The sequence below is a fragment of the Turicibacter sp. H121 genome (assembly GCF_001543345.1).
Classification (GTDB): domain Bacteria; phylum Bacillota_I; class Bacilli_A; order MOL361; family Turicibacteraceae; genus Turicibacter; species Turicibacter bilis.
In genome coordinates this window covers 577501-692843 of record NZ_CP013476.1, presented here as the reverse complement: position 1 = coordinate 692843, position 115343 = coordinate 577501, and the positions used below count along the sequence as shown (strand labels likewise).

The window sequence follows — 115343 nt, the reverse complement described above, 5'->3', positions numbered from 1 at the left end:
TTGAATTATTCACATTGAGAAGTATTTGAATTGCTGCTAATGATTTGATGTTAATCGATAGAAACAAATTGATGAAAATCGATATTAATTATTATATTCCCACGTGAAGTAGAGCAATATACATCACATGAGAGATAACGATTATTTTTAAAAATCGGTCTTATATATATAAGTCCAGATAAGTTTTTCATATCGGAAAACTTTTAGCTGGACTATAGTCTGTCTTAGTATTAAAGCAATCGATTAACTAAGACTGATATAGAATGATGAAATACATTTCTGTTTCTATATATATTTGGCAAGTTAGTGTTTTAGATAATACTGGTTTTGCTGAATGGAGCGAATTTGAGAATAAATACATTAAGACAAGAAATTTAAGGTTAAATATTAAACTAATTCTATTAACAATCTAGGTTATCCTTAGTGATGAAAATGTGAATTAATCAGGTAGGTGAAAAAAGTATATGAAGAAAATTTGTTTCATTGCTTCTAGTGGTGGACATTTTGAGCAACTGATGATGCTGAAACCATTGATGGAGGAGAATGATAGTTTTATTGTTACGGAAAAAACTGATTATCAAATAATGAGAAAAGAAATGAAATTTTATTATTTGAAACAGGTGAATCGAAGAGAGTTAACATTTGTTTTCAAAATGCTTCAAAATATTTTGAAATCATTTAGGATCTTTTATATTGAAAAACCAGATATTGTAATTTCGACAGGGGCTTTATCAACAATTCCAATGTGCCTAATTGCTAAACTATTTAATAAAAAGTTGATTTTTATTGAATCTTTCGCAAAAGTAAATTCTCCAACCTTAAGTGGAAAGTTATTATATTATTTTGCTGATCAGTTTTATGTTCAGTGGGAAGAGATGTTAGATATATATCCAAATGCAATCTTTAAGGGGGGAATATATTGATTTTTATAACTTTAGGCTCACAGAAATTTCAATTTAATAGATTACTTGAAGCAGTTGATAAATTAATAGAAGAAGGATTTATAAAAGAGAAAGTATATGCTCAAATTGGATATAGTACTTATATCCCTAAAAATTACTCATATAGCCCATTTTTGAATCGTGAAGATTTTATTAAATATATGGGGAATTGTGATATTTTAATTACACATGGAGGTACAGGTGCGATTATTACAGGTCTGAAAAGTGATAAAAAGGTGATTGCTGTACCTAGATTATCAGAATTTGGTGAGCATGTAGATGATCATCAATTAGAAATCGTTAGTTTGTTTGAAAAAAATAACTATTTGATAAGTATAGTAAATATATTGTCATTAGGAGCGGCAATAGAACAAATACATAGTAAGAAATTTAGAAAATATTATAGTAATACAAGTAATGTTGTTAGTTCAATACGTAAATATATAGAAGAAATAGGAGTTTAAAGATGAAAATATTACATCTATCTTTTGATATACCGGATCAATATAATCCTCATAAAACAGTTGCGGTTAAGAATCTTATTGATTCTAATGTATCGAATGAAAATTTTTATATCAGTATGAATAGGAGCAACAATGTATTTCAAGTATTTGAAATGAATCAATCTGAGTCTAGTATAGAGTTAAAATTCTATGGACCTCCTTATGGGATTAATTTATTAAATACATTGGAGAAGCTATATAATAATATAAAAAAGGAATATTATCAAATATCTTCCTTTGATATAGTACATGCCCATAAATTGACTTATGAAGGTTATATGGCTTATCTAATAAAGAAAGAGTATAATATTCCTTATATGGTTTCTTTAAGATTCACTGATTTTAAGGTGTTAAAAATCCGAAAGGACTATAAAAAGACTTTCAAAAAGGTATTATTAGAGTCCGAGAAAATCTTTTGTATAGCACCGTGGATGGAGAATGAATTGCAGATCACTTTTGGAAAGGGATTTTATGATATAATCTCTGATAAAATTGAATTACTTCCTAATATATTAAATACAGAAAATACGTTGTTTGAAAATATCCACAATAATAAATATCTTACTGTTTTTAAGATAAGTAGAAAAAATTTGAAGAGAAAGAATATTTTCAGGACATTAGATGCTATTTATAAATTGAATAAAGGAGGTTACGACATTAAATTGGATATAATTGGTTCTGGGGATGGTATCCCAAAGCTTTCTAAATATATTCATCGGAAAGGATTGTCATCAACAGTAAATTTGATTGGGAACGTTCCTAATGATGTAATGCTTGAGACAATGAAAGAATATAAGGCATTTATATTATGTAGTTATCCCGAAACTTTTGGATTAGTATATATTGAAGCTCTACTCAGTGGAATCCCCATAATTAATAGTAAAAATGCAGGAATTGATGGATATTTTAATGATCTAAATGTTAGCATATCAACTAATTATCGTGATATTAATGCAATCGCAAATGCAATTAAGGATATGGAAAAGAATTTAGCCGTATATAAAAACTCTGTATTAAAAGTTCAAAATAGTCATTATTTTGAACTCTTTAGTAAAGATCAAGTTTACAAAAAATATAAAAATACCTTAAACTCTTTAAAGCTAGATTGTGAGGAGTAGATTTTTATGAAAATATGTATTGTTACCAAAAGTATTTTTAATTTGGGCGGTGTTCAACGTGTTGTCTCAGTCATTGCGAACCAACTATCTGAAAAGCATGAAGTCCATATTTTATGTACCAATCCAAAATATAAAATAGATCGAGATAGGTATGGACTAAAAGAATCAGTAAATATTGAAATTAATAAAGTCCATACTTTAAATGAATCTGCCGTATTTTTCTACCGTTTAATAAGGAAATTTAACAAAATAACCGGAATTTTCAACAAAAAATGTTTCGCTGGACTCATGCTAAAAATTTATTATCCTCAGAAAGTGCGAAATAGATTTAAGGAATATTTTAACGAAAAGAATTTTGATGTAATAATCGGTGCAGAAGGTGAAAATAGTCTTTTATTAGGAGTACTAGCTTCTGAATTATCTGCTAAAGTAGTGGGATGGCAACATAGTTCAACCCAAGCATATTTTAATACACCTAATAGATATTTATATAATCAAGACATTTTATGTGAAAAGTTTTTAAAAGAATTAGATGATTATGTTGTTTTAACTAGTGTGGATAAAGAGCAAATAAAAAAGAAGTTTAGTATCGATGCTGTGACAATATATAATCCATTAAGCTTTAATCCTAGAAGAGGAAGTGTAGAAAATAATAAAACATTATTAACAGTAGCACGATTAGATATTCAAACAAAGGGATTGGACTTATTACTTAAAGCATATAAAGAAATTCATACTAAATATCCGTTATGGAATCTAAAAATAGTTGGCGATGGACCAGATAAGAAAAAATTAGAATATATGATTGAGGATTTTGGATTAAATAATTTTGTTCAACTTATTCCCCATACGGATTCTATAATAGATCATTATTTGGATGCTTCAATTTTTATTTCTTCATCTCGTTGGGAAGGATTCGGATTAGCTATAACAGAAGCAATGGCGTGTGGAGTTCCTGTTGTAGCCTTTGAAAATACTGGTCCTAAGGAAATCATTAATCAAAATGGTAAGAATGGTATTTTAGTTCCATCAGGAAATATAAGTAAATTAGTAGAAGCGGTTATTGGATTAATTAATAGTATAGAACAGAGAAGGTCAATTTCTGAAGAGGGGTATAAAAGAATAGAAGATTTTAATATTGAAGAAATTGAAAAACAGTGGATAAAGGTCTTAAGTAGAGGTTGACAGTAGCGAAATTATATAAGAAAAAATAATGAAAAATCGAATCTACAGAAATATTTTTAATTCTGAATTATTCATAACATTTTAAAAAAGTGTGGATAAACTGTAAGCCCGAAATAATAACATGGGTACAAAAAAAGCTACTAATTCTGTAAACTATAAATAAGGTGTTGGTAGCTATTATATTATATCGTTACTGACAAATCTTTTGAACGTTTTTAACCATGATAAAAAGCCTGCCAGTATGTCTGGATTTCTAATGAAGCCCATATTGAGTAGTTTTTCAAATAAATAGTTAAAGATATTTTGATGGATTCAATCCATTCTCTTTAGCTGTTTGAATGATTATATAAGTTATCGTATTCGCTACCACTTCCTTCATACTGGTTGAAAAGAGATAATTTTTACGGACAATATCGATTAGATGAATCACTTATTGAGATAGATTATTCGAGACCTCAAAATTTCCATCTTTTAAAAATGTAAAAGTTCTACCTTTGGTTTAAGGCATAAATCATGGCTTTTTGAAGTTTTTCTTTCATCGCATAGAAGGATTGTAGCCATTCAAAAAATTTCTTCTGACGTGAGCCCAACATCCAACTAAATTAATGTTTAGAATATTTTTATAGCCAGAATAGCCTTCACAATTAAGGGATCGTTTTAATTCGTCTAAGATTGTTGTTCCGAATGCACGTTCAAGTGTGAGATTTGCATGATAGTAAGGGATCGGGTAACCTAGATTTTTAATCGGTCGAAATAATTAAAATCTTGCTTTGGAAGTCGCTAGCTTTCCATCCATTCGATTTAAGATTTGTTAGAGCAGTTCATAAACGTCCAAAAGAAGTAAAAAAGCGTGAAACTCTTGGACATTGGGAGTTCGATACCATTGTTTCGAGTCATGTGAAAAGTAAAGCTTGTTTAGCGACCTTTTTTGAACGTCAAACACGTTTTTATGTGGCTGTAAAAATAGAAAATCGCTCGTTTTCAGAAATATATCGAGCGATTAGTAAAATCTATGGGCGCTATCCAGTCAATACATTTAAAACATATGCGGTAGACGAGGAAAAGAGTTTACCTGCTATTCGCAAGTTGGGGTTGAATTAAAGGTGCCTGTTTATTTTGCAGATACCTATTCATCTTGGAAAAGAGGTGAAGAATGAACTAATTTTACAACGTTTAAAAAAGAATTTTGAAAAGTATGATTTAATTATTTTATATGAGTTATGCTACATTTCATTCAATAAAGAAGGAGCAGAACTTTTATTTAATTTTATTTTTAGTTGAATCGAACAGGGCTCAACAATATTCACGACTAATTTAACATCTGATTGCTTGAATGAAATTTTCCAAGATCTTGTCATTACGGTAGCGATAGTTGATCGTATTACCTATCTATCTTACGTGATTAACATGAATGGAACGAGTTATTGACTCCGACAAATAAGAGAATTTATTCGTAAGCAACAATCTATTTAGTATAAAAAATTAAATTTCATAAGTGTAAAATTTTTTCTTATAATATACATTTAGAGTTACGCTCATCACAAAAAATTGGTTCTTCATTCTTTAAAAATATTTTCTGATTTAAAATGATGTTGAAATTACACGGAAAATAGCTAATTTTAATACTTGAATTAATAGTTTCAATAAAAACAAATTGTCAAGCGCCATTCCTGGAGAAGACTCTAGAGTTATAATGAGTAATTATAGGTGGGTTAGACTAGGAGGATTTAACATGAATAATAAAAAGGTGGTTAGTATTGTAGTAGGTACGCTAATTACTGCATTAGTATTAGTTATTGGTGGAGGGATTTTTGCTACGAATCATTTTTATTCGAAGGTCGAAACAACGGATCAATTGACGCATGATGAAGTTTTGGTTAATAGTGGGATTGTCAATAGGGAACGGGATTGTAATATTGTTAATATTGCTGTTCTAGGAGTTGATCGAGATGGTGATGGATTGAATGGTCGTAGTGATGCGATTAAGGTGATTTCTCTTGATATCAATAATAAAAAAGTGAAGCTGACATCGTTCCAGCGTGACACATTGATTTATATTCCTGAGCCTGAAAATGATTTTGATAAGTTAAATCATGCGTATTGGTATGGAAAAGCGCCATTAACATTAAAGACATTAAATTATAATTTTGATTTAGATATTACGCGTTATGTGGCGTTTAATTTTGATGCGATTGAGCATATTATTGATACAATTGATGGAATTGAGCTAGATGTTCATGAGAATGAATTAAAGGTGACAAATGATTATATTAAGCATTTGAATAGTTTATCAGAGTCTGATGTAGATGCCCCTTATTTAACGAAAGGTGGGCTACAAACGTTATCGGGTCGACAAGCGATGGCGTATATGCGTAACCGTTATGTTGGTGATGATTTTGATCGAATGAATCGTCAGAACAAAGTCATGGAAGCGATGATTGATAAAGTCATGAATCAAAGTTATACTGAGCTATTAGGCTTGCTAGATGCTTGTTTACCTTATGTTGAGACGAACTTAACGATGAATGAAATGATTAGTTTTGGAACCAAAGTTTTAACATTTGACTTAAAAAATATTGAGCAAACACAAATTCCAGCTTCGGATAATAAAAATAAGACGGTAAGTTATAAAGGATATAGTCCGCTTTATGTCATGAATAGTTATCAGGACTTAGTACGTGATGTGCATGCGTTTATTTATAATGACACTGAGTATCAGCCATCACAAACTGTGATTGAGACTGAGGCGGCAATCTATGAAACGTTTGGACGAGTCGAATAAAGTAAAAAAGGAACCTTCGAGGGAAGGTTCCTTTTGTTATATATTAAGCTTGTTTTAATTCTTTTAAATAGGCAATGACTTGATCTTTTAAATCATCGCGGTTTAATGAGAAGTCGATTGTTGCTTTGATGAAGCCGAATTTATCTCCAACATCATAGCGTTGTCCTTCAAAGTCATAGGCGTAAACGGCTTGGCGATCCATTAAGCGGTCAATGGCATCTGTTAATTGGATTTCACCACCGGCTCCAGCTTCTTGTGTTTCTAACATTTCAAAGATTTCTGGCGTTAAGACGTAGCGTCCCATCACCGCTAAGTTAGATGGTGCTTCTTCTTGTTTTGGTTTTTCAACCATTCCAGATAATTTTACCATGCGTCCCTCTGGTTGATGTGATTTTGATGGCTTCATGATTCCGTACTTAGAAACGTCCTCATCAGCTACGGTTTGAACTCCCATAATGGAGCATCCATTTTTCTCATAGGCTTGAATTAGTTGTTTTGTTGCTGGGTTTTCATCGTTCACCACGATGTCATCTCCTAATAAAACAGCGAATGGTTCATTTCCGATGAAGGTTTTTGCACATAAAATCGCATGTCCTAATCCTTTCGCTTCTTTTTGACGGATGTAGTGAATTTGGGCCATATTTGAAATGTTTTGCACCATTTCAAGCATGTCTGTTTTTCCTTTTTTAGCTAATGTATCTTCAAGTTCATATGATTTATCGAAGTGATCTTCAATTGAACGTTTCGTTGAGCTTGTCACGATTAAGATTTCCTCGATACCTGAAGCAATCGCTTCTTCAATAATGTATTGAATCGTTGGTTTATCAACAATTGGTAACATTTCCTTCGGTTGTGATTTTGTCGCCGGTAAAAAGCGTGTTCCGAATCCTGCTGCAGGAATAACGGCTTTACGAACTGGTTTTCTCATAACTCTCTAACTCCTTCTCTCTTTCCCATAAAGATAGGTAAATTATATCATATATTTACAAATTAGCCTATATTTAGTTGGATTTAAAAGTGAAATTAAAAGTTCTATTTTTCATTGTTTTGCACAGGGTTAAAGTAGTGGAAATAAAAATGAAAAGCATCATACCTATAAAGCTCTGGTTTTTGAAATAGAAGTGCATTGGACGTTAAGTGATGAAGATTTTTTTATTCATTTAATTTTAAATGCGTCGGGGCATACGCACTCATCTGGTTTTGGGATTATATAGCTATATGATATTAGCCCTTGGATGAAATAGCATCCTAATTTAGGTTGATCATATATATTGAAAATCAACTAAATCTATTAAAGCTAACGTGATTTTCATTGTATTTACTGTATATTTGTCATCTTTTACTTAATCTTGAGTTAAGCGAGAGATAAATGATTGAATCGATAGAGGAGTCAGTTGTTTATACATTTATGTGCCTTATCTTTTCAAATGACATCCATATAAAACGCAAGTTACAACAACAGTTTAGAAAAAATTTAGATCATAAGAATAATCAGATAGGTTCTCTGTTAGGACATATACAATTATGATTGCCTTCATTGAAGGATTTAGCAAATTATTATGATTATGCTCATCGTTATCCTCTTACCTATCGCTTGGATTCATTGACGGGAAGAGCGGGCATCCGTTTAGATTATACACTTGTTCAGAAAATCATGACTTTTTTCAATCACCTAAGCTTCCGAAGCAAAAAACGTCTTTGTTAGTCGCTCTTGAGTTAGTCGATGAGGTTTAAATAGACAAGTCTTCATGAGGTGTGATACGCTAGATAAGAAGTGTATGAAACAGGACGAAGAAGGAGCGAATATGAAACAAGTGTTTTTATGTTTAACTATTAGTTGGATGTGTTTTATTTTTTATCAAGGATCAAGACAACTTGATGAGTCTTATAGTCAGAGTGACGTGATTGTTGATCAAGTCATGGAAATGATTGAAACCATTCAAGAGACGTTTAAGAAAAAGCCCGAATCAACTGAAACAAATCAAATGGCAACGCTAACGCCTGAACATCAAGTGGATGAAGCTACCTTAGCGAAAAAGAAATTTCGAAAAGATATCGCCTACGTCATTCGTAAAAGTGCCCACTTTTTTGAATATGGACTGTTGGCTACGTTATTAGCGATTGATTTTTATTTAATAAAACAATCGAGATCGAATGTTGTCATTTACTCTTTGTTTATTACCTTATTGTGTGCGGTTGGGGATGAATTTTATCAATCTTTTATCGGTCGAGGGAGCAATGTCCGAGATATTGTGATTGATTTTAGTGGGGCATTATTTGGAATTGCTTGTGTTGGAGTGGTGTTAGGATTGATTAAATCTTTAAAATCAAAAGGCATGAAATGTTATTAGGATTTCAGGCTTTTTTAATAATAATGAGAAAGTGGGATATAAGTTATCTCTTTTTTTACACATAATGGATTTTCCGAGGATTTAGAGGTTATTTAGCTTCATTTACAGAAATTTTTTGAAAAAATTATTTTTGTATTTTACAAGGAAAGTTAGAGTTAATCTATTGTGAATGTATTGGGTGTGACCCCAAAAGTGGTAAAGCGTTGGTTTTATCGCTTATGTGAGCAATATCGTGTTAGTAAGGTGGAAGCGAATCAGCGAGCACTACATGCTACTTTATTAGAGGAGGTTTAGGATTATCAAGGTTGGTTAGTATTAGAGCAGTTTTTCCCTATTTATTGCGTTATATTAGCACGTTTAAAAGAAGTAGAATCGATTCTAAGTCGTATTACATTGAAATATCGGTTGAAGAGACTGAATCAAAAAGTTTTTTAATTACGAGGCGTGACAGTTATTGTCGCGCTTTTTTTGTCAGGAAGTTTGAGTGTTTGTCCGCCTGTGACGATGGCAGCGGGGTTAGCTAAAAGAAGACAGAAGTAGTGCGATTTTTTGGTAATGATGTGGCAAATTTCTAGGTGTAAGCTGTGATATTCTCGTGTTATCGAGGATGGTGGTTGTTGGTGAAGCGGTATGTAGTGGTATTAGGGTTGATTGTTTTAGTAGGTTGTGAGGGAAAGTTAGCGAATCAAGCTGTTAAAGAAGCGAAATTAGCGTTTGAGGAAAAGTCGTATGATCATGCAGTTGGTTTATTAAAGTTAGCAAGTGATGAAAGTTCAAATAAAAAGTATGAAATCTGGTATGAGCAGGGTGAGGCCTTTTTAGAGATGATTGATTATGATGAACTCGAAGACTTTGATAACTTATTATTAGCGTGGACGGATTTGAATTTGGTAGATAGTAAGCCCAGCTTTGTAAAAGAAGAAGCGATTGCATACATTAAAGGTAAACTCAGCGAGGTAAAAGAATTAGCGAGTAGTACCTTAGAAAGTCGGGAGACGAAAGAGATCATAGAGTTGATTCGCTTGATTGAAAAACGAATGGGGACATTAAAAATGTTTGAAAGTGAAATAGAGCAGTTAATTAACTTAAAACAAGAAATGGAGGAGTAACATGAAACGGAGTCTATCGAAAGTATTCCTGATGTTATTGTCATCGATGAGTTTAATCGCATGTGCCAATGATTTAGAGATTCAAGAAGAGGCAGGAATTCAACCGACAAGTTTAGATGAGACAACACAAGCCGTTGGAAAATCTTTAAGTCATTCAACAATTCAAGAAGAACTTGCTTATATCGAAATGTTAGTTGGTGTCGAAGAGTTACATGCGGCGAAAGTCGCCTTAAATGGATTTTTATCTGAATTAAATGGACCTGTTGGAACGGAGGAACAACTTATTCGAATTAATGAATTAAAAGACGTTTTGAGTGAAGTTGAAGTCAGTGAAGATGGGACACATCATCATACGTTTACAGCCGTCGATGCGGTTGCACTTGCGATGGAGCGCTACGGGACAGATGATGAGGACATTATTTATATGTATGATGATAATCACGAGCATTATGGCGATGATCAAATTGGTTATTATGTGGCTTTAAAATCAAAAGTCCTACAGGAAAAAGAGGGCGGCGATGGAATTGTCCTGCTTCTTTTTGTCGGAGACGATGGTAGCATCACTGAATTATAAGTGGGAGATTCCCACTTTTTTTATGAAATGAAGAGTCAAATAAAAGCAACATTTATCAGTTCATCGCCTACTTTATTTCGTATAAGTTTATTTTAAGAAGTACATAATAGGTTTGCTGATAAAGTGCAAAAAAAGTTTATAAATAGCATTGACATTATTAAGATTCAAATCTATAATAATATCAGTAACAGTTACTAGTTTTAAAAAGGAGGAATTAACATGTCATTAATCGGTACTCATGTTGTTGATTATAAAGTTCAAGGTTATCAAGCTGGAGATTTTAAAGAATTTACATCAGAAGCTGCAAAAGGAAAATGGGCAGTCTATGTATTCTATCCAGCGGACTTCACATTCGTTTGTCCAACTGAATTAGGAGATTTAGCAGATAAATACGAACAATTCAAAGAAATTGGATGCGAAGTTTACTCAGTATCAACAGATACACACTTCGTACATAAAGCATGGGCAGATGCCTCAGAAACAATCGGAAAAATCAAGTATCCAATGTTAGCCGATCCAACTGGAAAATTAACTCGTGGATTTGATGTAATGATTGAAGAAGAAGGAATGGCATTACGCGGAAGCTTCGTTGTCAATCCAGAAGGTGTCATTAAAGCATACGAAATCCATGACAATGGAATCGGACGTGACGCCGATGAATTATTACGTAAAGTACAAGCCGCACAATTCGTTGCAGCACATGGTGACCAAGTCTGTCCAGCAAAATGGAAACCAGGACAAGAAACATTAACACCAAGCTTAGACTTAGTAGGGAAACTATAAAAAGCTGAGAGGCGCGGTTAGTCTGCTCGTAAAAGTCGTTAAAAGTGACATTGACACTGAAGGAGTCAATAGGCACTTTGAGACTTTATAGAGAGACTGTGACTCGAAGCTGGATTGGCATGTGCCACCCATTTCAAGACGCAAGTTGACTTTATGGGTTCCCTGCGATGCGTTAGCATCTTTCCTCAATAGGTAGGGTAATTAGAAACTGCTGCTTGAAGCTGGATTAAGTAAAAGGCTGCCCTAAAGGATAAGGCTATCTAAATTCTAACGAATAGATAGCCTAAAGAGGCGCGCTTAATCTTTCGTACAGGTCGTAACTATCGTTTAAAATGCTTTCCTTGCATTTAGTAACGATAGAAGACTGGATGGGGTCCCCATCATTTACGAAGTAAATGTATCTCCCACTAATGAGGTTTTAGATTTTTATTTTTTATAAAGTTAATATATTTATCCTAGATAATTTTTAAAGTATTCAATATCAGAATAAGGATTAGACTGTTAATTTTAGGTAGTTTATCCTTATTCTGATATAGTATAATAAGGAAAGTTATGGATGTGTCATGAAAGGATATCATTAGAGGTCCTTTGATTGCTATGCATAACTGAGTCAGCAGGGAATAAAGGTTGTTGTGAACTTTTTATTTCATTTATATAAGGAGGAAGTTAAGATGAAAACTATTTATGATGTCATTGTGATTGGTGGAGGAGCAGCAGGGATGTCTGCTGGGATTTATTCAGGACGCGCTAAAATGAAAACGTTAGTGTTAGAGCAAGGTTCTGTGGGGGGACAAGCTAAAACAACAAATGAGATTGTGAACTATCCAGGTGTTCGTCACACTACAGGTCCTAAATTAATGGAAGAGATGCATCTTCAAGCGGAAGACTTCGGTGTAAAATTTGCTCAAGCTGAAGTATTAGAAGCTAAATTAGAAGGTGAAATCAAAGTTTTAAAAACAACAAATGGTGATTATGAAACTCGTTCGGTAATCATCGCAACAGGTGCAACACCTCGTACTTTAGGATTCCCAGGTGAAGCTGAATACCGTGGACGTGGAGTGGCTTACTGTGCAACATGTGACGGAGAATTCTACACAGGATTAGAAGTATTCGTGATCGGTGCAGGATTCGCGGCAGCTGAAGAAGCCATCTTCTTAACTCGTTTTGCTCGTAAAGTAACAGTGATTGCTCGTGAACCAGAATTCACATGTGCCAAAACAATCGCCGATAAAGTATTAGCTCATCCAAAAATCGAAGTTAAATTTAACACGGAAATCGTTGAGGCAACAGGAGATGAATTATTACGTCGCGTGAAGTTCATCAACAATCAAACTGGGGAAACATTTGAGCATGTAGCAGCTGAAGACGAAACATTCGGTATCTTCATCTTCGCAGGATACGTGCCACAAACTAAAGTATTCAACGGTTTAGTTGACATGGATAAATGGGGATACATCATCACTGATGAAAACATGCATACAAGCGTTGAAGGGGTCTATGCAGCAGGAGATTTACGTCCGAAAGTATTGCGCCAAGTTGTTACAGCAGTTGCCGATGGAGCCATCGCTTCATTAGAAGCTGAAAAATATGTGGCTCAGGAAAAAGAACGTTTAGGAATCGTAGAAGAAGAAATCGAAGAAACACCACAACCAAAATCAGCTGCTGAGTCTGCACCACAAGCTAAACAAGTGGCACAAGGTGGACGTTCTGCATTATTAAATGATGCCTTACGTGGACAAATCGCCACAGTACTTGGACGTATGGAAAACAACGTGACATTAGTGACAATTGTTGATCCAACAAACGAGAAATCAATTGAATTACGTGACTTAGTCATCGATATCGCTGACTTAGGTGATAAATTAGAGGCAGTTGTTAAAACAAAAGGTGAAGATGCAGCATTAGAAGCAAAAGTAAATGCTGATAAATTCCCAGTTGTGGCATTCCTTGATAAGGATGGAAACTACGCTGGAGTTAAATTCCACGGGGTGCCTGGTGGACATGAGTTAAATTCATTCTTATTAGCCATCTATAACTTAGCTGGACCAGGACAAGCCTTAGATGCATCAGTTTTGCAAGCGATTAAAGCAGTTGATAAAAAAGTTAACATTAAAGTAGCCGTTTCATTATCATGTCACTTATGTCCAGATGTAGTAGTTGGAGCACAACGTATCGCCATCGAAAACCCTAACGTAGAAGCTGAGATGTTAGACATCGCCAACTTCCCAGAATTAAAAACAAAACATAAAGTCATGTCAGTACCATGTATGATCGTCAACGATGAAAAAGTAACATTCGGATCAAAATCAATCCAAGACATGTTAAACTTCATTGCTTAATAAATTTTACAAACAAAAGACCAGACTATTTTAGTCTGGTCTTTTGTTTGTTTGTGGATCTTATATACAAATATAGAAAATATTGTTATAATTTTGTTTGAATCTTTTTTATAAGGGGATGAATATATTGAGAGATTTATTTAAAAAGTTACTTTTATGTGGGGCTATTGTTGGAGGATTCAATCCATACCTAAATGCTAAAGCTTCGACTAATGAGTCAATATTAAATGAAGTAAATGAAATTCATTCTGAAGAAGTTGAGTTTTATTCGGTGGATTATACAGCACCGGAAGTTAAAACAGTCAAAGTAGATAAGAATGTTGCTAAGCCAGGGGAAGTTGTTAAACTAAGTGTAGATGTTATCGATGATCTTTCAGCCATTCAGACGGTTCAAGTAGTCTACCAAAAACCAATTTCAAAAAATAGTAAAAGCTTATTTTTAGAGTATAATTCAGAGACAGAATTATATGAATCTGTGATATCGGTAGATGAAGCGACGGAAGCAGGAGAATGGAAAATTGATTTTATTTTTGTCTGTGATACAAGAGATAACTGTGACTGGATATATAATACAAAATTAAATCCAGCTAATCAGGGAAAAGATTTAAGCCAAGGGAATATTACTGTTAAGGGAACAGAGGAGACTTCAGATTATAAAGCACCAGAACTTAAATCACTCAAAGTAGATAAAAATGTTGCTAAGCCAAGAGACGTTGTTAAACTAAGTGTAGATGTTATCGATGATCTTTCAGCCATTCAGACGGTTCAAGTAGTCTACCAAAAACCAATTTCAAAAAATAGTAAAAGCTTATTTTTAGAGTATAATTCAGAGACAGAATTATATGAATCTGTGATATCGGTAGATGAAACGGTAGAAGCAGGAGAATGGAAAATTGATTTTATTTTTGTCTGCGATACGCGAGATAACTGTGACTGGATATATAATACAAAATTAAATCCAGCTAATCAGGGAAAAGATTTAAGCCAAGGGAATATTACTGTTAAGGGAACAGAGGAGACTTCAGATTATAAAGCACCAGAAGTTAAATCACTCAAAGTAGATAAGAATGTTGCTAAGCCAGGGGAAGTTGTTAAACTAAGTGTAGATGTTATCGATGATCTTTCAGCCATTCAGACAGTTCAAGTAGTCTACCAAAAACCAATTTCAAAAAATAGTAAAAGCTTATTTTTAGAGTATAATTCAGAGACAGAATTATATGAATCTGTAATATCGTTAGATGAAGCGGCGGAAGCAGGAGAATGGAAAATTGATTTTATTTTTGTCTGCGATACGCGAGATAACTGTGATTGGATATATAATACAAAATTAAATCCAGCTAATCAGGGAAAAGATTTAAGCCAAGGGAATTTTACTGTTTCATCTCATCTTAGACCAGGTTGGTTAAAAGATGGAGGTACATGGTATTATGTAAAAACTAACGGAACTTTCGCAACAAGTTGGGAAAAAGTAAATGAAACATGGTATTACTTTAATCTATCAGGGGCGATGCAAACAGGTTGGTTAAGAGAAGGAAATACATGGTACTACTTAAAATCAAGTGGAGCGATGGCAACAGGATGGGAGAAAGTAAATGGAACATGGTATTACTTTAAATCATCAGGGGCAATGCAAACAGGTTGGTTAAGAGAAGGAAATACATGGTACTACTTAAAATCAAGTGGGGCGATGGCAACAGGATGGGAGAAAGTAAATGGAACATGGTATTACTTTAAATCATCAGGGGCAATGCAAACAGGTTGGTTAAGAGAAGGCAATACATGGTACTACTTAAAATCAAGTGGGGCGATGGCAACAGGATGGGAGAAAGTAAATGGGACGTGGTATTGCTTTAATCCGTCAGGTGCGATGCAAACAGGTTGGTTAAAAGAAGGAAAGACATGGTACTATTTAAAATCAAGTGGAGCGATGGCAACAGGATGGGAGAAAGTAAATGGGACGTGGTATTACTTTAATCCGTCAGGTGCAATGCAAACAGGTTGGTTAAAAGAAGGAAGAAAGTGGTATTATTTGAAACCAAGTGGAGCAATGGTAATAGGGGTTGAAAAAATAGAGGGTACTTACTATTACTTTAATTCATCAGGAGTGATGCAAAAAAATCTAGGTTCAAATTTTGATATTAATAAATATAATCAATTGATTTCAAGTGGAAAATCACCTTCATATGCTTTAAATTCTATTTTATATCCTAATGTTAAAACTAATTTTTATAAAGATATTCGAGTATTAAAAGATCCTAGTAGTCTGACTGCTTTAGTAAATAAAAACTTTCAATTACCGTGTAGTTATGTTCCGAATGATTTAGTTTTATTAGATGTTCCGTTATATAATAATAGCTCATCTAATTTAGCTAATTATATGAGGTCAGAGGCAGCAGTAGCATTGAAAAAAATGTTTAATGCAGCTAAGGCTGAAAAAGGATATAAGCTTGTAGCAAGAAGTGGATATCGCTCATATAAAACACAAGAATCTTTATATAATAATTATGTTTCTAATAAAGGTCAAGTGTGGGCCGATACGTATAGTGCAAGGCCAGGCCACAGTGAGCATCAAACAGGATTAGCGATTGATATCACCTCTCCAACTGTAAATAATTCTTTAAGTGATTCGTTTGGTACGACAGCTGAAGGAAAGTGGGTCGCACAAAATGCTCATCGATTTGGTTACATTTTGAGATACCCACAAGGAAGAAAATCAGAGGTTGGTTATGAATATGAACCTTGGCATTTAAGGTATGTAGGGGTCGAAATAGCAACTGAAATTTATAATAGTGGATTAATATATGAAGATTATGTATTAGAAAAAGGACTTATTCCTTCAGTTCAGTAAACTACAGTGATAAAACATTAAATTAGCTTTAAGTCATATGACCCTAGAAGATTTATTCGCTGAACACCTTTGATAATAATAGTATTATTAATAATCAGATAAATAAAGATTATTCGGTTTGTGGTTAAGTCTTCTAATTGATCATAAGAAAATGAGGTCTGTATCTATAATGAGCTAGTTCATTACGCTATAGATTTTATTTAGTAATAAGAGTATTACTCCCGTAAGTCCTGAATAAGAATGAAAAAGCTATTACTTTGTATATAAAATGTACCCTAGAGAGTAGACAAATAAAAAAGTCTATCCTCTAGGGTCTTTTTGGTATAATATAAAGAAGGATTTCAGATGAGCCAGAAGTTATTTACAACACAAGGGATTGAACAACGCAAACAATTACTTAGAATAATTTTTGATTGTTTCTTAACTTTTTAATCATATAAATCTCCCTTTGTTTAAATTAATTGTTCCAATATTATAGAACATAATCTTCTAGATTATTATTTTCTAGGAGTTTTTTTTATTAAACAGTAATTTTATGACAGTGAAGCTTTAACTCTTCTTGAACCGATGAAGCGATGCTTTCTTTGAGGAGAATGACAAGGTAATCACCTGACTTTAGTTCCGTGTTACCCCTAGGGATAATTTCATGGCTCCCACGTTTGATGGCAATGAGTAGACATCCATCCGGTAGCGATAAGTCGCGGACGAAACGCCCATCGATATAGGAATCAGTAAAGACTGGGATTTCAATCATGAGTTTTTCCTCTGACGTTTCAATCGGTTTAGTTCCTTGAAGTTGTCGCCCGAGTAGGTAATCATAAACGGGCTCACTTTTTAGACATTCAGCCACGGTATAGGCGATGAGTGAAATTAAGGATAATGAAAGAAGATGCGTCAATGATCCGGTCATTTCAGTGATTAAGATACTCCCTGTAATAGGGGCACGGACGATGGCGGTAAAATAGCCGGCCATCGCTAAAATGATAAAGTTTTGAATCAAGGTTTGATTGATGAGTCCGAGGCTTGCTGCAACAGTTCCGAAAATCGAACCTGTTAGCGCACCTAAGACCAGGAGTGGAAAGAAGATACCACCGGGTACACCTGAACCAAAACTAATCATGGAAAAGATAAATTTAACAATTAGTAGAAGTAGTAACATTTTAATCGTAAAAGAACTATGAATGAGGCTTTCAACGAGAGAATGTCCACCTCCTAAAACTTGAGGCAGAATGAATAATAGAAGGCCCGCTAAGATAAAAGGAATGATGGGACGATACTGTTTTTTTATCCAGGCGATTTTATCGTATCCCTCTAATGTGGTTTTAATTGTTTTATTATAAAAGACACCACAAAGCCCTGTTATTATTCCAAGAATGATAATGAGCCAGTAGTGATCAAGTGGGATGGCCTCGAGTGTATTAAAGTTAAAAACAGGTTTTAAACCAAAAAAATTTTTAGAAACGAAGTCAGCGGTTAATGAGGCTGACATGGCTGAGATAAGAACGAGCGGTGAAAAGTGTTTATGGACTTCTTCTAATGAGAACAAAACACCAGCTAAGGGAGCATTAAAGGCGGCAGCAAGACCAGGACTAGCCCCGCTTGAAATTAAGTATTTTTCTTCTGTTCTTGAACGCTTGGTAAGTTGGCTTAAATATTGAGCTGTGGCTGCGCCAAGTTGAATCGAAGGCCCCTCTCTACCAACCGAAAGACCTGCTCCAATACATAGTGTTCCTCCAATAAATTTTCTAATGAGGACAGATAATGGGTTCATCTTTAGTTTATTAGTGAGAACCCCCTCTACTTGTGGAATTCCACTTCCGCAAATCATGGGATCTTGTATCATGAGTTTCCCGACAAATAGAGCAACGAGAATAAGAAGGACGAACCAGCTAATGGTATACCAGATGGAATGTTGTGATGAAAAGAGGAATTGTCTAACCTGTTCGGATTTTTCTAAAATCAGTCGATATAAGACGACAACAAGACCTGAAACTAACCCGACGATCATCCCCTCAAGAGCGAGTTTAAGCTTGAGTTGTCGAAGTTGTGTTAATAAGGTTGAAATTGAATTCATATACTTTCCCCCAATCTGAGTGCATTATAGTCTGTTTACTATAATAATTCAAGGTAATAGGTAAAAATTAGAAAATTATGAATCGGTATAACTTATCTTTTTTCACAAATAATAGGATAAATGCCGAAAAAAGTGGGTGAAAATGAGATGGATATTTTTAAAATCTTTAAAGGAAAAAAGAATACGAAGGAACCGATTCCTGAAAAAGAACCCCAACGAATTTATTCAAACTTGGAACAAAACTTAACATTAATTAAAGAGAAGTTAGGAAATGCTAATGATTTATTGATTCGAAAGCTTCGTTTACAGGGTGCTGATGATGTCGCTGTTGCCATTCTTGGAATCGATGGATTAATTGATACGAATCAAGCGGAGCAATTTATTGTTCATGTTTTAGCTATTGATTTGTCGTTAGTTGAAGATTCAAAGACGCGTTCATGTGGTGTTTTTCAATCGATTTTTGAGTCTCGTATTAGTATGATAGATGCACAGTGTGCGCAAAGTTTTGACGATTTATATACAAATTTATTAAATGGACATATCATCGTCTTAGTTGACGGGGTCGACCAGTTAATGATGTTTGATTGTAAAGGATGGCAAATGCGCTCCATTAGTGAACCCCAAACGGAACAGTCGTTATATGGTCCGAAAGATTGTTTTGTGGAGACGATTCGCACGAATACGGCGACGCTTCGTCGTCGGATTAAAGATCCTAATCTTCGTTTTGACGCTCATGTGGTCGGAACGGTGACACAGACCGATGTTTTTGTGGCTTATATTGAAGGAATTGCAAATCCTGAACTTGTTCAGACCGTGAATAAGCGAATTAAAAGCTTAGATATTGATGGATTGGTTGATTCGAGTGAATTGATGCAGTTGATTGAAGATCACCACTTAACTATCTTTCCTCGTTTGACTCAAACAGAGCGTCCAGATAAAGTAACAGCTGCCCTTATGCAAGGAAGTGTGGCCATCTTATTCGATGGCTCTCCTTTTGTGACGGTTGGACCTGCTTATTTTATTACGATGTTTCAGATTACAGATGATTATTATTCACGGCCTTTGATTGCAACATTAACTCGAATCCTTCGTTATGCTTCTTTTTTATTGGTTATTTTAGTCCCCGGTTTATATGTTGCGATTTCTACTTATCATCAAGAGATGATTCCAACGGTCTTACTCATCACCATTATTAATCAGCGGAGTTCAAATCCGTTTCCAACCTATATTGAAACCTTGGTTATCTTAGTCCTCTTCGAGATTATTCGAGAGGCTGCGTTACGTAAACCAAATGTGGTAGGGGATTCAATGACCATCGTTGGATCTTTAATTATTGGACAGACGATTGTTGAGGCAGGCCTTGTTTCTTATATGGTTATCATTATTGTTTCGAATACTTCGATTGCAGGCTTTATTTTATCAAGTAGTCGTCTGAATAATGCGACTCGAATTTTAACATTTATCTTCTTATTTTTAGGAGCAGCGTTTGGTCTTTACGGAATTACGATTGGATTTATTATGCTTATTCTTCATTTAGCTTCCTTGACGACGCTAGATCAACCTTATCTTGCTGCAATGGCTCCTTTTAATTTACATGATCAAGAGGATCAATTTTTAAGATTACCTTTTTCATGGATGAAATATCGTCCTAAAATTTTCAAAACGGGTAATCGAACGCGTCATAATATGAAAAATCCAGTAAGGAAGGAGGAATAGTGATGAAGCGATGGCTATTTTTAATGAGTGTTTTAGTTTGTTTAAGTGGTTGCGCCCATAAAGTTGAAATGAGTCAATTAGGAATTGTGTCAGGATTTGGAATCGATAAAATTGAGGATCGATATCGTCTAACGGCTCAAGTCGTTAATCCGAGTTCAATTGCTGGAAATCAACATGATACCCTTTCTATTTTTTCTGTTTCAGCTGAAGGTGAAACATTATATGATGCGTATCGTGAATTAAATACGTTGACTTCTAAAGTCCTCTATCTTCCTCATTTAAGCGTGATTGTACTAGACGAAGAAATTGCGAAAGATGGGATTAATACCGTGTTAGATTTCGTTTTACGTAATGTCGCGATTCGCCCCAATATTACAGTGGCGATTGCCAATAATGCTCCGGCGGCAGATATTTTACATGTTTTAATACCGAGTGATCAAATTCCCATTACTCAATTAGATTCATTATCAAATATGTGCGTAAAATGTACAGGAAGACAGGTAAATTATAACCTTTATCAAGTGAGTGAGCGAGTTAATGTTGAAGGAGATAATATTGTCCTAAATAGTGTTGCGATTATAGGAGATGGAATCTCACAAGGTGAAAAAATAGAAAATATTTTACAAGTAGAGCCGCCTACTCAATTACAAATCGATTCATTGGCTGCTTTTAAAAGTGATAAATTGGTCGGTTATTTAGATAGTGAGGAAGCTGAGTACTATAATCTTTTAGTGGGGAATAGTAAGCGTTATGTGTTAAATACAGTCATAGATGAGACATATAAAGTCGCTTATGAAGCACGGGACACAAAAGTTGAGATTAAACCGAATCTTGATGAAAAGAAAGTGAAAGTTGAATGTAAAGTGAGTGGAATTTTAATGGAGAATGAATATCCAATCAATTTAATGGAACCTAAAAATATCTCCACCTTACAAAGTTATTTTGAGGAGACTTTAAAAAAAGATTTAATGGATTTTATCTCTAAAACACAACAAGAGCTTCAATCGGATATTCTAGGTGTTGGAAGTAAGATTCATCAAAAAGATCCTAAAAAATGGGCAGCGGTTAATGGCTATTGGGAAGAAATTTATCCAACGCTTGAATTTGAGGTTGATGTGAAAATCGAGATTAATTCGGTTGGAGATATTGCTAATTTAAAAGATTAGAAAGGAGAGTCTGTTATGAAAACATCACGGATTAGTTTAAATCAATTTTTAACTTTACTTGTTTTGTTTTTATCTAGTAGTACATCACTTATTAATGTGGGACGTTTTTCAGGACGCGATGTTTGGATTGTCATCTTAATTAGTACTGTTTTTGGTGGTCTCTTATTTACTATTTATTATCGAATTAGTAAATTACATGGGTTTCAATCGTTGACAGAAATTATTAGGGATCTTTTTGGAAAATGGATAGGTGGGTTAATTATTCTTGCTTATATGGGGTATTTCTTGTTTTTAGCGACTGGGTTATTGAAAAGTACGTCTGATATGATTAAGGCAACCATCATGATTGATGCTAATCTAACGCTTGTGATTACACTTTTAATGATTCCAATTGTCTATGGACTGATTCTTGGGGTGAATGTCATTGGTCGCTCATCAGAGCTGTTGTTTTATGTTGTTGGTATTTGTTTTATCCCATTATTAATTGCCGTTTTTACATCAGATATCTTTAAATTTGAAAATCTATTACCAGTTCTTGAAAAAGGATTATTTGCCTTAAAGACTGATATTTATACGATGAGCTTGTTTCCATATGGTGAAGCCCTTGCCTTTCTATTTCTTTTTCCATTAATCCCGAATGATAAAAAAGGAAAAATCTTGAAATATGGCTATGTCGGCATTACTTTGGCGATGGTTATCTTACTTGGAATTGATGTGATGAATATTGGGATTTTAGGTGCTGATTTAACAGAAAACTTCGTCTATCCTTTCTTTAATGCGATGAAAATGGTTGGAGTGAGTGTTGTTTTTGAACGAGTTGATCCATTATCTATTATTATTTTAATGACGACTTGTTTTTTTAAGATCAGTATTTATTGTTATGCAGGACTTTCTTGTTTAGAAAAAATCGTTGTTCGATTTAACTATCGTCAATTAGCTATTCCTATTGGAATTTTGTTAATCTTTGGAGCAACAAAGATTAGCTCTAATCGGATTGAAAATATTTACCGTGTAATTATTGAGAATCCTAAAGGACTTCTCCCTATTTTCCAATTAGCTATTCCAGGATTAATCTGGATTATGAGTGAGTTTAAGTATCGTAAACATCCGAAAGACGTAAAAACTGAGGCTAGTAATTAGCCTCAGTTTTTACTATTTACGGTCGTAGGCCGTTTCTGAAAGACGATCAATTTCTGACCAAGCCAATGAGATGTATTGTTGAGCGAGTTTTTCATTTTCCGCATTTGCATCTAATAACACTTGGCGATCTTGTAAAGTTTCCGCTTTAAAGACTTCGTATTCTGCTGTTTTATATTCAACGTTGTAGTGATAAGCCTTTACAACATAGTCTTGAAGCGTTGCGACCTCTTCATTTGGTCGTTTTAGTGATTCAATAGCATTCATTTCATTCGTTGTTTGTTTTAATAGATTATGTCGGATTGAAAGTTGAGCTGTTTCAGCTTCTGTTCCCGCTACAGAATATACTTGCGTTAAGTTAGAGTCGAGTAGTGAAATGGTGTCTTCAAGGGCCTTTACTTTTTCATACATATAATCTACAAAGTCTTGCTGTGTGGCGAATGTTTTTTCTGTTGAATTGGTGGTTTCTGTTTGTTGATTTGAATCATTTGGTTGTGAATTGTTTTCTTCCGTACTTGGATTAGAGACCGTGTTAGTGTTCGTTCCGGTATTGGTTGTGATGGATAGACTTTGTAGCGATTGAGGTGTTGAGATAGTTTTTGGACTTGTATTATTGGAGCAACCGGATAAACTCATGATCACTAATCCTAAAATTAGGCATACATTTTTCATAATTTTCACCTCAGTTATCAGTATGTTCCATTGTATTCATGAAGGTAGAGGTTCATACGAAAAGGAGGTGCATTTAGTTTATCTTTTGTTCGTCATTAACCGTAAATTTTGTCCATTTTGAAAGATATTTAGATTTTTGAATCAGAGTTAGGCGAGGTAAGTAGTCAACGCCTCCGTAATAATCGCGTTTTAAGATATAGTTCACTTGTAATCCAATCATGATGGCATAGCCTAAAATATAGAGCCAAAAGAGAAGGATAATAATGACTGAGAGGCTCCCATAGAACTTATTATAATTGGCGATGTAATTGACATAGAAACTAAACCCAATTGAGGCGACACTCCACCCAACGGCTGTTACTAAAGCACCGGGTATAATTTCATGAATTTTAATTTTAATGGTTGGTGCGAGGTAGAACAGGAGGACAAAGAAGGAGAAATAGGAAATGAAACTGATCGTTGATCGAATGATATTAAAGAGAATAATCATGTATGAATCCACTTGAATATTGAGAAGGTGAAGGACGAGTGAGATGATAGCTTGACCAAATAAAGCGAGGATGATAGCAACCACGAGAAGTAAAATCATAAAACAAAGCATCATAAATGAAAAGATACGTTCAAGATAGGCGAATTTCATGAGGGGAACTTGATAGGTCGTGTTAGCAGCTATCGAAATCCCGTAAAAACCTTTTGAAATGAGCCAAAAGAAAGAGATGGCGGTCAGTAGAACAAATAAAGTTCCCGATTGAGGAGCAGAGGTTGTATCAAAAAGATAGAGTAAAAGTTGTTGAACTTCTTGTGGCGCATAGGCTGTAATCAAATACTTCACGAGATCGGTATTTAAAGAGAGATAAGTTCCGAGCTGAACAATGACGACGAGTAGCGGGACGATGGCCATAATTAAGTTGAATGCAATTTGTTCAGGTAAGGCTTTAATCTCTCGATGATTCATTTGTTCTTTTACTTTTTTGATAAAGGTTAAGCTAAAAACATGTTGCATAATTGGTCCCTCCCAACTAAGGTTTTTAATTTATGATATGTCGTCAGTTTAAGGGACATACCATGATTAATAAATGGTTTTATGTTGTTTATGTATATTTTACACAAAACTCGACAAATTATTAGTGATAATTCTTTTATAATGAGAGGTGAACAACATGAATCGACATTTTAGTTGGAAGTTGACTGTTCTAACGTTCCTCTTATGCTTTATCTCAGTTTGTCACGCAGAGGCGAAAGATATAGGCTGGGGTATCCCAAAAGGTGAGAATCATGAGCAACCATGGCCGGGTCAAGAGTTTGATGATATTATTCGTCAAAATGATGCTTATTATATTGGTCCCGCCGATCAAAAAATGATTTATTTAACATTTGATTGTGGTTATGAAAATGGAAATACACCCTTAATTTTAGATGTTTTAAAAGAACATCAAGTGCCAGCTTTATTCTTTGTGACGGGACATTTCATGGAACAAAATCCGGAACTTGTGAAACGAATGGCAGATGAGGGACATATCGTCGGCAATCATACGTGGCATCACCCAGATTTAGCGAAAGTCAACAAAGAAAAATTTAATGAAGAATTACAATTAGTTGAAGATAAATATAAAGAGATTACGGGCCAAGAGATGGTTCGTTACTTAAGACCACCTGAAGGACATTTTAATCAACAAATGTTAGATTGGGCGAAAGAGCGTGGCTATTATACAATTTTATGGTCTTTAGCCTATATGGACTGGGATGTGAATAAACAAAAAGGTGCGGATTATGCGTATAATCAAATTTTAGCACGTATGCATCCGGGTGCCATTGTGTTAATGCACAGTATCTCAAGTGATAATGCAGAATGTTTAAATAAGTTAATTCCTGAACTTCGAAATGAAGGGTATGAGTTTAAGTCACTGCAATATTTAATGACACAAGATAGTCCGGTGATTATTGAATAATTGGTTATAATTTGTAGAAAAAAGTGATGTAAACGTTACAAGGACACTGAAAGAACACGTTTAATTCATTTTTTGTACATAACTTTGTGCCATAATAACTATGGATGAAAATGATAATAAATTTTCTCCCCCTTTGATTTTCTTATTCATTATGTTTTCTCACTCCCAAACGGATCGTGTTCCCCCACGACCGTTTAACCAAACCTCGAGAGTTCCCCCTCTCGAGGTTTATTTTTTTATACAAGGGTTGACTTGGATATAGTGAGGGGAATCATAGTATTAAGGAGTGAGTTATTAAAAGTTTGATTATTTCTTTAGACATTCATCAGGTAGCTACATGGATAAAAAATATAGATTATAATAAATTAGATTGAGACAGTTTTTACGAGAAAAGTCTTTAGGTGGGCCTTTCAGATTAGGAGTATAAAATACTCCTAATCCCACGATAGATTTTCTCTATTCACTGTCTCATTTTTATTATTATAATGAATCATCGGTAAGATGAAATTTAAATCAAACTTTTACCTTACATCAAATGATTATTCAGAAGATTTTTTGTGATTCAGATTAAAAAGAAAAGGCTCGAGAAAAATCTCTTTTATCAGTTAAATGGTCTTGTATAGAAGGAAGTATCCATTTAGGTAGAAGAAATTAGGTATAACCATTAAAGGTGAACTGTATAAAATGACTTTAATAGGATGATAATCATCCCACAGTTATTATCGAAGTCCCCATAAAAATGGCCTGGATTTTAGAAGATAATTTATTAATATTTAAAATAATGAAAAAATTTTCGCATTTTTGTTTAGGATTTTGAATGGGTGCCTATAATGAGGGTGTGTAGAGATAACCTCCCAAGTTAATAGTCTTTCATGGTGGGACTATACTTTGAGTTTGTACTTGAAGTTCTCTATTTACCAATACAGAAGTCTTATGTATTTATCATCTTGATGCTAAATACATATAATGTAGACTTTCTTCTCCAATTCTCTCAACCTCTCTTTAATATAGAAAAAAGGAACTAAGATGCAGTTTCCCCTCTGCACTTAGTTCCTTTTGTTATCTATAATTATTTTTTCCACCTTTGATTTTGTTTTGGAAGCGACCTTATTCTTGGATAGCTTCCGATTTGTTTTGTGATTTTGCATAAAAGATTGTAGCGATGAAGCCAATGATGATGATGAGATAGGCAATCATTAAACTTTCAGTCATTCCAAATGCGATGTATGCGAGTGAAGCGATACAAGCTGATAAAAGGGCGTATGCTAACTGAGAGTTAAAGTGAGCACCTAAATCACAACCTGATCCTGTTGCTGATAAAAGGGTTGTATCTGAAATAGGTGAGGCATGATCTCCAAAGATAGCACCTGATAAAACAGCAGCCATCACTGGAATCATTAAATTCATATCAATCGCCGCTGCGACTGAACCAGCAATTGGAAGTAAGATTCCAAATGATCCCCATGACGTTCCTGTTGCGAAAGCCATGAAGCTTGCGACAATGAACATTACAACTGGGATGAAGTTTGGATTAATGTTCGCTGATGTAATGACAGAGGCTAAGTAGCCACCCGCATCTAACGCACTAACTAACTCACAAATTGCCCATGCTAATAATAAAACGATAATGGCTCCAACCATTGACTTCATCCCTGAGAAGAAGGCTTTGACATATTGGTTCTGCGTGACTTCACCACTTATAACATGACGATATGCCATTGCCATTGAGACGATTAATCCCGCTGCTCCACCAAAGCGAAGCGCTGTTGATAGGTTGATGTTATCTAAGATTGCAAAGAATAAATTGAAGTCTGATGCGTTATTCATTGCGCCTACATAGCCAGTATACACCATCGTTAACACCGTCACGACGATTAAGGTCAAGATTGGGACGATTAAATCCCACACTGTTCCTTTTGATGACTCCACGTCGCCTCCGTGAGCGTTTGCCACTTCAGCACTCGTAAGAGAACTATCATTCCCATTGATCGTATCCGTCTCGTATTTTTTCATGAGTCCAAGATTTAAATTGTATTTAATGACAATGAAGACCATGATAACTGAGACAATCACATAGAAATGATAAGGAATCGTCATTAAGAAAGCAGAGAACGTATTGTACGTCGCACCTGTACTTGCAAAAATAACTGCCATCGATCCCATCACTCCAGTCGCCCAACTTGAAATCGGTGAGATCACACAGATTGGTGCTGACGTTGAATCGACAATGTAAGCTAGTCGCGCTCGTGAAATTTTTTGTTGCTGAGCTAACGGTTTTGAGACATTTCCGACAACTAGGGCATTAAAGTAGTCATCAACAAAAATTAAAATTCCTAAAATGGCAGACGTATATTGAACGCCTTCACGCGTTTTAACGCGTTTGATAATCGCTTTTGTAAACGCAGACGCTCCGCCTGATAAGACGATGTAAGCTGTAATGGCCCCAAGTGCAAGTAAGAAGAAAATAATCGACAGGTTCCAATCGTTTAAAAAGCCGATTAATCCATCTTTTTCAAAAATAAGTCCACTAAACGTTGAGACAAGCGTTTCAACCGTTTGAATGAGATTGAAATTGGCTAAAATAAAAGCAGCCGAAATGGCACCAATCCCGAGTGATAATACGACACGGCGCGTAAAAATAACAAGGGCAATCGTAAGTAGTGCCGGAATTAACGCATAAATGGTTCCAATCATATAAATCATCTCCTCAATTGTTAGTGCAATTGAATAAGAAGCTGTTCTTTTGATAAAGAAAAAAGAGCCATGCAGAGTTAAACTCATACATGGCTCTAAAAAGTCTAAGGTTATTAGACGATAGATGACAAGTATTATTTAACTCTCCGATCATTAGTCCTCCACTACAATTGTAGTGACAGTGTTAAATTTATTCAACATAACACCAGCACAAGTTTGGTTGACACAAACAAGACTTCGGCGTGGACACCTTTTAGAATTTGTCATCGACGTCACTCTCGAAATTCCTACTCATTGGACACGCACCTCTAACTCATCAAAGAGAACAAGAGACATATTCAATTAAGCCTATTTTAGCATCTTTTATAAAAAAGTCAAGCATTGGCCACCAAAATAATCAAATCAATATGTGAAAGTTATTATGAAATATAGGGATTTCGATGTAAAATGACAGGGAATGTGGTAAGATAAAGGATAGCTTAACAAAGCATTGGAGGTTTTAATAGATGAATATGTCACCTTTAAAGGTTGGTCAAGAATTTTTAGTGACGATTAAACGCATCGGAATTAACGGTGAGGGAATCGGATATTATAAAAAACAAGCGGTCTTTATTCCAGGAACGTTAGTGGGTGAAGAAGTGGTTGCGACTTGTACGCGTGTGGCAGGTGGTTACGCGGAAGCGGAACTGGTACGTGTGAAACGTAAATCAAAGCACCGTGTGCAACCAGCATGTGAAGTTTATGGACAATGTGGTGGATGTCAATTACAGCATATGTCTTATCAAGAGCAACTTCGTATTAAACGTGACGCGGTTTCACAAGCGATTGAACGTTATACGAATTTAGATCCTGAAGAATGTGATATCCGTCCAACTATCGGAATGAAAGATCCATATAACTACCGCAATCGCGCTCAAATGCCAGTTGGATATGACGAAGATGGGGTTATGGTTGGATTCTATAGCATGAATTCACGTGAATTAGTCAATGTGACAGATTGTGATGTTCAATATGAAGAAATTAACACAGTGATCAATCATGCGGTTGATTTATTAGATGATTACAAAGTGTTCGCTTACGCACCTAAAACGAAAAAAGGAACAGCACGCTACATCGTCGTTCGTCGTGGATTCAAAACAGGTGAGGTTCAGGTGACGTTCGTATTTGCTAATAACGAGTTCAGAAAAATGAATGCTTTAGCGAAAGACTTAATGAAATATTGCCCAGATGTTAAATCGGTCTATTTAAATATTAACAACGAAGATACGCATGAAATCTTCGGAAAAGAAATGAAGCACATCGCTGGAGAAAAATTCATTTCAGATGAATTAGGACGCTTCAAGTTCAACTTATCTCCACGCGCGTTCTATCAGTTAAACCCAGAACAAACGATTAAATTATACAACCAAGTCAAATATGCAGCTGCTTTAAAAGGAAACGAAAAAGTGGTTGATGCTTACTGTGGTGTTGGAACAATCGGTCAATGGGTTGCAGATAAAGCAAGTGAAGTACGTGGGGTGGATATTACACGTCAAGCGATTGCGGATGCGAAAGAAAATGCAAAATTAAATGGCTTAACAAATACATACTATGCCGTTGGTAAAGCAGAACAAATCGTACCGAAATGGGCGAATGAAGGATTTAAACCAGATGTCGTGATTGTGGATCCTCCTCGTACAGGATTAGGAACTGAGCTAATCGAGATGTTAAAACGTGTGCAACCAAAAACGATTGTGTATGTGTCATGTAATCCATCGACGTTAGCTAAGAATTTAAAAGAATTAACGAAGAAATATCGTGTGGACTATATTCAACCAGTGGATATGTTCCCACAAACATCTCATGTTGAGGCTGTTGTGCGCTTAGTTCGCCAAGACCGCCCAGCTAAAAAACAACGCTAATCATTTAGACAGTATCTTTAAGATGCTGTCTTTTTTTATACTAAGATGCACAGGGAGGGTATCAGGTCAAGTGGCTAGCGTTGTACGTTGGTGGGCAAGAAATTAAAATAATAAAAAAGTGTAAGGCAACTTGAGTGGTGAGGATTCGTCAGATGGGCCGTACCTATTAGTAGTGAGTAAACTCGCTATTAATCCCATGTCCTCACCCTCCCATTAGTTGCCTTAATTTTATTTTGAAACCTCTTTGGAGAAATGAAGATAGACTAGCACTCTTGAGGGGATCATAGTTAGAAAGTTGCATCATCGGATACTATAGAACCTATTTTTAGGATGTGAATGAGTAGATTGACTAAATGAAAAATCGTTTTATGAATTATTCACTATATTTTAATGTGATTATTAGGATATATCTCAAGGTATGGATACAATCTTGAATTAAGGAGAGTTAAATAATAAAATGTTTTATTTTTAGGTAAATATCGATGCTTCAAAATATTAATTTTGTTAGCTATGGTCAATAAATAATTTATTGGAATTTTGATGATAAAACTCATTCTCAATAAATATCAACAGTTTGTTAATACAGATAGTACCAAAAAAGATTTAGTTAAAAAGAAGAAATTGATAATTATTCATTATCGATTAAAATTTCGTTAGAATAAAACTGATTTATAGGGAGATTTAAATAAATTATTGACGGACTTTTTGTATAAATGAATTTAATATTTACTTTTTGTAGAAAAAATAGGGGAAAATGGTATAATTGTATATGCATTAAGAGAAATGGGAGGTAGGAGAGTGTTAAAAAAAATCTTAAATTTATTTATTGCATTAAGCTTAATTATTTCATCGACTAATATTGTAGCTTTAGCAGGAGTACAAAGTGAATATTCTATTGATGAAATAAACCAGGTTCTTGAAACTGAGGACATGGAGGGGAAAGAGACGGAAGTAGAGGAAGTAGAATCTGAAGGAACAGAATCGGAGGAAGTAGAATCTGAAGGAACAGAATCTGAAGGAACAGAATCAGAGAAAGTAGAATCTGAAGGAACAGAATCAGAGGAAGTAGAATCTGAAGGAACAGAATCAGAGGAAGTAGAATCTGAAGGAACAGAATCAGAGGAAGTAGAATCTGAAGGAACAGAATCAGAGGAAGTAGAATCTGAAGGAACAGAATCAGAGGAAGTAGAATCTGAAGGAACAGAATCGGAGGAAGTAGAATCTGAAGATACAGATATAGAGGCATTTAACTTAGATGATGATATTTTGGATGAAAATAAGATTTATGAACCCAAAAGTATTATTAATATAAATAAAGGATGGAGTTTTACAAAACAAGGAAAAACTACTTTGGTGAATTTACCACATTCTTGGGAGTATACTCATCCAACTATGTCATATATTCCACAAATGAATCAGATGACAGCGACTTATGAAAAAAGTTATTGATATTACAGGCTATGATTCAAAAAATTTATTTTTAAAATTCTATGGTTCAAATAAGAAAACAAAAGTATACGTTGATAATGTAGAGGTTGCAACTCATATTGGTGGTTTCTCAACATTTATTGTTGATATTACAGACTATGTTAATGGTAATAGCGCATTAATTAAGGTAGAAGTGACGAATTTAGATACTGATACAATTCCAATTAATACTGATTTTACACATTGGGCAGGTATTTATAGAGATGTTGAATTAGTCATAACTGATGATATCTATATTTCTACTGAAGATTATGGCAGTAGTGGGATTTATTTAGATACTAATGTTGATTTAAAAAGTAATACTGCGACACTAGCTCCAAAAATTGCATTATCACATTCAATTTCATCTAGTAAGAATGTTCTTGTTAGAGCAACATTAAAAGATACTGGTGGAAGAGTAGTTACAAAGACTGAATTACAACAAACATTAAATGGAAAAGTAGAAAATGATTATGTCTTTTTACCTGAAGTAATTGTAACTAATCCACATTTATGGCAAGGTGTAGATGATCCATATCTATATACTGTAGTTGTTGATGTATTAGATATGGCAGGAAATATTATTGATTCAGAAACACAGCGTATTGGTTTTAGAACTTTTGAATTTAAAGATGATGGATTTTATTTAAATGGTGTTAAATATAAATTAAATGGTGTAGGATTCCATCAGGATCGTAAAGGATATGGAAATGCTGTCTCTAAACAATCTAAAAAAGAAGATTTATTAATGATTCGAGAAATGGGAGCTAATGCTATTCGAACTGCGCATTATCCTCATGAACAGTATGTTTATGATTTAGCTGATGAAATGGGATTCATTGTATGGAATGAAATACCTTTCTATTTAATTATGGCTGATACGGAAGAGTTTAGAGAGACAACAAAACAGCAATTAATAGAAATGATTAGACAAGGCTATAATCATCCATCTATTGTATTCTGGGGAATTCAAAATGAAGTAAATACTAATCCATCATATGCACAGTTTGGATCACAATTTGATGTTTCGGTTGAAACGCTTTCTAAATTTATGAGAGAGCTTGCTGCTTTAGCAAAGTCAGAAGATAGTTCACGTTTAGTGGCACAAGCGCATATTAGTGGAGAAGACAAAGCTCGAGAGTCAGCTAATTGGACCATTAATTCTGATATAGATATTACAGGTTTTAATATTTATGCAGGGTGGTATAGTAATCTTAGCAGTGGGGCAACATTAATTGGAGCAAATAGCATTGGTAATTCATTAATGAGTATGTATAATAAATATTCTTCAATTTTAGCTAGTAATGGACCTATTATTCTTTCTGAATATGGAGCAGGAGCAAATATAAATCAGCATGCTGAAATGAATGAAAACTTTATATGGACGTCAACAAGCTCTAAAGGGGATTTCCATCCAGAGGAGTATCAAAGTTTTGTTCATGAAGCTGTCTTAAATAAATTAAATCAAATGGATAATTTAGGAGTTGCTTTTGCATGGGCGATGTTTGATTTCTCAAGTTATAGAAATGAAGGTGGACAAGAGCGATTAAATGATAAAGGATTAGTAACATATGATCGTCAGACTAAGAAGGATGCCTTTTATCTTTATAAAGCTAATTGGAATAAAGAAGACGAGTTTGTCTATATTACAAGTCGTCGATTTACCGAGAGAACTACAAATACCACAGATGTAAAAGTTTATTCGAATGCGAATAATGTTACGCTAACTGTTAATGGAAAAGACTATGGTATGGGAACGAAACAACAAGATGGTGTTTTTGTTTGGAAAAATGTCAAGCTTTCAGAAGCGAATACAGTCGTTGCCACTGCATACGATAGTAATAATAATAAGTTAGTCGATGAAGTCAAATGGAATACAAATGTGAAACCTTCAGGATGGAATTTTGAAGATGGTCATTGGTATTATATTGATGAAATTGGAGCCCCTAAAACTGGATGGTTAAAAGATGGATCAAAATGGTATTATTTAAATGATTCAGGAGCAATGCAAACTGGGTGGTTAAAAGATGGATCAAAATGGTATTATTTAAATGGTTCAGGTCAAATGCAAACCGGATGGTTAAAAGTTGGGAATAAATGGTACTATTTAAATGATTCAGGAGCAATGCAAACCGGATGGTTAAAAGATGGATCAAAATGGTATTATTTAAATGATTCAGGTCAAATGCAAACCGGATGGTTAAAAGTTGGGAATAAATGGTACTATTTAAATGATTCAGGAGCAATGCAAACCGGATGGTTAAAAGATGGATCAAAATGGTATTATTTAAATGATTCAGGAGCAATGCAGACCGGATGGTTAAAAGATGGATCAAAATGGTACTATCTAAACAACTCAGGAGCAATACAGACCGGATGGTTAAAAGATGGATCAAAGTGGTATTATTTAAAATCAAATGGAGCAATGTCAACTGGATGGGAAAAAGTTGATGGAACATGGTATTATTTCTATTCCAATGGACATATGGCAGAAGATACTATAATCAATGGTTGGAAGATTACATCTAGCGGAGCTGCTTATAAAATTTAATATAACTAATATATTCCTGAATTATTCATGACCATTCAAAAAAAGCTGTGGACAGACTAAATTTTAGTCTAAACCACAGCTTTTTATCGTTTTGATTTTAAATTTGAGTCAATTGATACTCCAAATCTCTAAAAAAGGGTAGACTCCCCCCTTGGTGATGTGTTTCTCTAAAAAATATCTCATTTTCAAAGAACGACTTCAGTCACTTACTCTAACTGAATGGCCTGAATCGTTTTTAAACAGTGATGGAAAACTTCTTTGTAAGGATGGTGACTACAGAGTTTGAACATGATTCTTCGTGATTGTTTCACTCGCTTGGCAGCGATTTTAATGAGTTTGATCCGTAAGGTTTCAATCTGCATCTTAGAAAACTCATGAGGTAATGTTAATCGTCTGAATCCATTGATGAGATTGTAAGCTAACACCATGAGTTGAATTCGGTTAACATTTGTCATCCAGTGCTTATGACTGACTTTATCCATTCTAAATCCATTTTTACACTCTTTGATATAGTTTTCCATCGTCCCACGTTTAGCGTATAGACTGATAACCATCTCCGGTCTTGTTTCCATGTTCGTCACTAAAAATAAATAATCGGGAATAAGTTCGCCTGCTTTTCGTCTCACTTGAACGATGACACGTCTTGGCCGATCCCAACTTTTTGCTTGATACTCAAACTCCCCATAGAATTGTTGAGAATATTGAAGTGAACACTCTTCCAAAAAAACATCCATTACTTCTTTAGCTAAACGATAGAGAGTAGCATTTGCCTTTAAACGGATCACATAGTTTGTGTTTAACGTTTCGCATAACTTATACAGTTCCTTATGAGCAAATCCACTATCTCCGCGAACGATTCGATAGCTCGATGGAAACCTCTTTTGATAGTGTGATAATAAGGGACCGATAAAAGAAACGATATTTCGTGAGGTATAAACATTCCCCGCACGAAGCTCAACTTTTAAACAGTCTCCAGTCATTCCATCAAAAACCATGAGAGGATGAAAGCCTTGTGCTTGATAGTGGGCATTAAAGGCCTTCCCATATTGATGACCATAGGTTTGAAAATGAGTGGAATCCACATCAAAAATAAAATGATGAGGCGTTTCGACTTGATAAAATTGCGATAATAGTTTTTGATTGATGAGTTCAAATTGCTTGCTTGTTTCCTTCGTCAATCGATGAGTAAAACGAGATAAAGTCGGTTGAGAAGCTAACGAGGGCTTATCAAGCAAAGTAGTTAATAAAGGGTCAACTCGTAACTCATCCGCATCATCAGCACAGTGATAACCAGCAATGGTTTGATAAATTTGTTGGAGACAGAGGTCGTGATTCGTATGAGTTCGAATCGCCTGATCAGTCTCTAAATAAAAATACTGTTTTAAGAGTTCTGGAAACTTCATGTGATGCATAAATTCTTGGATTAACAACAGTCCTGCATCCGACGTTAAATCCCCACCCTTGAAATTAAATTTAATCTTTTTATTGAAACGAAGTTGTTCTTGATGTATCATAAAAATGTAATCTCTCCTTAGTTTTGGTTTGGCGATTAAAACGATATCAAAAGAGAGATTATTTTCATAGTAAAATGCTTCACTTAAAAGGTGAAATAAAAAATAAAGAAAAAGCGTTGATTCCACTAAGGACTCAACGCTTTTTACATTTTTATAGTGAATAATTTAGGATATTATTTTAAGAGCGTGTATCGAAATGACTGAAGCTTTATAGTCATAGACATATACGCTGATTCTTTGTCAAATAGTGTTGCTGATTAAGGTTCTTTGTCAACTGGTGTGGGTGAAGAAATTCTATATATGTAACCAAGAGGAATTAAGCTACTCTTTGAGTGGTTTGATTCCTTTTATTTTTTCGTTCAAAGGTGTACTTGTGGATGATTAAAATTCTAGCTTTGAAATGATAGAAACTACGGTATCCAAAGGCGATACGTTTAATGACTTTAATTTTGTTATTGAAGCGCCAACGGCTGTATATCTACAAAATGCAAAGTGGCGTTTATTCTTAGACTATTACAGTATTCGTGGAGAGGGACAAGGCTATGTCCTATTTATTTCACAGAATATTGATAAAGGAAAATTTGTGCGTTGAGATAGGTATTTAGTTTTGGATATGGATTTAAGCATAGAACAATTTTAACAATTAAGATGGAAGAGTATGAGAGAATTAAAAATAATCAGTGGGATTAGCATAAGTCCAGAGATGTTTTTCACAGTATAAAAACTAAAGTCCTAGTAGTTGAGGATTAGAATGTCTATGACAATCTTCTAGATGATTCAAGCTCTATCAGTCGAGTAAAGCTATGAGTTCTTGAACTTACTGCGTAGTATAGACTATCTTAAAGGTAATTCTCAACTCAGCCTGTTATAAAATTATGAAAAATATTTTTATTTCTATAAAGGTATTTGTATTAATAGTAGGTAGGAAGTAGATTGGGATTATAAAAAAAGTGTTACATTATTTTTTAATACTAATCTGTTTGTGAAGGCAATATGTTTGATTTTAGTTGGTTTAATTCTTCCGTTAGTCTATCGACTTCACTATAAAGGTTGTCAAAGTTTTCTTGTCGATATTCACTTCGTTGTTGACTCACGGCTTCTCCTTGGCGAGCTAATTGGAATCCTCTTTGTTGAACCATATTCTGACTAGTGACAGCGATATCAAGGAGGGCTCCAGAAACGACATATTGCTCAAAGATATTTAAATTGATATTAATTAAAATAGTTACGACAGTGATGACTAGAATGTACTCAGTAGGATCTAAATCGGCAATAAAGGCTAAAAATTCACTGTCTGTGAATCCATACTTATGACTGCTTATTCCAGCAAATGCATCGAAGTTTAAAAGTGTATCGTAATTACCGGATAGAATAATATTCACCCCCTTTATGATAATAGTCTTGCTAACATATTATATGAACATTAGTGAGGGCAAAAGCCTGATAAAAAACATCCATAATTTTAAAAACGTTTATGATAAAGGATTATACTATTTAAGGAATGATATCGCATTTGAGGTGAATTTGTTTTTTATTGAAAGGGAGGAGTTGAGAGAACGTTTTGATGATGAAAACATAGAATATATATTGTAGTTAGATTTTAATGTGGTTTTAGGAGGGATTAGGATGACATTTGTAGGGGCTTTTAAGTCATTTTGGAAAAATTATTTTAATTTTAGTGGTCGTGCATCAAGACGTGAGTTTTGGTTTGTTGTTCTTTGGAATATGATTATTGGTGCCGTTTTAGGATTTGGATTAGGTCTTTCTTTTGTTGGCATGATGGCATCTGCCGTTAGTTATGGGGATGGTTTTTCTGCGAGTACTGTTTTTGTCTCATTGTTTGGAGGTTTGTTAGCTATTTATAGTTTAGCAGCTCTTATCCCGTCATTGAGTTTATCCGTTCGTCGCTATCATGATACGGGATTATCAGGTTGGTGGTTTGCTGGATTGTATGTTGTTAATTTAATTATTGTATGGGCAGCCAGTGGGCTATTTTGGTCAGTCATCAGTTTATTGATTAGTATTGTCATGTTAGTTATTACATTGTTACCAAAGGATCATTTTGTAAAGCAAGATGAAGAATAGAATAAAAAAGTTGAAATTGAAAGTCTAATTTTTCCGTATGGGTTTAACAATGGAATAATTTCAATAATACGATGGAAGAGTATGAGATAAATTCTCATACTTTTTTATTTGAGAATGAAAGGTAAATGGAGATTAGGGCATAATAAAAATAGATTTATTAGTTTAATATAGGAATAATAATTATATAAGATGATAAAATAATTAAAAAAGGTGAAAAACTTGTCTGCAAGAAGCTTATTTTGTATAATTCTCTTATCAGTTAGCGGGTGCTAACTATAAAGTTTATAAGAAATAAAAAAGGAGCGTTAATATGAAAAAGACAGTTTTATTATTAACTAGTGTTTTTGTTTTAATGTTAGGGCTTGTAGGATGTTCTAGCAGTGATAAAGGTTCAGATGTAAATGTTGAAATGCGTACGGTAACGGATGTAAAAGGTGAAGTTGAAATCCCGGTCAATCCAAAACGTATTGTTGATATTAGTGGAGCAAGTGATATTTTATCTATTTTAGGATATGACGTCATCGGAACAGCAAATAGTGATGGTTATGATTATACGAAATTCCCTACTTATTTAGAAGATGTGTTAGGTGATGCACAAATTTTAGGTTATAGCATGTTAGCTGAAATGGATGTTGAAGCGATTATTGCTTTAGAACCTGATTTAATTGTAATCTCAACGGTTCAAGAGAAAATGTATGATCAATTATCAAAAATTGCACCAGTTGTCATGGTTGAAATGAAGCAAGTAGATTGGAAAGAAGATTTCATGCATGTTGCAAAAGTATTCGGTAAAGAAGAAGCAGCGACAGCATGGATTAATGACTATTTAGCAAAAGCTGAAGAAGTTGGAAAACAAATTAAGGCAACTTATGGAGAAGATAGTTCATATTTATCATTTTTAGCAAGTGCAGGAAGCTTATTTATCTTCGACCAAGCTGGTATTGGATCAATTTTATATAATGATATGGGATTAGCAAAACCAGCTGGGATGCCTCAACAAGAAAATATTAGCTTACCAGTTGTTTCACTTGAAGGGCTAGCAGAAATCGATGCTGATTATATTTTTGCTATCGGAACAGATGAAGATCTAGCAACATTAACAGCAAGCAGTATTTGGAATGGTACGAAAGCTGTGAAAGAAGGAAATGTAGTTACATTACCTGCAAGTCCATACTTTAACCAAGGTTATAGCCCAATTGGACGTTTAGTGTTCGTTGAAGAAGTACAAAATTTATTAGCGAGCATGCATGAATAAGAAATTAGTTTTTCTTGTTACGTCGTGTAGTTTATTCGCAATAATCGGGCTAATTGTTGCGATTTGTGCAGGTGCAAAGAGTATTCCTTTGCAAACTGTATGGGACAGTATCTTTCATTACGAAGATGTTTTAGATATGCAATTAGTTAGAGATGTTCGAATACCAAGAGTTATTTGTACCGCCTTTGTAGGCGGTCTTCTTGGTATTACAGGGGCCATGATGCAAGGTGTTACAAGAAACCCTGTAGCGGAACCATCTTTAATGGGGATTACACAAGGAGCAACGTTTGCGATTGCTTTAGTAGGTGCTAGCTCTAGTTTATATGGGCTACTAGGTAATACGTTAGCAGCCTTTATTGGAGCGTTAGTAAGTGGATTGCTAGTTCTTGGATTTAGTATGAAAAGTGCACGAAATATGAATATGTCGCGCTTACTACTAGCCGGAACGGCATTAAGTACGTTCTTTATTTCAATGGCAACCGTTATCGCATTACTAACGAATAAGTCACAAAATTTAGCGTTTTGGATTTCGGGTGGTTTTCGTGCCACGACATGGGAGAGTGTTCAATTAGTCATCATAGTGGGCGGAATTGCGACAATTATTTCCCTTTTTTTAGCGCCTAAAATTAATATTGTCAACTTAGGTGAAGATGTCTGTATTGGGCTAGGACAAAATCCCGTGCGAATCCGAATGCAGACATTGTTGCTAATTATTCCGATGTGTGCGGTGTGTGTGGCTGTGGCTGGAAATATTGCGTTTGTCGGTTTAATTGTACCGCATATTGTTCGTAAAATTTTAGGGCAAGATTATCGTGTGATTATGCCGGTGTCTTTTTTATGTGGGGCTACGCTTGTGATTTGGTCAGATGTGCTCGCACGATTAGTGAATCAACCGTATGAAACACCGATTGGATTATTTACGTCATTAGTTGGTGTGCCCTTATTTATTTGGATGGTTAGAAAGGAGAGTTAGGATTGAAAAAACGTTTAATGATCGTCAGTATCATCATGAGTCTTCTTTTGGTTGCTGTCTTTTTACTAGCGGTTAGTTGGGGAAGTTATACGATGTCCATCGGTGAAGTGGTGAGTACTTTATTTGGTGGGGGATCTAAGCTTCAGTCAACGACAATTTTTGATATTCGATTACCTCGAATCTGCGTTGCGATGGTGGTAGCGGTTTGTTTATCGACATCAGGGTGTGTTTTACAAAGTGTGACACGAAATGAGTTAGCTGAACCTGGAATGATTGGAATTAATGCGGGGGCTGCTTTAGCAGTTGTTCTGTTAATTTCTTCAGGGCAAACGACGTATTATAGTACGATTGGAGACGCCTCATTATTCGTGATGCCGATTGTCGCGATTGTGGGTAGTTTGATAAGTGGGCTACTTATTTATCGTTTAAGTTATAAAAAAGGGGTCTCACCCACTCGTTTAATTCTGACAGGAATTGGAGTGAATGTGGGGATTAATGCGTTCATTTCGTTATATCAATTAAATATGGCACAAGGTGATTATAACCAAGTGTTAACGTGGATTAGCGGAAGTTTGTGGGGAAGTAGTTGGAAGTTCTTCTATTTGATTACTCCATTAGCTTTAATTTTCTTGGGATTAACGATTTGGAAATCAAAGATTTTAGACGTATTAGATTTAGGTGATGAAATTGCCATTGGCCTTGGGGTGAAAGTTGAAAAAGAGCGCAAGATTTTATTTATCTATGCGATTACATTGGCCGCTTTAGCAACATCTGTTGCAGGAAATATTGCTTTTCTTGGATTATTAGGGCCACAAGTGGCGAAACGTTTAGTGGGACCGGTTCATAGAAGACAAATACCAATGGCAGCTATCGTTAGCTGTATCATTGTATTATTTGCAGATTCAATTTCAAGAAATGTCTTCTCACCAATTGAAATTCCAGTTGGAATTACAATTGCGATTGTAGGGGTACCGTATTTTATCTATTTAATGCTAAAAGAATAAGAAGTGTCGGAGGAACAAGATGGAAGCTATTAAAGTGACAGACTTAGATGTGGCATATGAACAAAAATATATTATTAAAAATATGAATTTAGAGATTCCTAAAGGAAAAATTACGATGATTATTGGATCGAATGGTTGTGGAAAATCGACGTTATTAAAGACCATTGCTCGTATCATTACACCTAAAAAAGGTGAAATCCAATTAAATGGTGTAAGTATTCAACAACAAGCACCCAAAGAGATTGCTAAGAAAATGGCTGTCTTGCCACAAAGTCCAATTGTTCCCTCAGGTCTTTTAGTGAAAGAATTAGTGTCTTATGGCCGATTCCCTTATCAAAGTGCAATGGGTGGTTTAAAACAAGAAGATGTTGAGATGGTGAATTGGGCGATGAAGGTAACTGGAATTGCTGAATTTGCAGAACGTCCGGTGGATAGCTTATCAGGTGGACAACGTCAGCGTGCTTGGATTGCGATGGCGCTGGCTCAAGATACCGAAATCTTAGTGTTAGATGAGCCGACAACTTATTTAGATATGGCGCATCAATTAGAAATTTTATTGTTATTACAAAAGTTAAATAAAGAAGAAAATCGCACGATTGTCATGGTGTTACATGAACTTAATAATGCGACGAAATTTGCCGATTATTTAGTTGGGGTGAAGGATGGACAGGTCGTGTTTTCTGGTCATCCACTTGATGTGATTACAAAGGATAATTTACGTACATTGTATGGTATTGAAGCAACCTTACAATTAGATGAGAGCAAGCAGTATCCAATCTGTGTGGATTTTAATATTGAGAAGTAAGGGTTAAAAAGGAGACGCTATGTCGAAAAAGTTGTATGATAAAAATTTTAATATCTTAGTATTGGGGCAAATCATTTCTTTATTTGGGAGTTCGATTCAACGATTTGCTTTATCTTTGTACTTATTAGATTTAACGGGATCAGCCAGTGTTTTTGCGACGATTTTGGCGATTTCAATGATTCCAGTCGTCCTTATTTCACCGATTGCTGGGATGTTAGCGGATCGTGGAGATAAGAAAAAGTTAATGGTCCTTTTAGATGTATTAAGTGCGGTTTTATTAATGGCCTATGCAGGTGTTGTGTTTAATAGCAATGATCATGTATTCATTATTGCAACGGTGATGGTCTTGTTATCAACGATTTCAACGATTTATCAACCAGTTGTCAGCACGTGTATTCCAGTGATTGTCGCCGATGAGAATTTAGTTCGTGCGAATGCGATTATTCAACAAGTTTCGTCATTGAGTAATTTCTTAGGCCCAATTTTTGCCGGGATGTTATATGGATTCTTTGGGATTACCGGGGTTGTTGTGTTGAATATGGTGAGTTTCTTATTCTCTGCGATACTAGAGCTATTCTTAGATATTCCTCATGAGAAAAAAGAGGGAAAAGAAGCCTTTGCTTCGGCTTTTGTTTCAGATATGAAAGAAAGTTATACGTATTTAAGATATAAAAATCCGATTGTGTTCCGTATGCTTTTATTCTCAGGGTTTTATAATTTATTTTTGGTTCCGGTATTCAGTGTCGCAGCGCCTTATTTAATTAAGGTGACATTCGGATTATCGGCTGAAGTTTATGGATTAGCTGAGGGAATGATTGCACTAGGGATGATTCTAGGTGGACTCATTATTACATGGAAGCCAGCGAAGTTTCACATTAAACGCGTGCATCGCTTACTCTATTTAACGTCGATTTCAATGGCAATGATGGGCGTATCTGTCTTTTTATTCCAAGTTGGTCGTAGTTCAGCGTTAGTGAGTGTGGCATTGTTTACAGTGTTTGGAATGATCATCATGGGAGTGCTTGGAATTGCTAATGTTTTAAGTGCGACTTATTTATATCAAGCCACTGAAAGTTCAATGTTAGGAAAAATTTTAGCGTTTGGTTCAGCATTTGCTACTTTATGTATCCCACTGGGACAAATTTTATTTGGTGGATTAATTGAAGTATTAACAGGGCATATTTATTGGTTAATTTACATTGCTGCTATTTTAGTATTCGGTGTCACATTACTTGTTCGTTGGAATGTATTATTAATTAAAGAAGATAATAAAAACCAGTCAGCGTAAGTTGACTGGTTTTTATTTTTTACTATTATTTCGGTATTGAAGTGGGGTACATTCAAAGGTTTGTCGAAACATTTTAATAAAGTTGCTCGGATATAGGTAGCCTACTTTTTGAGCAATTTCAGCAATTCTTAAATCGGTTGTACAGAGAAGGTTTGCTGCAACTGACATCCGTAAAGAGGTTGTAAATTCACCAATGGACATATGATAGTAATGGGAAAACCCCGCTTTGAGTTTTTGTGGATGAAGTAGAACCATTTCACTGAGTGTTTCGATTGTCGGTGGATGTTCGATTTGTCGGCTCAAGATGTCATGAGCTTTTTGGATGCTTTGAATATCTTGAGCATTTAAGTGTAGGTAACGGTTCGTTCCAATTTGAACTTTTCCATAATCTAATTGATTCGTAAATGTATTATTCGGCGATTCTTCAATTGTTTGAATAATAATGGAAATACATTGTAGAATATAGCTTTCTAATTGTAGTGGATCGAGTATATTTTTATTAGAAAGAGTCTGCATCGTTTGGATAATAGAAATAACTTCTAGTGGAAGATAATGATACGTATAGTTTTTAACGAATAAATCAAAATCAAGTTCTGTTTTTAGTAATGGTTGGATAATATCAGTAAAATAATCCTCATAAATGGTGATTTCGGCTCCGTGAAAATGTTGACCTGTACTCCATATTTGCTTCCCCTTTAATCCTTGTTCAACGACAAAGAATGAGGAAGGTTTGAATGAAGAAACCGGCTCATTATCTAATTGAAATTCTGTCGTTCCTTTATACACGGTACCAAAACGGACGAGACGTTGTGGATTATTAAATTGAATCGAGAAAGGATGATCAATGGTATAATCGGCAATACCAAAATCGTAGTACCCAGGACGTTCATATAATAGAAAACATCCATTTTTAGGCGTATTAGGATCAGTATAAAGTGTACAGTATTTTTCCGAGTTTGGAAGGAATTTCAATTCAGTTAACACTGTTTCTCGGAATTGTTGTGCAGTTTGAACATAGTTATGCATATAGATGACCTCTTGTTGTTGATATAATATATAAATCTAGATAAGTTTTTTTACATCGTAAAAAATAGGCCTAAGCTATGAGCTTAATCTTCAATTAAGCCACGTAGCGTAGGGAACCCAAGCCCTACCAGCGGTAGATACATTTTCTTCGAAAATGGTAGGTGACCCCCACACTATAGGATGCCTTGGTATAAGTGGTTCATCAAATAAGTCTGATGTAGAGGGGTAAGATATATCTCTGTTCCTATAATAGATTAGTTAATAATTAACTTTAAAATGAGATGACGTATATGTAGAAGTATATCACAGATATTAAGAGAAATTTTAAAAATGTAATTCATAGAATATAAATGTTTTGTGTGCTATAATACAGGTGTTAAGGAGGAATGTGGATGGCACTAGGGATCTTATTGATTTTTATGATCAGTTTGTTTGTGGTGACGTTGATATGTGTGGCATTATTATGGATAGCAAAGCGTGAACGCTTTAATCAAGTGATGGTATGGCTTTGTTTTTTAATTAGTTGGTATATTGTATATTTATCCGTTAGTTCATTACCAACTAATTATATTATTTCAAAAATGATTGCATGGCTGATTGGTGGAGTAAGTCTTATTGGAATGGGGTGCTTCTTTAAGAAAAAATTATTACTGGCAAAGATTTTTATCACGTTATCGATTAGTTTAGGGATTATCCAATTATTTTTCTTTTAAATATATAAGAAGTGACTTTTGTAAATCAGTTAATCATTTATACAGTGGTGGGAAAACTTCACGCGAGTGGAGTTTTTTTATCTATATATAAACCGAAAAGTATTTTACATCTAAGGTAGCAAATAAAAAATACTAATCTATTTTACCTATCAAGACATCCTATAGTTCAGCTAAAAATTTTCTCTCAAGAAAATTTATCTGGACTTATATATTCATTGATACAAAATATGCTTAATGGAATAGGATAGAAAAGAAGGTCATTAATGAGCAGGTAATAACCCAATAGATTAAACTATAGAAGTGTAGCAATATTTTGAAAAAAACAGTAAAGTAACAAAGAAAGAAGTATAGAAGTTATATAGAAATAAGGATTAGTATTTTTTAAGTCATGTGTGGAAGGATAAAAAGTAAGAGGCATTTTATAATATCTCTTATGATTTGTATTTATTCATTTTTTATCGAAATATGTATAGAGGGAGATAGTTAAAATTATTGTTTAAGAATATATAATGTAAGAAGTTTGAATCATTTAATAAGAATAGGAAATATTTTTGTGAATTTATTTAACAGTGTATTAAGTAATAACTTTGAACTTGTGCCCTACTAGAGGAGGAAACATTCATCTGTACGTATTTAACAGTGCATCAGGTGATAACTTTGAATTAGCCCCACCAGTGGAAGATTTGCTTCACATTGTTTAGAAGTGGGGGCCCCGCCCCATAGCCTACCAGTGGAGGAAAGCTATGACCTTTTTCTGCGAAAAAGTCACATAGCGTAGGGAACCCATTTCCTAGGAAATTGAAAAGCTAGACCGATGGGTCTAGCTAAAAGATATTAGGAGAGGATGAAGTTATTCAAGTTCAAATGATTGACAATCTGTACATTCGACTTGAGTTGGATTTTTTTCGTGTGTTCCAACTTTAATTGTGTCTAGTTTGCAGTAGTGTTTATTTTTATTGTTAAATTTACAACTGCTGACGTTACATTTGATACTAGGATTTTTATCTAACATACCAAATCCTCCAGACTTAGAAGTTTGTTGTGTACCACAACGATTATAGTATATGAAGGATAATGTCGAATATGAGTGTAAAAAGTTAACAATCTACAAAGTTTGAAGAACAAAATAATGTCTGTTATAATGAGAATAAATAATTTGAAGTTAAAAGTAATGAGGTGATATCATGAAAAAGAAGAAGGTTGTGATTGGATCTGGGATTGCGGCAACGACAACAGTAGCTGCTTTAGGTGCTGCAACTTGGATTATTGGTGGAATGGTCTATGATGGGACCGTTGGAAAGAAACCCTCTGTGAAAGCAGAGGATATGGAACAGTTTTATTCCACGCGAGAGGATAAAGTGTTAGATACTCTTGCAAATTATGAACATGAGACCGTATTTGTTAAAAGTGAAGTTAATGATTACGAAGTTGAGACACTGAGTATTAAAGCTAACGAGGAAACATCAGATGCGATGATCGTTGTACACGGAATCGGAAGTAATTATCATGAAGTCTTAAATGTTGCTTTTAATTACTTAGAAAATGGGTATAATGTTGTCGTTTATCATCAACGTAATACGGGATTAACAGGTGGGGATAATTATACGTTTGGATTATATGAACGTTTTGACTTAGAAGCTGTTGCACAATATACTCGTTCCCTTTATCCAGATGGAATTGTCGGTGTACACGGATTTTCAATGGGAGCTGCAACATCAACGATGCATACCGAGTTAAATGAAGAAGCAAGAAATGTTGATTTTTATGTGCTAGATGCGCCATATCATACGATGGAGAGTGCTGTTGAATTAGGGATTATTGCAGAAGATATTCCATTTTTACCAGTTAGTTTTGCCAAATGGGCGGGGAATGTTGTCTTGAAGTTAAAAGAACATTTAACTTATGATGATATTCAGCCTGTTGATGCGGTAAAAAATATTAGTGTTCCTGTTCTTTTAATTCATGGAACAGACGATAAAGTGACGCCACCTGAAAGTAGTCAGTATATTTATGATGCAATTCCACATGAAAATAAAAAATTATGGTATATTGAAGGACTCGGTCACTGTGAGGCTGATAGTCTCATGGAGAAAGAATATTTTGACGGAATTTATCAGTTTATTAATGCCTATGTGAAGCCAGGAAAATAATCCTGGTTTTTTTATGGCCAAATCCAAATTTATATTGTAAAAAAATCATCTATATTACTTTTTGTAAATTTTATGAATATATATCCAATTTATAGGAATAATATCGAAGGTGACAAATTTACAAGATTATTTTCACGTATTGAGATAGGAGATTATCAACTGGAGTAGTATTATGAAGACATCAAGAGCAAGGAGATGATACAATGAAACGATTAATAGAAGTTCTTCGAGTGATTGTGTTAGTAGTGATGGCTGGTTATGATGAATATACCTTTGAACTATATAAGAAGTAGTTATTTTTTATATTAACAAGAGTTTTATTACTTTTATAATTAGGCAGTGTTCATGATGGCTTAAGACTTTAGTTGGAATGTAGAGATGTAAAAAAATTAATCTGTTTTTAGATAGAAACTGAATAAAGGAGGTTGATGATGAAGGCAATCTTAGAAGTTGTAAAAGTAATTATCTGTGTGGTGTTATTAGGATATCAAGAGGAAAAGTCGGAGTGTCAAAGATGCAAGTAGAGATGAAGGGTCCGAATATCGTAAAAATTTGATGATTTAGGCTTTTTTTCAAGATAAATCTTTTGAGGTATAAGGGATATAATAAGACGCATAGAAACCGAAATATATTTCATATTTTTGGAATCAATCTTAGTTCATCAATCGCTTTGAGACGGGGAAACCTGGTATTTTCGAAGAAAATGTATCTTCCACTGCTAGGAGGTTCCCTACGCTAGTAGGGGTTATTTTCTACGATATGAAAAACTTATCAGGACGTATATATTTAACATCCCCAAAAGGAAAGTTTGTCTTTTTAGAGGATTAACTAGTTATTTTGAATTGAATTAACCGATATTAAGGTATATGGAAATGGAGGTATATACAATGAGACGTTTTAGATGGATGGGGATGTTACTAGGCGGTGCAATATTACTAGGTGCATGTTCATCAAAGAAGTTAAGTGAATCTGATCAGTTATTAATTGATCAATTAGTCGAAGACTATCAAATATACTTTGATTTTCCGTTAGTCTTGAATGATTTTTCAGCAACAGTTCAAAAGGAAGGGTCACTTGTCGATCAGGAAACGAATGAACCGATTTATGAGGGGGATCGTGTGACTTTAATAAGGGGGAGTGAGCCTAAGGATAATGAAGTGATTCGTGTGACTGGTGAGTATAAAGAGGGGGATTTAAATGGAATTTTTGTTGAAATTCATTCGGAGCCAACGGAATACAGTGAAGAAAGTTTAGAACAATTGGCAGTTGCTTTTTTATCTGAACATGACATCGCTAAACAAGTTTCACTCATTGATCAAAAAGTAAAAGAAAATGAGCGCGAAATAATTTTTCGCTTTAAAACGGAACGGGATACTGTCATTAAAGTTTATGTTAATCAAGATTTAAAACAAGCTGTTGGTTTTTTAAAAACAGATGGTGAAGATCTATAACAAAAAAACGATTCATGATGAACCGTTTTTTACATTAAGCCCATTGAATAGCTCTTTCAGTGATGGTCTTCATTTTTGTAAAGATTAAGAAAGATAACATCGTTAATAATTCAGAGATAAAGAGTGCAGCCCAAATTCCATGTAACCCAACTACGGTTGTTAGAATGAATAAAACGATAGGTAAGAAAATGATTGATCGGGAAGCGCACAATAAATTTGAGTATTTTGTCATTTCAATGGCTTGATAATAAATAGTTGTATTCAGGTTAACTCCAACAATAATAAAGGCTGCATTGACGATGTTTAGACCAATATAGGCCATGTCAATAATGGCTGGATCTTGTGTGAAGACACTAATGATTGGACGCCCGAAGAACAAACAAATAGAGATAAATACTACGTTGATGAGATAGTTTGTGAGATTGGTCAGACGATAATATTTCATCATCGGTTCTTGTTCTTTTGCACCGAAATGATAGCTGATTAATGGTTGTGCCCCAAAGGCTAATCCAAGAAGGAGTAGATAAATTGGTGTTGTTAAATAGTTGATAATACTGTAGGTCGTAATTCCCGCTTCTCCGACCGTTGTGATTAAGGCAAGATTCGTTAAGTAAATAATGACTGAGAAAGCAGCTTCAGCAAAGAAGGATGGAAATCCAATATTTGAAAATTCTTTGATGATTTTAAAGTCTAATTTAACATTTCCGAATCGAAGCTGTCCTTGGCGACGAATAAAGTGAATTAAAAGAATTGAGACTGTCACTAATTGTCCAAGACCAGTTGCTAGTGCTGCTCCGAATAAGCCAAGCTGTAGCGGGAAGATGAAGAGATAGTCGAGTACGATATTTGTGATTGCTCCTGAAATTGTCGCAATCATGGCTAACTTAGGGTTACCATCATTTCGGATAAAGCTATTAAGGGCAATTCCAATAATATTAGGAATGCAAAAGATTGAATAGAATCTTAAATAAATTTTAGCACTTTCATATAAATCAGGGGTTGCTCCTAATCCTTTAACAATAGGTCCTGTAAAGAGGAAGCAGATGATGCTAATGAAAAGGCTAAGAATTAATAAAAATTTAAAAACTTGGCGGAACATTACGTTGGCATTTTGGATATTACCACTTCCAAAGTTTTTAGAAATAAGTGCTCCTCCTCCGACGGCGAACATGGTTGCCATACCAAATAACATAATGGTTAGGGGGATTACAACATTGACGGCCGCTAATGCAAGATCTCCGACTCCTTGTCCTACAAAAATACCGTCAATGACTGTATATAAAGATGAAATAAACATGGCTAAAGCCGAGGGAATTGCATAACTTAAAAATTTCTTCATCATTTCTCTCATACCTTTCTATATAAGTTTCTTTTTAGTATACTAAACTATCTGGTAACCGTATAGTCAATATTTTTGTTTAGAATCACTAAAAAAGGACGTCACTTTTTTAATGATGAACGTCCTTTTAAGTTTGATTCATTCCTAATTGTTGTTTAATGGCATCAATTTCAGCTTGTAATACATCAATATCGTTATAGAGATTGTCAAAGTCCGTTTGTTCGGCTTCATTTCGTTGTCGACTTGCAGCCTCATTTTGTCTTGCAGTTTGGAAGAGTTCTTGTTCTACCATATTTCCAAGGGTGACTCCAATATCAACTAAAGCACCACCGACAATTTGTCGTTCAAATACATTAAGTTCAACACCGATAATAATGGCAATGACAGTAATAACTAAAATATATTCAACTGGATCTAAACTTCCGATAAAGGCGAAGAATTCAGAGTTAGTGAATCCATAACAATAAGTTGTGGTTTGTTGAGGAGCATAGTCAAAAGCAGTTCGATGAGCTATAGCAGCCGCACTTTGGCCACTATTTGCTACACCACCACTTGTTCCAAAACTTTGTCCCGAGCTTGTTCCCAAACGCCCAGTTGTATTTATTGTTCCACTGGCTGTAGTTGCTGATGATTCGGATGCCTGAAATCTAAGTTCATCAGGATCGAAGTCATCGGGAAGAAAATTTTGCTCATTTAGAGGCGATTCTATTTTTTTTTCAGTCGAGGTGGAAGGGTCTAAGGTGTCATTGCCAGGATGAATAGAAGGGGATAGAGGAATATCACCAATCATCGATTGCATTTGATCGACTTTTTCTGTTAAGAGTCCAATGAAGTTATGCATGAGCTCATCAGAGCATTCTAGTTGACGTGCTTTTTGTTTGGGTGATTTGGACTGTCTATGAGTAGAGAGGTGTTTTTTTTTCATAGTGTCCTCCTTATATAAACTACTGCTGTCTATAATAGAAAAATTAATAGTGTACATTTACTACATCGGGCTTAAAATCATAAAATGTCTTTAACGCAGACTGACGCTAGAAGCAGTAAAATTTTTTGCGGTGTGCAAAGGTTACTGTTTCTTATATATTCTAGTATATGCATTTAGGTGAAAGTCGGACATTAGCAATATGAACAAAATTGCTAATTTATCTTGCGTTTACACAGAAGGGATTGAATGTTAGGACTAAAAAACATATAATAGGATTGAATATAGTAAAATAAGGTAATTGTAAATATGGTATAAAATTTCCTAATTTAGGGGATATTTATATTGATGAACAGATTTAAGAGAAAGTGGGGTATCTGTTGTAGAACAGAATGGAAGATATGAGAGTGGTGGAGATTGATAGGTTAGAATTTAATTCTCAATTAGAAGTAGAAATTGGATCGAGCAATTGGTATTTACAATTACTTCATTTAGCTTACGGATTCTTTGAATATCGTGTCAGTGAATGTATTTGGTACGTGAGTGATAGGATTGAGCAGTTATTAGAATTTGATTCAGAAACTCAAAATTCACAGAGTTTATTTAATAATGAATCCATAAATGAAATCATTGATACTTTTTTATTGAGTCCGGATACTGAGTTAACTCAAGATTTATTAATTCGTCATAAACATAAACCTTGGGAAACACTCGTGCTAAAATGTGAGAAAGTAATTGATAATAAAGGTGAGGTACGTGTTCGAGGACTATTACTCGATTTATCATTTAAGAAAAAACATGATTTGATTGATGGACAACTTCAAAAGTTACAAGCATTAGGGCAGTTGACAAGTGGAGTTAGTCATGATTTTAATAATCAATTAAATGGAATTTTAGGTTATGTGGCATTAATGAAAACAATGACAGAGGATGAAACACTGTTGCGTTATATGGATGGGATAGAACGTTCAGTCCGTCATTCGACAGAGTTAACCCGCCAATTATTAGCCTTTTCACATAAACCGGAAAATAAACGTATGAATCTTGATTTAGTACAGATTGTTAAAGATACGGTCAATATGTTAAAACATACAATCGATCGTCGAATTAAGATTGAACTAAATATTGAGCCAGATGAATATTATGTATTAGGTGATGAATCTCAATTAAATAATGCAATTTTAAATTTATGTATTAATGCACGGGATGCTATTAAAGGCCAAGGTTGCATTGAATTAACGTTGACTCACGATCAACTAGAAGAGATTCCTGGTAATTTATTAAATACGAATATTACGCCCAATGACTACGCTATTTTAAAAATTAGAGATACAGGCTGTGGGATTGATGCTAGCTTAATGTCTAAGATTTTTAAGCCATTCTTTACAACAAAAGATGTAGGGAAAGGAACCGGAATGGGTCTAGCAAGTGTCGTTGAAACACTACGTAATCATAACGGAGCTATTGAGCTTGACTCTGTTGTTGGAAAGGGAACGACGTTTACGCTATATTTGCCAATTAATCATGGAATTGAAGAGTTTGTTAATGAAGAATCCGTGCCACGTGGTGTTGGAAAAATCATGGTTATCGATGATGAGTTATCAAACTTAGAGATTACGGAGGCTTTACTTGAAAGCTTTGGGTATAGTGTCACAGCTTTCTCAGATCCGAAGCGTGCGATTAAGCACTATGCTAAGACATTTAGTCAATATGATTGTATTTTACTAGATGTCATTATGCCAGGTATGAGCGGTGTGGATGTCTTTAAGGCGATTAAGTTAATTAATACTGATGCTAAAGTTATTTTACTAACGGGCGTTAGTCAATGTTTAGAGCTAGATTTTATTTTACGTCATGGCGTTGATGCGTATGTTCCAAAGCCAGTGGATCATTACACGTTATCCAATGGTGTGTATCGCATCTTGAATTGTAAACCATTAGAAGTGAAGCCAATCAAGGCTGAACAATTAATTGAACTAAGTTCGATGTTAAACATTGCTTATGCACTTGAACGTATTGCTGGAAATACACGTTTATATCTACGTATTGCGCATAATTTTAGAAAGCATTTCTATATAGTACTATTAATGTGCAAAACTGCTTCCAATTAATTTCCAGTTATAAAATACCAATGCAAAAAGAAAAAACATTAACTCAAATCCTTGTATAATTAAGTCTCGCACAACCAATTAACAAGGGGGAATTGAGTTAATGTTCATGGACAGTATTATATCAGATTCAAATTCAATTTTCAAATTTCTAAAACAGCTTGACTTAGATTTATTTTTATCTAAACCTCAGTTTAATCATCTTAACCAGTTTCTAAACGTGATGATTCAGGAAAATTATCAGGGGAAAATCTCTGCCGTTAAGCATTGTCATCGGACAACTTTTGGACGATTTTTAAATGATAGTCCCTGGGATGATGGGGCGATTTCTAATCAAATTCAAGCCTATCTTCTCTCTTGCCTTTACAATCGTTCACATCAAACAGGAAAACCTATTTACGTATTAGTAGATGATACAACATGTGTTAAAACGAAGCCTTCGTCACAGGCGACTTATCCTATTCAAGGATGTGATTGGCACTACTCTCATCTTCATCATCAATCCGTTTATGGTCATCAATTTGTTACTGTGATGCTTCAATGTGATGATGTCATCTTACCGTATCAAATCATTCCGTATGAGAAAGATAAACAGAGTAAAATTGAACTCGTTAAAGAGATTCTCACCACTTTACCTAAACCACCTCATAAAGGATACATCCTAGCTGATAGTTGGTATTCGTGTGAAGCCTTATTCCAAATCGCTAATCAATTAGGCTTTTATTACTTAGGAGGTATCAAAACGAATCGAATCATTCTGCCTAAAGGCTATCGTCCGAAAGGGATTCAACTGAAACAATTTGCGAACACCTTATCCCTCAAAGATCTCGACTTAGTGACTGTCGGATCTGAGCGTTATTATACTTATCTATATCAAGGAAGGATAAGAGGGGGACATGTCGTTCAAATCATTTTAAGTTGGCCTCACACGGCTCCTTTGGAAGAAAAAGCTTTACGTTGTTTTGTGAGTCATGATCTAAAAATGTCTGCCAAGCAACTGCTTAAACACTATACTAAACGTTGGCCCATTGAAATCTTTTTCCGAGAAGTGAAGCAAAATTTTGGAATGGGACAGTATCAGATTCGAGCCTTGAAAGGAATTAAACGATTGATGTTAATGATTCAATTCGTTTACCTTTATTTAAAGCGCATGACTCCGAACAACAGTTGTCTGGGTGAAAGTTTACGCCAATGTCAACGAAAACAAAAGCAAGAATTAGTAAAAATAATTTATCGTAAAGCCCAAAATGGAGTGGCATTAAAAACCATTTTTGAAGAGTTGAAAATTGCGTAGGATCAGTGTATTTTCATATGATGGAAAATTTTTCTTTAAAATTGCACATTAATAGTATAGTAGTTGAGCAATTACCACAATTAATTGAGTCGAATATGGATGAAGCTATTCGTACGGTCCATACCATTAAAGGACTAGCCGGTCAATTAGGGGCAGATGAGTTGTATGAGTATAGTCGTGAATTAGAAACAGCTTTAAAAGAAGATGAAGCACATGAGGATATTTTAAGTATTTTTATGGAAGAATTTATGGAAGTAATGGATGAATTGGCTCGTATTGAAGGATGGAAGATAGGATAAATCTACCTTTTTAAAAAGTAGAAATATGGTGAAAAAGCGTGAGAAACTCATGGGATTTTGGCTATAGACTTCTGTTAACTACTTAGATGTGATATAATAACATAAAAATTTAACCGTGAGGTGCCATGATGATTTACTTATTAGTCATAAGTTTATGCTTCATAATAGCGTGTTTAATTACGCCGTATGTGATGAAATTAGCTTATTTTACCAATGCAGTTGATCAACCCAATAAACGTAAAGTCCATAGTCGTATCATGCCGAGAATGGGTGGACTCGCGATTTATATTGCTTTTCTATTGGGTTATATGATTTTTAAAGTGAAAGGATATGCGCTTGATCAAGATGAAATAGCGTTTATTGATGCTTATTTTATTGCTTCTTTTCTCATTGTTGCTACTGGGATGCTTGATGATATGTTTGAATTACCTGCTAAACCAAAGGCTCTCGTTCAGTTAGTTGCAGCTTTGATTATGGTTTTGTATGGTAATTTCATGATAGATAAGATTTATTTACCGTTTTTACCTGTAATTGATTTAGGGTGGATAGGTGGAATTGTAACGGTCATCTGGATTGTTGGTATTACAAATTCTATTAATTTAATTGACGGTTTAGATGGTTTATCTTCAGGAATATCAGCTATTTCATTTGGAACAATGGCCATTTTAGCGTCCTATCAAGGAGAAGCCTTTGTGGCAATGATGTCTTGTTTATTACTCGGTTCAACATTAGGCTTTTTAATTCATAACTTTCATCCAGCAAAAATTTTTATGGGGGATACAGGATCGCTATTTTTAGGCTTCTCTGTATCTGTTTTATCCCTTTTAGGGTATAAGAATGCGGCTTTTGTTTCATTTATTATCCCAATTGTTATGCTATCTGTTCCAATCTTCGATACAATTTGGGCTATCATTCGTCGTATACTAAATGGGCAATCGCCTTTTAAACCTGATCGTGGTCATGTTCATCATCAATTATTAGATCGTAATTTAGGGCATGTGAAAAGCGTACTTGTTTTATATGGAATTGCAGCATTGTTCTCATTCACTGCTATCCTATATACCATGTCATCGAAGTTTTATGGATTAGTGATGTTAGTAATTGCGATACTAGTGGTCGAGCTTGTATTTAATACAACAGGATTATTCCGAGCAAAACCCAAAAAAGGTAAGAAAGAACAAGTTCAAGAACAAAAAGAAGATGATATTTCAACGGGGGAAATATCAGAAAAATAAGAATAGATTATGAGGTGTGAGAAATGAGAAAACCAATTATTGCAGGAAACTGGAAAATGAATAAAACGCGTGATGAGGCTTTACAATTTATTTATGCTGTTAAAGATCATGTTGCTTCAACAGATGTGGTTGAATCAGTAGTTTGTGCACCATTTCCTTACTTACGCTGTTTAGTCAAACGTCAAGGGGCTTCTTTACGTGTGGGGGCACAAAATATGCACTTTGAATCAGCTGGGGCTTACACAGGAGAAGTGGCACCTGAAATGCTAACATCAATCGGCGTTTCTTACGTCGTATTAGGACACAGTGAGCGTCGTGAAATGTTTAATGAGACAGATGAAACAGTTAATAAAAAAGTTCACGCTGCATTTGCAAATGGATTAACACCAATTATTTGTGTCGGTGAATCATTAGAACAACGTGAAACGGGAGCAACAAATACTGTTGTGGATACTCAAACAGTTGCAGCGTTAGAAGGATTAACAGTTGAACAAGTGAAACGAGTTGTAATTGCCTATGAACCAATTTGGGCAATTGGAACAGGACGTACAGCAACAGCTGAGCAAGCGAATGAAACGATTGGATATATTCGTAGTGTAATTGAACGTGTGTATGGACGTGAAGTTGCTGAGGCAGTTCGTATTCAATATGGAGGCTCAGTTAATCCGTCAAATATTAAGGAGTTAATGGCTCAAGAACATATTGACGGAGCATTAGTTGGTGGTGCTTCACTAGATCCAAAATCATTCTTATCATTAGTTAATTATCAAGGATAATGATTATCACGGAGATTCTTCGATTCGGGGAATCCCCTTTTTTATTTATATTTTTACTCCAAAAGGTACAGATATCAGGCATTTAATAAGAGAATATAAAGGGTGTGAGCCATCTTTTTATTGGAATGCTCTGGCTAAATGGGCCGGTTCTATTAATCATGCATCAATGCACGATTAATCTCATGTCCTTCCCATTCTGTTTAGATTTCCAACACTTTTATTTTGAATATGAAAAAAGCTGTATCTTATAGATACAGCTAATCTAGATTTAAAGGTTATTTTTTTCCGCCGTTGCGGATGACGTTGACGTCGCATTTTGCGTGTTTTACGATATCAAGTGAGACGCTTCCGAGTAAGAATCGGTCAAAGCCTGATTTGTTACTTGCTCCACAAACGATTAAATCAGCTTCATAACCTGGAGCGATCACTTCAGCAATCGCAAGCCCTGGTGATGAACTGTATGTTTGGACGATTTCAACCTCTTTGATTCCTGCTTTTTGAGCCTCTTCTTTATATTTTTCTAATTCCTCATCCATATAGCTTGAGAAATCTTGTTTGAAAATGTAAGTCGTTGATAACATCCCCGATGGATCAATCGGTGTGTAAATAATGGTGTTCTTTTTAATATGACAAAGTGTTAATTTTGCATTGAATGCTACCGCAGTTTCAACAGCAGATTTAAAGGCTAGTCTAGACTTGGCACTATCATCAACGGCAGCTAAAATGTTTTGATACATAATAGGCTCCTCCCCTTTTGGTAACTTTTTCTATCTATTTTTATTATACACAAACTTCAAATGAAGCGCTACCAAGTTTCAACTTTATTTGGTATATTATTATTATATAAAAAAAGGAAACTTTATGCTTCCTTTTCCTCGTTTGTATTCATTTCGAGGACGGCAGTAAATAGAAGAATAAGTATCGCAAAGATGATTTCGCCACCTGTTGAGAGAGAGACTCCCTTGAAGTACTCGTCAACAAAGTGAGTAATAAGTAGCGTCATAAAAAAATCTAAGATATAACGAAAAAGTAATCTTTTTTTACTTGTCCATGAAAAGAGGGTGGCAAACCCATCGACAGCCATTCTTCCTATATACTCAGCTAATAAATCAAAGATGGTAATCATAGCGATAAAGAAAAGAATATTCCAACGACTATGATACTGAATCCCACTAATCCATAACATCGCAATTAGTGGAATGGTAATTATTAAAATCAATAAGGTACTCCCAATACTATAAAGAGCCACCTTTAGTACGCGATCTGACATAAAATCTCTCCTACAATAAAAAAGGTAACACCGTGAGATGTTACCTTTTATTATATCATAGTTTAATAATTTTAACTTCACCAGGTTGTAGGTGAACACGTAAATTACGATTACCATCAAATTCATGAACTTCACGTTGCCATTCATGAGTTGAGAATAATAAAGAACCTGTACACCAAGTATTCCCTGATTGAGTACGTAAATCCTCTAAATGAACTGTCACATCAATTGGAGAATACATATCAGTGCTTGCTACAATGATGAAAACATTGTTATTGTAGTGACCGCGCTTTCCTTCCTCAATGTATCCAAATCCAATCGCAGGGTCACTTAAGTAATCAAATCCAAGCGATACAAAGTTTTCAAGTTTCGTAAAAGTACTTAAGTGATCTTTGCGGATTTTTGAAACAGCTTCTAGTGTATCTGGTAACTCCCAGCGCATATGATTCAGATAATGGATAGCGAATTTATCAAAGAGTGCAAGCTTTCCAAAGTAACGATCGTTGTGCGGTAACACATATTGCTCATAGTTACGGCAATCAAGACCTGTATTCATCGGTTGAATTTCATAAACTTCTTGTCCAGAGTTAATGAATGGAACTCCATTTGGCATGAACATGTTCATAACGGTTAACATTTTAGATAACGTACGTCCGCCTTCACGTGCAGCTAAGCGAGGGGTATCATGAGTTTCTCCTCCAGCAAACACAGGACATGGTAAGTGACGTGAATCATACATGAATTTGTGTGTACGATGCTCATACGTACGAGGTTCTTGGAAGAATCCATAACCGATAATCATGTTATATCCGTTATCGCGTGATACTTTTGCATTTTCATCTTGTAGCTCCTCAGCGATGAAGCAGAAGTCTGGATCGTTCGTACGTGCATTGGCAATGATACGATGGATGAGTTCAGACGGAAGAGCATGTCCCATATCGATACGAGCCCCATCAATTCCATAATTTTGTTGATAGAATGGAATAATGTTAGATAAAGTTGCCCATAATCCTTCGTTAATGATATTTCCTTTATATAAATTTGATTTAATTGTATCAAATAAGATATAAGGTGGTAACTCTTGTCCGCCTAAGTATTTTTGGCTTTCCACCGGATGGTCCATATACATACGGAAGAACGTGACATCTGTCCATGGTGGTTGCACATCATTAATATGATCTGAGAAGGCTGGTGCAACAGTTAAACCGAATTCACGGCTAACTAAATCTAAAATAGAAGCCCCTGGTGTTTGGCGATATTCTTCTACCACGCGCTCCCATTTTTCAGGATCAATGATGTTTGGTGCATATGAGAATTTATGAATATGATTCCATACTGCTTGTGATGAATACACATAAGGTAAATATTCTGGTTTCGGTGGTAAGGTACTTCCGAGTCCTGGAACATATGGTGGATAATACTCGTGGAATGTATCGGTATATACCCAATAGAACCAATCCGGATGTTCTAAAATTAAATCACTTTCAACTGAATTTGTTCTAGGGATGATGTCAATCATCACTTTCATATCTAAAATATGACAAGCTTCAACAAATGCTTGGAATTCTTCCTCAACAGTTAACTCTGAACCTGTCATGTTATCTTTTAAGCTAGGATCGATTTCAAAGAAGTTGCAAACGCCATAAGGTGATCCTAATTCACCTTTTTTATCTTTTAATGAAAATTTTGAAATTGGGAGCATATAAACTGTATCGACTCCCATTTTCTTTAGTAATGGAAGTAATGCTAATGATTTTACGAATGTCCCTGTTTCATTTAAATCGTATAAGTTATGGTTCTCTAAATCTCCACTTCGGTCATGGTCCCAAGCTGTCGATGTTCGAACCATCATTGAATAAACCACTGAATCTTTAATCCAGTCTCCCCCTAAATAGCCTGGTTTAGCTTCATATGATTGCTTGATTTGACTTAGCGATTGATTATAGTTAACGTCGTCTTTAGCCTGAGGCAAAATGTAGGATTGGATCACTTCACTATAGAAGTTGTATGGATTAACGATGAGTTCCCCCCAACTAGTACGCACCATTTCCTCTCCTTGATAGTTCCATGCATTCCATAAATCAGGAATGGCATAGTTATAGACGTCGTTTTTATGATCATGTTTTTTTAGAACATGTAGTAGTTTTTGTAATTTGCTTCCCCTCACTATTTATTCCTCCTTTTCCATAAATACACAATCATTATAACATCTACATTTGTAAAAAAGTAGAAAACTAAGGGGAATAGGGAAAGGTTGTAATCGGTTACGTCTGTCGAAAAGAAGAGGTTTCTGTAAGAATGAATGACATTTCAGTCAAATGATGATTGAACGCTGGAACCTTGGTCTACACTATAGAGGTATCGATTGAGAGGTGAAAACATGTTCTATCCAGCCTTAATGACAGCTTTTTATAAATCGTATCAACCTAAGACGAAATCATTTTTAAGTTTATATGAACAACATGCGCAACAAATTACCGATCCGAAATTAAAGAAAGAAGCGTTAGCGAGTCTTTCAAAAAAAGCTTTTCATTGCTATGGAGCATCTTTTTATGCAGCCTTAGTAAGTGAAGAGTATCAAGCCGATTATTTAAAATTTATGACGGCTTATCAGACGATGTGTGACTATTTAGATAATTTAGTCGATCAAACAAATGTTATTAATGAAACAAATTTTCGTCGTTTACATCAGTCGTTATTAGATGTCTTTAAACTAACTCCTCATGCTCCAAATTATTATCAGTATCAAACACAGCAACTCGATGGAGGCTATTTGAATATGCTTGTCCGCTTGTGCCAAGAATCATTAAAAAAGATTCCTCACTATTCGCTGTATGCTTCTTGGCTTGGTCGCTTAGCTGGATTGTATGTAGATTTACAAGTTTATAAGCATTTAAAAGTATCAGAGCGGGAAGTTCGATTAATTCAATTAAGCAGTCAGCAAAAACGATTAGCAGGTGATTTAACTTGGTTTGAGTTTGGTGCAGCCTGTGGTTCAACACTTGGAATTTTTACGATGGTGGCTTATGCAATGAATCAAGACCGTTATCAAATCCAACCTGAGTGTATTTTTCAAGCAATGTTTCCAGCGGTGCAAGAACTTCATATTATGCTTGATTATCTAATTGATTTAGAGGAAGATATCGAAGAAGGAGAACTTAATTTCTTTTCTTATTATCATAACTTTGAAGAGGGAATTTATCGGATTCTTGACGTTTACTACGAGGCCCAACAGCAGATAAGGCTCTTACCGGAGAAAGGATTTCATCAAACGATTAATGATGGACTCTTCGCATTATACTTAGCAGAAGGTGTGAAGAAAAATCCTAAACTTCGTATCGTTCAAAAACAAATCATCAAAAAACTCGGTTTTCGTGCCCGCTTTTTATTCCATCATACGAGAAAGTTTGTAAAGTAGTTAACAATGTATAAGTAGACGGGATAGCAATATAAATTTAGTATGAGATGATGGGCAGTGAATAAGGATTGTTTTGATTTTATTTGTTTGCCTTGTTATGGATTAGTTTATGTATTCATCAGATGAGTCGTGTTTATATGATAAATCGATATGAAATTAAGGTCCATTCTGTCAGAGTAGGAATTGATCCGTCTTTATTTAAGTTTAAACAACAAGATATCCCAGTAATTATTCATTTAACTTCATGTGCAGCTTTCACCTGGTGATGGTAAAAGTATATTGTAAGCTTTAATTTCTAATGACAAGATAGTTAGTTTGGTCGGTCCTTTTATTATTAGCGTTGTTTTTGTGTACTCTTAAGACTGTTTCTTTAAAACGAGTAAGGGGATGTTTTCTGGAATTGGATTTCTCTTATCATTAATTGATTGAATTAAGGAACAAAAAAAGCTACTGTTAAAGTAGCTTTTTTAATGTAGTTTTTCAATAGCAACGATGAATGGAGCTGTTTTACGGTTAATGAATTGATAAGTTAAAACTTGAGTTGTTCTAGTATCTAGTGTTTCAAAACACTCCTCTAGATAGTGGCGTTCCACTTTTCCTTCCTCATGTCCATGATACACCACTAAAATAATAATCCCATTTTTCTTTAATAAGCTTAAAATGTCAGTGACAGCTTTCCATGTCGTTTCACCATGAGTCGTAATACTTTGATCACTACCAGGAAGGTAACCTAGATTAAAAATCGCCGCGCTAATTGGTTGCTTCACATAGTTTAGGACATGTTGATGTCCATCATGAATTAAAGTTACATGGTTAATATCAGCTTCTTTTAATTTCGTTTGCGTGCTTTGAATGGCTTCTTCTTGGACATCAAAGCTATAAACATGGCCTGACTCACCAACAAGTTCTGCTAAAAATAACGTATCATAACCATTACCTGCTGTTCCATCAATCGCAACATCACCTGGTTTTAAAGCTTTTTCTAATAAATTTTTTGAAAAGGGAAGAACGCGTTCTAATGTTTGTGCCATCTTAGTTTTCCTCCGGTTTTTGATAAAGTCGCCCTTGGTAAGTGTTACGCTCTTTTAAACGATCATCAATTGCATTTAAAACTTCCCATTTTTTTAAACTCCACATCGGTCCAACTAATTCTTCACGAACGGCATCACCTGTTAAACGATGGATAACCATTTCAGGGGGTAAGATTTCTAATTGATCAACGACTAAGTCGATATACTCATCTTTCTCCATGAGTGTTAACATCCCTTTGTCTAACATTTTGTGCATTGGTGTTCCTTCAATGACGTGAAGTAAATGAATTTTGATTCCTTGGACATCAAGTCCCGCTACAGCTTTCGCCGTTTCTAACATCATTTCATGTGTTTCACCTGGTAATCCATTGATGATATGAATGATGACATCGATATTTTTCGCGCGAAGTTTGTTAACGCCTTCAACTAATGTTTGATAATCATGTCCACGGTTAATAAGTTTTCCTGTTTTGTCATGCATCGATTGAAGCCCAAGTTCCACCCATAAATCGACTTCTTTGTTTAATTCACCTAAGTAGTCCACGACATCATCTGGTAAACAGTCAGGACGTGTCCCAATTGAAAGAGCGACGATATTAGGATCACATTCTAAAACGGCTTCATATTTACGCTTTAAGACTTCAAGCGGGGCATGTGTATTTGAGAAGGCTTGGAAATAGGCGATGTATCCTGCTTCAGGCCATTTTTGATGCATCATCTCTTTGACTTGATTAAATTGAGTTTTTAAGTTGTCTTCTGGATTTCCAGCAAAGTCACCACTACCTTTGGTACTACAGAACGTACATCCACCGTATTTGACGGTTCCATCAATATTTGGACAAGTAAATCCAGCATTGATCATGACTTTGAAGATTTTTTGGTTATATTTTTCACGTAAATGATAGTTTAATGTATGGTATCGTTTATCAGCATAGCTGTATGGAAACGGATTGTTCATCTATCTATTCCTCCTGTTTTTAGTATGTTCTTTTTATCAAATCAATCACGAATGCATCATTTAAGATAGTCCTTTAAAATGATGAGGATTGTTGTATGTTGTTTGTTTATCGTCTTTTATTTTATCATAGATGTGAATTAGTGGCACGAGATATTGTTTTATGACGTTTTTTTATAAAAAATCTTGTTTTTTGTGAAAGGTTTGATATAATTTTTCTAGAATAAACTTATATGAACCGTGAAGAGGACTAGTAGTAAGTTGGGATTATTGTAGAGAGCGAATGGTTGGTGCAAATTCGTATAGAACACTTATGAACTCACCTCGGAGTTGCAATTGTGAAATTTAAGTAATGATTGCCGTATTCTTGCGTTAAAAGATGAGAGAGGTAAGAGACTACTTTTTTTAGACTCTTGCAACTAAGGTGGTACCGCGTAATTTACGTCCTTAGAATAGAAATATTCTAAGGACTTTTTTTGTTAGTTCAACGATCTGCTTTAGTGGATTAATTCAACTATATGTATAGCGAAGTAGTTGGACTCTTAGCTTTCCCTCCTTTGATGGGAAGAGGGTGTTCTCTTTAACTTTTTGAGTGAGGGATAAAAGATTTTTCTTACCCCATCTTTATTAAAAAGAATAAGATATAGGTTTATGGAATTTAATCCATTATTTTGTATTAATGAATAATTTATATCGATTCGTCACAAATTATTCATAATATTTGGTTTTATTTTAGTGAAGTGTTTACTTCATCATTTAAGAAAAGAAAGCAGTATTTAAATTTTCTTAATGAATAGTAGACTCACCTACAAATTTAAGATTACCCCAGCAGTGGAGGATACCTGCTTCGCAGGCCGGGGGCCCGGAGGTAGAATTATGGCATTTGATCACAAACAGATTGAACAAAAGTGGCAAAATTATTGGCTAGAAAATAAGACATTCAAAACGTCTGAAGATAAGTCAAAACCTAAGTATTATGCATTAGATATGTTCCCTTATCCATCTGGAGCGGGACTTCACGTCGGTCATCCAGAAGGATATACAGCAACTGATATTGTTTCTCGTATGAAACGTATGCAAGGGTACCGTGTCTTACATCCAATGGGATGGGATGCATTCGGTTTACCAGCTGAGCAATATGCATTAAATACAGGAAATGACCCTCGTGAATTTACGGATATTAACATTAATACATTCCGTAAACAAATTCAATCATTAGGATTCTCATATGATTGGGATAAAGAGTTAAATACAACCGATCCAAAATATTATAAATGGACACAATGGATTTTCACCCAATTATATAACATGGGATTAGCTGAAATTAAAGATATTGAAGTTAACTGGTGTGAAGGGTTAGGAACAGTTTTAGCAAATGAGGAAGTTTTAAATGTTGATGGGAAAATGGTCTCTGAACGTGGGGAACATCCTGTAATCAAGAAACCAATGAAACAATGGGTGCTTAAAATTACACATTATGCTGAACGATTACTTGAAGATTTAGAAGGGTTAGACTGGACAGAAAGCATTAAAGATATGCAACGTAACTGGATCGGTAAGAGTGAAGGAGCGTTAATTAACTTTAAAGTTAATGGAACAGAACATTCATTTGATGTGTTTACAACACGTCCTGATACGGTATTCGGTGTAACATACGTTGTTTTAGCACCAGAACATCCATTAGTAAATGAAATTACAACGCCTGAATGTAAAGAAGCGGTTGTTGCTTATCAAGAAGCTGCAAAAGCAAAATCTGATTTAGAGCGTACAGAATTAAATAAAGAAAAATCAGGTGTGGCAACAGGAGCTTACGCAATTCATCCAATTACAGGAGCTCAAGTTCCAGTTTGGATCGGAGATTATGTTTTAGCAAGCTACGGAACAGGAGCTGTTATGGCAGTGCCTGCACACGATGAGCGTGACTACGAATTCGCTAAGAAATATGACTTAACAATTAAGCAAGTCATTGAAGGGGATATCACAGAAGGTGCCTTCACTGGAGATGATGCTCACATCGAATCAGACTTCATTAATGGAATGAACAATGCAGATGCTAAAGCTGCTGTTATTGAATGGTTAGAAGCAAACGGTGCTGGATCTCGTAAAGTTAACTATAAACTACGTGACTGGTTATTCTCTCGTCAACGTTATTGGGGAGAACCATTCCCAGTGATTATGTGGGAAGATGGAACAATGTCTGTTTTAGAAGCCGATCAATTACCACTTGAATTACCAGTGATGGATAACATCAAACCATCTGGAACAGGTGAATCTCCACTTGCTAATGCAAAAGAATGGTTAGAAGTTGTACGTGAAGATGGAGTAAAAGGTCGTCGTGAAACAAATACAATGCCACAATGGGCTGGAAGCTGCTGGTACTACATTGGCTATATCTTAAAACAAGGTGAAGACTATGTTGGATTAAATACAGAAGAAGCCAAACAATTATTAAAAGAATGGTTACCAGTTGATTTATACATCGGTGGAGCAGAGCATGCTGTATTACACTTATTATACGCTCGCTTCTGGCATAAAGTATTATTCGATTTAGGAATTGTTGAAACAAAAGAACCATTCCAACGTTTATTCAACCAAGGAATGATCTTAGGTGAAAACAATGAGAAAATGTCAAAATCTAAAGGAAACGTTGTAAATCCAGATGATATCGTTAAATCTCATGGAGCAGATACATTACGTTTATACGAAATGTTCATGGGACCACTTGATGCAGCTATCGCTTGGTCAACTGAAGGATTAGATGGAAGCCGTCGTTTCTTAGATCGTGTGTGGCGTTTATTCGTGACTCCAGAGCACACATTAGCTGAAAAAGTAGTCGCTGAAAACGATGGAAAATTAGATAAAGTTTATCATGAAACAGTGAAGAAAGTAACTGAGGATTATGAAAAATTAAGCTTCAATACTGCGATCGCTCAAATGATGATCTTCATCAATGAATCATATAAAGCAACAAGCATTCCACGTGAATATGCAGAAGGATTTGTTAAATTATTAAATCCAATCGCTCCGCATATGACAGAAGAAATCTGGTCGGTGCTTGGACATGAAGGAACTGTTTCATATGAAGCATGGCCAACATATGATGAAGCAAAATTAGTATCGGATACCATTACAATCATTGCCCAAGTTAACGGTAAGTTACGTGCTCGTATCGAGGTAGCTGCTAATATTTCAAAAGAAGACATGTTAGAAACAGCGATGGCACATGAAAATGTTCAAAACTTCGTTGCTGGAAAAGAAATTGTAAAAACAATTGCTGTTCCAGGAAAATTAGTTAACATCGTTGTTAAATAATTAGAATAACTATTAAAAGCCCTCTAATCCCACCACTGATTAGAGGGTTTTTTGTTTATTGAAATAAATAAGCGTTAGAAATTATTTAACAGGCATAATCCAAACAATCTCTTTGATACGGATAAAAAATGTATTTCCGTTACTTTCCAAAATTACATGATCAGGTTTAGCGCCAATGAGTTTTCCTTCAATACTTCCTGTACTCATTTGAATTTTTAAAGTTGCTCCGATAACAGAAAATAACGTTTCATAAACAAATAAGTCATAGTAACCTTCTAACTGAACTTCTCCTAAACTTGTCATCAATGATGGCATTTTTGCTTGTGTAGTAGTTGTAGCATTTTGTCTATATGGATATTCATAATTAGATGAATAATAATACATCCCTATCACCTCAGTTAAAATTCATTACAGGATAATATATTTTTGTTTGTCATAAGTGTTCATTTAAAAAGCATTCTCAGTTTTTTGAGAATGCTTTGTGTATAAACGAAAATCACCTGCTCTGAGGGGGCTAGCGTGGTAATAAAATGTATGTAAATTTAAAAAGTAAATTATTATTGAAAGATGTATAAAAGGGTGCGGGTATATCTAATGAGATAAAATTTAAACTAAATTATATCGAAAATTAAGATTAAAAGGATAGGTTACTTAAGAGATAGTATATATCGAGAAGAATTTATTTTTTAGAAGAAAAAATAAATGAGAGATAAATAAGTTTAAGATTGATAGAAAATGATGATCTTCATCAATGAATCATATAAAGTCACAAGTATTCCATGTGAATATGCAGAAGCGTTCGTTAAATTATTAAATCCAATCGCTCCTCATATGACAGAAGAAATTTGATCAGTGCTTGGACATGAAGGAACTGTTTCTTATGAAGCATGGCCAACATACGATGAAGCAAAATTAGTATCGGATACCATTACAATCATCGCAAAAGTTAACGGTAAGTTACGTGCTCGTATCGATGTGCGTGCAGGCAGCTCAAAAGAAGACATGTTAGAAATAGCAATGGCACATGAAAACGTTCAAAACTTCATTTCTGGAAAAGAAATTGTAAAAACAATCGCCGTTCCAGGAAAATTAGTTAACATTGTTGTTAAATAATGAAAACTCACGGTTTAGGCCTTAAGTTTTTTTATAGTGGAGTAGAAAAATAGGAGGGGAATGAAAAATTTTAAATAAAATGGCATTGTTATGAGTTTTGTGGCATAAGGTGAATTGTATGGTTTATGGAAGTGTAAAGTGATTAAAGGGGGGAAGTATATGCTAGTGTATATGTTTATCTCTATTTTGTTAATGGTTGTGTTGTTTTTATGTGTACCAAAACCAAATAAGTGGCTAATGATGATGAGTTTTATTGTCTCGCTTGTTTATATTATCTGCCGGGTGAAGATGATTCCAAGTTCAGGGTGGCCACTTATTTTTGGTATATTATTGTATGGAGCTGAGGTGTGGGGTTTTTTGCAGTTTTTGATTTTCTGTTATGTTTCGACACAAGAGAAACAGGAAGTTAAATTAGATACATCTCGAACATCTTTACCGAGCATTGACGTGATTATTCCCACTTACGGAGAACCGATTTATATTTTAAAACGAACACTAGCTGCGGTGATTTCGTTAAAGTATGAAGCAGGAAAAAAGGAGATTTACGTATGTGATGATGGGAAAAGGAGTGAGGTTAAGCAATTATGTGAAGATTATGGCGTTCACTTTGTCGTTCGTGCAGATAACACAGATGCAAAGTCGGGGAATATTAATCATATTTTACAGTTTGCACAGGGTGAATTGATGGTTGTGTTTGATGCAGATATGATGCCAAAGACGAATTTTTTATTAAAGATGGTTCCTTATTTCTTTGATGAGTCGGTTGGTTTTGTGCAGGCACCACAAACCTTTTATAATCCTGACATTTTTCAAAAGGTGTTTTCGAATCAACTACCAAGTGAGCAAGATTTTTTCATGCGTGATATTCAACCCAAAAGGGCAAGTTTAAATTCAGCGATTCATGTCGGGACGAATGCAATTTTTAGACGTCGCTGTATTGATGAAATTGGAGGCTATCCAACGTTTTCGATTACAGAAGATATTGCGGTGGGAGTGATGATTGAGGCGAAGGGTTATAAAGGGATTTATGTCAATGAAGCTCTTGTTTTAGGATTAAATCCAACGAATTTAAAGGATTTTTTAGGACAACGAAATCGTTGGTGTCGTGGAAATTTACAATTGTTAAAGTATAAGAATCCCTTGACGATGAAAGGATTGAGACTTGGGCAACGTTTAGTTTACTTTGATGGGATTTGTTATTGGTACACTTCCCTTTTAAAAATGTTGTTTACGTTAGCCCCGTTGTTGTTTTTATTGACAGGAATATTTTTTATTAATGTGCCAATTCAGAATCTTATTTATTTGTTTGTTCCCTATTTTATTTCACAGTATATCGTATTTACGTGTAGTTATTCAAGAACGCGAACGATGTTTTGGGGACATATTTATGAGATGATTTTAGCTCCTTATTTATCATTTAGTTGTTTAAAACATTTATTTGGAACACAGAAACTCGAGTTTAAGGTAACGAATAAAAGTAAGCAACAAAATGTCAAAAGTTTTCGTTTTAAAGAAGTGTGGCTGCATTGTTTTTTAGTGGTATTGACGCTCGCTGCCTGGGTGATTGGTTACGTTAAGTTAGAGATGAATGAGTTAACATTGAGTGTGTTTTTAATCAATCTTGTTTGAAGTATCTACAATATCATCCCAATGATTTTAGCAATTATGCTTGGGATGGATAAAGCAGAGGATTCAGATTCTGAAGTGATCATTGATGAACCGTGTTATGTGACATTAAAAACAGCTTCATCCTTTGTGAAATATAAAGTATATAGTTTGTCCTATTCACAAATTACCGTTTTTCAAAAACAAGAACAGGTACTACTTGAGGGTGAAACGTTGACGTTTACATTTAATGGCGATGAATTGTATGGAAAGGTCATGAAGTCAACGCATGGAAAGGCAACGCTTGATATTTTATCTTCGACATCAGGTGCCTTTTGCGATACCTTAGCATTATATATTGATCATTTAAAACCCTTTTTTAATCTTGATATGAAGACGAAAGAGGGGAATCGTTTAGTTCTGAATGAGAAGGGGGCCATCGAATGGGAAATCCAGGAGTAAAGCTTTCTGATAAACTGAGAACGTTATTTTTCGTTTTTATCTTAACGTTCGGTGGTTTTTTTATTGCCTATTTAAGTGAGCATGAGCAAGAGATTGAAAACTCTGGGGCTGAAGGAGTGATTGAGAAAATTTCTTATTTTTTATCAAGTGATGTGCCAGAGATGACACCACAATTAGAAAGCACGATAGAGGTTAAAAAAATGAAACATCTATTAGAAATCAAACCTTCAGTATATGAGCCACCTTTCGATACGGAGAAAATTAGTTTTTCTAATCATGAACTACTTGTTACTAGTGAGGAGATAAAATCTTCAGATATCGTGGCAATGACTAGTGGGGAACAATCAAATCAACAAGTCGTTTCGTTATTAGGATGGGAAACTGAAGCTTCTTGGACAGGTTATCATTTGTCAGAAGTAACAACGGGGTTACGTATTGATTATGAAGAGACTACACCCTATGGGTATGTGTCCACGATATTTCCATTAACGCTCAGTGAAGGAGAGTTGACGAACGGGGTTGCAATTAAGTTTGAGAATGTGGATTTAAGTGTGGAGCGCATTAGTTTTTATTTGCAAGGGGATGTGAAGTTATTATTAGAGGATGAATCACCGGTTTATTATCGAGAGAAAATTGGTGAATATGTGCGTGGAAATTCATCACTTGTTCAGATGAGCTTTGATATCATTGAGGCATTAGATGGATTAGCCGGTCATATGGATGGTGGTATTTCACTGGTGATGATGATTGATTCGGATGCAAGTTATAGTTATGAAAATTTAGCCGGTTCATTAGTTGTTTATGATTTGACTCCAATTAAAGTGTCTTATGCGAATAATACGATTCGTCCATGGCAGGTAAGTGGAGGATATGAGATAGTACAAGATGGATATCAAATGACAGTCATGTATAATGAGGTAGAGAATTTCGAACATGTGTCCGCGCTTGTTGTGAATCACCAAGAACTGTGTCATATGCTAAATTTAGAGTTTAAAAATATTGATCGCTCGGTTGAAAATGTGACGATTAATGTATATGGTGTAAATGGCGAGGTGGCAACTATGACGACGGAGTTGAATGATTATAAAAAGAATTTTATTTCAGTTCAGTATGATTTATTAGAATATAATCCCAAAATTGGTCGTGTGTATAAGGTGGAATTACTTATTGATTCTAATCCTTATTTAGAGCAAAGTAATCGACAAGGAAGTTTAGAAATTATCTCTATTTCGTTTTCGCAAAATTAAATAGCAAAACACCTGATTTGAAAAAGTAATCAGGTGTTTTTTTAATACATCAATTTATCAATTTTTATTTGAAATACTTTTGATTTTAAGTAGGGTACTTTTTCAATAGATGGGATTGGTTTTTAGGATGCGAAGAAGTTAATGCATGTAATAAGATGGTGGATAATTTATAAGTGAAATGGTTACTTTAGGGTGTAGATAGCTGTTGAAATGTTATATTAGTCCAGAACATTTTCTACAGAAAAAATTTTAACCCTCTACTAACAGAGGAAAGATAGGAGTTTTGATACTTAGCATAGGTGACTATCGTTGGTTGTTTGATTTTAAGGACTTGTGTACTAGGCCTGGTTGTTAGAATGTGAAAAACATTTCCCTGTATATATACAAACAGAAATTCTTCTCATCTTTCTAAGTCAGTTTTAGTACTTAAAGCATCCTATAGTCCAGTGATCACCTGGCGATTTGTGAAAGAAATGCTAGGGCTTTAGTTTTTACACTGTGAAAAACTTATCTCGACTTATATATAATTCCCTTTCTTTTGATCGAATATTGTGCGTTTTTTCAACATATATTTTGATTAAGTTATGATAGGATGTATAGGAGATAGGGGGCATATGATGGGGGAAAGGTATGTAATTTTAGGAGGAAATCGGGTTAAGACGAAATTAGTGAGTCAAAAGCTAAGTCATTTACTAGGATTAGAAATAATTGATGGAGATGGTTATATTGAAGCGGGAAAGCAGGAAGAAATCTTGTCTTTAATTAAAAAGCAAGATTGGATTATTCAAACGAAATATAATCGTATTTTGGGTTTATGTGATGATAAAGCTGACTATGTCATTTTTGTTGATTTCCCATTATGGATTAATGTCAAAGATATATTATTAAGCTTACGTTTAAATCATTTGAAAGAAATTCTTCATTATCAAAAAATAAGACGTCCATGGGTAGTCGATCGCTTAGAAGAATTCGGGATCGAGAAAAAGATTGTTGTACTCAAGAATCGTCGTCAAGTTCGAGAGTTTTTGAAGTTATGCGAATAACATAAAAGGTCATGAGCTTTAGCTAGCTAATGACCTTTTTCATTATTTATTTTTTAGGTGTTAAGATGTATTCGTGGATGTAGTGAGCAACGCCGCTTTCTTTGTTTGATTTTGTTGTGGTGTTCGCTACTGCTTTTAGTTTATCGATGGCATTATCCATGGCGACACCGACTCCAGCATATTTTAACATTTCGATATCATTATCTCCGTCACCGAAGGCGATGATATCTTTTTGTTCAATGTTGAAATATTTGGCCAATTTTTCAATCGCTGTTGCTTTATTTGTATTTGATTTAAACACTTCGATAATGTTGACATTATCGCCATCCCATTTGCGGCATGTCACGATGTCACCGTAGTTTTCACGTAAGAAACTCATGACTTTTTCTGGGTATCCCTCTTTAGCTTCTAATAAGAATCCGTTTGGATGTTCGTCTAATGTTTCTTTAAATGGTCCGTATTTCACTGATGTACATGTTTCAATATGGAACCAATCACGAATAGTATCTCCTTGATGTAAGACATATAAGTGATCTTTGTATTCACAAAAGGCATTGACGATATAATCTTTTAATTCTGAATCGAATAAAGTTAAAACAACCTCTGTTGGGATTTGAGCCACAATATCCTCAAAGGTTTCGTCTTCTGGATGATGTATATAAGCTCCATTAAAGTTAATAATAGGTGTATCAAGACCTAACTCTTTGTAGAAGTGTAACGATGCACGTGCTGGGCGGCCTGTTGCAATCACAACGATATGTCCTGCTTCTTTTGCAGCGATTAAAGCTTCTTTTGTATTTGGGTCAAGTGTTTCCCAATTTTGTAATGCAGTTCCATCTAAGTCTGTTACGATTAGTTTCTTTGTTTCCATTAAAACACCTCCGGATAAATATGATAACACAGATAGCGAACAAGTTAAATGAACTTATACAAGATGTGGTGAATTTGTGAAACGTGATTAGTCTTGGCTATTTACAAAATAATAAACACTTACATTTTGGAATTATTAGCACTCTTATTGACTGAGTGCTAAAACAAGAGTATAATGATAGTATCATCATAGATGATGAAGAAATGGAGTGAGAATCATGAATATTAATAAAATGACTGAAAAGCTACAACAGGGCTTAGTAAATGCACAGTCTCTTGCAACTTCATTACATCACCAAGAGATTGATACCCCGCATTTATTAATGTCCTTATTACAAGACCATGACGGATTAGCCGCTCGTGTTTTTACAAAGGCAGGCTATCCGATTCAAGAGATATTACAAGAATTAAAACAAATTTTAGATAAAAAGCCAGCTGTTACTGGAGCAACAGGTGATCCATACGTTTCAGCAGATTTAAATCGTGCTTTATTAAAAGCAGATGATTATGCTCGAGCTTGGAAAGATGATTATTTATCAGTGGAGCACGTCTTGCTTGCGATGCTCGAATCAAAAGATTATCAAATGAAGCAATTAATAAAAAAACATCAGATTAATGAAAAGCACTTAAAAGAAATTATTTCACAGATAAGGGGGAATTCACGCGTGATGACACAAAACCCAGAAGCAACTTATGAAGTCTTAGAAAAATACGGACGTGACTTAGTAGAAGATGTAAAATCAGGAAAAATTGATCCGGTTATTGGTCGCGATGAAGAGATTCGTCGTGCGATTCGTATTTTATCTCGTAAAACAAAAAATAACCCGGTGTTAATTGGTGAGCCTGGGGTTGGTAAAACTGCTATCGTTGAAGGGTTAGCTTGGCGTATTGTTCGACAAGATGTGCCTGAAAGTTTAAAAGATAAAGTGATTTTTGAATTAGACTTAGCCGCTTTAGTTGCCGGTGCTAAATATCGTGGTGAGTTTGAAGAGCGTTTAAAAGCGGTATTGAATGAAGTTAAAAATAGTGATGGACGTATTATTTTATTCATTGACGAAATTCATACCATCGTTGGAGCAGGACGTACAGATGGTGCAATGGATGCAGGGAACTTATTAAAACCATTATTAGCTCGTGGTGAATTACACTGCATTGGTGCTACAACATTAAAAGAATATCGTGAGTACATTGAAAAAGATCCTGCCTTAGAGCGACGTTTCCAAAAAGTTCAAGTTAATGAACCAACAGTCGAAGATACCGTTTCAATCTTACGTGGATTGAAAGATCGCTTTGAAGTACACCATCGTGTTAGTATTTCAGACCGTGCGATTGTAGCAGCTGCGACATTATCTGATCGATATATTACGGATCGTTTTTTACCAGATAAAGCCATCGATTTAATTGATGAAGCGTGCGCAACGATTCGTACTGAAATCGACTCGTTACCAGAAGAGGTGGATCGCATTAGTCGTCGTGTGACTCAGCTTGAGATTGAAGAGGCGGCTCTTAAAAAAGAAAAAGATGAGAATAGTAAACAACGTCTAGAGGCGTTACAAAAAGAATTAGCGAACTTAAAAGATGAATTAAATGTTTTAAAATTACAGTGGGAAAAAGAAAAACAAGCGATTCATGGTGTGGCGGATCTAAAAAAAGAATTAGAAGGGGCACGTCGTGCATTAGAAGATGCCCAAGCACGTGGCGAATATGAAAAAGCAGCCGAATTACAATATGGAAAAATCCCAAGCTTAGAAAAACAAATTGCTGAAGTTGAAGCGATGCAACACGATGAAGCAGGGAAAGAAAATCGATTACTTCGTGAAAATGTCACAGAAGAAGAAATTGCTGAAATTATTTCGCGTTGGACAGGGATTCCAATTGCGAAACTCGTTCAAGGTGAACGTGAAAAATTATTAAATTTAAAAGAAGAATTAAAACGTCGTGTTATGGGACAAGATGATGCCATTGATTTAGTCGGTGATGCCATTATTCGTGCACGTGCTGGAATTAAAGATCCACATCGTCCAATCGGTTCATTCTTATTCTTAGGGCCAACTGGGGTTGGTAAAACCGAAATTGCTAAAGCATTGGCGGAATTCTTATTCGATAGTGAAGAACATATTGTTCGTATTGATATGAGTGAGTATATGGAGAAACATGCGGTCTCTCGTTTAGTTGGAGCGCCTCCAGGTTATGTGGGATATGAAGAAGGTGGACAGTTAACAGAAGCCATCCGTCGTAAACCATACTCAATCGTGTTATTAGATGAAATTGAAAAAGCTCATCCAGACGTATTCAATATTTTATTACAAATTTTAGATGATGGACGTATTACAGATTCACAAGGTCGTACAGTAGACTTTAAAAATACCATCATCATTATGACCTCAAATATTGGTTCACACATTTTACTTGAAAACCCTAACTTTGAAGAAGCTCAGGAACAGGTGTTAGAAGTTTTACGTGATTATTTCAAACCAGAGTTATTAAACCGTATTGATGAGATTATTACGTTTAATCCATTATCAGAATCTATTATTTATCAAATCGTCGATAAATTCATTGCTGGATTAAATGCGCGTTTAGCAGAGCAACGTATTACGGTTCGCTTAACCGATGCAGCTCATGCTTATGTAGCTGAAGCGGGATTTGACTCAGTATATGGAGCGCGTCCATTAAAACGATTCATTCAACGTACAATCGAAACAAAACTTGCACGTGCATTAATTGCAGGAGAAATCGAAATGGATACAACGGTTATTGTTGATGCTGTTGATGGTAATATCGTCTTATCATATGAAAAAAATTAATGAATCATGGCTCATAGAGACTTAAGCTCTATGAGCTTTTTATATGTGAGGAACAAAGAAATACAGAGAGGATGAATGTAAAATAACTTAATAGTGTTTAGTATTTAAGATAATTTTAAGGTAAAGGTGTTAAGATGAGATTAACATGGTTTTTCATTAGACGAACTTTGGTCAGAAAAAGCATTTAGTAGGTTGTGTAAATGATTTTTCTATTCCTATGTGATTGGTGGGAAAGAGTAAAATAGTTAATTAAAATAGGAGGCTGTTATGAAGAAAAATAAATTTAAAAGTGTTTCAAAAGTTACGATTGGAGTCTATGTTCTAGCTGTTCTTATGGGTGGAATAGCTTTATATAATGTGTATACATGCTATGATTATATCGCTTCAATCGTTGAGCAAGGATTTGTTATCTCTGAAAATTTAACAGATGTGATTAATTACTATCTTTCAAATGTAACGCCATATGCTTTTTATACAATTTGTTTAGGGGTGATGGGGTATCTTGTTCAAAAAGTTAGCAATCTTGTTGAACTTCAACAATTAAGTGTCGTAGAAATTGAGGAGATCATAGAAGAATCAGAGAATGCAGATGAAGACTATGAGAATCTTTTAAAAGAAATCCAAACACAATAAGAGACAGAAAAAGTCTGAATGGTACAAGGAGTATGATTCAGACTTTTTTAGTTGGATATATTTTTTGATTGAAGCATTAAGAGATGAAGGAATTATTTCATTATCCGAATGTGATAAGAGTGAAAAAGAATATGTGAGGATTTTTATAAAAGCTAGCGAAATAAATTTATATTATAAAATGGAGATAAAGATAGAGTTCTTAACAGCGTGCTATAGCTGTTTATCATCCATTAAAGTAATCCTGGTTTGTTTGGTGATTGTTTTTATGATTTAGGTGATGTTTAATATCATTTTTTATTAAAGTAAGGTTGTCGATGAGACAACTTTTTTTATGCCTTTAGAAGGGAGTGAGTCATTATTCGAATTTTATAAAATATTTAGGTGTTATATATTTCAAAAAATGTAAATCTGTGTATAATGAGTAATTGATGATAAATTTTTATGAAAGGGGGCGAGAATGATGATTATTTTAGCTCATCAAAATCAATTTAAATTTAACGGGGTGACTATTTCATAAAAATAAACTTTGATGTATCGCTTTAGGGGGAGTTGTGCGAACATGTAATCTTATGCTAAAACAAGATTAATTTTTTTATTAGGATTAGTGGTGTAAGAATGGGAATATTTTTTAGCAACAAAGGAAAGTCAGGTGAATGAAGTGAGTGAATTAAAGAGTATTTATCGTTGGCTTGAAGGACAACGTTTAAAGGTATTGGGCGCATTAGTAGCGACAGCGTGTGGGATTATTTTCTCAACCTTAATTCCATTAGTTAACCAAACCGCGATTGATATGGTCATCAAACAAACGACTGAGGGAGAACAAACGATTATTTCAAAAATTGTTTTATCCGTTTCAACGTTCCAAGGTCAATTGTTGATGTGTGGATTTTTAATTATTCTATTTACAATCATTAATGCTTTATTTAATTTTTTAAAGGCCAGATGGTCAGCAGAGGCATCAGAAGATTTAGCGAAAAGTTTAAAAGATAAAATGTACAATCATATTCAACAGTTATCTTTTATGTATCATAAACGTGCCGAAACTGGGGATTTAATTCAACGTTGTACATCAGATATTGATACGATTCGTTTATTCTTATCGTCTCAATTAGTTGAGATGGGGTATTCAATTTTAATCTTTGTGATTATTTTTACGTTTATGTTAACGTTAAATGTTAAGTTTGCCTTAGTTAGTGTGTGTGTGACACCTATCTTATTTACTTTCTGTTTTATCTTCTTTAAAAAAGTTAAAAGCTCATTTCAAGAGGCAGATGAATCAGAGGCTCGGATGTCTACAATGATTCAAGAAAATTTAACTGGAGTTCGTGTGGTACGTGCCTACTGTAATCAAGAGTTTGAAATTGAGCAATTTGAAAAACGTAATTCTGATTACCGTGTAAAAAGTTATGTGATGACCAAGTTAAACGCACTCTTCTGGTCAAGCTCTGATTTTTTAAGTTTATTTCAAATTGCAATTACCGTGATTTACGGAGCGTATTTATCGATAAACGGGGAAATCACACTAGGGACATTACAAGCGTTCATTTCTTATGAATCGATGATTATTTGGCCTGTTCGTCAATTAGGTCGTATTTTAACTGATTTAGGGAAAACCACCATTTCAGCCAAGCGTATTAATGAAGTATTAAGTGAACCGATCGAATTTGAAGAAGGTTTGCAAAAACCTGACATTAAGGGAACCATTGAATTTAACCATGTTGGGTTTGAGTATGAAGATCATGATCGCATTTTAAAAGATATTACGTTTAAAGTGCAACGTGGCCAAACGATTGCCATTATTGGTCGTACGGGTTCAGGAAAAACAACGTTAATGAATTTATTGATGCGTCTTTATGACTATACAGATGGATCGATTAAAATTGATGGCGTGGAACTAAAACACATTGATAAAAAGTGGCTACGCCGTCATATTGGAGCTGTGCTTCAAGAATTATTTTTATACTCGAAAACGATTAAACAAAATATTGCGATTGCTAAAAAAGATGCGGTTGATGAAGAGATTCATAGTGTCGCTCAGTTAGCATCGGTCCATCATGTCATTGAGGAGTTTCAAGAAGGCTATGATACGATTGTCGGTGAGCGTGGTGTAACATTATCCGGTGGACAAAAGCAACGTGTTGGAATTGCCCGAGCGCTTATTAATGAATGTCCAATTTTAATCTTTGATGACTCATTAAGTGCTGTCGATACTGAAACAGATATTGTGATTCGAAAAGCATTAAAAGAACGCTCAAAAGATGTGACAACTTTTATTATTGCTCACCGTGTCAGTACGGTAAAAGATGCTGATCAAATTCTCGTGCTAGATAAGGGTCGTATCATTCAACAAGGAACACATGATGAACTGATTCATCAAGGAGGTCTTTACCAGACATTCTGGGAAATTCAAAATGAAAAAGAGGCTGAAGTTTTAAGTTTAGTTAACCAAGGAAGTGAGGTGTAAAGATGGCAAAAGAATTTGATGAAGTAGAATACACCAAAGCCGACCTTGCAACATGGAAGCAAGTTTTATCTTATATGAAGGGTGAGAGACGTGATGTTATTTTACTTTTTGTCTCTGTCATTACATTAGCCATTTTAGATACGATTTATCCGAAGTTAAATGGGATAGTCATTGATAAATATGTTTTAACAGGAAACCTTGAACAACTCCCACTGTTTGCAGGCATTTATTTAGCCTTTATCGCCTTATTCGGATTTATCGTTTGGACATTTATCTTACTTTCCGATCGATTACAACTAAGTATTAGTTATCAAATTCGAAAAGACGGATTTAAAAAATTACAGGAATTATCATTCTCTTTTTATGATACGTCATCGGTTGGATGGCTATTATCGCGTTTAACATCTGATACGAATCGGATTGGTGGTATTTTATCATGGGGATTAACTGATGCGATTTGGGGAAGTATGGTCATGTTCTTTGTGACGATTTCAATGTTCATGATGAACTGGAAGCTTGCCTTAATTACCATCGCGGTTTTACCCATCCTGGCGGTCGTAAGCTATTATTTCCAGACGCGCATTTTAAAGCAATATCGTTGCGTACGAAAAATGAACTCTAAAATTACAGGAGCTTTCAATGAAGGGATTACAGGGGCGGTCACGACAAAAACGTTGGTGACAGAAGAAGATAATTTAGAAGAATTCAGTCATTTAACAAGAGAGATGCGTGATGGATCAGTACGTGCGTCTGTTATTAATGCCATTTATTATCCAATCATTGTTGCCTTAGGAAGTGTTGGTGTTGCTTTAATTATTAATGTCGGTGGAATGGATGTGTTTAATGGTGATTTATCTTATGGAGACTTAGTTGTTTTCCTTTCATATGCGACGCTATTTTATGATCCCATTCGCACGATTGCGAATTTATTAACACGTTTCCAAGATGCACAAGCATCAGCTGAACGGGTCATCTCGTTAATTAATACAGAATCTGATATTATTGATCGACCAGATGTTATTGAAAAGTATGGTCAGATTGGAAATTTGAAAAAAGAGAATTGGGAACCGATTAAAGGAGACATTGAATTAATCGATGTGGGCTTCCATTATAAGACAGGCGAAAAAGTCATGGAACACATGAATTTGAAAATTGAAGCGGGAAATAGTATTGCGATTGTTGGACCAACAGGTTCAGGGAAAAGTACCATTGTAAATTTAATTTGTCGTTTTTATGAGCCAACAAGTGGACAAATTTTAATTGATGGTGTGGATTATCGTGAACGTACACAAGAGTGGCTCCATTCTCATCTAGGTTATGTTTTACAGACACCGCAATTATTTAGTGGAACTATTAAAGAGAATATTCGTTACGGAAAACTAGATGCAACCGATGAAGAAATTATTGAAGCCGCCAAACTAGTGAATGCGCATGAATTTATTTCCCACTATCCTGATGGCTATGATACCGTGATTGGTGAAGGTGGTTCAGGATTATCAACGGGACAAAAACAATTAATTTCGTTTGCACGTGCCTTAATCGCAGACCCAGCTATCTTAATTTTAGATGAAGCAACAGCATCGATTGATATTGAGACGGAGAAATTAATCCAAGATGCAATTCAAGTGTTGTTAAAAGATCGAACAAGCTTTATTATTGCCCACCGTTTATCAACGATTGTAAATGCCGATCAAATCTTATTACTCAAAAATGGTGAGATTGCTGAAAAAGGAACCCATGCCGAGTTGATCGCCCAAAAAGGTGATTATTATCAACTTTACATGGGACAATTTGAGAAAATCAAATAAAGGGTTATTTATATAAGTCACGGTGATTTAAAACAAAGAGTTAAACACTATAAGATAAGAGATGAAAAAAGTTCTGACCGATTAGGTTCAGAACTTTTTTTGTTAGATATATAGGAATGATAGAATGAAGGTAAAGGCAATAATGATAATCGTTGACCATAAAAGCTGATTGATGTCGTTCCATTTTTGACTTTGTTTATATTCATAAAATTCTTCGAATGTATGATAAATTTTTTCGCCTGTTTCTTCATCATAATCGTTATTTCTATCTTTTGTATCTTTGATTGACCAGTATTTAGGCAAGAAAAATAGGACATAGCGTTTTGTTTTTTGCCATGAATATTGAAAGGTATAAAAAGTGCCTTGATCGATAATCCATTTGAAGCAATACACACAGAAGAAAAAAAGTGAGACTAGAAATAGAGTATTGATGAGATTTATAGCCGAGAATCCTTGCCAAAGGAGAAAGAAACAGGATAAGCTTGTCATCCATAATGTTGATTTTAAAAAGATATGATATTTTTGTAACATTTTGCCACCACCTAGGGTTTTTTTTACTAATTATACCAGAATTATCATTGGAAATAAATTTTAGCTATGAAAAAATAACTAGTTTTATAATAAATATTTTTATTTAATATAAGATAAACCTCTTATTATAGATATTTTTGGTCGTTTTATAACGAAAAAAAATAACTTTACAAAAAAATAACGCTTTCAACCCAAATTTAGGATTTACAAACTATAAACTGGAATATAAAATAGTAACAAGTATCATAAATTGATACAAAAAATTCCAATTATGGAAAGTTTTTTATAAGGGGGACATTATAATGAATAAGAAATTAGTAAGCATTTTTGCTGCTGCTTTCTGTGCATTTGGTCTTGTCGCATGTTCATCAAATGATGCTGGCAATCAACCAAGTGGAGAAAGTCAACAATCTTCGAGTGTTAGTGAGACAAACTCGAATAAAGTATTAAAATTATTACAAACATCTAACATTAAATCATTATTACCTTGGCAAGCAACAGACAACGTATCATTCTTAATGTTAGGAAACATCTTAGAAGGTTTAGTTTTATTTGGAGAAAATGGGGAAATTAAACCAGGTGTTGCAGAATCTTGGGATATTTCAGAAGATGGATTAACATATACATTCCATTTAAATCAAGACGCTAAATGGGTAAAAGCTGATGGAACAGAAGTTGCACCAGTAACAGCTCATGACTTTGTTTATTCTTGGACAAAATTAATTGATCCTCAAAGTGGTGCTGAATATAACTTTATGTTAGAAACAGCTGGTGTTGTTGGGGCAAGTGATGCATTAGGACTAGCATCTAACTTAGTTACTTATAACACAAGTTCAAAAGAGTTAGCTGCTTTAAAAGTTGAAGATTACGAAGATGGTGAAACTGGTACAGCACAAGAGCAATATGAAGAAGCAAAAGCAGATTTAGAGGCATCTGTTGCATCTGCTGAAGAAGCAATTAAAGCATTAGGATTTGCATCAGTTGAAGAAGCAAATACAAACATGCAAACATTAATTGATCAATTAGGATTCAAAGCAATTGACGATTATACTTTTGAAGTAAAATTAGCAACACCAACGCCATACTTCTTATCATTAATGGCATTCCCTGCATTCTATCCAGTTAATGAAGCATTCGTTAATGAAGTAACAGAAGATAAATTTGGAACAAGTGTTGATACATTCTTATATAATGGTCCATTCTTATTTACTGAGTGGAAGATTTCAAAAAGCTTCTATTTAACAAAAAATGAATTATACTGGGATGCTGAAAATGTAGCATTATCAGGAGTTGACTTCACAGTTATTGAAGATGTCGATAATAATACTCAAGTTAGCTTATATACAGATGGAACAGTAATGACAGCTGGATTAAGTGGACAAAACGTAGCAACTTACGGATCACGTCCAGATGCGGTTGCAGAAGGTGATGCCGGGGTATTCTACTTAGAAATTAACCAAGGTAACGGAGCAATGACTCCAGAGATGAAATTATTATCAAATGCTAAAGCTCGTAAAGCCATCAATATGGCAATTGATAAATCATTCATCACAGATGAGGTATTAGCTAATGGTTCAACAGTCGCTGATTACTTAGTACCAAAAGATTTCGTATATGGACCTGAAGGAACTAAGTTTGAAGGAAAAGATTTCCGTTCAACTTATCCAGGATTTAATACATATAATGTAGAAGAAGCTAAAAAATTATGGCAAGAAGCAGTAGCTGAAACTGGTGTAACTGGTGCGATTGATCTAGAATTATTAATCCAAACTGGAGATACAGCTATCAAGATGGGATCTGCAATCCAGAATGACTTAAACGAAGCATTCAGTGAGTTTGGTTTAACTGTAACTGTTCAACCAGTTCCATTCCCAGAAAAATTAGCTCGTGTATCTGCTGGAAACTATGAATTAGCATTCTCAGGATGGTTACCAGACTATGCTGATCCAATGACATTCTTAGATATGTTCGTTACAGGTGGAGGACATAACAACTTAGGATACTCAAATGCTGATTACGATCAATTAATTAATGATTCAAAATCTGGAGATTTAGCAACTGATTATGAAGCGCGTTGGGAAGCATTAATCAACGCTGAAGAAATTTTATTAGGTCAAGACCAAGCTTTAATTCCTTTATATCAAAAAGGAACTGTAAGCTTACGTTCATTAAACTTAATTAACTACTGGCCACAAGCAGTTGGACCTGACTACTTCTACAAATGGGTAGACATTAAAGAAAACTAAAAAAGAGGTTTTACAAGCATAAGGCTACCTTGGTCTTATGCTTGTTTACCATAAATTATATTTTAGATGAGTATAAATTTTTTATGAAAGAAGTGACCTATCTATGGTCATGAATATTAAGGTTTTAATAAGGACTATGGCATTTAAATAAAACCTAATCATAAAAAATCACACATCTTAGAATTGTCTAAAAAATAGATTTAAAAAATGACAATTTAATTATTAATTTTTTAAATCTATCTTTTATTCAATACAACGAGAAAACATGAATTAAAGAGAAAGAAAATCCGGAAGGGGAGGTTAATGATGTTTAAGTACATTTTAAAGCGTCTTGGCTACATGGCGGTTACGTTATTTTTAGTTTTAACGGTTAACTTTTTATTGCTTCAGTTATTACCAGGAAGCCCATTTGATGGTGAGAAAAAGACGGAAGCTCAAATTGCTATTTTAGAGGAAAAGTATGGGATGAATGATCCGATTCCTGTACAGTATGCTCGATACCTAAAAGGAGTATTCCAAGGGGATTTTGGAACATCGTTTAAATTACAAAACCAAGAGGTTACGGATTTAGTTTTAACACGAATCCCTTATACAATTAAACCAGGAGCATTAGCTCTTTTGATTGGGATAATAATCGGGATTACATTAGGAGCTATCGCTGCAATGAAGCGAAACTCGTGGGCAGATCATATGATTACGATTATATCAGTACTCGGAGTTTCGATTCCATCATTCGTATTAGCTGCCTTCTTACAATATTTTATTTGTACAAAATTAGGATGGTTACCAGTTATTTATCAACCAGCTGACGAAATGCGTGGAGTAACGATGTGGGATGAATTTAAATCATTGATTTTGCCAGCTATTTCACTTTCAGTACCAGTCATCGCATCATTAATGCGTTACATGCGTTCAGAATTAATTGAAGTTTTAAATACAGATTATATTTTACTAGCTCGTGCCAAAGGGTTAACAAAAGCACAAGTTATTGTGCATCATGCACTGCGTAATGCATTAATTCCAGTTATTACAGTTGTTGGACCGATGGTTGTTTCAATTATGACTGGAAGTTTAGTGGTTGAAAAATTCTTTGGAGTCCCAGGGTTAAGTAATTTACTATTAAACTCTGTTACGATGAAGGATCAATTCTTAACGTTAGGAATCGCATTCTTCTATGCCTTCTTATATGTTATTGTTATTTTAATTATTGACTTATTATACGGTGTCATCGATCCTCGTATCCGTTTAGCTGGAGGTGGAAAATAATGATTTCAAAAAAATATGATCCAACAAAATTTGAATTAGCTGCAAAACATCAAGGTCAATCCGATGAAATTAAAACAGAAAGTTTAACTTTTTGGCAAGATGCTTGGCGTCGTTTACGTCAAAATAAAGCGGCACTTATTTCAATGTATGCCATTTTAATTTTAGTCGTTTGTTCATTCTTAGCACCAGTCATTGGTCCAAAACACTCAAGTGGGGAAGTGGTTAAATATAATCAAACTCCAGTTTTAATTGATCCAGATACAGGAACAAAAATTGAAAAATCACGCTTAAGTTATTTACCACCACGCGTTCCAGGACTTGAAAAATTAGGTATTTTAAATGGAACAAGTGTTAAAAAAATGACACCGTTTGATTTATTTGTCGGAAATTCATTACCACAAGAGGTAAGTACGTTAAACTCCGCTTTAACAAAAGCTGAATTTGTTGAAGCTTTAGGGATTAAGTATCATCCAAATGATTATGACATTATGGAGTGGTCTGGAAAAGGTGAAAATCTGATGATCACGATTCAATTACGCGGAGCATCATCAACTGAAACAGTACCAGTTACAGATTTAATGAGTAAATATTCGGCATATAGTAACTTAGACTCATTTGAATTAAAATCAACGGAGTTTGATACACAAGGAATTCAGATGATTAAAGTAAATGTTAATGCCTACGTGTTAAAAAATGTTGAACATTTATATTTCTACTTTGGAACAGATGAATTAGGATTCGATGTATGGACACGTTTATGGACAGGAGTTCAAGTATCATTATTAATTGGTCTTTTATCATTAATTGTTGACTTTACACTCGGAATTTTATACGGTTCAATTGCTGGATTCTACGGTGGGACAGCGATTGATAACGTCATGATGCGTATTACGGAAATTTTAGGATCTATTCCAACAACGGTTATCCTAATTATCTTTATTGCTTCTAAAGATGCAGTGCTTTCAGGAATTCAAAATATCTTACATGTTAAATTATCTAACGTCACAGGATCATTTATTATTCTTCTGATGGCCATGAGTTTAACAGGATGGATTTCAGTTGCTCGTGTCGTACGTGCGCAATATTTAAAATTAAAAGATCAAGAATTCGTCATGGCTTCAACAACACTTGGTGCAAGTAGTACTCGTATTATTTTCAAACATTTATTCCCAAATATTATTGGGCAATTAGTTGTTATGGCAACGTTCTCAATTCCAGCTGCTATTGCAACAGAAGCGATGTTATCATTCATTGGTTTAGGGTTACCCATTCCAATGCCATCACTAGGGGTATTATTAAGTGATGGAACAAGTAAAATGACGTTCTATCCTTACTTATTATTTGTACCAGCATTCTTTATGGTGTATTTAATGTTAGCAATCAACTTATTTGCAAATGGACTTCGTGATGCGTTAGATCCACGTTTACGCGGGAAGTAAGAAGGGGACGGTGAGAAAATCATGAAGAAAATACTAGATGTTAATAATCTGAATATCACATTCGATACATTCGCAGGCCCTGTTTCTGCAGTTCGAGGTGTGAGCTTTACTTTACACGAAGGTGAGACATTAGCAATCGTTGGGGAATCAGGATCAGGAAAATCAGTTGCTTCAAAAGCGATTATGGGGATTTTGGCTGAAAATGGTAAAATTACTGACGGTTCAATGACATATACAAAAGAAAACGGAGAAGAAATCGATTTAGCGAAATTATCTGAGCGCGAATATCATACAATTCGAGGAAAAGAAATCGCGATGGTCTTCCAAGATCCAATGACATCATTAAATCCAACAATGACCATTGGAAAGCAAATCATGGAACCAATCATGAAACATCAAGGATGTTCAAAAGCAGAAGCGAAAGCTAAAGCAGAAGAATTAATTACTCTTGTTGGAATTAGTGAAGCAGCAAAACGTATGAAGCAATATCCTCATCAGTTCTCTGGTGGGATGCGTCAACGTATCGTTATCGCTATTGCTTTAGCATGTAATCCACGTGTATTAATTTGTGATGAACCAACAACTGCACTTGATGTCACAATCCAAGCTCAAATTTTAGAGTTAATTAAAGATTTACAACAAAAAACAAATGTTGCTGTTATCTTTATTACACACGACTTAGGTGTTGTAGCAAACGTTGCCGATCGCGTAGCTGTTATGTATGCAGGACGCGTTTGTGAAATTGGTACGAGCAATGAAGTCTTCTACAATCCATGCCACCCTTATACATGGGGATTGCTTGCGTCAATGCCTGATTTAGATACAAGTGACGAACAACTTTATGCCATTCCAGGAACACCTCCTAACCTTTTAACACCACCAAAAGGAGATGCGTTTGCGTTTCGTAGTGAGTATGCTTTAAACATTGATTTTGAAGAACAACCACCGATGTTCAAAGTCAGTGATACACATTATGCAGCAACATGGTTATTGCATGAACAAGCACCAAAAGTAACCCCACCTGCTGCAGTATTACGTCTTCGTGCAAAAGGAGGATACACTCATGAGTAATAACGAACGCGAAGTTTTATTAGAAGTTAAAAATTTAAAACAATATTTTAAAATTGACCATAAATTAACGGTTAAGGCGATTGATGATATTTCATTTAAGATTTATAAAGGAGAAACGTTTGGATTAGTTGGAGAGTCAGGATCAGGTAAATCAACAACTGGACGTAGTATCATTCGTTTATATCAACCAACAGCCGGAGAAGTTATCTTCAAAGGAAAAAACATTGCAAAAAAATTATCGAAAAAAGAAAAAGCAGAAGTTTGTCAACAAATTCAGATGATTTTCCAAGATCCAATGGCGTGTTTAAATCCTCGTATGCGTGTGATTGATATTATCGCTGAAGGAATTGATATTCATAAATTGGCGAAAAACAAAAAAGACCGTGAGGAAAAAGTTTATAAAATTTTAGAAGCTGTTGGTTTAAGTAAAGACCATGCTGGGCGTTATCCGCATGAATTTTCTGGTGGACAACGTCAACGTATTGGGATTGCCCGTGCGTTAATTACAAATCCGGAGTTTATTATTGCTGATGAACCAATTTCTGCGCTTGACGTTTCAATTCAGGCACAGGTGGTTAACTTAATGAATACTCTGAAAAAAGAATTTGGATTAACATATTTATTCATTGCGCATGACTTATCAATGGTTAAATATATTTCAGACCGTATTGGAGTTATGCATTTAGGACGCTTAGTTGAGCTTGGAAGTGCAGACGATATTTATGAAAATGCAATTCATCCATATACTCGTTCATTATTATCTGCCATTCCACTTCCAGATCCAAACTATGAGCGCGATCGTAAACGTATCGTTTATGACAAATCACAAATTGATTACTACGCTGGGGACTGGACAGAAGTAGCACCAGGACACTTCGTTTTAGGAACAAAAGAAGAAATTGAAAACTGGAAACAGTCACGTAAATAAAAAGAAGTTGTAGCCGAATATTTGGTTACAACTTCTTTTTTTATTTGACTCTGTTAGTTTAAAAGATAGTTGAGTTTTAGATAAATGTTGATTTCGATAGAAAGCCACTTAATCGAAAAAGTAACGCACATATAATTTAAAATTTAGACTTTCCTGTTGAATATCAACATGTTCTTAAAACACAGCCTTAACTGAATCAGGTAGACAATGTGGAGTTTTTAACATTATTTCAACTAGATTGTTAGGAAATGTCGGAACTGTTTTAACTTTATTAGGAGCGGTAGCTTGTTCCATTATATTAGGAGATACAGACTTTAGAAGTGTTGGATTCAGGAGTGCTGATGCTTTACGTATCAACCAAGATGCAATTGTTAAACATTCCTTTATTGCTATTCGCTATTTATTGTTTGTATTATTTTAACACAAATCAATTTTATTATTTTATAGAATTGAGTGAGTAAATATCACAGAGGATAAATGATGACTTTATTAGATTAAGAAGTTTTATAGGCAAGTTTAGACACTTTTTTATTTAATCTTAAAGAAATGAATTAGAGAAAAAGTAAATATAGTTATAAACTGGAGGTTTAAATTAGTTGATGAATTTATGAGCAAACTAGTTGAAATTAGAAATGAAAGTCATCATTAATAGGTTGTATCTAATTAAAGGGTAGTGTACAATATAAAAGATAGATGATGGCTATCGTTATGGAGGGATATGGATGGTTGAAATTTATACATCTCCCAGCTGTTCATCATGCCGTAAAGCGAAAAAATGGTTAGATGAATATGGGATTAAATATATTGAAAAAAACTTATTTGTAACGAAAATTACACGTGAAGATATTAAACAGATTTTAGAAAAAACAGAAAATGGATTTGAAGATATTATCTCAACCCGTTCAAAAGCATTTAAAGAAAATAACTTAGATGCAGATGAGATGACAATCAATGAATTACTTGATTTTATCGTTGAAAATCCAAGTGTTTTACGTCGTCCTATTATCGTCGATAAACATCGTTTACAAGTGGGATATAATGACGAAGAGATTCGCTGTTTCTTACCACGTGAATTACGCAATGTCATCTACTGTAAGAATTGTGATAACTGTAATTGCTCATATGTTAATGCTTTAGAGCGTGCGTTAAGTGACAATTTTATAGAGAATACAAGTAAAAGAAACTAATATATTAATAGTAAGAGAAGTAATCTAGGTTAAAGATTACTTCTTTTTTTATACCAGTTGATCCATAGACAGAGAGTTATAGAGATAAATATTTTTAAAAACAGACAAACATATTTTTAAAATTTAATGAATACATTGTAATAAGTGATCTTTAACATACAAACAGCAACTAAGCAATCTGTATTATGTATAGTTGTTTTTTATTATGTCATAAAAAATTCGAAAAATGGAAGGAGAGAACAAGATGATCAATGTGAATGAAATTTTACATCGCTTAATCGCTGAATTCCAAAGTATTGAGCAAGTGACGGCTATTGCCATGGCAGGATCTAAATTTTCTAATTATCAAGATGATTTATCCGATATTAACATAAATATCTACTACACCGAATTTATTCCTAGTGAGACGAGAAATCAAATTTTAATGAAGTTTTCAGAGTCTATGGAACTAGACTGTCCAGGAGAAGTACAAACCGACCATTGTTTACTTCGGGATTTCCCTATTGAACTTGATTTATGTTATCTAGATATTGAAGAAATTGAAAAACAACTTATTACTGTGATGAATGAAGCGTGTGTTACTCGCTATAATTCAACGCGTATTGCTTATTTTGTTCATTACTCAAACATTGTATTTGATCGTCATGAACAATTATCGACATTGAAACAAAAATATACCTCGCAATATCCTGATCTATTACGACAAAAAATTGTTCAAATTCAATATCCTTTACTTAAATCAAACTCTAAATCATACTACATTTCATTCGAACGGGCCCTTGAACGTCGAGATCGAATTCATATTTCTAGCCTTTTAAATGACTATTTAAAAAGCTATTTAGATCTCTTATTTGCGATTAATCGACAATTTTATCCAATTGAAAAGCGAATTATACAAATCATGGAAGAATCTTGCCCGCTAATACCTAACCTTATGAAAGAACATATTGAACTTCTGTTTATTCATGCGGGACGTTGTGATAAACAACTTTTAAGCGTCTTAGATATTATGATTAATCAAGTCACTCATCTTTTAAATGAACAATATCTGCTTTAAAAAGAAATTCACCCTTTTTTGCGTAAGTTAAAGTGGGTGATCAATATGTTAACAGCAAAACAAAATAACCAACTCGTTGATTTAACACAAATTCCAAAAAAGGAACTTGCACAACTAAAACTTAGTTCAAATTATGAGTGCCCGTATTGCGGCTCTCCTGTTATTTTTAAACAGGGGCCAAAAAGAAGGGCGCATTTTTCCCATATAACTCCTTGTGATTACGATAGTCATACTCATGAAAGCGAAGCCCATCAGCTAAGCAAGCTCGTATTATCACAGTGGTTAATTAATCAAGGAGCCACCTCCGTACAGCTTGAATATCGATTGTCAGCTGTTAATCGGATTGCAGATATTTACTTTGAATGGAATGAGCAAAAATATGTGTTTGAAATTCAAAAAAGTCTGATGACACCAGAGCTCTTTGAACAGCGAAATAAAGATTACCGTCAGTCAGGAATTCAGGTGATTTGGATTTTTATCCGTGATATTCAGGAAAGATCACACACTTATTTATTAAATCAAGTCATGCGGCTTCAAAAGGGAAATCGATTAATTCATTTTAATGTCCTCACTGAAACTCTTACTTTTTTTGATCATCTTGTTTGGTTAAATCAAAAAGAGGTTGAAGGAACGATTCAAGCTGTTCCCCTGAAATTTTTATCGTTAGATCAACTACTCTTCCCACCACAAGCGTATAAACAAAAGCGATTAAGTCAATGGTTAGCCATTAAGAAAGAATTTCGATGTCAAAAATATGTAGGTTATCAACGAAAAGAATATGGTCTTTTAAGAATGTGTGCACCTTTTTTAATTAATTTATCTTTATTACCATCAGTTGTTGGCTGGCCGATTGAAGAGGTTGCATACGAGAAGCCACTCTTTATTTGGCAGGCGTATGTTGTTTTATGTATCATGTCTAATTATGAAGAACATGAGGTGTTTACTTTATCAGAAATCCGCCAAAAGTTAAGACTTCATTATCGACTAAAAGAGTCACAGCACACATGGTTAGGTTTGAAAAAATATTTAGAGTTATTATCTATGTTTGGTATGATTCGTGAGCAATTTGGCTATTATGAATATATTAAGAAACCACATTTATACTTACAGCTTGAACCTTATTTAATAGAGGATGAGCAATTAGGTCAACTTTGGTTGCAACAAAAAAACTAGCTTCTACCTTAGAAGCTAGCTTTTCCTATTTTTTAGCGACGGCTGTGGCGCGCTTAATTTTATTTTCAGCGGGACGCGTCGGAATATTATGTTTATTTAATAAATCGTTAAAGATTTTTAATCCTTCATGATAATCTTTAACTTCATATTCTAGTTCGAAATCAATCACTTCACCATAGAAGCTTTTATCTAGGACAAGAAGTCCATTTTCATAAGGAACTTCGGCACGTTTGGTTGTTAAATCTGTCATGACGCGTAATTCATCTACATGAATTCCTAACTCAACTAAGGCATCGTAAACAGGTCCTTTTACGAGTTGATGATCATGTTTAAATGTTTTGTAGTCTGCTTTTGTAATCATTTGATTTGTCTCAAGTAGACCGACTTCTGCTTTCGTTTTTAATGTTAATTCATACGTGTTATTTTTTACTCGTACGCGAAGAGCCGCTTGTTGGCGTTTTAAATCATGAGATAGTGTATCAAAATAGACATTTTTTTGTGTCCAAATTTGCTCTTCATGAATTGAGAAATAATTTAATAATTCATGATATTCATTTTCATCTAACATGTTTTTAAATTCAATTTCCAGATTTGTAGACATAAACAATCTCACCTCTATTTAATTATGACGCAAAGACATGATATAATCAATGAGTGAAGAAAATATTTATAAAATAAGTTGAGTGAGAGACAACAGATTAAATCAAAGTGAAGAAATAGAGGTGAATTTAATGGATTGGTTAAGTTTTTTTGAGCCGTATGAATTAGCCTTACAAGAATTAAAAATAAACTTACGCGGAATCCGCCAACAATATAAAACGAAGGGATTACACTCTCCGATTGAATTTGTAGATGGTCGTATTAAAACGATCTCGAGTATACTGGATAAATTGGACCGTATGGGGTTATCAATTCAGGAGATTGATAAAGTATATGATATTGCCGGAATTCGTATTAACTGTCAGTTCGTTGAAGATATTTACATGGTGGTTGAGTTATTAAAAAAACGTCAAGATTTAGAAATTGTTGAGACACGTGATTACATTTTACATCAACGTGCAAGTGGATATCGATCGTATCATATTCATGCTTATTATCATTTAGAAACGATTGATGGCATGAAAAAAGTTATGGTTGAATTTCAAATTCGAACACTTGCAATGAATTTTTGGGCGAGTATTGAACATTCATTAAACTATAAATATGAAGGACAAATTCCAGAAGGAATTAAAGACCGATTAAAACAAGCTGCTGAAGCTGCTGCTTGGTTGGATGGTCAGATGTCAGAGATTCGTGATGAAATTGCGGAGGCACAGAAAACATTTGAAAAACGTCAATCCGATGAGTTTAGAGTGGTTGAACCGCCTGCTAGCCTAGTGACGTTAAATGAAGATTATTTAATTAAAAAGCATAAAGGAGATTAACATGAAAGTAGCAATCTATGCGAACGAGCGTGAGCAGTCTCAACAAGTCAAAGAGCAACTTATGTTAAAATTACAACAAGCACAAATCCAATTAAATGATCAAGAACCTGAAATTGTTTTAACGATTGGTGGGGATGGGACCGTTTTACATGCGGTCCATCATTATCTGAATCAAATTGAGAAGGTTAAATTTATTGGGATTCATACGGGTCACTTAGGTTACTACACAGATTGGTTACCTGATGAGTTAGATGAGCTTGTGGAGTTTTTAAAACAAGAACATTCAAACATCAATCACCATCCATTATTGTCCATCGTCCTTTGTGAGTCTGTAGCTTCCGAAAGTGAAGTTTGCCATCAATTATATGCGTTTAATGAAATGACGCTTTTAAATGCTTATCGAACGCAGCATTTAAATGTGACCATTGATGATTTGTTTTTTGAATCGTTTCGTGGAACCGGTGTCTGTCTGTCAACCCCAACGGGAAGTACAGCGTATAATAAATCATTAGGGGGAGCGATTATTTATCCTAGCTTAAAAGCGTTCCAAATGACCGAAATTGCATCGATTAATAATAATGTGTTTCGTACAATTGGATCACCATTAATTATTCCGCAAGAGCAAGTCGTGACACTTCAATCAGAAAACTTTGCTGATGTGACGATTACTCGTGACCATTTATCTGAATCATATCAAAATATTCAAAAAATTAAAGTGACCCTATCAGAACGTTCCGTTGCTTTCATTAAACGTCGTGATGGACTTTTCTGGGGACGCGTCAAGCAACATTTCTTATAGGAGTAGCGACATGAGTTTGACTTTAACTTACACGATTAAACCAGAAGAACACGGAACATCTATTTTAAATTTTTTAAAGAAACAAGAGATTTCTAAAAAAGCGATTGTCGCGACGAAGCATCGTGGAGGAGATTTGCAAGTGAATGGAGAGCATCAAACGGTTCGCTATGTCTTACAAACAAACGATGAGCTAAAGATTATTTTTCCGCCAGAAGAACGAAGTGCTGGATTAGCTCCTTATGAGTTGCCACTTGATATTATCTTTGAAGATGATTACCTATTGGTGGTGAATAAACCAGCAGGCATTCCGACCATTCCATCGATTCGGCATCCATATGAAACGTTAGCCAATGCGCTAGTTCACTATTATAATCAACAAAAAATTGAATCCACGATTCATTTTGTTAATCGACTTGATCGGGATACATCAGGCTTATTAGTTGTGGCGAAATATCGTCATATTCATCATTTAATGACAAAAGATGTGAAGCAAATTAAACGAAAATATTATACCCTTGTGAAAGGTCATCTCACGACTTCAGGCACAGTCGAAGCTCCAATTGGTAGATTGCAAGAGGGAAACGTCAAACGTGGGGTTCGTGAAGATGGAGATCATGCAGTCACGCATTATCGTGTGATTGAAAGACAAGGTGAAAATACACTCATTGAATGTGAACTAGAAACGGGACGAACACACCAAATTCGTGTCCATATGGATTATTTAGGACATCCCTTGATTGGAGATACACTGTATGATGATCAAGCACTAATTTTAGAAGATGGCCATTTATTGCATAGCTATTATGTCAGCTTTATTCACCCAATTACAAAAGAAACGTATGAATTTCAAACAGACCTTCCCAAACGTTTTTCAATCTAAAAGAAGTGAGTCCCGTGAGGACTCACTTTTTATCTTTAATAGCGGTATCGCATATTTGTATAGCCACCTGCGATACTAATCACTTTATATCCAGCTGGTTCAAGCATCATACATGCTCGATAACTTTCACCCCCATGAGCGCAGATTAAATAATAGGTATCTCGCAAATTTAAGTAGCGCTCTGGATACATGACGAGTGTTTGATAGGGGATATTAACCGCTGTTGGAAGGTGAAATTGAGCATACTGATAAGGATCACGAATATCAATAATGACCGGATTCGTACTCATGATTTGACTCAATTGAGCCATTGTAATACTTCTTGGCATAACGGACCTCCTTTGTTAGTAACGTAAATCGTTTTTTATCGTTCACACAGGCGAAACTATTATGTTGTCAGCATCTAAAAAATGATATACTTAATATATATTATGAGGGGAGAAGTGGGGATGTTATATGCTTTTACAAATAAAAGAGCTTTATAAAGAAAAATGTATTATTGATGAGATGCCGGACTATCCAAATGATTATTACTGGTTCAAAGATGAAGGGAATCATTTGATTGGCATAAAGAAAAATGTTCCGACATCAGAAAAAAAATTGCTATCCTTATTATTTGATGAGATTGTCTCTGTTGATTTTGATCAACAAAAAAGGTTATTTTGGTTAGAGTTATTGTTATATGGAAAGACAAAATTACTAGAGACGATGGTTCATCCATACGATGAAGTACGATTTATCTTTTTCCATCATAATTTTGATTCGGACACAAAAATTGAATTTGATCAATTAATTAAAAGTTTTAATGAGAAATTCATTGTTTTATTTATTGATCGTGAATATGGTGTGATTCTTGATTTCAACAAACGAAATGAATATGACGTGGAAGAATTTGAAGAAATTGCAAAAGCAATCAACGAAGATTTCTATTATTATACGAATCTTTATAAGACGGTCGATTATTTGATTGATGATCAAATCTCTGAGGCTTTTCTAAAAGAATTTAATCTCTATCAAAAGTATCGAAATCGTCAAGTTCTTATTATGGAACAACAAGAACTTCTATTACAATATATGATTTTAACTGTTAATGATTACGATGGATTTAACCAATTGGCGCAAAAGATTGAAAGATTATCTTATGATCTTGTGGAAGTGGTGAAGTGTTATTTAGACAATAACTTTAATTTATCGATGGGGGCGAAAGCCTTGTACATGCATCGCAATACGTTCATGAACAAATTAGAACGATTTATTCAATTAACGGGACTTAATGTGAAAGAGTTTAAACATGCCATTGTAGCCTATATTTTAATAAAAAACCTCGAATTAAAAAGTAATATGTAAACGTTATATACAAGGTGCACAAGTTATATGATTAAAATGAGTGCAAGTTGTTTATTGAAAGTTAATCGCTTTCATTCTATAATTTACCTATACCAAGAGGGAGGAATTAAAAATGGCTGAGTTAAAATTGAAAAACATTTATAAAATTTATGAGAACAATCCAAATCCATCTGTAACAGATTTCAATCTAGATATTGCAGATAAAGAATTCATCGTATTCGTTGGACCATCAGGATGTGGGAAGTCAACAACATTACGTATGATTGCGGGGCTAGAGGAAATCTCTAAAGGGGAATTTTATATCGATGGTGTCTTAATGAATGACGTGGCGCCAAAAGATCGTGATATCGCGATGGTATTCCAATCTTATGCATTATATCCTCACATGAATGTTTATGATAACATGGCATTCGGATTAAAATTACGTAAAATTCCTAAAGAGGAAATTGATCGTCGTGTGAAAGATGCGGCTCGTATCTTAGGGCTTGAACAATACTTAGATCGTAAACCAAAGGCGTTATCAGGGGGACAACGTCAACGTGTTGCGTTAGGACGTGCTATCGTACGTGATGCGAAAGTATTCTTAATGGATGAGCCATTATCAAACTTAGATGCTAAATTACGTGTTGCCATGCGTTCAGAAATCATCAAATTACATGAGCGTTTAGCGACAACTACAATCTACGTTACCCATGACCAAACAGAAGCGATGACAATGGCTTCTCGTATTGTTGTTATGAAAGACGGAGTAATTCAACAAATCGGATCTCCAAAAGAAATTTATGATAATCCAAAAACTGTTTTCGTTGGTGGATTCATCGGATCTCCTGCAATGAACTTTGTTCATGGTAAAGTAGCAAATGGTTACTTTATTGCAGATAACTTAAAATTCCGTATTCCAGACGCCAAATTTAATATGTTAAAACAAAAAGGATATGATAATAAAGAAGTCATTTTTGGTATCCGCCCAGAAGATATTCATGATGAACCAATCGTAGCGGATACTTATAATGAAGCAAAATATAAAGCTGAAATCGAAGTAGCAGAGTTATTAGGACATGAGTCTATTCTGTATACAACTTTAGCTGGGCAACAATTAGTTGCTAAAGTAGATGCTCGTTCTGATGTTCGTATGGGAGATACATTAGAGTTAGCGTTAGACATGAACAAATGCCACTTCTTCGATGTAACAACTGAAGAAGTTATCCGCTAATTTTATTTAAACACACACATACACACGTTAAAATATAGCCAAAGCTGTCTCGAAAGGGACAGCTTTTTATTAGTTAACCTATTTAAGAAATGAAAGTCAATTCAACATTTAATGAGGGACTATCGCTAAAAAAGTGACGTATGTTTTAGACTTGCCTCTCTAAGAAAATAGTATGATTAGTTAGAACAATCGTTGGAGAGAGTAAAAAGATTCAGTTTGATTGAATAGTAGTTTTATTGCAACTATATATAAACAGATAAGTATTCTACATCTCAAGTAGCAAATAAGAAATACTGATATGTTTTACCTATCAAGGCAGGCTATCGTCCAAGGGTCACCTGGCATTTTCGAAGAAAATGTATACTCAATTGCTAGGGCTTTAAATTTTCTCTGAAGAAAATTTATCTGGACTTATATAGTTGATGAGGTACAACTATGAATGTTTAAGGATATAGGGGAACTGGGTTAGATTATTTAATCAATCATCGTTTTATTTGAATACAAAAAGGAGCTGTATCTATTTCGATATAACTCCTTTTCGTTTATTTACTTTTAGGTTTACTACATAGTCTAGTCTAAACGCTTCAGTAATTTTAATACTATAACTAATTAAATTTTCAACTGAAAATCCATTCCCTACTAGCGGAGGAAAGCTAACAGCTCGTACCTCGCTATTAGCGTAGGTGACCCATTCCCTACTAGCGGAGGAAAGCTAACAGCTCGTACCTCGCTATTAGCGTAGGTGACCCATTCCCTACTAGCGGAGGAAAGCTAACAGCTCGTACCTCGCTATTAGCGTAGGTGACCCATTCCCTACTAGCGGAGGAAAGCTAACAGCTCGTACCTCGCTATTAGCGTAGGTGACCCATTCCCTACTAGCGGAGGAAAGCTAACAGCTCGTACCTCGCTATTAGCGTAGGTGACCCATTCCCTACCAGCGGAGGAAAGCTACGAGTTCGTTTGCCTCACTACGTAGCGCAGGGGACTCATTCCAGTTTCAATAAGTCTCTCTTTTATAAAGTTGAAAAAAGGCTGTAGACTCCAAAAAGAGTCATCAGCCTTTTTTTGTTAACCTTCACGGCGAGATAAACGTTTGTTTCAACCTTTTATTTGGTAGATTCTCGTTCGATGAGTTCAACCGGTAAGGAAATATGTCGTTGTTCGATTGGTTCGTTATTGATTAGTTTAAATAATGTTTCTGCAGCGATTTCCCCCATTGAAACTATTGGTTGAGCAATTGTTGAAATCGTTGGATCTGTAAATTCACAAATACTAATGTTGTCGTAACCGATAATTTTAATCTCTTGTGGAACTTGGCGTCCTAGTTTCTTTAGGCAACGAATACAGTTTGCTGCAATAATATCACTTGCTGCAAAAATTCCATCAATTTCAGGATGAGTGACTAAGAAGTTATAGATTTCAGCATTGGTATCTGGAGTAAATTCTAGTTCTACTGTATGAACTTGAATATCTGGATGGCGCTGTAAGGTTTGTAAAAAACCGTTTGCGCGTTCATTAGCAGGAGATAATGTTTGAGGGCCTCTGAACTGAACAATCTTCCTACAATTTGCCTCAATTAATCGATTGGCTGCTAAGATTCCCCCCATATAATTATCTGCTGTAACAGATGGAATATCTTTACTAATAATACGATCTAATCCAACGATAGGAATATCCAAATTGATGTATGATACGATATCTGGAGAATTCGAACATAAAATTAGACCATCAATTTTATTTGTTGAAAAGATTTGTAAGTATTCTTTTTCACGGTCAAGGCTTTCTCTTGATGTACAAAGCATTGTTTTATAGCCATGTTGTAAAATAACTTCTTCAATTCCGGAGATCATATCATTAAAAAACTCATTTTTTAAATCTGGAATAATAATTCCAATAATTTTTGATGATTTTCGATACAGAGAACGTGCAATTTCATTAGGAACGTAATTTAATTCCTTAATTGCTTGCATAACTAACTCTTTTGTATGTTCATTGACATATCCTTTGTTATTGATGACGCGTGAGACGGTTGCTACAGAAACGTTAGCAAGCTTTGCGACGTCTTTAATATTCGCCAAAGTTTTTCACCTCTAAATTCCCTTATGACTCGTTATTTCTATCCTAATTATAAAAGACAATCTTTCACAATGTCAATGGATATCATGAGCTATTAGGAAATGAAAGACTTATTAGTCCATTTCTTGCCTCTAAATCTAAAGGTGAAAATCAGCCCTCTAAAACATTCGTCGATAGCAAATGCAATCCAAATCCCAACTAATCCAAGGTTAAAATGAATTCCTAAAATATAAGCAACTGGGATACAGATGAGCCACATTCCAACAATTCCAAAAATGAAAGGATAATTAACGTCTCCCGCTGCTTTTAGCGCATTCGTTAAAACTAAGTTTGAGGCGCGACCAATCTCAAGCGCTGTATTTACGAGTAATAATGATTTTCCAAGACTTAAAATAGCCGGATCATTTGTAAAGATTCCAAATAATAAATCACTACCGAAATAAGCAACAATTGAAAGTATCAAAGAAACAGCAACGGCCAACCCTTGGGTTTTAAAAGTTTGTTTATAGACTTCTTCATTCTTCTCTTCACCGATAAAATAACCGACTAAAACTTGATTCGCTTGAGCAATGGCTAAGCTAAATAAATAGATGAACATTGAAAGGTTGGATGTATAAACTCTCGTTGTAATTGCTAATGTTCCAAGTAAGGACACAAATGACAAAATGACAACTTGTGAACTTGAGTAAGCGACTTGCTCTAAGGCAGAAGGCACCCCGATTTTTAAAATATTTTTAATATCTTGAATTGGCCAACGTTTGAAAAATTGCTCTGAAAATGAGAAATCAATTTTTCTGACAATGATGAATGCAATTAAGAGCACGGTAATAAAACGGCTAAAGACTGTTGAAATTGCGACTCCAATTGGACCGAGTTCAGGTGCTCCAAATAAACCATAAATAAAGAGGGCATTGCCCAAAATGTTAATAATGTTTGCAATTAGTGTGATGATCATTGATTGCTTTGTATAGCCATAGCTTCGTAAAATTCCACTAAGAACCGGTTGAATGGCCATTAAAAATAAAAAGCTCCCGACAATTTTTGTATAAGTGACAGTTGTGTTCATGATCTCATCAGGTGTATTCATAAAGTCAAGAATATATTTGGAACAAACAACCATCACCATACTTAAAATAACCCCAATGATTAAGTTTGCACCGATGGATACGATCCCAACTTCACAAGCCTTTTGATGATGATTTGCTCCTAAATTTTGCGACATTAAAATCACAGTTCCAGCGGCAACAAAGTTAAACATTACCGCAATTAAATTAATGACTTGATTTGACATTCCAACAGCAGCAACAGCAGAGTCTGAATAGGCACTTAGCATAAAGGTATCGACCATGCCCATCAGCATAAATAAGGTTAATTCAATAAAAATTGGCCATGCCAATTGCTTCAGCGATTTGCGTTCAAAATTATCACTCATATCTGTTCTCCCCGCAACATTCTTAAATTTTCTTAAGAATCCAAGCAGTATAAGGTTTCACTGGTAATGTAGCCTTCATGCTTACTTCTGTGTTAGTCAACAATTCAGTATACACACCTTCTGGTAAAGAAGATAAATTAATGAGTTGAGATTTGTTATTGTTATTTAATATGACATAAATGATTTCATCATTTAATTGTTTTTTAAAAATAAGGTAAGAACCAGTATCACTAGCTTGTATCCATTCTAATTCAGAAGAACTTAAAGCTTTGTATGTTTTTCGAAGATGGATAAGTTGCTTTAAATAATCAAACATTTCTCGGTCCTGAGAGTCCTTATCCCAAATCATACATTTTCGACAAAGTGGATCAGCCCCACCATCTAGTCCAATTTCACTACCGTAATAAATACATGGTGTCCCTGCTTGTGTCATTAATAAAGTATAGGCGAGTAAAGCTTTCTTTTTATTTCCGCCACAAACTGTTAATAAACGCTGAGTATCATGGCTATCAAGTAAGTTAAACGCAGCTTCATTCACGTTTTTTGCATAGTTTGTCAATACCTTATTAATTGCAACCACAAACTGTGAGGAATTAATTTTATTTTGAGCGACATAGTTTAAAATAGCATCTCCTAGTGGATAGTTCATGACGGCATCAAATTGATCACCGTTTAACCATGGCTGTGAATCATGCCACACTTCTCCTAAAATATAAACATCTTTTTTTACTTCACGAACAGCATTTCTAAACAAGCGCCAGAATGTATGATCAACTTCATTTGACACATCTAAGCGCCAACCATCAATATCAAATTCACGAATCCAGTAACGACCAACTTCTAAGAAATAGTCGATAACTTCAGGATTTTCTGTGTTTAACTTGGGCATATTTTGAACGAATGCGAAAGCATCATAATTTAATCCACCTGGTTGTGTTAATGGATCAAAGTCATTTTCTATTAATGGGAATTTTCGAATATGGAACCAGTCTTTATATGTTGATTGTTCACCATATTTTAAGACATTCTGCCATTGAGGAAACTCCCAGCCACAATGATTAAACACGGCATCTAACATAATTTTCATTCCGCGTTGATGAGCTTCTTTCACAAGTCTTCTAAATGTTGCCTTATCACCAAATTGTGGATCAATCTCAAAATAGTCTGTTGTATCATACTTATGTGTTGATGGTGATTTGAAAATAGGGCAGAAGTAGATACCATTAACTCCAAGCTCTTGTAAGTGGTCAAGATTTTGAATCACCCCTTCTAAATCACCCCCATAGAATGTATCGTGCTTTGGATCAATACTTCCCCATTCTACTGTATGATCAGGATTTAATGCTGGATTTCCATTCGCAAATCGTTCAGGGAAAATTTGATACCAAATCGTTGATTTAACCCATTCTGGAGCGTTAAAAATATCAGCTGGATTTAAAAACGGGAAGCAGAAGAAATTTCCAATTTCATTCAAATAAGGATAGTTTAAGTCGTCATCATCAGTTAGTGGGACGATTTTTTTTTCACCAAATAAAATTCGTTGTTTTTCACTTTCAAGGATGAAGGCGTAACGCATACGTCTGAATTCCGGCTTGACTTCAGCAAACCAAAAATCAAATAAATCGGTGGATGCTTCTTTTTTCATCTTGATTTCGTGGCTAATCCAACCTTGTGCTCCTTCGGCATTTAGGTTTCCACCTCCGCCACCGGCCATCCAATGATAAGGATCGCCAAAACGGACTGTAACCTGCTCGATATCATTTTTGGCGGTACGTAATCGTACATGAATCGTTTCTAAGTCGTATGAATAGGCATAATTTTGATTTGGTCGATGATAAATTGCATGTAAGTTCATTACTTTTCACTCCTTTTGCAGATAAAACAGTTCAAGCCTGCTCGAGTTACGAATATACATTTATTACTGATGCAAGGATGCCTCCTTATATCCCCCATAGTGGAAAGCTAAGAGTTTTATTTTTATTTAAAATAGAATCACGTAATAAATGTATGATTGCCCCACCAGTTGAGGACTTTCTTCATTTTGTTTAGCGGTGGGGTCCTCGAGGGAACCCCTTACATTATGCCATTAGGGGGATGCAATCACAATGGAGTTTATTGGTGTAACCGGTTTTATTTTGGTAAAAAATTCAACGAAGGAGCGGCGGTAAAAAATGACGAAACGAATGCGAAGACGATCACGAAGAAGAAAAAAAACAACGAATTATTTTAAAAAGTGGAAACGACGAATTATTGCTATGTCAATCATAGGGGGATTCATTTATACAGCTCATTTTGTTTACAGTAATATTTATACAATTGTGATGAGTTATGCTTCAAAACAAACGGTTAATATTGCAACTTTAATTATAAAAGAAGCCATTGGGAGCAGCGACTTAGTCTCGTTTAAAGTAGAGGATGTCATTCATTTTGAAGAAAATGATGAAGGCTATGTCAGCAGTGTCTATATTAATACGCCTGAACTTAACCGTTTGCTCGTCTCGGCGACGCATCAAGTAGAGGAGAAGTTATTACTTGTTGAAAATGGAGATTTAAGTGAACTTGGATTAGATGCGATTTATGGCGGACCGTATGAAGATGGAATCTTACTCTCTGTCCCTTTAATGGCTGCGTTTAACCTCTCACTTTTTCATGAATATGGGCCACGATTTCCGGTTTCAGCTAAGATTATAGGCAATGCAGTGACTGACATCGAGACAGGTGTTCAACCGTATGGCATCAATAATGCGATGCTTGAGATTTTACTAAAAGTTACTGTTAGATTAAAAGTAACATTACCTTTTAAATCAGAGGAAACGACTGTCACTGTTTCTAGTCCGCTCGTCATTAAAATGATTACTGGACAAACACCGCAATACTACTATATTGGAAGCAGTAGTGCTTCACCTCTTAGTCCATTCACGAATGAATCAGGAAAAACAAATGAAACACAGACACCTCCGCCAAATGCTTCTCCTGAACAAAGCGTACAAAATGGTATGGAGAATATTTTATTAGAATAGGTTAACGATAGATGAAGATCATCAAATAGGTCACATTCTCTCACAAATAAGAGACGATATTTGCCTTTGCAAATAATGGAGGTTTTAGATCATTTATGATAAAATAAAACTATTGGATAAATATATAAGTCCACAAAAGTTTTTACATCAAAAAACTTTTAAATCCCTACCAGTGGTAGATATATTTTCTTCAAAAATGCTAGGGGACCCAAGCCCTATCAGAGGAGGATAGCCATGATCTCACTCTTTGAGTGAGCCACATGGCATAGGGCACCCATACCCTATCAATTGGCCAAAGCTAGGAACTTCGTTACGTAGGATAAGGGACCCCATACCCTAGCAGTTGAGGAAACATTTTCTTCGAAAATGCCAGGGAACTTAAGCCCTATCAGAGGAGGATAGCCATGATCTCACTCTTTGAGTGAGCCACATGGCATAGGGGACCCATACCCTATCAATTGGGGAAAGCTACGAACTTTGTTACGTAGCATAGGGAACCCCCTTTAAAGTGGTTAAGGAATTCAGATTGATACAGAATTGTAACAGATACTTTAATATTTATATAGTAAAAAAAGAGGTGATGATTGTGAGTCGTTATCGTTATCAAGTGGTGAAAACACATCTCGTAGAATTTGACGAAGAATTATTTTATCAAAAACTAACAGAAATTTTAGAGAAATATGATGTCATTGTGGGAGATTTCTCAGGCGGACAACTTCGATTAAAAGGATTTTACTACAATGAACGTAAAAACGTTCCTTTAGATTTAAAATGTGTCACGATTCCAGAATATATCGCTGAGTATTGTGCATATGGATGCCCGTATTATGTGGTAGAAAAAATCGTGCCAAAACAACACTCAGAAGAATGGACAACATCGAAGAAATAGCAAGAAAGAGGAAGACTTATGTATAAAGGATATTTAATTGATTTAGATGGAACAGCTTATCATGGAACAAAAGTCGTTAAAGAAACATTAGAATTTGTTAAAGCTTTACACGAAAAACAAATCTCATATTTATTTTTAACAAACAATAGTACAAAAACACCGCAAATGGTGGCTGATGTTCTAGCGGACTTAGGATATCCGGTCACTGAACAACAAGTTTATACGCCATCAATGGCAACAGCCCAATATATTTACGATGAAAATCCAAATGCAAAAGTCTATATGATTGGTGAAATTGGACTTGAAACAGCCTTAGTTGAAAAAGGATTAACGATTACCAGTGAAAATCCTGATTATGTGGTTATTGGCTTAGATCGTGACATCAACTATGAAAAGCTAGGGTTAGCTTGTTTAGCTATTCGTAATGGAGCAACATTCATCTCAACAAACGGTGACGTTGCCATTCCGACTGAGCGTGGTTTATTACCTGGAAATGGGGCTTTGACATCAGTCATCTCTGTTTCAACAGGAGTCGATCCAATTTTCATCGGAAAACCCGAACGTATTATTATGGAAAAAGCATTAGAATTAATTAACCTTCCCGCTGCAGAAGTCGCGATGATTGGAGATAATTATTTTACAGATATTTTAGCTGGAATTAATGCAAACGTTCCGACCATTTATATCGAAGGTGGTGTTTCAACACGAGAAGAAGTGATGAGTTATGACACACAACCCACACATGTTTTAAAAGACTTAACAGAATTTACAATTTAATAAAAGCCCGAGAGGGATTTTTCTATGTCTAGAGGGGGATTAAATATGAAAAAAGCTATCTTTTTTGATATTGATGGAACACTCATTGATTGTATCAATGGTCATATTGATTTAAGTCATCAGGTCAAACAGGCCATTCGTCGCTTACAACAAGAAGGTCATTATGCTTTCATTGCCACTGGCAGACCGTATGCTTTTTTAAGTGAAGCCATTTTATCTTTTGGTTTTGATGGATATATTTTAACCAATGGAGCACAAGTAATGATTGGAAATGAAACCATTTATAAAGAGCCACTTGATCCCACCTTTGTAAAAAATGCCACAGCAGAATTCGAACAACGTCAAATCCAGTACATGTTACAAAGCGATTGCTATTCGTACATGAAAGATGAATATAAAGAATATTATCAATTTTTTGATAACATCGGTGTTTCACGAAACTATTTAGTTAGTGACTATCAGTTAGAAGATGTTCAGACACAAAAAATTGAACTGCTTTGTCCAAACGATGAAGCCATGGAATATTGTTTATCACTCGTTGAACAAAACCCTGAATATGATTATGTTCATAGCATTAGTGAGCGTATGTTTGAACTTTATTCAAAGAAAAACACAAAAGCGACAGGTATCCTAACGGCACTTAAACATTTAGGTATTCCTGTTGAACAAAGCTATGCATTTGGTGATGGGAAAAATGATATCGAAATGTTATCAATTGTTGGATGCGGGATTGCTATGGGAAATGCAAGTGACGAAGTCAAATCCTATGCGCACCAAGTCACAGATAGTGTATTAGAAGATGGCGTAGCCACTGGAATTGAAAAATACATTCTAATATAAAAAGGACTTTTAAAAGTCCTTTTTTTCATCTTCAAAAAAGTAAGTTCCGCAACAAGTTTTAGTGCAACGCCCGGTTGCTAAAAGATGTGCCTCTTCATTCCATTTTAAATAAAGATCACCGCCTGGTAAATGTACCGTAATCAATTCATATGGATTCACTTGTCGTCTCGCCACTGCACTCGCCACAGCGGCAGCCGCATTCGTCCCGCAAGCACTAGTCAAACCAGACCCTCGTTCGTAAGTGGTTAATAATAATTCATTTGAATTAATAACTGTTAACATCCCAACATTAACATCATAATTTTTTGAAATTCGTTCCATTTCTTCCTCAAATGCCTCGTGGTCATCATCAGTATAAATGATAAAGTGAGGATTTCCCATGGAAATCATATCTACTTGCCAAATTCCATATGGTGTTTCAATATCCCCGCAGTAGTCAGTCACTTGACTTTTTAGGGAAAGGGGGTGACAAGGATCGATGAGTGAATGGGCCAATCCTAAATCAACAGTTATTAAATCCTCTTCATGTGTTAAAATGGAAACGTTAGCGTCAGTTTCGATTTTGATTTGAGGCTGATTAAAGCGTTCAATCTCTAATAAATAATGCCCGATGAGCCGTAATCCGTTTCCACATGTTTTAGCACGAGAACCATCTCGGTTATAAATAATCATTTTAAAATCAGCAAGTTGAGATGGAAGCAAGATAATGATTCCATCTGCTAAAATTCCAGTTCGAGGATTAGTTATATGTTTAGCTAAATTGGCATAATCTAAAGAGAGCTCTGGCTGTTCAAGATAATTTAAAATTAAATAGTTATTGCCAATTGTCGATAATTTAGTGAAAAAAATAGGTTGCAAAGGTATTCCTCCTTATGTATATCTGTTTACTTTTTCAGGGCTACGTTTTATAATTTAACTAGTATCTAATGAGGTGATCGAAGTGAACGAAACAGAAAAACAGATCGTTGAAATTCTAGAAAAATTAAGACCCTACTTACAACGCGATGGTGGGGATGTTGAATATGTTAAATTTGAAGATGGAATTGTCTATGTGCAAATGTTAGGTGCGTGTGTTGGTTGTGCCTCAATGGACTCTACGTTAAAAGACGGAATTGAACAAATTCTATTAGAAGAAGTTCCTGGTGTTATTGGCGTTGAAAATATTGAAGAATATTTAGCATAATAGTAAAAAAGAGGTCCTCTACTAGTTATATTCGAGTAGGGCCTCTTTTTTTACCATTTTATTTAAGTTTTTGACAATGCCTCCGTTTTGACCCATTCAGGAATACGAAGTTCGATTAAATTGCTTCGATACACTTCATATGGTAATTGATAGAGTAATTTAGCATAGCTAAGTGCTTGCTCGTAGATTAATGGAATATTGACTTTTTCACCTTCTCTTAAGCTAAATAATGCATCGTAAAACTGAGTAGGGAAAAATAATCTTGCATATAAAAGCTTCCATTCTTCTTGGCTAAGTGGATTAACTTGATTCACAATTTGAACAAATGATCGGACTTGAACTAAATCCTGATTCATTAAATAGAGGTGACGAATATATTCACAGTAGCAGCGAGACTTATTATCTAAAGTCAATAGCTTAGGACAGAAACATTCAAATTTATAACTGGTTGGAGTCAGGCGCATATGACATAAAGAAACAGGGTACTTGACCTCTATCAGTTCATTGATAAATGTATAAGCTTGCTCATTTAGATGAATATAATAAGTAGCCAAGTCGAAGAATAAGAGTCGGTCATCTGCGGATAGTTGATCGATTAAGACGTTCAATTGTTCTTCATGTAATCGATTTTTGGCTGTCCAACGCTCTTTTAATTCAGGGGCAAGTGCATACGGTTCTGGATAAATGATTGGAATCTGTAGTGTGCGAATGTCGATAAAATCATGTAGTATGACAGTCGACTCTAACACATAGTAGTGTTCTCCCTCGAATAACACTGTCGTTGTATTATCCTTTGATAATAGAATTCGTTGCTGCGTACTATACTGTAAAAATTGTAGAAGATGGAAAAAAATTGTATTTTTCTCTTTTCCAACTGATATAATATAAATGTAACGGTCACCTAACTTCGTATAATAGATATCGTTTAATTGTTCTAAATGGTCAATTTGGAGTTGATAATACCAATTAATTAGCTCCTTCATTCGGATCATCCTCAAATTTTAAAATAAGTATCTAATCTATATCTATGCGGGTGTGACATATAAATATGATAATTGAAGGGATGAATTTAAGATGGATCAAAAAGCATTAGAAGAATTAGTCATACAGAAAATTAATGAGAGAGGCGTAACACTGGAACAAATTGCACAATTAACGTATTTCCTACAGTCAAACTATTATGAAGGATTAACGTTAGATGTTTGCCTTCATAACGTCAAGGCTGTTCTTAAAAAACGAGAAGTTCAAAATGCCGTCCTAACAGGCATTCGATTAGATGAATTGGCAGAAATGAATTTATTAGGAGAGCCGTTACAAGAAATGGTCGATCATGACTACTCTTTATATGGAATCGATGAAGTTCTTGCATTTTCGATTTTAAATGTTTATGGATCGATTGGGTTTACAAATTACGGTTATATTGATAAGCTTAAACCAGGAATTTTAGGTGAAATTGATAAAAAAGGGAAAGCGGAAGGATGTTGTCAAACCTTTATGGATGATTTAGTCGGGGCTATTGCAGCAGCTGCCGCTAGTCGAATCGCACATCGTCGGGAAGTGTAATTTTTCTTATTAGCAAAAGGGGAGAGCTACAATGTGGTTTAATTATGTATTAGAATCTGCAATTTTAGCTAATGTATTAGCGCAAATTATTAAAGTCCCACTTCGTTTGATTACAAAAAAAGAGTGGCGACCAACACTTGTTTTATCAACGGGAGGAATGCCGAGTTCACATTCGGCTTTTGTTGCTGCCCTTGCAACAGCAGTCGCATTCGTTAATGGAATCGATTCAACCGCATTTGCAATCTCTTTTTGTTTTGCATCAGTCGTCATTTATGATGCGATGGGAATTCGTCGTCATGCGGGCCAACATGCCAAAATGTTAAATCAATTATTAGATGATTTAATGAAGACAGGAAATCTCTCAGTCTTTCAAGATGAAACCTATCAAAAGCGTTTTAAAGAATTGTTAGGTCATGAACCACTAGAAACGTTCTGTGGAACGTTATTTGGAATCTTTGTTGCCGTTATCTATGGAATTATGGCAGGAGTTATTTAGAACTTTTAATGTCAAAAAGTTGTTTTGAGTGTTGGTTTTAGTTATACTATATATAAACTAAAATGCATTTCATGTTTTTATCATCAGTCTTAGTTATCAAAATACGTTGGTAGTAAGGCAGTGTATAGTCCCGATTAAAGTTTTCATGATGTGAAAAACTTATCGGGACTTATATATATAAACAGAAATGAAATTTATATTTAACACATGGAAGTTAAAGCTGTAAAATATCGTAAATACAAGCTGACTATACAAGTAGTAATCAAATCAAAAGAGGTGAAGATGATGACGGAAAAAATTTATGATTTAACAATTATCGGGGCTGGGCCTGTTGGAATCTACGGTGCATTTTATGCAGGAATGCACGGAATGACAACAAAAATTATTGATGCTTTACCGGAGCTGGGGGGACAATTAGCTGCCTTATATCCTGAAAAGTACATCTATGATTTACCAGGTCATCCGAAAATTAAAGCAGGTGAAATGATTGAACAATTAAAAGTTCAAATGGATCAGTTTAAAGATCGAATTGACGTAGTGACTAACACAAACGTACAAACTGTTGAAAAGTTAGAAGATGGAACATTCAAAATCTGTACGGATAAGGAATGCCATTATTCACGTTCAATTGTTATTACTGCTGGAAATGGAGCATTTACACCTCGTAAATTAGACGTTGCCAATGCTAATGATTTTTCAAATATTCATTACTTCGTTTCAACAATGGAAACCTTTAAAGGAAAAGACGTTGTTATCTTTGGTGGAGGAGATTCAGCTGTCGACTGGGCATTAATGCTTGATGGAGTTGCTAAAAATGTCTCAATCGTTCATCGTCGCGATGAATTTAGAGCACATGCTTCTAGCGTTGACAACTTAAAAGCTTCAAATGTAGAAATCTTAACGCCATATGTGGCTGCAGGCTTAACTGGAGAAAACGGACGTGTCACGGCTGTTGAATTAACAAACGTAACAACTAATGAAACAAAATTAGTGCATGCTGATGAAGTTATCGTTTTATATGGGTTTATCTCATCTCTTGGACCAATTAAAGAGTGGGATTTAGAATTAGATAAAAACGCACTTTGTGTAGATATTAGCCAACAAACAAGTATCAACGGAATCTTCGCAGCGGGAGATGCTTGTACGTTCGATGGAAAAATCAAAATGATTACAACAGGATTTGGTGAAGTGGTTGTTGCCATTAATGCAGCGATTGCTTATGCATATCCTGAAAAAGTACATCGTCATAAACATAGCTCTGCCATGATGAAATAAAAACATCTTAGAATCGAGCATCACGAAAAGAAGCCTTAGAGAATGAATTTAATCTCTAAGGCTTTTATGATGATTAAAAAGAATGACTTATGTTTAGAAATTAATCATATAATCAAACAGACAATAGTTTAAATTGTACAAGTTATCATGTTATATTGATATAGCAAGGTAACGTTTGAGTTACTAGTATTCTTTAAATTAGCTAAATAAATTTTAATATGATAACTAGAGTCTTAGTATAAAAATAAGATTGATGCATCATAGAACACATCAATCAGAATCTTTTTAAGAGCCTAATAGAAATATAATATAAAAGGGTTTATTACATTTTTTACCTGTAGATAACCGATGATACATAAAAAAATAAATCCAAAGTAAAAAAAATTCACAATATCGATTATATGGAAAAAACTTTATGATATAATGAAAGGGTATGTATGAACTGAGGTGTAAACGATGAAAATCAAAGAAGGGAGTATCGTACGAGGGAAAGTTACTGGTATCCAATCTTATGGTGCGTTCGTCCAATTGAGTGAAGATTGTAATGGATTAATTCATATCTCAGAACTGTCGGACGGATATGTGAAAGATATCCGTGATTTTGTTAACATCGGTCAATATATTGATGTAAAAGTCCTTAAATTTAATTCGGATAATCATCAAGCTCGGTTAAGTTTAAAGGGTGTTGCAAATAATAATTACCGATATCATCGTATGAAGGCGTCTGACTTTGAGACTTCAAGTGGATTTGCACCACTAGCCCAACATTTACCCATTTGGATTCGAGACTCACTCGAGAAAATAGCAAGGGTTAACAAGGAGGATTAACACAATGGGAAAATTCCTATCATTTAACTATGAGAATGCAGCATCATTTGTTGCGCCACATGAATTAGAATACGCGAATGAATTAGTAAAAGTACTTCACAACCGTATTCATGAACAAACAGGAGCAGGTAATGACTTCTTAGGATGGGTTGACTTACCTGAAAATTATGATAAAGACGAATTTGCTCGCATTCAAAAAGCAGCAGAAAAAATCCAATCAGATTCTGATGTATTATTAGTTATCGGAATCGGTGGATCTTACCTTGGAGCTCGTGCAGCTATTGAAGCGTTAAATAATCATTTCTACAACTTACAAGATAAAGCAACACGTAAAGCACCACAAATTATCTTTGTAGGACATCATATTTCTTCAACTTACGTTCAAGAGTTAGTTGAATACTTAGCGGATAAAACATTCTCAATCAATGTTATCTCTAAATCTGGAACAACAACTGAACCAGCAATCGCATTCCGCGTATTTAAAAAATTATTAATCGAAAAAGTTGGACGTGAAGAAGCTAATAAACGTATCTACGCAACAACTGACGCTTCTAAAGGAGCATTAAAAACATTAGCGACTAGCGAAGGATACGAATCATTCATCGTTCCAGATAATGTAGGTGGACGTTTCTCAGTTTTAACGGCTGTAGGATTATTACCAATCGCTGTAAGTGGAATCAACATCGAGGATATGATGCGTGGAGCAAATGATGCTCGTGCTGAATATGCTAATCCAAACTTAGCAGAAAACGAAGCTTATCAATATGCAGTTATCCGTAACGCATTATACTCAAAAGGTAAAACAATCGAAATGTTAATCAACTACGAACCAGCATTATTATACTTCAATGAATGGTGGAAACAATTATTCGGAGAGTCAGAAGGTAAAGATCAAAAAGGAATCTTCCCAGCATCTGCTTCATTCTCAACAGATTTACACTCAATGGGACAATATATCCAAGAAGGTCGTCGTGACATCTTCGAAACAGTTGTAAACGTAGTAAAACCAACTCGTGAAGTTGTATTAGAAGCTGAAGAATCAGATTTAGATGGATTAAACTATTTAGCTGGACAAACAATTGACTTTGTTAATAAAAAAGCCTTCCAAGGAACATTATTAGCTCATGTTGATGGAGGAGTTCCAAACTTAATCATCGACTTACCAGAATTATCAGCTTATAGCTTTGGATACTTAGTATACTTCTTCGAAAAAGCATGTGCAATGAGTGGATATATCTTAGGCGTTAACCCATTTGACCAACCAGGTGTAGAAGCTTACAAGAAAAACATGTTCGCATTACTTGGAAAACCAGGTAACGAAGAATTAAAAGCTCAATTAGAAGCTCGTTTAAAATAATCTAATCCTAACATAGGACTTTCTCATCTTGATGGGAAAGTCTTTTTTATTAGTTAAAATATGACAAATAGGGCACTATCTCTTATAACAAGGGAAGAAAAATGAATTAGGCACATCCTTTAAAATATAGACTTTTTTATATTTTTATAAACAATAGTCATATAATGACCTAAATAGCGACTATACTATCTATATGATTGAATTTTTAATTAAACGTTGTTATAATTTCGAGTATGACATAATATGTAAAAATGAATGAAATACTGACTGTTTTTAAGATAAAAGGAGAGATATAAATGGTCGAGGTTAACGGCTTATCAAAAGATGAACTGATCGCTAATCTTTGGTTAACAGATGAAATGATTAATGAAATTGAAATTGTAAAACGTGAGATAGATAAAAAGAAAGCTTCATTAGATTCAACAATTGCAGCTACAGAGCAAGAACATTTAAAAGCAGTAGAAACAAAATACTATGATAGCTCAGAGTATAAAGCGCATCAAGATTACAATGGACTTATTGAGAAACTGAAAGATTTTAAAGGAGTTGCCATTTTAATTGATTTAATTGTCTGTGTTCTATTATCATATGCCTTAATTATATTTAATGTGAATTTCTTATATGTTATTTTATTATTTATTATTACGGTCGTTATTTTTTATCTACTATATCAACAAGGAACTAAATATTATTTAAATAAGCAAAAGCCTGCTCCTATTCCATCATTAGAAAGTGTTATTGAAGAAGCTAAAATGAGTTATGAGTATCAACAAATTCCAAACTCATTACTTGCTAATCATATGAGAGATGAAATCGAAAAACTAAATCAACAATTATCAGAATTAGAGGCTACCTTAATTGAAAAAACAGTTTTACCTGAAATCTATCGTATGAGAGCTAAAGAAGTTGTTTGGTACTTAGAAAACTTAATGGCAGACAATTTAAAAGAAGCTTTAGCAGCTTTAGTAGAAGCTGATCATCGTGAACAAGTGAAACACATGATTGAAGAACAAAATCAAGAAATTAATCAATTAAAAGATATCACAGCCAAATTAATGGAACATAATCAAAAATTAGCACATAAATTAGAACAACAACGTCAACAACTTGTTGAATTAGAAAATAGAAAGAAATAATAAAAGGTCACCTATGAAAGGTGACCTTTTATTATTGTTTAACAGTTTCGCCGTATAAAGGGCTAGGAAGCCCAAAACCACCGGCGACTTCTAACAATTGACCGGTAATAAAAGAAGATTCGTCACTAGCTAAAAATAAAACAGCATTAGCAATATCCTCTGGTTGTCCAAAACGATGGAGTGGGACGTGTTTGAGAAACGATTGAATAAAGTCGTCTGACATATTTTGTAGAGCTGCGTCCGTTGCAATTAAGCCCGGTAAAACGGCATTACATCGAATGTTATGTTTCGCATATTGAATTGCGATATTTTGTGTTAGTGAATTAATAGCTGATTTAGAAACGCCATACCCTAATCGAGCTACATCAGGTAAGATTGATCCAATCGAAGAGATATTCACAATTGAGCCACTTTCCTGCTTAAGCATTTGTTCAATGGCAAATTTACAAGGCAGATAAACACTACTGAGATTAAAGTTCATCGTATTGAAAAAGGTTTCAGTATTTCCGGACACGAGGTCTAAGTCAGTTTCTGAATCTGTCCCCCCATAATTATTAACTAATATATCTAGGTGGCCCGCTTCTTCAATAACTGTCTTGACCATAGTCTCATACGTTTCTGTTTTTGTCGCATCAAAGTAAACACTTTTAGCGTCATAGCCATTTTCCAATAATTCTTGACAGATTTGATTAGCAGCCTCTAATCGACGAGCCCCAATATAAACAGTTGCTCCGTGCTGAGCCAACGTTTTAACACATTGTAGTCCAATTCCTCGTGTACCAGATGTAACAAGTGCAACTTTGTTTGCTAATTTTTTCATATATCTGATTCTCCTTTATAGGTTAAAGTTAATTATATTATGTGGGATTTATGCAGTTTTATATCCTCTAATTTTCCTGCTAAAACTAATCAATTATTATCGAGGGATTCATACGATAATAATAGGAATCAAGTAAAAAAGGAGAGAGGCGACGTGAAAGAGTATTTTGAATCTATTAAAAGAAGAGATCCAGCAGCAAGAAATATTATTCAAATTATCTTGCTATATCCTGGCGTGCAAGCAGTCTTTTGGTATCGTATTGCACACTTTTTATATATACACCATTTAAAATTTATTGCAGAATTAATGATGTTCATCGTAAGATGTTGTCTTAATATAGAAATTCATCCAGCCGCTCAAATAGGGAAGAGATTATTTATTGATCATGGAACAGGTGTCGTTATCGGAGCGACTAGTATTATTGGTGATGATGTAACAATGTATCATGGAGTTACATTAGGTGGAGTCGGTAGAGGCGATGTTACAGGTAAACGGCATCCAACTGTTGAAAGTAATGTTACAATAGGTACTGGTGCAAAAATATTAGGGAATATTACATTAGGAAAAGGTTGTATAATCGGAGCAAATGCTGTTGTATTAAAGGATGTTCCCCCGAGTAAAACGTCAGTAGGAGTCCCAAGTATAGTGAAAAAGTAATTAAATCGCTGATTTTGGATTATTTATTATATTTAATTTCTCAATCTCATACACTTGTAAAAAAATAATGTAATACAAAGGTGATGAGGATGAGGAAATCAATTGGTACAATTTTATTTTTAGTCGTATTATTTTTAAGCTTTATTCCAGTAATCATGGGGGAATATCGTAATAATTTAAATGATAATTATGAAGCAGTAACTGTAATCTTAGATGCAGGACATGGTGGAAAAGATGGGGGAGCCTCATCAGAAAGTGGAATTATTGAGAAAGAAGTCGTGCTATCGGTGACAAAAAA

At 34.7% G+C, this 115343-nt stretch carries 103 protein-coding genes, 1 pseudogene, 1 riboswitch and 1 other annotated feature (2 of these 106 only partly in view); of the genes and pseudogenes, 75 read left to right on the top strand and 29 right to left on the bottom strand.

The features are described from left to right. The 5 genes from AT726_RS03395 to AT726_RS03375 all read left to right on the top strand — a co-directional run. Positions 1 to 4 carry the end of a lipopolysaccharide biosynthesis protein gene (locus AT726_RS03395; protein ID WP_068759018.1) on the top strand. Its footprint begins 1433 nt before the window's first position, so 4 of the gene's 1437 nt are visible here — the last part of the coding sequence; its start codon lies beyond the left edge, outside the window; the stop codon is at positions 2 to 4. A 460-nt stretch (positions 5 to 464) separates the two neighbouring features. After that, positions 465 to 923, top strand: coding sequence for a PssD/Cps14F family polysaccharide biosynthesis glycosyltransferase (gene pssD, locus AT726_RS03390; protein WP_068759017.1), 459 nt, complete (start codon positions 465 to 467; stop codon positions 921 to 923). Next, positions 920 to 1405 (top strand): PssE/Cps14G family polysaccharide biosynthesis glycosyltransferase, encoded by a 486-nt coding sequence (pssE, locus tag AT726_RS03385; RefSeq protein WP_068759016.1) that lies wholly within the window; start codon positions 920 to 922, stop codon positions 1403 to 1405. The genes pssD and pssE overlap by 4 nt, the downstream gene beginning before the upstream one ends. A gap of 2 nt (positions 1406 to 1407) precedes the next feature. Further along, on the top strand, positions 1408 to 2562 hold the full coding sequence (locus AT726_RS03380; protein WP_068759015.1) for a glycosyltransferase: 1155 nt from the start codon (positions 1408 to 1410) through the stop codon (positions 2560 to 2562). Between the two features lie 6 nt (positions 2563 to 2568). After that, the gene (locus AT726_RS03375; RefSeq protein ID WP_068759014.1) at positions 2569 to 3747 is read left to right on the top strand and encodes a glycosyltransferase family 4 protein; all 1179 of its coding nucleotides are present in this window, start codon (positions 2569 to 2571) and stop codon (positions 3745 to 3747) included. Positions 3748 to 4282: 535 nt separating this feature from the next. Here the strand turns inward: AT726_RS03375 and AT726_RS13535 are convergent. Then, complete coding sequence (locus tag AT726_RS13535) at positions 4283 to 4420, bottom strand: IS66 family transposase (protein WP_443079965.1); 138 nt, start codon at positions 4418 to 4420, stop codon at positions 4283 to 4285. Between the two features lie 92 nt (positions 4421 to 4512). Here AT726_RS13535 and AT726_RS03370 point away from each other — a divergent pair, with 92 nt between their 5' ends. The 4 genes from AT726_RS03370 to AT726_RS03365 all read left to right on the top strand — a co-directional run bounded on the left by AT726_RS03370 (position 4513) and on the right by AT726_RS03365 (position 6529). Beyond that, entirely contained in the window at positions 4513 to 4848 is a 336-nt protein-coding gene (locus AT726_RS03370) for a transposase (protein ID WP_068759013.1), read from the top strand. A 15-nt stretch (positions 4849 to 4863) separates the two neighbouring features. After that, positions 4864 to 5028, top strand: a complete 165-nt coding sequence (locus AT726_RS12960) for a hypothetical protein (protein ID WP_201023109.1) — start codon at positions 4864 to 4866, stop codon at positions 5026 to 5028. A 48-nt stretch (positions 5029 to 5076) separates the two neighbouring features. After that, complete coding sequence (locus AT726_RS13135; RefSeq protein ID WP_237297196.1) at positions 5077 to 5175, top strand: ATP-binding protein; 99 nt, start codon at positions 5077 to 5079, stop codon at positions 5173 to 5175. A gap of 304 nt (positions 5176 to 5479) precedes the next feature. Beyond that, positions 5480 to 6529: an LCP family protein gene (locus AT726_RS03365; protein WP_068759012.1), complete on the top strand. Its 1050-nt coding sequence runs from the start codon at positions 5480 to 5482 to the stop codon at positions 6527 to 6529. A 43-nt stretch (positions 6530 to 6572) separates the two neighbouring features. Here the strand turns inward: AT726_RS03365 and galU are convergent, their stop codons facing one another. Next, a complete protein-coding gene (galU, locus tag AT726_RS03360) occupies positions 6573 to 7457 on the bottom strand; it encodes a UTP--glucose-1-phosphate uridylyltransferase GalU (protein WP_055305163.1) in 885 nt (294 codons plus the stop codon). Between the two features lie 877 nt (positions 7458 to 8334). Here galU and AT726_RS03355 point away from each other — a divergent pair. The 6 genes from AT726_RS03355 to AT726_RS12490 all read left to right on the top strand — a co-directional run bounded on the left by AT726_RS03355 (position 8335) and on the right by AT726_RS12490 (position 16533). Continuing rightward, complete coding sequence (locus AT726_RS03355; protein WP_158508534.1) at positions 8335 to 8880, top strand: VanZ family protein; 546 nt, start codon at positions 8335 to 8337, stop codon at positions 8878 to 8880. A gap of 620 nt (positions 8881 to 9500) precedes the next feature. Continuing rightward, positions 9501 to 9989, top strand: a complete 489-nt coding sequence (locus AT726_RS03350) for a hypothetical protein (protein WP_068759010.1) — start codon at positions 9501 to 9503, stop codon at positions 9987 to 9989. Position 9990: 1 nt separating this feature from the next. Next, positions 9991 to 10563 (top strand): hypothetical protein, encoded by a 573-nt coding sequence (locus AT726_RS03345; RefSeq protein WP_068759009.1) that lies wholly within the window; start codon positions 9991 to 9993, stop codon positions 10561 to 10563. A gap of 219 nt (positions 10564 to 10782) precedes the next feature. Next, complete coding sequence (ahpC, locus tag AT726_RS03340) at positions 10783 to 11346, top strand: alkyl hydroperoxide reductase subunit C (RefSeq protein ID WP_068759008.1); 564 nt, start codon at positions 10783 to 10785, stop codon at positions 11344 to 11346. Between the two features lie 671 nt (positions 11347 to 12017). Next, on the top strand, positions 12018 to 13685 hold the full coding sequence (locus tag AT726_RS03335; RefSeq protein WP_068759007.1) for an FAD-dependent oxidoreductase: 1668 nt from the start codon (positions 12018 to 12020) through the stop codon (positions 13683 to 13685). A gap of 127 nt (positions 13686 to 13812) precedes the next feature. Beyond that, complete coding sequence (locus AT726_RS12490; protein WP_201023071.1) at positions 13813 to 16533, top strand: D-alanyl-D-alanine carboxypeptidase family protein; 2721 nt, start codon at positions 13813 to 13815, stop codon at positions 16531 to 16533. Positions 16534 to 17053: 520 nt separating this feature from the next. Here the strand turns inward: AT726_RS12490 and AT726_RS03325 are convergent. Continuing rightward, the gene (locus tag AT726_RS03325; RefSeq protein WP_068759006.1) at positions 17054 to 18607 is read right to left on the bottom strand and encodes a ClC family H(+)/Cl(-) exchange transporter; all 1554 of its coding nucleotides are present in this window, start codon (positions 18605 to 18607) and stop codon (positions 17054 to 17056) included. A 120-nt stretch (positions 18608 to 18727) separates the two neighbouring features. On the opposite strand from AT726_RS03325, the gene AT726_RS03320 reads away from it, so the two are divergent. From AT726_RS03320 to AT726_RS03310, 3 genes are read left to right on the top strand one after another with little or no spacing between them, the layout of a single operon-like run. Continuing rightward, positions 18728 to 20323 carry a spore germination protein gene (locus AT726_RS03320; RefSeq protein WP_237297195.1) on the top strand — a complete coding sequence of 532 codons (1596 nt, stop codon included), beginning with the start codon at positions 18728 to 18730 and terminating at the stop codon, positions 20321 to 20323. 2 nt (positions 20324 to 20325) lie between these two features. Next, the gene (locus AT726_RS03315; RefSeq protein ID WP_068759005.1) at positions 20326 to 21489 is read left to right on the top strand and encodes a Ger(x)C family spore germination protein; all 1164 of its coding nucleotides are present in this window, start codon (positions 20326 to 20328) and stop codon (positions 21487 to 21489) included. A gap of 15 nt (positions 21490 to 21504) precedes the next feature. Further along, positions 21505 to 22629 (top strand): GerAB/ArcD/ProY family transporter, encoded by a 1125-nt coding sequence (locus AT726_RS03310; protein ID WP_068759004.1) that lies wholly within the window; start codon positions 21505 to 21507, stop codon positions 22627 to 22629. A 12-nt stretch (positions 22630 to 22641) separates the two neighbouring features. On the opposite strand, the gene AT726_RS03305 is transcribed toward AT726_RS03310, so the two are convergent. After that, complete coding sequence (locus tag AT726_RS03305) at positions 22642 to 23298, bottom strand: hypothetical protein (RefSeq protein ID WP_055277080.1); 657 nt, start codon at positions 23296 to 23298, stop codon at positions 22642 to 22644. Between the two features lie 73 nt (positions 23299 to 23371). Beyond that, the gene (locus AT726_RS03300) at positions 23372 to 24301 is read right to left on the bottom strand and encodes a YihY/virulence factor BrkB family protein (RefSeq protein WP_068759003.1); all 930 of its coding nucleotides are present in this window, start codon (positions 24299 to 24301) and stop codon (positions 23372 to 23374) included. Positions 24302 to 24458: 157 nt separating this feature from the next. On the opposite strand from AT726_RS03300, the gene pdaA reads away from it, so the two are divergent. Beyond that, positions 24459 to 25247, top strand: coding sequence for a delta-lactam-biosynthetic de-N-acetylase (gene pdaA, locus AT726_RS03295; protein WP_055277085.1), 789 nt, complete (start codon positions 24459 to 24461; stop codon positions 25245 to 25247). 1107 nt (positions 25248 to 26354) lie between these two features. Here pdaA and AT726_RS03290 read toward each other — a convergent pair. Beyond that, the gene (locus AT726_RS03290) at positions 26355 to 28028 is read right to left on the bottom strand and encodes a Na+/H+ antiporter NhaC family protein (protein WP_237297194.1); all 1674 of its coding nucleotides are present in this window, start codon (positions 28026 to 28028) and stop codon (positions 26355 to 26357) included. Positions 28029 to 28087: 59 nt separating this feature from the next. Then, positions 28088 to 28260: riboswitch (Lysine riboswitch) on the bottom strand. 187 nt (positions 28261 to 28447) lie between these two features. Here AT726_RS03290 and rlmD point away from each other — a divergent pair. The 3 genes from rlmD (at position 28448) to AT726_RS03275 (ending at position 33860) form a co-directional block, all read left to right on the top strand. Then, the gene (gene rlmD / locus AT726_RS03285; RefSeq protein ID WP_055242384.1) at positions 28448 to 29842 is read left to right on the top strand and encodes a 23S rRNA (uracil(1939)-C(5))-methyltransferase RlmD; all 1395 of its coding nucleotides are present in this window, start codon (positions 28448 to 28450) and stop codon (positions 29840 to 29842) included. Positions 29843 to 30640: 798 nt separating this feature from the next. After that, entirely contained in the window at positions 30641 to 31291 is a 651-nt protein-coding gene (locus AT726_RS03280; RefSeq protein WP_068759001.1) for a hypothetical protein, read from the top strand. Beyond that, complete coding sequence (locus AT726_RS03275; RefSeq protein WP_068759000.1) at positions 31275 to 33860, top strand: glycoside hydrolase family 2 TIM barrel-domain containing protein; 2586 nt, start codon at positions 31275 to 31277, stop codon at positions 33858 to 33860. Before AT726_RS03280 ends, AT726_RS03275 begins: the two co-directional genes overlap by 17 nt. A 206-nt stretch (positions 33861 to 34066) precedes the next feature. On the opposite strand, the gene AT726_RS03270 is transcribed toward AT726_RS03275, so the two are convergent. Further along, positions 34067 to 35374 (bottom strand): IS1380 family transposase, encoded by a 1308-nt coding sequence (locus AT726_RS03270; RefSeq protein WP_068758999.1) that lies wholly within the window; start codon positions 35372 to 35374, stop codon positions 34067 to 34069. A 316-nt stretch (positions 35375 to 35690) separates the two neighbouring features. After that, positions 35691 to 35831 (bottom strand): annotated as a pseudogene (locus AT726_RS13530) (transposase); the annotation flags it as partial. Here AT726_RS13530 and AT726_RS03265 point away from each other — a divergent pair. Beyond that, positions 35775 to 35966 carry a hypothetical protein gene (locus tag AT726_RS03265; protein WP_068758998.1) on the top strand — a complete coding sequence of 64 codons (192 nt, stop codon included), beginning with the start codon at positions 35775 to 35777 and terminating at the stop codon, positions 35964 to 35966. The pseudogene AT726_RS13530 and the gene AT726_RS03265 overlap by 57 nt on opposite strands. A 379-nt stretch (positions 35967 to 36345) precedes the next feature. On the opposite strand, the gene AT726_RS03260 is transcribed toward AT726_RS03265, so the two are convergent. Further along, positions 36346 to 36756 (bottom strand): hypothetical protein, encoded by a 411-nt coding sequence (locus tag AT726_RS03260; protein WP_068758997.1) that lies wholly within the window; start codon positions 36754 to 36756, stop codon positions 36346 to 36348. A 244-nt stretch (positions 36757 to 37000) separates the two neighbouring features. Here AT726_RS03260 and AT726_RS03255 point away from each other — a divergent pair, with 244 nt between their 5' ends. The 6 genes from AT726_RS03255 (at position 37001) to AT726_RS03230 (ending at position 42784) form a co-directional block, all read left to right on the top strand. Continuing rightward, positions 37001 to 37459 carry a DUF805 domain-containing protein gene (locus AT726_RS03255; RefSeq protein WP_068758996.1) on the top strand — a complete coding sequence of 153 codons (459 nt, stop codon included), beginning with the start codon at positions 37001 to 37003 and terminating at the stop codon, positions 37457 to 37459. A gap of 310 nt (positions 37460 to 37769) precedes the next feature. Beyond that, the gene (locus AT726_RS03250; protein ID WP_055242377.1) at positions 37770 to 38714 is read left to right on the top strand and encodes an ABC transporter substrate-binding protein; all 945 of its coding nucleotides are present in this window, start codon (positions 37770 to 37772) and stop codon (positions 38712 to 38714) included. Beyond that, entirely contained in the window at positions 38707 to 39687 is a 981-nt protein-coding gene (locus AT726_RS03245; RefSeq protein WP_068758995.1) for a FecCD family ABC transporter permease, read from the top strand. Before AT726_RS03250 ends, AT726_RS03245 begins: the two co-directional genes overlap by 8 nt. A gap of 2 nt (positions 39688 to 39689) precedes the next feature. Further along, positions 39690 to 40691 (top strand): FecCD family ABC transporter permease, encoded by a 1002-nt coding sequence (locus tag AT726_RS03240; protein WP_055242373.1) that lies wholly within the window; start codon positions 39690 to 39692, stop codon positions 40689 to 40691. Positions 40692 to 40710: 19 nt separating this feature from the next. Beyond that, a complete protein-coding gene (locus AT726_RS03235; protein ID WP_068758994.1) occupies positions 40711 to 41496 on the top strand; it encodes an ABC transporter ATP-binding protein in 786 nt (261 codons plus the stop codon). 19 nt (positions 41497 to 41515) lie between these two features. Next, positions 41516 to 42784: an MFS transporter gene (locus tag AT726_RS03230; protein ID WP_068758993.1), complete on the top strand. Its 1269-nt coding sequence runs from the start codon at positions 41516 to 41518 to the stop codon at positions 42782 to 42784. 12 nt (positions 42785 to 42796) lie between these two features. On the opposite strand, the gene AT726_RS03225 is transcribed toward AT726_RS03230, so the two are convergent. Beyond that, complete coding sequence (locus AT726_RS03225; protein WP_068758992.1) at positions 42797 to 43810, bottom strand: helix-turn-helix transcriptional regulator; 1014 nt, start codon at positions 43808 to 43810, stop codon at positions 42797 to 42799. 392 nt (positions 43811 to 44202) lie between these two features. On the opposite strand from AT726_RS03225, the gene AT726_RS03220 reads away from it, so the two are divergent. Then, positions 44203 to 44523, top strand: coding sequence for a hypothetical protein (locus AT726_RS03220; RefSeq protein ID WP_055306058.1), 321 nt, complete (start codon positions 44203 to 44205; stop codon positions 44521 to 44523). An 850-nt stretch (positions 44524 to 45373) separates the two neighbouring features. Here AT726_RS03220 and AT726_RS12485 read toward each other — a convergent pair. Beyond that, positions 45374 to 45535 carry a DUF1540 domain-containing protein gene (locus AT726_RS12485; RefSeq protein ID WP_082704863.1) on the bottom strand — a complete coding sequence of 54 codons (162 nt, stop codon included), beginning with the start codon at positions 45533 to 45535 and terminating at the stop codon, positions 45374 to 45376. Positions 45536 to 45707: 172 nt separating this feature from the next. Here AT726_RS12485 and AT726_RS03215 point away from each other — a divergent pair, with 172 nt between their 5' ends. Together AT726_RS03215 and AT726_RS03210 are read left to right on the top strand one after the other, a co-directional pair. After that, a complete protein-coding gene (locus tag AT726_RS03215) occupies positions 45708 to 46673 on the top strand; it encodes an alpha/beta hydrolase (RefSeq protein ID WP_237257875.1) in 966 nt (321 codons plus the stop codon). An 887-nt stretch (positions 46674 to 47560) separates the two neighbouring features. Then, complete coding sequence (locus AT726_RS03210; protein ID WP_068758990.1) at positions 47561 to 48124, top strand: hypothetical protein; 564 nt, start codon at positions 47561 to 47563, stop codon at positions 48122 to 48124. A 34-nt stretch (positions 48125 to 48158) separates the two neighbouring features. Here the strand turns inward: AT726_RS03210 and AT726_RS03205 are convergent, their stop codons facing one another. Beyond that, complete coding sequence (locus AT726_RS03205) at positions 48159 to 49463, bottom strand: MATE family efflux transporter (protein WP_237297191.1); 1305 nt, start codon at positions 49461 to 49463, stop codon at positions 48159 to 48161. A gap of 127 nt (positions 49464 to 49590) precedes the next feature. Continuing rightward, positions 49591 to 50388: a hypothetical protein gene (locus tag AT726_RS03200; protein ID WP_068758988.1), complete on the bottom strand. Its 798-nt coding sequence runs from the start codon at positions 50386 to 50388 to the stop codon at positions 49591 to 49593. Positions 50389 to 50777: 389 nt separating this feature from the next. Here AT726_RS03200 and AT726_RS03195 point away from each other — a divergent pair, with 389 nt between their 5' ends. From AT726_RS03195 to tpiA, 5 genes are all read left to right on the top strand, one after another. Continuing rightward, complete coding sequence (locus tag AT726_RS03195; protein WP_237297189.1) at positions 50778 to 52496, top strand: hybrid sensor histidine kinase/response regulator; 1719 nt, start codon at positions 50778 to 50780, stop codon at positions 52494 to 52496. A gap of 100 nt (positions 52497 to 52596) precedes the next feature. After that, positions 52597 to 53787, top strand: coding sequence for an IS701 family transposase (locus AT726_RS03190; RefSeq protein WP_055244437.1), 1191 nt, complete (start codon positions 52597 to 52599; stop codon positions 53785 to 53787). A gap of 20 nt (positions 53788 to 53807) precedes the next feature. Continuing rightward, positions 53808 to 54086 carry an Hpt domain-containing protein gene (locus AT726_RS03185; protein WP_237297187.1) on the top strand — a complete coding sequence of 93 codons (279 nt, stop codon included), beginning with the start codon at positions 53808 to 53810 and terminating at the stop codon, positions 54084 to 54086. A gap of 128 nt (positions 54087 to 54214) precedes the next feature. Continuing rightward, positions 54215 to 55321, top strand: a complete 1107-nt coding sequence (locus AT726_RS03180; protein ID WP_055306041.1) for a glycosyltransferase family 4 protein — start codon at positions 54215 to 54217, stop codon at positions 55319 to 55321. A 23-nt stretch (positions 55322 to 55344) separates the two neighbouring features. Continuing rightward, positions 55345 to 56097 carry a triose-phosphate isomerase gene (gene tpiA, locus AT726_RS03175; RefSeq protein WP_068758986.1) on the top strand — a complete coding sequence of 251 codons (753 nt, stop codon included), beginning with the start codon at positions 55345 to 55347 and terminating at the stop codon, positions 56095 to 56097. A 275-nt stretch (positions 56098 to 56372) separates the two neighbouring features. On the opposite strand, the gene AT726_RS03170 is transcribed toward tpiA, so the two are convergent. The 3 genes from AT726_RS03170 to AT726_RS03160 form a co-directional block, all read right to left on the bottom strand. Further along, positions 56373 to 56834, bottom strand: coding sequence for a universal stress protein (locus AT726_RS03170; RefSeq protein ID WP_068758985.1), 462 nt, complete (start codon positions 56832 to 56834; stop codon positions 56373 to 56375). Positions 56835 to 56956: 122 nt separating this feature from the next. Continuing rightward, on the bottom strand, positions 56957 to 57367 hold the full coding sequence (locus AT726_RS03165) for a YrvL family regulatory protein (protein WP_055306025.1): 411 nt from the start codon (positions 57365 to 57367) through the stop codon (positions 56957 to 56959). A gap of 55 nt (positions 57368 to 57422) precedes the next feature. Further along, positions 57423 to 59534, bottom strand: a complete 2112-nt coding sequence (locus AT726_RS03160) for an alpha-amylase family glycosyl hydrolase (protein ID WP_237297185.1) — start codon at positions 59532 to 59534, stop codon at positions 57423 to 57425. Between the two features lie 213 nt (positions 59535 to 59747). On the opposite strand from AT726_RS03160, the gene AT726_RS03155 reads away from it, so the two are divergent. Continuing rightward, the gene (locus tag AT726_RS03155) at positions 59748 to 60785 is read left to right on the top strand and encodes a DUF2600 family protein (RefSeq protein WP_068758983.1); all 1038 of its coding nucleotides are present in this window, start codon (positions 59748 to 59750) and stop codon (positions 60783 to 60785) included. A gap of 467 nt (positions 60786 to 61252) precedes the next feature. Here AT726_RS03155 and AT726_RS03150 read toward each other — a convergent pair whose 3' ends face one another. Both AT726_RS03150 and AT726_RS03145 read right to left on the bottom strand, forming a co-directional pair. Beyond that, entirely contained in the window at positions 61253 to 61816 is a 564-nt protein-coding gene (locus AT726_RS03150; RefSeq protein ID WP_068758982.1) for a class I SAM-dependent methyltransferase, read from the bottom strand. A gap of 1 nt (position 61817) precedes the next feature. Continuing rightward, positions 61818 to 62774 carry a TIGR01212 family radical SAM protein gene (locus AT726_RS03145; protein WP_055242341.1) on the bottom strand — a complete coding sequence of 319 codons (957 nt, stop codon included), beginning with the start codon at positions 62772 to 62774 and terminating at the stop codon, positions 61818 to 61820. A gap of 228 nt (positions 62775 to 63002) precedes the next feature. Next, positions 63003 to 63223 (top strand) — a binding site (T-box leader). Between the two features lie 424 nt (positions 63224 to 63647). Here AT726_RS03145 and leuS point away from each other — a divergent pair. Further along, positions 63648 to 66083: a leucine--tRNA ligase gene (leuS, locus tag AT726_RS03140; RefSeq protein ID WP_068758981.1), complete on the top strand. Its 2436-nt coding sequence runs from the start codon at positions 63648 to 63650 to the stop codon at positions 66081 to 66083. An 81-nt stretch (positions 66084 to 66164) separates the two neighbouring features. Here leuS and AT726_RS03135 read toward each other — a convergent pair whose 3' ends face one another. Then, on the bottom strand, positions 66165 to 66467 hold the full coding sequence (locus AT726_RS03135; RefSeq protein ID WP_144436943.1) for a YuzF family protein: 303 nt from the start codon (positions 66465 to 66467) through the stop codon (positions 66165 to 66167). Between the two features lie 468 nt (positions 66468 to 66935). Here AT726_RS03135 and AT726_RS03130 point away from each other — a divergent pair, with 468 nt between their 5' ends. The 5 genes from AT726_RS03130 to AT726_RS03110 all read left to right on the top strand — a co-directional run bounded on the left by AT726_RS03130 (position 66936) and on the right by AT726_RS03110 (position 71553). Continuing rightward, positions 66936 to 67196, top strand: coding sequence for a hypothetical protein (locus AT726_RS03130; RefSeq protein ID WP_068758980.1), 261 nt, complete (start codon positions 66936 to 66938; stop codon positions 67194 to 67196). 159 nt (positions 67197 to 67355) lie between these two features. Beyond that, positions 67356 to 68825, top strand: a complete 1470-nt coding sequence (locus tag AT726_RS03125) for a glycosyltransferase family 2 protein (RefSeq protein ID WP_068758979.1) — start codon at positions 67356 to 67358, stop codon at positions 68823 to 68825. Positions 68826 to 68846: 21 nt separating this feature from the next. Continuing rightward, positions 68847 to 69263 carry a hypothetical protein gene (locus AT726_RS03120; protein WP_068758978.1) on the top strand — a complete coding sequence of 139 codons (417 nt, stop codon included), beginning with the start codon at positions 68847 to 68849 and terminating at the stop codon, positions 69261 to 69263. Continuing rightward, entirely contained in the window at positions 69245 to 70510 is a 1266-nt protein-coding gene (locus AT726_RS03115) for a hypothetical protein (protein WP_068758977.1), read from the top strand. Before AT726_RS03120 ends, AT726_RS03115 begins: the two co-directional genes overlap by 19 nt. 617 nt (positions 70511 to 71127) lie before the next feature. Then, positions 71128 to 71553: a hypothetical protein gene (locus AT726_RS03110; RefSeq protein WP_068758976.1), complete on the top strand. Its 426-nt coding sequence runs from the start codon at positions 71128 to 71130 to the stop codon at positions 71551 to 71553. Positions 71554 to 71599: 46 nt separating this feature from the next. On the opposite strand, the gene AT726_RS03105 is transcribed toward AT726_RS03110, so the two are convergent. Further along, entirely contained in the window at positions 71600 to 72424 is an 825-nt protein-coding gene (locus AT726_RS03105; RefSeq protein WP_055275937.1) for a Cof-type HAD-IIB family hydrolase, read from the bottom strand. A gap of 217 nt (positions 72425 to 72641) precedes the next feature. Here AT726_RS03105 and clpB point away from each other — a divergent pair, with 217 nt between their 5' ends. The 4 genes from clpB to AT726_RS03085 all read left to right on the top strand — a co-directional run bounded on the left by clpB (position 72642) and on the right by AT726_RS03085 (position 80135). Further along, positions 72642 to 75230, top strand: coding sequence for an ATP-dependent chaperone ClpB (gene clpB, locus AT726_RS03100; RefSeq protein ID WP_055242331.1), 2589 nt, complete (start codon positions 72642 to 72644; stop codon positions 75228 to 75230). 267 nt (positions 75231 to 75497) lie between these two features. Beyond that, entirely contained in the window at positions 75498 to 75863 is a 366-nt protein-coding gene (locus AT726_RS03095; protein WP_055275934.1) for a hypothetical protein, read from the top strand. A 658-nt stretch (positions 75864 to 76521) separates the two neighbouring features. Next, positions 76522 to 78327, top strand: coding sequence for an ABC transporter ATP-binding protein (locus tag AT726_RS03090; RefSeq protein WP_055275932.1), 1806 nt, complete (start codon positions 76522 to 76524; stop codon positions 78325 to 78327). 2 nt (positions 78328 to 78329) lie between these two features. Beyond that, positions 78330 to 80135 (top strand): ABC transporter ATP-binding protein, encoded by a 1806-nt coding sequence (locus AT726_RS03085; RefSeq protein ID WP_068758975.1) that lies wholly within the window; start codon positions 78330 to 78332, stop codon positions 80133 to 80135. A 102-nt stretch (positions 80136 to 80237) separates the two neighbouring features. Here AT726_RS03085 and AT726_RS03080 read toward each other — a convergent pair whose 3' ends face one another. Beyond that, a complete protein-coding gene (locus AT726_RS03080; protein WP_068758974.1) occupies positions 80238 to 80666 on the bottom strand; it encodes a DUF3899 domain-containing protein in 429 nt (142 codons plus the stop codon). Between the two features lie 302 nt (positions 80667 to 80968). On the opposite strand from AT726_RS03080, the gene AT726_RS03075 reads away from it, so the two are divergent. The 9 genes from AT726_RS03075 (at position 80969) to AT726_RS03035 (ending at position 91033) form a co-directional block, all read left to right on the top strand. Further along, positions 80969 to 82912: a peptide ABC transporter substrate-binding protein gene (locus AT726_RS03075; protein ID WP_068758973.1), complete on the top strand. Its 1944-nt coding sequence runs from the start codon at positions 80969 to 80971 to the stop codon at positions 82910 to 82912. A 306-nt stretch (positions 82913 to 83218) separates the two neighbouring features. Further along, positions 83219 to 84178, top strand: coding sequence for an ABC transporter permease (locus tag AT726_RS03070; protein WP_055242319.1), 960 nt, complete (start codon positions 83219 to 83221; stop codon positions 84176 to 84178). Next, positions 84178 to 85617 (top strand): ABC transporter permease, encoded by a 1440-nt coding sequence (locus AT726_RS03065; RefSeq protein ID WP_068758972.1) that lies wholly within the window; start codon positions 84178 to 84180, stop codon positions 85615 to 85617. The genes AT726_RS03070 and AT726_RS03065 overlap by 1 nt, the downstream gene beginning before the upstream one ends. A gap of 21 nt (positions 85618 to 85638) precedes the next feature. Continuing rightward, on the top strand, positions 85639 to 86688 hold the full coding sequence (locus AT726_RS03060) for an ABC transporter ATP-binding protein (protein WP_068758971.1): 1050 nt from the start codon (positions 85639 to 85641) through the stop codon (positions 86686 to 86688). Next, positions 86681 to 87616 (top strand): ABC transporter ATP-binding protein, encoded by a 936-nt coding sequence (locus AT726_RS03055; protein WP_055275922.1) that lies wholly within the window; start codon positions 86681 to 86683, stop codon positions 87614 to 87616. Before AT726_RS03060 ends, AT726_RS03055 begins: the two co-directional genes overlap by 8 nt. 238 nt (positions 87617 to 87854) lie before the next feature. Further along, the gene (locus AT726_RS03050) at positions 87855 to 88037 is read left to right on the top strand and encodes a hypothetical protein (RefSeq protein WP_068758970.1); all 183 of its coding nucleotides are present in this window, start codon (positions 87855 to 87857) and stop codon (positions 88035 to 88037) included. Between the two features lie 301 nt (positions 88038 to 88338). Further along, the gene (locus tag AT726_RS03045) at positions 88339 to 88803 is read left to right on the top strand and encodes a Spx/MgsR family RNA polymerase-binding regulatory protein (RefSeq protein ID WP_055242309.1); all 465 of its coding nucleotides are present in this window, start codon (positions 88339 to 88341) and stop codon (positions 88801 to 88803) included. 244 nt (positions 88804 to 89047) lie between these two features. Then, complete coding sequence (locus tag AT726_RS03040; protein WP_055242306.1) at positions 89048 to 89860, top strand: DUF4037 domain-containing protein; 813 nt, start codon at positions 89048 to 89050, stop codon at positions 89858 to 89860. Between the two features lie 45 nt (positions 89861 to 89905). Next, positions 89906 to 91033, top strand: a complete 1128-nt coding sequence (locus tag AT726_RS03035; protein ID WP_055242303.1) for a competence protein CoiA — start codon at positions 89906 to 89908, stop codon at positions 91031 to 91033. Positions 91034 to 91058: 25 nt separating this feature from the next. Here AT726_RS03035 and AT726_RS03030 read toward each other — a convergent pair whose 3' ends face one another. Then, positions 91059 to 91634, bottom strand: coding sequence for a CYTH domain-containing protein (locus AT726_RS03030; RefSeq protein ID WP_055275918.1), 576 nt, complete (start codon positions 91632 to 91634; stop codon positions 91059 to 91061). Positions 91635 to 91764: 130 nt separating this feature from the next. On the opposite strand from AT726_RS03030, the gene AT726_RS03025 reads away from it, so the two are divergent. The 3 genes from AT726_RS03025 to AT726_RS03015 are packed head-to-tail and all read left to right on the top strand — an operon-like array spanning position 91765 to position 94136. After that, the gene (locus tag AT726_RS03025; RefSeq protein WP_055275917.1) at positions 91765 to 92457 is read left to right on the top strand and encodes a GTP pyrophosphokinase; all 693 of its coding nucleotides are present in this window, start codon (positions 91765 to 91767) and stop codon (positions 92455 to 92457) included. A gap of 1 nt (position 92458) precedes the next feature. Further along, positions 92459 to 93256 carry an NAD kinase gene (locus tag AT726_RS03020; RefSeq protein WP_068758969.1) on the top strand — a complete coding sequence of 266 codons (798 nt, stop codon included), beginning with the start codon at positions 92459 to 92461 and terminating at the stop codon, positions 93254 to 93256. A 10-nt stretch (positions 93257 to 93266) separates the two neighbouring features. Then, complete coding sequence (locus tag AT726_RS03015; protein WP_068758968.1) at positions 93267 to 94136, top strand: RluA family pseudouridine synthase; 870 nt, start codon at positions 93267 to 93269, stop codon at positions 94134 to 94136. A gap of 35 nt (positions 94137 to 94171) precedes the next feature. On the opposite strand, the gene AT726_RS03010 is transcribed toward AT726_RS03015, so the two are convergent. Continuing rightward, positions 94172 to 94465 carry a rhodanese-like domain-containing protein gene (locus AT726_RS03010; protein WP_055242293.1) on the bottom strand — a complete coding sequence of 98 codons (294 nt, stop codon included), beginning with the start codon at positions 94463 to 94465 and terminating at the stop codon, positions 94172 to 94174. A gap of 127 nt (positions 94466 to 94592) precedes the next feature. Between AT726_RS03010 and AT726_RS03005 the strand changes: the two genes are divergently transcribed. Both AT726_RS03005 and AT726_RS03000 read left to right on the top strand, forming a co-directional pair. Continuing rightward, positions 94593 to 95483: a helix-turn-helix domain-containing protein gene (locus AT726_RS03005; protein ID WP_055275911.1), complete on the top strand. Its 891-nt coding sequence runs from the start codon at positions 94593 to 94595 to the stop codon at positions 95481 to 95483. A 112-nt stretch (positions 95484 to 95595) separates the two neighbouring features. Then, positions 95596 to 96696: an ABC transporter ATP-binding protein gene (locus tag AT726_RS03000; RefSeq protein ID WP_055275909.1), complete on the top strand. Its 1101-nt coding sequence runs from the start codon at positions 95596 to 95598 to the stop codon at positions 96694 to 96696. A 1106-nt stretch (positions 96697 to 97802) separates the two neighbouring features. Here the strand turns inward: AT726_RS03000 and AT726_RS02995 are convergent. The 3 genes from AT726_RS02995 to AT726_RS02985 form a co-directional block, all read right to left on the bottom strand. After that, positions 97803 to 98774: a LacI family DNA-binding transcriptional regulator gene (locus AT726_RS02995; protein ID WP_055244710.1), complete on the bottom strand. Its 972-nt coding sequence runs from the start codon at positions 98772 to 98774 to the stop codon at positions 97803 to 97805. A gap of 92 nt (positions 98775 to 98866) precedes the next feature. Further along, entirely contained in the window at positions 98867 to 100204 is a 1338-nt protein-coding gene (locus tag AT726_RS02990) for an MATE family efflux transporter (RefSeq protein WP_055244708.1), read from the bottom strand. Between the two features lie 22 nt (positions 100205 to 100226). Further along, complete coding sequence (locus AT726_RS02985) at positions 100227 to 102059, bottom strand: glycoside hydrolase family 13 protein (protein WP_068758967.1); 1833 nt, start codon at positions 102057 to 102059, stop codon at positions 100227 to 100229. Between the two features lie 316 nt (positions 102060 to 102375). Between AT726_RS02985 and yunB the strand changes: the two genes are divergently transcribed. The 4 genes from yunB (at position 102376) to AT726_RS02965 (ending at position 105730) form a co-directional block, all read left to right on the top strand. After that, positions 102376 to 103224: a sporulation protein YunB gene (gene yunB, locus AT726_RS02980; protein ID WP_237297184.1), complete on the top strand. Its 849-nt coding sequence runs from the start codon at positions 102376 to 102378 to the stop codon at positions 103222 to 103224. A gap of 586 nt (positions 103225 to 103810) precedes the next feature. Further along, the gene (locus AT726_RS02975; protein ID WP_411039924.1) at positions 103811 to 104113 is read left to right on the top strand and encodes a YutD family protein; all 303 of its coding nucleotides are present in this window, start codon (positions 103811 to 103813) and stop codon (positions 104111 to 104113) included. An 18-nt stretch (positions 104114 to 104131) separates the two neighbouring features. Then, positions 104132 to 104890 carry a TIGR01457 family HAD-type hydrolase gene (locus tag AT726_RS02970; protein WP_055275901.1) on the top strand — a complete coding sequence of 253 codons (759 nt, stop codon included), beginning with the start codon at positions 104132 to 104134 and terminating at the stop codon, positions 104888 to 104890. 45 nt (positions 104891 to 104935) lie between these two features. Continuing rightward, the gene (locus tag AT726_RS02965) at positions 104936 to 105730 is read left to right on the top strand and encodes a Cof-type HAD-IIB family hydrolase (protein ID WP_055275899.1); all 795 of its coding nucleotides are present in this window, start codon (positions 104936 to 104938) and stop codon (positions 105728 to 105730) included. 9 nt (positions 105731 to 105739) lie between these two features. Here AT726_RS02965 and dapF read toward each other — a convergent pair whose 3' ends face one another. Next, positions 105740 to 106588 (bottom strand): diaminopimelate epimerase, encoded by an 849-nt coding sequence (dapF, locus tag AT726_RS02960; protein WP_055275897.1) that lies wholly within the window; start codon positions 106586 to 106588, stop codon positions 105740 to 105742. Between the two features lie 82 nt (positions 106589 to 106670). Here dapF and AT726_RS02955 point away from each other — a divergent pair, with 82 nt between their 5' ends. Then, positions 106671 to 106913 (top strand): NifU family protein, encoded by a 243-nt coding sequence (locus tag AT726_RS02955; RefSeq protein WP_055244695.1) that lies wholly within the window; start codon positions 106671 to 106673, stop codon positions 106911 to 106913. A gap of 62 nt (positions 106914 to 106975) precedes the next feature. On the opposite strand, the gene AT726_RS02950 is transcribed toward AT726_RS02955, so the two are convergent. Further along, positions 106976 to 107896, bottom strand: coding sequence for a hypothetical protein (locus tag AT726_RS02950; RefSeq protein WP_055275895.1), 921 nt, complete (start codon positions 107894 to 107896; stop codon positions 106976 to 106978). A 91-nt stretch (positions 107897 to 107987) separates the two neighbouring features. Here AT726_RS02950 and AT726_RS02945 point away from each other — a divergent pair, with 91 nt between their 5' ends. The 6 genes from AT726_RS02945 (at position 107988) to AT726_RS02920 (ending at position 113568) form a co-directional block, all read left to right on the top strand. Further along, on the top strand, positions 107988 to 108476 hold the full coding sequence (locus AT726_RS02945; RefSeq protein WP_055244691.1) for a phosphatidylglycerophosphatase A family protein: 489 nt from the start codon (positions 107988 to 107990) through the stop codon (positions 108474 to 108476). Positions 108477 to 108507: 31 nt separating this feature from the next. Then, complete coding sequence (locus AT726_RS02940) at positions 108508 to 108972, top strand: divergent PAP2 family protein (protein WP_055275893.1); 465 nt, start codon at positions 108508 to 108510, stop codon at positions 108970 to 108972. A gap of 285 nt (positions 108973 to 109257) precedes the next feature. Beyond that, positions 109258 to 110247: an NAD(P)/FAD-dependent oxidoreductase gene (locus AT726_RS02935; protein WP_055275891.1), complete on the top strand. Its 990-nt coding sequence runs from the start codon at positions 109258 to 109260 to the stop codon at positions 110245 to 110247. 456 nt (positions 110248 to 110703) lie between these two features. Then, on the top strand, positions 110704 to 111075 hold the full coding sequence (locus AT726_RS02930) for a CvfD/Ygs/GSP13 family RNA-binding post-transcriptional regulator (RefSeq protein ID WP_055244684.1): 372 nt from the start codon (positions 110704 to 110706) through the stop codon (positions 111073 to 111075). 4 nt (positions 111076 to 111079) lie between these two features. Continuing rightward, positions 111080 to 112432 carry a glucose-6-phosphate isomerase gene (locus AT726_RS02925; RefSeq protein WP_055244682.1) on the top strand — a complete coding sequence of 451 codons (1353 nt, stop codon included), beginning with the start codon at positions 111080 to 111082 and terminating at the stop codon, positions 112430 to 112432. Positions 112433 to 112728: 296 nt separating this feature from the next. Beyond that, complete coding sequence (locus AT726_RS02920; protein ID WP_068758966.1) at positions 112729 to 113568, top strand: coiled-coil domain-containing protein; 840 nt, start codon at positions 112729 to 112731, stop codon at positions 113566 to 113568. A 31-nt stretch (positions 113569 to 113599) separates the two neighbouring features. Here the strand turns inward: AT726_RS02920 and hdhA are convergent, their stop codons facing one another. After that, the gene (gene hdhA, locus AT726_RS02915) at positions 113600 to 114388 is read right to left on the bottom strand and encodes a 7alpha-hydroxysteroid dehydrogenase (protein ID WP_068758965.1); all 789 of its coding nucleotides are present in this window, start codon (positions 114386 to 114388) and stop codon (positions 113600 to 113602) included. 153 nt (positions 114389 to 114541) lie between these two features. On the opposite strand from hdhA, the gene cysE reads away from it, so the two are divergent. Next, positions 114542 to 115045, top strand: a complete 504-nt coding sequence (gene cysE / locus AT726_RS02910) for a serine O-acetyltransferase (RefSeq protein WP_055245276.1) — start codon at positions 114542 to 114544, stop codon at positions 115043 to 115045. A gap of 89 nt (positions 115046 to 115134) precedes the next feature. Beyond that, on the top strand, positions 115135 to 115343 hold the 5' portion of the coding sequence (cwlD, locus tag AT726_RS02905; protein WP_055245278.1) for an N-acetylmuramoyl-L-alanine amidase CwlD. 487 nt of this gene lie beyond the right edge of the window; the window shows 209 of its 696 coding nt (coding positions 1-209); the start codon lies at positions 115135 to 115137; its stop codon lies beyond the right edge, outside the window.

Excerpts from the sequence above, each read along its gene's own strand:
- pssD (WP_068759017.1), top strand. The coding sequence starts at position 465 with ATGAAGAAAATTTGTTTCATTGCTTCTAGTGGTGGACATTTTGAGCAA.
- AT726_RS03380 (WP_068759015.1), top strand. The coding sequence starts at position 1,408 with ATGAAAATATTACATCTATCTTTTGATATACCGGATCAATATAATCCT.
- AT726_RS03375 (WP_068759014.1), top strand. The coding sequence starts at position 2,569 with ATGAAAATATGTATTGTTACCAAAAGTATTTTTAATTTGGGCGGTGTT.
- AT726_RS03365 (WP_068759012.1), top strand. The coding sequence starts at position 5,480 with ATGAATAATAAAAAGGTGGTTAGTATTGTAGTAGGTACGCTAATTACT.
- galU (WP_055305163.1), bottom strand. The coding sequence starts at position 7,457 with ATGAGAAAACCAGTTCGTAAAGCCGTTATTCCTGCAGCAGGATTCGGA.
- AT726_RS03355 (WP_158508534.1), top strand. The coding sequence starts at position 8,335 with ATGAAACAAGTGTTTTTATGTTTAACTATTAGTTGGATGTGTTTTATT.
- AT726_RS03345 (WP_068759009.1), top strand. The coding sequence starts at position 9,991 with ATGAAACGGAGTCTATCGAAAGTATTCCTGATGTTATTGTCATCGATG.
- ahpC (WP_068759008.1), top strand. The coding sequence starts at position 10,783 with ATGTCATTAATCGGTACTCATGTTGTTGATTATAAAGTTCAAGGTTAT.
- AT726_RS03335 (WP_068759007.1), top strand. The coding sequence starts at position 12,018 with ATGAAAACTATTTATGATGTCATTGTGATTGGTGGAGGAGCAGCAGGG.
- AT726_RS03325 (WP_068759006.1), bottom strand. The coding sequence starts at position 18,607 with ATGAATTCAATTTCAACCTTATTAACACAACTTCGACAACTCAAGCTT.
- AT726_RS03320 (WP_237297195.1), top strand. The coding sequence starts at position 18,728 with ATGCCGAAAAAAGTGGGTGAAAATGAGATGGATATTTTTAAAATCTTT.
- AT726_RS03315 (WP_068759005.1), top strand. The coding sequence starts at position 20,326 with ATGAAGCGATGGCTATTTTTAATGAGTGTTTTAGTTTGTTTAAGTGGT.
- AT726_RS03310 (WP_068759004.1), top strand. The coding sequence starts at position 21,505 with ATGAAAACATCACGGATTAGTTTAAATCAATTTTTAACTTTACTTGTT.
- AT726_RS03305 (WP_055277080.1), bottom strand. The coding sequence starts at position 23,298 with ATGAAAAATGTATGCCTAATTTTAGGATTAGTGATCATGAGTTTATCC.
- AT726_RS03300 (WP_068759003.1), bottom strand. The coding sequence starts at position 24,301 with ATGCAACATGTTTTTAGCTTAACCTTTATCAAAAAAGTAAAAGAACAA.
- pdaA (WP_055277085.1), top strand. The coding sequence starts at position 24,459 with ATGAATCGACATTTTAGTTGGAAGTTGACTGTTCTAACGTTCCTCTTA.
- AT726_RS03290 (WP_237297194.1), bottom strand. The coding sequence starts at position 28,028 with ATGAGTTTAACTCTGCATGGCTCTTTTTTCTTTATCAAAAGAACAGCT.
- rlmD (WP_055242384.1), top strand. The coding sequence starts at position 28,448 with ATGAATATGTCACCTTTAAAGGTTGGTCAAGAATTTTTAGTGACGATT.
- AT726_RS03275 (WP_068759000.1), top strand. The coding sequence starts at position 31,275 with ATGAAAAAAGTTATTGATATTACAGGCTATGATTCAAAAAATTTATTT.
- AT726_RS03270 (WP_068758999.1), bottom strand. The coding sequence starts at position 35,374 with ATGATACATCAAGAACAACTTCGTTTCAATAAAAAGATTAAATTTAAT.
- AT726_RS03265 (WP_068758998.1), top strand. The coding sequence starts at position 35,775 with ATGATAGAAACTACGGTATCCAAAGGCGATACGTTTAATGACTTTAAT.
- AT726_RS03255 (WP_068758996.1), top strand. The coding sequence starts at position 37,001 with ATGACATTTGTAGGGGCTTTTAAGTCATTTTGGAAAAATTATTTTAAT.
- AT726_RS03250 (WP_055242377.1), top strand. The coding sequence starts at position 37,770 with ATGAAAAAGACAGTTTTATTATTAACTAGTGTTTTTGTTTTAATGTTA.
- AT726_RS03245 (WP_068758995.1), top strand. The coding sequence starts at position 38,707 with ATGAATAAGAAATTAGTTTTTCTTGTTACGTCGTGTAGTTTATTCGCA.
- AT726_RS03235 (WP_068758994.1), top strand. The coding sequence starts at position 40,711 with ATGGAAGCTATTAAAGTGACAGACTTAGATGTGGCATATGAACAAAAA.
- AT726_RS03230 (WP_068758993.1), top strand. The coding sequence starts at position 41,516 with ATGTCGAAAAAGTTGTATGATAAAAATTTTAATATCTTAGTATTGGGG.
- AT726_RS03225 (WP_068758992.1), bottom strand. The coding sequence starts at position 43,810 with ATGCATAACTATGTTCAAACTGCACAACAATTCCGAGAAACAGTGTTA.
- AT726_RS03220 (WP_055306058.1), top strand. The coding sequence starts at position 44,203 with ATGGCACTAGGGATCTTATTGATTTTTATGATCAGTTTGTTTGTGGTG.
- AT726_RS12485 (WP_082704863.1), bottom strand. The coding sequence starts at position 45,535 with ATGTTAGATAAAAATCCTAGTATCAAATGTAACGTCAGCAGTTGTAAA.
- AT726_RS03215 (WP_237257875.1), top strand. The coding sequence starts at position 45,708 with ATGAAAAAGAAGAAGGTTGTGATTGGATCTGGGATTGCGGCAACGACA.
- AT726_RS03210 (WP_068758990.1), top strand. The coding sequence starts at position 47,561 with ATGAGACGTTTTAGATGGATGGGGATGTTACTAGGCGGTGCAATATTA.
- AT726_RS03205 (WP_237297191.1), bottom strand. The coding sequence starts at position 49,463 with ATGAAGAAATTTTTAAGTTATGCAATTCCCTCGGCTTTAGCCATGTTT.
- AT726_RS03200 (WP_068758988.1), bottom strand. The coding sequence starts at position 50,388 with ATGAAAAAAAAACACCTCTCTACTCATAGACAGTCCAAATCACCCAAA.
- AT726_RS03195 (WP_237297189.1), top strand. The coding sequence starts at position 50,778 with ATGGAAGATATGAGAGTGGTGGAGATTGATAGGTTAGAATTTAATTCT.
- AT726_RS03190 (WP_055244437.1), top strand. The coding sequence starts at position 52,597 with ATGTTCATGGACAGTATTATATCAGATTCAAATTCAATTTTCAAATTT.
- AT726_RS03185 (WP_237297187.1), top strand. The coding sequence starts at position 53,808 with ATGGAAAATTTTTCTTTAAAATTGCACATTAATAGTATAGTAGTTGAG.
- AT726_RS03180 (WP_055306041.1), top strand. The coding sequence starts at position 54,215 with ATGATTTACTTATTAGTCATAAGTTTATGCTTCATAATAGCGTGTTTA.
- tpiA (WP_068758986.1), top strand. The coding sequence starts at position 55,345 with ATGAGAAAACCAATTATTGCAGGAAACTGGAAAATGAATAAAACGCGT.
- AT726_RS03170 (WP_068758985.1), bottom strand. The coding sequence starts at position 56,834 with ATGTATCAAAACATTTTAGCTGCCGTTGATGATAGTGCCAAGTCTAGA.
- AT726_RS03165 (WP_055306025.1), bottom strand. The coding sequence starts at position 57,367 with ATGTCAGATCGCGTACTAAAGGTGGCTCTTTATAGTATTGGGAGTACC.
- AT726_RS03155 (WP_068758983.1), top strand. The coding sequence starts at position 59,748 with ATGTTCTATCCAGCCTTAATGACAGCTTTTTATAAATCGTATCAACCT.
- AT726_RS03150 (WP_068758982.1), bottom strand. The coding sequence starts at position 61,816 with ATGGCACAAACATTAGAACGCGTTCTTCCCTTTTCAAAAAATTTATTA.
- AT726_RS03145 (WP_055242341.1), bottom strand. The coding sequence starts at position 62,774 with ATGAACAATCCGTTTCCATACAGCTATGCTGATAAACGATACCATACA.
- leuS (WP_068758981.1), top strand. The coding sequence starts at position 63,648 with ATGGCATTTGATCACAAACAGATTGAACAAAAGTGGCAAAATTATTGG.
- AT726_RS03135 (WP_144436943.1), bottom strand. The coding sequence starts at position 66,467 with ATGTATTATTATTCATCTAATTATGAATATCCATATAGACAAAATGCT.
- AT726_RS03125 (WP_068758979.1), top strand. The coding sequence starts at position 67,356 with ATGCTAGTGTATATGTTTATCTCTATTTTGTTAATGGTTGTGTTGTTT.
- AT726_RS03120 (WP_068758978.1), top strand. The coding sequence starts at position 68,847 with ATGATTTTAGCAATTATGCTTGGGATGGATAAAGCAGAGGATTCAGAT.
- AT726_RS03115 (WP_068758977.1), top strand. The coding sequence starts at position 69,245 with ATGGGAAATCCAGGAGTAAAGCTTTCTGATAAACTGAGAACGTTATTT.
- AT726_RS03110 (WP_068758976.1), top strand. The coding sequence starts at position 71,128 with ATGGGGGAAAGGTATGTAATTTTAGGAGGAAATCGGGTTAAGACGAAA.
- AT726_RS03105 (WP_055275937.1), bottom strand. The coding sequence starts at position 72,424 with ATGGAAACAAAGAAACTAATCGTAACAGACTTAGATGGAACTGCATTA.
- clpB (WP_055242331.1), top strand. The coding sequence starts at position 72,642 with ATGAATATTAATAAAATGACTGAAAAGCTACAACAGGGCTTAGTAAAT.
- AT726_RS03095 (WP_055275934.1), top strand. The coding sequence starts at position 75,498 with ATGAAGAAAAATAAATTTAAAAGTGTTTCAAAAGTTACGATTGGAGTC.
- AT726_RS03085 (WP_068758975.1), top strand. The coding sequence starts at position 78,330 with ATGGCAAAAGAATTTGATGAAGTAGAATACACCAAAGCCGACCTTGCA.
- AT726_RS03080 (WP_068758974.1), bottom strand. The coding sequence starts at position 80,666 with ATGTTACAAAAATATCATATCTTTTTAAAATCAACATTATGGATGACA.
- AT726_RS03075 (WP_068758973.1), top strand. The coding sequence starts at position 80,969 with ATGAATAAGAAATTAGTAAGCATTTTTGCTGCTGCTTTCTGTGCATTT.
- AT726_RS03070 (WP_055242319.1), top strand. The coding sequence starts at position 83,219 with ATGTTTAAGTACATTTTAAAGCGTCTTGGCTACATGGCGGTTACGTTA.
- AT726_RS03065 (WP_068758972.1), top strand. The coding sequence starts at position 84,178 with ATGATTTCAAAAAAATATGATCCAACAAAATTTGAATTAGCTGCAAAA.
- AT726_RS03060 (WP_068758971.1), top strand. The coding sequence starts at position 85,639 with ATGAAGAAAATACTAGATGTTAATAATCTGAATATCACATTCGATACA.
- AT726_RS03055 (WP_055275922.1), top strand. The coding sequence starts at position 86,681 with ATGAGTAATAACGAACGCGAAGTTTTATTAGAAGTTAAAAATTTAAAA.
- AT726_RS03045 (WP_055242309.1), top strand. The coding sequence starts at position 88,339 with ATGGTTGAAATTTATACATCTCCCAGCTGTTCATCATGCCGTAAAGCG.
- AT726_RS03040 (WP_055242306.1), top strand. The coding sequence starts at position 89,048 with ATGATCAATGTGAATGAAATTTTACATCGCTTAATCGCTGAATTCCAA.
- AT726_RS03035 (WP_055242303.1), top strand. The coding sequence starts at position 89,906 with ATGTTAACAGCAAAACAAAATAACCAACTCGTTGATTTAACACAAATT.
- AT726_RS03030 (WP_055275918.1), bottom strand. The coding sequence starts at position 91,634 with ATGTCTACAAATCTGGAAATTGAATTTAAAAACATGTTAGATGAAAAT.
- AT726_RS03025 (WP_055275917.1), top strand. The coding sequence starts at position 91,765 with ATGGATTGGTTAAGTTTTTTTGAGCCGTATGAATTAGCCTTACAAGAA.
- AT726_RS03020 (WP_068758969.1), top strand. The coding sequence starts at position 92,459 with ATGAAAGTAGCAATCTATGCGAACGAGCGTGAGCAGTCTCAACAAGTC.
- AT726_RS03015 (WP_068758968.1), top strand. The coding sequence starts at position 93,267 with ATGAGTTTGACTTTAACTTACACGATTAAACCAGAAGAACACGGAACA.
- AT726_RS03010 (WP_055242293.1), bottom strand. The coding sequence starts at position 94,465 with ATGCCAAGAAGTATTACAATGGCTCAATTGAGTCAAATCATGAGTACG.
- AT726_RS03005 (WP_055275911.1), top strand. The coding sequence starts at position 94,593 with ATGCTTTTACAAATAAAAGAGCTTTATAAAGAAAAATGTATTATTGAT.
- AT726_RS03000 (WP_055275909.1), top strand. The coding sequence starts at position 95,596 with ATGGCTGAGTTAAAATTGAAAAACATTTATAAAATTTATGAGAACAAT.
- AT726_RS02990 (WP_055244708.1), bottom strand. The coding sequence starts at position 100,204 with ATGAGTGATAATTTTGAACGCAAATCGCTGAAGCAATTGGCATGGCCA.
- AT726_RS02985 (WP_068758967.1), bottom strand. The coding sequence starts at position 102,059 with ATGAACTTACATGCAATTTATCATCGACCAAATCAAAATTATGCCTAT.
- yunB (WP_237297184.1), top strand. The coding sequence starts at position 102,376 with ATGACGAAACGAATGCGAAGACGATCACGAAGAAGAAAAAAAACAACG.
- AT726_RS02970 (WP_055275901.1), top strand. The coding sequence starts at position 104,132 with ATGTATAAAGGATATTTAATTGATTTAGATGGAACAGCTTATCATGGA.
- AT726_RS02965 (WP_055275899.1), top strand. The coding sequence starts at position 104,936 with ATGAAAAAAGCTATCTTTTTTGATATTGATGGAACACTCATTGATTGT.
- AT726_RS02950 (WP_055275895.1), bottom strand. The coding sequence starts at position 107,896 with ATGAAGGAGCTAATTAATTGGTATTATCAACTCCAAATTGACCATTTA.
- AT726_RS02945 (WP_055244691.1), top strand. The coding sequence starts at position 107,988 with ATGGATCAAAAAGCATTAGAAGAATTAGTCATACAGAAAATTAATGAG.
- AT726_RS02940 (WP_055275893.1), top strand. The coding sequence starts at position 108,508 with ATGTGGTTTAATTATGTATTAGAATCTGCAATTTTAGCTAATGTATTA.
- AT726_RS02935 (WP_055275891.1), top strand. The coding sequence starts at position 109,258 with ATGACGGAAAAAATTTATGATTTAACAATTATCGGGGCTGGGCCTGTT.
- AT726_RS02930 (WP_055244684.1), top strand. The coding sequence starts at position 110,704 with ATGAAAATCAAAGAAGGGAGTATCGTACGAGGGAAAGTTACTGGTATC.
- AT726_RS02925 (WP_055244682.1), top strand. The coding sequence starts at position 111,080 with ATGGGAAAATTCCTATCATTTAACTATGAGAATGCAGCATCATTTGTT.
- AT726_RS02920 (WP_068758966.1), top strand. The coding sequence starts at position 112,729 with ATGGTCGAGGTTAACGGCTTATCAAAAGATGAACTGATCGCTAATCTT.
- hdhA (WP_068758965.1), bottom strand. The coding sequence starts at position 114,388 with ATGAAAAAATTAGCAAACAAAGTTGCACTTGTTACATCTGGTACACGA.